The sequence below is a fragment of the Spiroplasma apis B31 genome (genome assembly GCF_000500935.1).
Classification (GTDB): domain Bacteria; phylum Bacillota_I; class Bacilli_A; order Mycoplasmatales; family Mycoplasmataceae; genus Spiroplasma_A; species Spiroplasma_A apis.
In genome coordinates, this window is the sequence record NC_022998.1 from 865,073 (window position 1) to 980,415 (window position 115,343).

Annotated in this window: 93 protein-coding genes and 3 rRNA genes (2 of these 96 running past the window's edge); 12 read left to right on the plus strand and 84 right to left on the minus strand. The window is 29.3% G+C overall.

Annotation, left to right across the window (positions count from 1 at the left end):
- From SAPIS_RS03750 to SAPIS_RS03935, 38 genes are all read right to left on the minus strand, one after another.
- On the minus strand, nucleotides 1–502 hold the 5' portion of the coding sequence (locus SAPIS_RS03750; protein ID WP_023789799.1) for an RluA family pseudouridine synthase. 413 nt of this gene lie to the left of the window's left edge; 502 of the gene's 915 nt are visible here — the first part of the coding sequence; it begins with the start codon at nucleotides 500–502; its stop codon lies off the left edge, out of view.
- Between the two features lies 1 nt (nucleotide 503).
- Nucleotides 504–1,247, minus strand: a complete 744-nt coding sequence (lspA, locus tag SAPIS_RS03755; RefSeq protein ID WP_023789801.1) for a signal peptidase II — start codon at nucleotides 1,245–1,247, stop codon at nucleotides 504–506.
- An 11-nt stretch (nucleotides 1,248–1,258) separates the two neighbouring features.
- Nucleotides 1,259–3,967: an isoleucine--tRNA ligase gene (gene ileS, locus SAPIS_RS03760; protein ID WP_023789803.1), complete on the minus strand. Its 2,709-nt coding sequence runs from the start codon at nucleotides 3,965–3,967 to the stop codon at nucleotides 1,259–1,261.
- Nucleotides 3,968–4,186: 219 nt separating this feature from the next.
- On the minus strand, nucleotides 4,187–5,695 hold the full coding sequence (locus tag SAPIS_RS03765) for a lipoprotein (protein WP_023789805.1): 1,509 nt from the start codon (nucleotides 5,693–5,695) through the stop codon (nucleotides 4,187–4,189).
- A gap of 35 nt (nucleotides 5,696–5,730) precedes the next feature.
- The gene (locus SAPIS_RS03770; RefSeq protein WP_023789807.1) at nucleotides 5,731–6,069 is read right to left on the minus strand and encodes a hypothetical protein; all 339 of its coding nucleotides are present in this window, start codon (nucleotides 6,067–6,069) and stop codon (nucleotides 5,731–5,733) included.
- The gene (locus SAPIS_RS03775) at nucleotides 6,069–6,923 is read right to left on the minus strand and encodes a MurR/RpiR family transcriptional regulator (RefSeq protein ID WP_023789808.1); all 855 of its coding nucleotides are present in this window, start codon (nucleotides 6,921–6,923) and stop codon (nucleotides 6,069–6,071) included. Before SAPIS_RS03775 ends, SAPIS_RS03770 begins: the two co-directional genes overlap by 1 nt.
- Before the next feature lie 10 nt (nucleotides 6,924–6,933).
- Nucleotides 6,934–7,947, minus strand: a complete 1,014-nt coding sequence (locus SAPIS_RS03780; protein WP_023789810.1) for a hypothetical protein — start codon at nucleotides 7,945–7,947, stop codon at nucleotides 6,934–6,936.
- Nucleotides 7,934–8,977, minus strand: coding sequence for an ABC transporter permease (locus SAPIS_RS03785; RefSeq protein WP_023789812.1), 1,044 nt, complete (start codon nucleotides 8,975–8,977; stop codon nucleotides 7,934–7,936). Before SAPIS_RS03785 ends, SAPIS_RS03780 begins: the two co-directional genes overlap by 14 nt.
- 14 nt (nucleotides 8,978–8,991) lie before the next feature.
- Entirely contained in the window at nucleotides 8,992–10,311 is a 1,320-nt protein-coding gene (locus SAPIS_RS03790; protein WP_023789814.1) for an ATP-binding cassette domain-containing protein, read from the minus strand.
- Nucleotides 10,312–10,327: 16 nt separating this feature from the next.
- Nucleotides 10,328–11,263 (minus strand): alpha/beta hydrolase, encoded by a 936-nt coding sequence (locus SAPIS_RS03795; protein ID WP_023789816.1) that lies wholly within the window; start codon nucleotides 11,261–11,263, stop codon nucleotides 10,328–10,330.
- Between the two features lie 60 nt (nucleotides 11,264–11,323).
- Nucleotides 11,324–13,552: an ABC transporter substrate-binding protein gene (locus SAPIS_RS03800; protein WP_023789818.1), complete on the minus strand. Its 2,229-nt coding sequence runs from the start codon at nucleotides 13,550–13,552 to the stop codon at nucleotides 11,324–11,326.
- A gap of 2 nt (nucleotides 13,553–13,554) precedes the next feature.
- A complete protein-coding gene (oppF, locus tag SAPIS_RS05575) occupies nucleotides 13,555–15,732 on the minus strand; it encodes an oligopeptide ABC transporter ATP-binding protein OppF (RefSeq protein WP_023789820.1) in 2,178 nt (725 codons plus the stop codon).
- Nucleotides 15,733–15,736: 4 nt separating this feature from the next.
- On the minus strand, nucleotides 15,737–17,629 hold the full coding sequence (oppD, locus tag SAPIS_RS05580) for an oligopeptide ABC transporter ATP-binding protein OppD (RefSeq protein ID WP_023789822.1): 1,893 nt from the start codon (nucleotides 17,627–17,629) through the stop codon (nucleotides 15,737–15,739).
- Between the two features lie 11 nt (nucleotides 17,630–17,640).
- Entirely contained in the window at nucleotides 17,641–18,603 is a 963-nt protein-coding gene (gene oppC / locus SAPIS_RS03815; protein ID WP_023789824.1) for an oligopeptide ABC transporter permease OppC, read from the minus strand.
- 14 nt (nucleotides 18,604–18,617) lie between these two features.
- Complete coding sequence (oppB, locus tag SAPIS_RS03820; RefSeq protein WP_023789826.1) at nucleotides 18,618–19,847, minus strand: oligopeptide ABC transporter permease OppB; 1,230 nt, start codon at nucleotides 19,845–19,847, stop codon at nucleotides 18,618–18,620.
- Nucleotides 19,848–20,783: 936 nt separating this feature from the next.
- Nucleotides 20,784–22,040 (minus strand): cell division protein FtsZ, encoded by a 1,257-nt coding sequence (gene ftsZ, locus SAPIS_RS03825; RefSeq protein ID WP_023789833.1) that lies wholly within the window; start codon nucleotides 22,038–22,040, stop codon nucleotides 20,784–20,786.
- A gap of 16 nt (nucleotides 22,041–22,056) precedes the next feature.
- A complete protein-coding gene (locus SAPIS_RS03830; protein ID WP_023789835.1) occupies nucleotides 22,057–23,499 on the minus strand; it encodes an acetate and sugar kinases/Hsc70/actin family protein in 1,443 nt (480 codons plus the stop codon).
- A gap of 2 nt (nucleotides 23,500–23,501) precedes the next feature.
- The gene (rsmH, locus tag SAPIS_RS03835; protein WP_023789837.1) at nucleotides 23,502–24,443 is read right to left on the minus strand and encodes a 16S rRNA (cytosine(1402)-N(4))-methyltransferase RsmH; all 942 of its coding nucleotides are present in this window, start codon (nucleotides 24,441–24,443) and stop codon (nucleotides 23,502–23,504) included.
- Nucleotides 24,444–24,445: 2 nt separating this feature from the next.
- Entirely contained in the window at nucleotides 24,446–24,877 is a 432-nt protein-coding gene (mraZ, locus tag SAPIS_RS03840) for a division/cell wall cluster transcriptional repressor MraZ (protein ID WP_023789839.1), read from the minus strand.
- A gap of 114 nt (nucleotides 24,878–24,991) precedes the next feature.
- On the minus strand, nucleotides 24,992–27,661 hold the full coding sequence (locus tag SAPIS_RS03845; protein ID WP_023789841.1) for a fructose PTS transporter subunit IIB: 2,670 nt from the start codon (nucleotides 27,659–27,661) through the stop codon (nucleotides 24,992–24,994).
- Nucleotides 27,662–27,753: 92 nt separating this feature from the next.
- Nucleotides 27,754–28,059, minus strand: coding sequence for a hypothetical protein (locus SAPIS_RS03850; RefSeq protein ID WP_023789843.1), 306 nt, complete (start codon nucleotides 28,057–28,059; stop codon nucleotides 27,754–27,756).
- A 172-nt stretch (nucleotides 28,060–28,231) separates the two neighbouring features.
- Nucleotides 28,232–29,842, minus strand: a complete 1,611-nt coding sequence (locus SAPIS_RS05315) for an ABC transporter ATP-binding protein/permease (RefSeq protein WP_023789845.1) — start codon at nucleotides 29,840–29,842, stop codon at nucleotides 28,232–28,234.
- Between the two features lie 18 nt (nucleotides 29,843–29,860).
- Nucleotides 29,861–31,666 (minus strand): ABC transporter ATP-binding protein, encoded by a 1,806-nt coding sequence (locus tag SAPIS_RS03860; protein WP_023789847.1) that lies wholly within the window; start codon nucleotides 31,664–31,666, stop codon nucleotides 29,861–29,863.
- Nucleotides 31,667–31,988: 322 nt separating this feature from the next.
- Nucleotides 31,989–32,165 carry a 50S ribosomal protein L32 gene (gene rpmF / locus SAPIS_RS03865; RefSeq protein WP_023789849.1) on the minus strand — a complete coding sequence of 59 codons (177 nt, stop codon included), beginning with the start codon at nucleotides 32,163–32,165 and terminating at the stop codon, nucleotides 31,989–31,991.
- Between the two features lie 19 nt (nucleotides 32,166–32,184).
- Nucleotides 32,185–32,679: a YceD family protein gene (locus SAPIS_RS05230; protein WP_023789851.1), complete on the minus strand. Its 495-nt coding sequence runs from the start codon at nucleotides 32,677–32,679 to the stop codon at nucleotides 32,185–32,187.
- A 1-nt stretch (nucleotide 32,680) separates the two neighbouring features.
- Nucleotides 32,681–35,092 (minus strand): phenylalanine--tRNA ligase subunit beta, encoded by a 2,412-nt coding sequence (gene pheT / locus SAPIS_RS03875; protein WP_023789853.1) that lies wholly within the window; start codon nucleotides 35,090–35,092, stop codon nucleotides 32,681–32,683.
- Nucleotides 35,093–35,103: 11 nt separating this feature from the next.
- Complete coding sequence (gene pheS / locus SAPIS_RS03880) at nucleotides 35,104–36,156, minus strand: phenylalanine--tRNA ligase subunit alpha (RefSeq protein ID WP_023789855.1); 1,053 nt, start codon at nucleotides 36,154–36,156, stop codon at nucleotides 35,104–35,106.
- Between the two features lie 38 nt (nucleotides 36,157–36,194).
- Nucleotides 36,195–36,782 (minus strand): hypothetical protein, encoded by a 588-nt coding sequence (locus SAPIS_RS03885; RefSeq protein WP_023789857.1) that lies wholly within the window; start codon nucleotides 36,780–36,782, stop codon nucleotides 36,195–36,197.
- Between the two features lie 61 nt (nucleotides 36,783–36,843).
- Nucleotides 36,844–36,949, minus strand: a 5S ribosomal RNA gene (rrf, locus tag SAPIS_RS03890).
- A gap of 105 nt (nucleotides 36,950–37,054) precedes the next feature.
- Nucleotides 37,055–39,963: ribosomal RNA gene (locus SAPIS_RS03895) — 23S ribosomal RNA — on the minus strand.
- Nucleotides 39,964–40,251: 288 nt separating this feature from the next.
- Nucleotides 40,252–41,770: ribosomal RNA gene (locus SAPIS_RS03900) — 16S ribosomal RNA — on the minus strand.
- Together the 16S, 23S and 5S rRNA genes form the textbook arrangement of a ribosomal RNA operon.
- Before the next feature lie 1,478 nt (nucleotides 41,771–43,248).
- Nucleotides 43,249–44,553, minus strand: a complete 1,305-nt coding sequence (locus tag SAPIS_RS03905) for an ECF transporter S component (protein WP_023789859.1) — start codon at nucleotides 44,551–44,553, stop codon at nucleotides 43,249–43,251.
- Nucleotides 44,554–44,693: 140 nt separating this feature from the next.
- A complete protein-coding gene (locus SAPIS_RS03910; RefSeq protein WP_023789861.1) occupies nucleotides 44,694–46,109 on the minus strand; it encodes an NADP-dependent glyceraldehyde-3-phosphate dehydrogenase in 1,416 nt (471 codons plus the stop codon).
- A 26-nt stretch (nucleotides 46,110–46,135) separates the two neighbouring features.
- Nucleotides 46,136–46,885 carry a TrmH family RNA methyltransferase gene (locus SAPIS_RS03915; RefSeq protein ID WP_023789863.1) on the minus strand — a complete coding sequence of 250 codons (750 nt, stop codon included), beginning with the start codon at nucleotides 46,883–46,885 and terminating at the stop codon, nucleotides 46,136–46,138.
- Nucleotides 46,878–47,933, minus strand: coding sequence for a hypothetical protein (locus SAPIS_RS03920; protein WP_023789865.1), 1,056 nt, complete (start codon nucleotides 47,931–47,933; stop codon nucleotides 46,878–46,880). The genes SAPIS_RS03915 and SAPIS_RS03920 overlap by 8 nt, the downstream gene beginning before the upstream one ends.
- A 14-nt stretch (nucleotides 47,934–47,947) precedes the next feature.
- On the minus strand, nucleotides 47,948–48,454 hold the full coding sequence (locus SAPIS_RS03925) for a dUTP diphosphatase (RefSeq protein WP_023789867.1): 507 nt from the start codon (nucleotides 48,452–48,454) through the stop codon (nucleotides 47,948–47,950).
- Nucleotides 48,455–48,530: 76 nt separating this feature from the next.
- Nucleotides 48,531–49,811, minus strand: coding sequence for a glucose-6-phosphate isomerase (locus SAPIS_RS03930; protein ID WP_023789869.1), 1,281 nt, complete (start codon nucleotides 49,809–49,811; stop codon nucleotides 48,531–48,533).
- Nucleotides 49,812–49,835: 24 nt separating this feature from the next.
- Entirely contained in the window at nucleotides 49,836–50,156 is a 321-nt protein-coding gene (locus SAPIS_RS03935; protein ID WP_023789871.1) for a S1 RNA-binding domain-containing protein, read from the minus strand.
- A 90-nt stretch (nucleotides 50,157–50,246) separates the two neighbouring features.
- On the opposite strand from SAPIS_RS03935, the gene SAPIS_RS03940 reads away from it, so the two are divergent.
- Nucleotides 50,247–50,486 carry a NifU family protein gene (locus tag SAPIS_RS03940; protein WP_023789873.1) on the plus strand — a complete coding sequence of 80 codons (240 nt, stop codon included), beginning with the start codon at nucleotides 50,247–50,249 and terminating at the stop codon, nucleotides 50,484–50,486.
- 35 nt (nucleotides 50,487–50,521) lie between these two features.
- Complete coding sequence (locus SAPIS_RS03945) at nucleotides 50,522–50,971, plus strand: hypothetical protein (RefSeq protein ID WP_023789875.1); 450 nt, start codon at nucleotides 50,522–50,524, stop codon at nucleotides 50,969–50,971.
- 12 nt (nucleotides 50,972–50,983) lie between these two features.
- Here SAPIS_RS03945 and SAPIS_RS03950 read toward each other — a convergent pair whose 3' ends face one another.
- From SAPIS_RS03950 to SAPIS_RS05470, 11 genes are all read right to left on the minus strand, one after another.
- Entirely contained in the window at nucleotides 50,984–51,574 is a 591-nt protein-coding gene (locus SAPIS_RS03950) for a Pr6Pr family membrane protein (RefSeq protein WP_144083789.1), read from the minus strand.
- A 2,524-nt stretch (nucleotides 51,575–54,098) separates the two neighbouring features.
- Nucleotides 54,099–54,515, minus strand: a complete 417-nt coding sequence (locus tag SAPIS_RS03955; protein WP_023789879.1) for a hypothetical protein — start codon at nucleotides 54,513–54,515, stop codon at nucleotides 54,099–54,101.
- Between the two features lie 1,202 nt (nucleotides 54,516–55,717).
- A complete protein-coding gene (locus SAPIS_RS03960; protein WP_023789883.1) occupies nucleotides 55,718–55,912 on the minus strand; it encodes a hypothetical protein in 195 nt (64 codons plus the stop codon).
- A 296-nt stretch (nucleotides 55,913–56,208) separates the two neighbouring features.
- Nucleotides 56,209–56,412, minus strand: coding sequence for a hypothetical protein (locus SAPIS_RS03965; protein WP_023789885.1), 204 nt, complete (start codon nucleotides 56,410–56,412; stop codon nucleotides 56,209–56,211).
- Nucleotides 56,372–56,923, minus strand: a complete 552-nt coding sequence (locus SAPIS_RS03970) for a hypothetical protein (protein ID WP_023789887.1) — start codon at nucleotides 56,921–56,923, stop codon at nucleotides 56,372–56,374. The genes SAPIS_RS03965 and SAPIS_RS03970 overlap by 41 nt, the downstream gene beginning before the upstream one ends.
- Before the next feature lie 69 nt (nucleotides 56,924–56,992).
- The gene (locus SAPIS_RS03975; RefSeq protein WP_023789889.1) at nucleotides 56,993–57,448 is read right to left on the minus strand and encodes a lipoprotein; all 456 of its coding nucleotides are present in this window, start codon (nucleotides 57,446–57,448) and stop codon (nucleotides 56,993–56,995) included.
- A 1,227-nt stretch (nucleotides 57,449–58,675) separates the two neighbouring features.
- Nucleotides 58,676–59,026, minus strand: coding sequence for a hypothetical protein (locus tag SAPIS_RS03980; RefSeq protein WP_023789891.1), 351 nt, complete (start codon nucleotides 59,024–59,026; stop codon nucleotides 58,676–58,678).
- A gap of 237 nt (nucleotides 59,027–59,263) precedes the next feature.
- Nucleotides 59,264–59,539: a hypothetical protein gene (locus SAPIS_RS03985; protein WP_023789893.1), complete on the minus strand. Its 276-nt coding sequence runs from the start codon at nucleotides 59,537–59,539 to the stop codon at nucleotides 59,264–59,266.
- Between the two features lie 477 nt (nucleotides 59,540–60,016).
- Nucleotides 60,017–60,250 (minus strand): hypothetical protein, encoded by a 234-nt coding sequence (locus tag SAPIS_RS03990; RefSeq protein WP_023789895.1) that lies wholly within the window; start codon nucleotides 60,248–60,250, stop codon nucleotides 60,017–60,019.
- Between the two features lie 98 nt (nucleotides 60,251–60,348).
- Nucleotides 60,349–60,531, minus strand: coding sequence for a hypothetical protein (locus SAPIS_RS05375; RefSeq protein ID WP_144083790.1), 183 nt, complete (start codon nucleotides 60,529–60,531; stop codon nucleotides 60,349–60,351).
- Nucleotides 60,532–62,714: 2,183 nt separating this feature from the next.
- Complete coding sequence (locus SAPIS_RS05470; protein ID WP_166484609.1) at nucleotides 62,715–62,861, minus strand: hypothetical protein; 147 nt, start codon at nucleotides 62,859–62,861, stop codon at nucleotides 62,715–62,717.
- Between the two features lie 774 nt (nucleotides 62,862–63,635).
- Here SAPIS_RS05470 and SAPIS_RS03995 point away from each other — a divergent pair.
- Complete coding sequence (locus SAPIS_RS03995; protein WP_023789897.1) at nucleotides 63,636–63,827, plus strand: hypothetical protein; 192 nt, start codon at nucleotides 63,636–63,638, stop codon at nucleotides 63,825–63,827.
- A gap of 990 nt (nucleotides 63,828–64,817) precedes the next feature.
- Here the strand turns inward: SAPIS_RS03995 and SAPIS_RS04000 are convergent.
- The 6 genes from SAPIS_RS04000 to sufC all read right to left on the minus strand — a co-directional run bounded on the left by SAPIS_RS04000 (nucleotide 64,818) and on the right by sufC (nucleotide 70,717).
- Nucleotides 64,818–66,041 (minus strand): SGNH/GDSL hydrolase family protein, encoded by a 1,224-nt coding sequence (locus tag SAPIS_RS04000; RefSeq protein ID WP_023789899.1) that lies wholly within the window; start codon nucleotides 66,039–66,041, stop codon nucleotides 64,818–64,820.
- 77 nt (nucleotides 66,042–66,118) lie between these two features.
- Nucleotides 66,119–67,531 (minus strand): Fe-S cluster assembly protein SufB, encoded by a 1,413-nt coding sequence (gene sufB, locus SAPIS_RS04005; RefSeq protein WP_023789901.1) that lies wholly within the window; start codon nucleotides 67,529–67,531, stop codon nucleotides 66,119–66,121.
- Nucleotides 67,531–67,968, minus strand: a complete 438-nt coding sequence (locus SAPIS_RS04010; protein ID WP_023789903.1) for an iron-sulfur cluster assembly scaffold protein — start codon at nucleotides 67,966–67,968, stop codon at nucleotides 67,531–67,533. Before SAPIS_RS04010 ends, sufB begins: the two co-directional genes overlap by 1 nt.
- A gap of 19 nt (nucleotides 67,969–67,987) precedes the next feature.
- Entirely contained in the window at nucleotides 67,988–69,202 is a 1,215-nt protein-coding gene (locus tag SAPIS_RS04015; protein WP_023789905.1) for an aminotransferase class V-fold PLP-dependent enzyme, read from the minus strand.
- Nucleotides 69,203–69,967, minus strand: a complete 765-nt coding sequence (locus SAPIS_RS04020) for a SufB/SufD family protein (protein WP_023789907.1) — start codon at nucleotides 69,965–69,967, stop codon at nucleotides 69,203–69,205.
- 9 nt (nucleotides 69,968–69,976) lie between these two features.
- On the minus strand, nucleotides 69,977–70,717 hold the full coding sequence (sufC, locus tag SAPIS_RS04025) for a Fe-S cluster assembly ATPase SufC (protein ID WP_023789909.1): 741 nt from the start codon (nucleotides 70,715–70,717) through the stop codon (nucleotides 69,977–69,979).
- Nucleotides 70,718–70,893: 176 nt separating this feature from the next.
- Between sufC and SAPIS_RS04030 the strand changes: the two genes are divergently transcribed.
- A complete protein-coding gene (locus tag SAPIS_RS04030; RefSeq protein WP_023789911.1) occupies nucleotides 70,894–73,212 on the plus strand; it encodes a lipoprotein in 2,319 nt (772 codons plus the stop codon).
- A complete protein-coding gene (locus SAPIS_RS04035; RefSeq protein WP_023789913.1) occupies nucleotides 73,212–74,912 on the plus strand; it encodes a lipoprotein in 1,701 nt (566 codons plus the stop codon). Before SAPIS_RS04030 ends, SAPIS_RS04035 begins: the two co-directional genes overlap by 1 nt.
- Before the next feature lie 8 nt (nucleotides 74,913–74,920).
- On the opposite strand, the gene SAPIS_RS04040 is transcribed toward SAPIS_RS04035, so the two are convergent.
- Nucleotides 74,921–75,928, minus strand: a complete 1,008-nt coding sequence (locus tag SAPIS_RS04040; protein WP_041612618.1) for an IS3 family transposase — start codon at nucleotides 75,926–75,928, stop codon at nucleotides 74,921–74,923.
- Nucleotides 75,856–76,209, minus strand: a complete 354-nt coding sequence (locus SAPIS_RS04045) for a helix-turn-helix domain-containing protein (protein ID WP_023789092.1) — start codon at nucleotides 76,207–76,209, stop codon at nucleotides 75,856–75,858. Before SAPIS_RS04045 ends, SAPIS_RS04040 begins: the two co-directional genes overlap by 73 nt.
- Before the next feature lie 131 nt (nucleotides 76,210–76,340).
- Between SAPIS_RS04045 and SAPIS_RS04050 the strand changes: the two genes are divergently transcribed.
- A complete protein-coding gene (locus SAPIS_RS04050) occupies nucleotides 76,341–76,754 on the plus strand; it encodes an HIT family protein (RefSeq protein ID WP_023789917.1) in 414 nt (137 codons plus the stop codon).
- A 37-nt stretch (nucleotides 76,755–76,791) separates the two neighbouring features.
- On the opposite strand, the gene SAPIS_RS04055 is transcribed toward SAPIS_RS04050, so the two are convergent.
- The 3 genes from SAPIS_RS04055 to SAPIS_RS04065 form a co-directional block, all read right to left on the minus strand.
- Nucleotides 76,792–77,757, minus strand: a complete 966-nt coding sequence (locus SAPIS_RS04055; RefSeq protein WP_023789919.1) for a 3'-5' exoribonuclease YhaM family protein — start codon at nucleotides 77,755–77,757, stop codon at nucleotides 76,792–76,794.
- Between the two features lie 89 nt (nucleotides 77,758–77,846).
- On the minus strand, nucleotides 77,847–78,797 hold the full coding sequence (locus tag SAPIS_RS04060) for an ROK family protein (protein WP_023789921.1): 951 nt from the start codon (nucleotides 78,795–78,797) through the stop codon (nucleotides 77,847–77,849).
- Between the two features lie 21 nt (nucleotides 78,798–78,818).
- A complete protein-coding gene (locus tag SAPIS_RS04065) occupies nucleotides 78,819–79,136 on the minus strand; it encodes a PTS lactose/cellobiose transporter subunit IIA (RefSeq protein WP_023789923.1) in 318 nt (105 codons plus the stop codon).
- A 74-nt stretch (nucleotides 79,137–79,210) separates the two neighbouring features.
- Between SAPIS_RS04065 and SAPIS_RS04070 the strand changes: the two genes are divergently transcribed.
- Nucleotides 79,211–79,408 carry a hypothetical protein gene (locus SAPIS_RS04070; RefSeq protein ID WP_023789925.1) on the plus strand — a complete coding sequence of 66 codons (198 nt, stop codon included), beginning with the start codon at nucleotides 79,211–79,213 and terminating at the stop codon, nucleotides 79,406–79,408.
- 43 nt (nucleotides 79,409–79,451) lie between these two features.
- Here the strand turns inward: SAPIS_RS04070 and SAPIS_RS04075 are convergent, their stop codons facing one another.
- The 5 genes from SAPIS_RS04075 to SAPIS_RS04095 form a co-directional block, all read right to left on the minus strand.
- Nucleotides 79,452–81,563 carry a PTS sugar transporter subunit IIC gene (locus SAPIS_RS04075; protein WP_023789927.1) on the minus strand — a complete coding sequence of 704 codons (2,112 nt, stop codon included), beginning with the start codon at nucleotides 81,561–81,563 and terminating at the stop codon, nucleotides 79,452–79,454.
- A 59-nt stretch (nucleotides 81,564–81,622) separates the two neighbouring features.
- On the minus strand, nucleotides 81,623–81,925 hold the full coding sequence (locus SAPIS_RS04080; RefSeq protein ID WP_023789929.1) for a PTS sugar transporter subunit IIB: 303 nt from the start codon (nucleotides 81,923–81,925) through the stop codon (nucleotides 81,623–81,625).
- Nucleotides 81,926–82,034: 109 nt separating this feature from the next.
- Nucleotides 82,035–83,441: a glycoside hydrolase family 1 protein gene (locus SAPIS_RS04085; RefSeq protein ID WP_023789931.1), complete on the minus strand. Its 1,407-nt coding sequence runs from the start codon at nucleotides 83,439–83,441 to the stop codon at nucleotides 82,035–82,037.
- Between the two features lie 3 nt (nucleotides 83,442–83,444).
- Nucleotides 83,445–84,059, minus strand: coding sequence for a hypothetical protein (locus tag SAPIS_RS04090; protein ID WP_023789933.1), 615 nt, complete (start codon nucleotides 84,057–84,059; stop codon nucleotides 83,445–83,447).
- A 2-nt stretch (nucleotides 84,060–84,061) separates the two neighbouring features.
- A complete protein-coding gene (locus SAPIS_RS04095) occupies nucleotides 84,062–85,552 on the minus strand; it encodes a glycoside hydrolase family 1 protein (protein ID WP_023789935.1) in 1,491 nt (496 codons plus the stop codon).
- Nucleotides 85,553–85,605: 53 nt separating this feature from the next.
- Between SAPIS_RS04095 and SAPIS_RS04100 the strand changes: the two genes are divergently transcribed.
- A complete protein-coding gene (locus tag SAPIS_RS04100) occupies nucleotides 85,606–85,806 on the plus strand; it encodes a hypothetical protein (RefSeq protein WP_023789937.1) in 201 nt (66 codons plus the stop codon).
- Nucleotides 85,807–86,032: 226 nt separating this feature from the next.
- Here the strand turns inward: SAPIS_RS04100 and SAPIS_RS04105 are convergent, their stop codons facing one another.
- The 3 genes from SAPIS_RS04105 to SAPIS_RS04115 all read right to left on the minus strand — a co-directional run bounded on the left by SAPIS_RS04105 (nucleotide 86,033) and on the right by SAPIS_RS04115 (nucleotide 89,382).
- Nucleotides 86,033–87,670: an acetyl-CoA carboxylase biotin carboxyl carrier protein subunit gene (locus SAPIS_RS04105; protein ID WP_023789939.1), complete on the minus strand. Its 1,638-nt coding sequence runs from the start codon at nucleotides 87,668–87,670 to the stop codon at nucleotides 86,033–86,035.
- Nucleotides 87,671–87,973: 303 nt separating this feature from the next.
- Entirely contained in the window at nucleotides 87,974–88,948 is a 975-nt protein-coding gene (locus tag SAPIS_RS04110) for a serine aminopeptidase domain-containing protein (protein WP_023789941.1), read from the minus strand.
- A gap of 68 nt (nucleotides 88,949–89,016) precedes the next feature.
- A complete protein-coding gene (locus SAPIS_RS04115) occupies nucleotides 89,017–89,382 on the minus strand; it encodes a hypothetical protein (protein ID WP_023789943.1) in 366 nt (121 codons plus the stop codon).
- Nucleotides 89,383–90,614: 1,232 nt separating this feature from the next.
- Here SAPIS_RS04115 and SAPIS_RS04120 point away from each other — a divergent pair.
- Both SAPIS_RS04120 and SAPIS_RS04125 read left to right on the plus strand, forming a co-directional pair.
- On the plus strand, nucleotides 90,615–91,301 hold the full coding sequence (locus SAPIS_RS04120) for a hypothetical protein (RefSeq protein ID WP_023789945.1): 687 nt from the start codon (nucleotides 90,615–90,617) through the stop codon (nucleotides 91,299–91,301).
- A gap of 2 nt (nucleotides 91,302–91,303) precedes the next feature.
- Nucleotides 91,304–91,678: a hypothetical protein gene (locus SAPIS_RS04125; RefSeq protein WP_041612619.1), complete on the plus strand. Its 375-nt coding sequence runs from the start codon at nucleotides 91,304–91,306 to the stop codon at nucleotides 91,676–91,678.
- Between the two features lie 1,023 nt (nucleotides 91,679–92,701).
- On the opposite strand, the gene ald is transcribed toward SAPIS_RS04125, so the two are convergent.
- The 4 genes from ald to SAPIS_RS04145 all read right to left on the minus strand — a co-directional run bounded on the left by ald (nucleotide 92,702) and on the right by SAPIS_RS04145 (nucleotide 98,234).
- Nucleotides 92,702–93,811, minus strand: a complete 1,110-nt coding sequence (ald, locus tag SAPIS_RS04130; protein ID WP_023789949.1) for an alanine dehydrogenase — start codon at nucleotides 93,809–93,811, stop codon at nucleotides 92,702–92,704.
- A 23-nt stretch (nucleotides 93,812–93,834) separates the two neighbouring features.
- Entirely contained in the window at nucleotides 93,835–95,445 is a 1,611-nt protein-coding gene (locus SAPIS_RS04135; protein WP_023789951.1) for a sulfite exporter TauE/SafE family protein, read from the minus strand.
- 170 nt (nucleotides 95,446–95,615) lie between these two features.
- On the minus strand, nucleotides 95,616–96,113 hold the full coding sequence (gene nrdG / locus SAPIS_RS05380) for an anaerobic ribonucleoside-triphosphate reductase activating protein (RefSeq protein WP_023789953.1): 498 nt from the start codon (nucleotides 96,111–96,113) through the stop codon (nucleotides 95,616–95,618).
- A 3-nt stretch (nucleotides 96,114–96,116) separates the two neighbouring features.
- Complete coding sequence (locus SAPIS_RS04145; protein WP_023789955.1) at nucleotides 96,117–98,234, minus strand: anaerobic ribonucleoside triphosphate reductase; 2,118 nt, start codon at nucleotides 98,232–98,234, stop codon at nucleotides 96,117–96,119.
- 932 nt (nucleotides 98,235–99,166) lie between these two features.
- Between SAPIS_RS04145 and SAPIS_RS04150 the strand changes: the two genes are divergently transcribed.
- Nucleotides 99,167–100,003 (plus strand): hypothetical protein, encoded by an 837-nt coding sequence (locus SAPIS_RS04150; protein WP_023789957.1) that lies wholly within the window; start codon nucleotides 99,167–99,169, stop codon nucleotides 100,001–100,003.
- Between the two features lie 601 nt (nucleotides 100,004–100,604).
- Here SAPIS_RS04150 and SAPIS_RS04155 read toward each other — a convergent pair.
- The 3 genes from SAPIS_RS04155 to ftsY are packed head-to-tail and all read right to left on the minus strand — an operon-like array spanning nucleotide 100,605 to nucleotide 102,680.
- On the minus strand, nucleotides 100,605–101,384 hold the full coding sequence (locus SAPIS_RS04155) for a TIGR00282 family metallophosphoesterase (RefSeq protein WP_023789959.1): 780 nt from the start codon (nucleotides 101,382–101,384) through the stop codon (nucleotides 100,605–100,607).
- Nucleotides 101,384–101,707, minus strand: a complete 324-nt coding sequence (ylxM, locus tag SAPIS_RS04160) for a YlxM family DNA-binding protein (protein WP_041612620.1) — start codon at nucleotides 101,705–101,707, stop codon at nucleotides 101,384–101,386. The genes SAPIS_RS04155 and ylxM overlap by 1 nt, the downstream gene beginning before the upstream one ends.
- Complete coding sequence (ftsY, locus tag SAPIS_RS04165) at nucleotides 101,694–102,680, minus strand: signal recognition particle-docking protein FtsY (protein ID WP_023789963.1); 987 nt, start codon at nucleotides 102,678–102,680, stop codon at nucleotides 101,694–101,696. The genes ylxM and ftsY overlap by 14 nt, the downstream gene beginning before the upstream one ends.
- Before the next feature lie 81 nt (nucleotides 102,681–102,761).
- On the opposite strand from ftsY, the gene SAPIS_RS04170 reads away from it, so the two are divergent.
- On the plus strand, nucleotides 102,762–103,643 hold the full coding sequence (locus tag SAPIS_RS04170; RefSeq protein ID WP_023789965.1) for a hypothetical protein: 882 nt from the start codon (nucleotides 102,762–102,764) through the stop codon (nucleotides 103,641–103,643).
- 109 nt (nucleotides 103,644–103,752) lie between these two features.
- Here the strand turns inward: SAPIS_RS04170 and SAPIS_RS04175 are convergent, their stop codons facing one another.
- From SAPIS_RS04175 to SAPIS_RS04215, 9 genes are all read right to left on the minus strand, one after another.
- Nucleotides 103,753–104,328, minus strand: a complete 576-nt coding sequence (locus SAPIS_RS04175) for a hypothetical protein (RefSeq protein WP_023789967.1) — start codon at nucleotides 104,326–104,328, stop codon at nucleotides 103,753–103,755.
- Nucleotides 104,329–104,369: 41 nt separating this feature from the next.
- Nucleotides 104,370–105,056, minus strand: coding sequence for a phosphate signaling complex protein PhoU (phoU, locus tag SAPIS_RS04180; protein WP_023789969.1), 687 nt, complete (start codon nucleotides 105,054–105,056; stop codon nucleotides 104,370–104,372).
- A 12-nt stretch (nucleotides 105,057–105,068) separates the two neighbouring features.
- Nucleotides 105,069–105,839 carry a phosphate ABC transporter ATP-binding protein PstB gene (pstB, locus tag SAPIS_RS04185; RefSeq protein WP_051372152.1) on the minus strand — a complete coding sequence of 257 codons (771 nt, stop codon included), beginning with the start codon at nucleotides 105,837–105,839 and terminating at the stop codon, nucleotides 105,069–105,071.
- A 61-nt stretch (nucleotides 105,840–105,900) separates the two neighbouring features.
- Nucleotides 105,901–108,036 (minus strand): phosphate ABC transporter permease PstA, encoded by a 2,136-nt coding sequence (pstA, locus tag SAPIS_RS04190; protein ID WP_023789973.1) that lies wholly within the window; start codon nucleotides 108,034–108,036, stop codon nucleotides 105,901–105,903.
- A complete protein-coding gene (gene ptsS / locus SAPIS_RS04195; protein WP_023789975.1) occupies nucleotides 108,029–109,240 on the minus strand; it encodes a phosphate ABC transporter substrate-binding protein in 1,212 nt (403 codons plus the stop codon). Before ptsS ends, pstA begins: the two co-directional genes overlap by 8 nt.
- A gap of 27 nt (nucleotides 109,241–109,267) precedes the next feature.
- Nucleotides 109,268–112,219 (minus strand): AAA family ATPase, encoded by a 2,952-nt coding sequence (locus SAPIS_RS04200; RefSeq protein WP_023789977.1) that lies wholly within the window; start codon nucleotides 112,217–112,219, stop codon nucleotides 109,268–109,270.
- A 134-nt stretch (nucleotides 112,220–112,353) separates the two neighbouring features.
- Complete coding sequence (gene rnc, locus SAPIS_RS04205) at nucleotides 112,354–113,046, minus strand: ribonuclease III (protein ID WP_041612621.1); 693 nt, start codon at nucleotides 113,044–113,046, stop codon at nucleotides 112,354–112,356.
- Nucleotides 113,043–114,047 (minus strand): phosphate acyltransferase PlsX, encoded by a 1,005-nt coding sequence (gene plsX, locus SAPIS_RS04210; RefSeq protein ID WP_023789981.1) that lies wholly within the window; start codon nucleotides 114,045–114,047, stop codon nucleotides 113,043–113,045. Before plsX ends, rnc begins: the two co-directional genes overlap by 4 nt.
- A 199-nt stretch (nucleotides 114,048–114,246) precedes the next feature.
- Nucleotides 114,247–115,343, minus strand: the 3' portion of a protein-coding gene (locus SAPIS_RS04215) for a lipoprotein (protein ID WP_023789983.1). The gene runs 787 nt beyond the window's last position; 1,097 of the gene's 1,884 nt are visible here — the last part of the coding sequence; the start codon falls outside the window, past its right edge; its stop codon occupies nucleotides 114,247–114,249.

A 115,343-nucleotide genomic window follows, 5' to 3' on the forward strand; every position in this document is an offset into this window, starting at 1 on the left:
GGATTTTATTTTTTGCTAACATTTCTGTTAATGCTCTATGTGTTTTGTCATTTTTAGCAACAATCATCAAACCTGTTGTCATTTTATCAAGACGATGGACAATTCCAGGTCTTAAAACTCCCCCAATAGAAGATAGTTTTTCAAGCTTATATAGTAGACCATTAACTAATGTACCATCAGGATTTCCAGCCGCAGGATGTACAACCAAATTATTTGGTTTATCAACTACAATTAAATCATCATCCTCATAAACTATTTTGAAATCAATTTTTTGTGGTTTAGCATCTAATTCTGTTGGTGCTTTTAATTCGACATATATCTCATCATTTTCTAGTAGATTATATTTTGGAGTTACTTCATTATCATTAACCTTGATGTAACCTTCATCTATTAGTTTTTGAATATAACTTCGCGAAAAATTATAACTATCTTTAAGTCTATCTGTTAAGAACTTGTCTAATCTACCTTCATTATTTGTTAACACCAATCTTATTGATTTCATTTTAACTCTCCTTGTTTATTTCTTTACTTCTAATTTTTCAATTTGTTTTTATTACTTTTTTATCTTTTAGATAAGTTTTTCATAATTCATATCTATTTTTTATGGTTTGTTTCTTTATAGAATGAAGATAGGATTTTTCTAACTTGTGAAGCTTATCTTTAGTTTCAAGATAAAAATCATATTTTTGTTGATTTTTTTTGTAAAAGATTTCTTTCACTTGTTGAATTGAAAAAATAATTAACGAAAGAATCAACATTCCGATTGAAATATTAACAAATAAATCAGCAAGATTAAATATGTATGTGTCAGATCCTAATAATTGGAAATCTCATTTTAAAAAATCAACTACTCCACCACTAATACCTCTAACATTTGGAGCTCAAGCCCTACCCATTAGATTGGCAAAACTTCCAGCTAACATAACATTTATTGATTGTGTCCAAAATTTATTGTTAACAAATACAAAAATACCTATTAATATTATAGTTACTAATGCTGCTAATGCAATCGCTAGGGTTGGATTGTCAGAATTCATTCCCAAAGCTGCTCCCGGGTTAATGATATACTCCATTTTTATAAATCCAGGTATCAATTTACCTTCTTGACCATAACTAAAATTCTTTACTATCAAAGCTTTTGTTATTCAATCAAAAAATATTAGACTTAAAAATAATGGTAGACATCAAAGAAGTTTATATCTAGCGTTATAATCATATGTTTTAAGAATTAATTTCAAGTTTTTCATAAAATACCACCTTAATTAAGTACGTCATAACAGCGTTCACAGATATCTTCTTTAAGATTATCGAAAATTGCTCAACAACGTTCACATTTTAATCCTTCTTTTAATTTCACACTAACTTCAGCAACCCTAGAGTTAACATCACTTAAAGATTCTTCAAAGATTATTGAGTTAACAATTAAGATTTGATTTAAATCATCAATTTGTTTTATAAAATCATAATCTTTCTTTAATTTTATAGTCAATTCTGCTTCAAATCCTTTTTTTATTATTTTTTCATTTCTAGCTTTTTCTAATGCTTCATTTACATCGTCACGAAGTTTTAAAACTGTTTTTCATTTTTCAACAAAATCATCTTTCATCATGAAGTCTTGTACTCTTAGATCTAATAAATGAACAGACTCTAGTAAAGTGATGTTTTTTATATTTTTATAAACTTCTTCAATAGTGTGAGGTAAAACTGGTCTTAAAACATCGATTAAAACTCATAATTGTTCGTACATAACTGTTTGTACTTGTCGTCTTCTTAAAGAGTCTCTTTTTTCAACATAGATAATATCTTTTATAAAGTCTAAGTAAAATGCAGACAAATCATTTGCGACATAATTATTGATTAACTTATATGCATTGTTGAAATTGAATTTTTCAAATGATTCTGAAACCTTTTGTTTGAATACTGCAAGATTGTGTAAAGCAAAATTATCGACCTCTTTTAAGGTTTTTGCTTCATCTGTCATTGGATTAAAGTCAACTAGATTAGAAAGTAGGAATCTTAAGGTATTTCTTATTTTTCTGTATGATTCTGAAATTTGTTTTAGAATATCCTTCCCTATCTTTTGATCGTCTGTAAAGTCTGTTGAGAACACTCATAATCTTAAAATATCTGCTCCTAAATCATTTGCAATATCAATCGGATTAATGGTATTACCAATTGATTTAGACATTTTTTTACCTTTTTCATCATTTGTCATACCATGAGTTAATAAAGTTTTATATGCTGGTTTTCCATCATAAATAACTGAGTTAATTATTGATGAATTAAATCAACCACGGTATTGGTCATTACCTTCTAAATAAACATCGAATGGTCTTTTTAAACCAAAGTTTTCTTCTAAAGCAATATTTGATGAACCAGAATCGAACCAAACATCTAAAATATCTTTTTCTTTTGTTCACCCTTTGTTACGATACTTTTCAGGCAGAAATTCATCAGCACTTAACTCAAATCAAGAATTAGTTCCTTTTTCTTCAGTCACATTAATTGCATATTTAATTATTTCTTTATCTAGTTGAGGTTGTTTTTTTTCATCGTAGAATGCGATAATAGGTACTCCTCATAATCTTTGTCTACTTATTGTCCAATCATTTCTATCTTTAACGATGTTTCTCAATCTTTCCTTAGATCATTCAGGATAAGTAACAACATTGTTAACAATAACGTTGTCTATTTCTTTTTTAACTGCGTCCAAACCTACAAACCATTGGTTTGTAGCACGATAAATAACTGGTTTTTTTGTTCTTCAGTCATGTGGGTATGAGTGTTTTAAAAATTTTAGTTTTAATAAATAGCCTTTATTTTCTAACTCTAATCCGATAACTTTATTAGCATCTTCGTAAAATAAACCTTCAAGTCTTTCATCATCAACAGTGATGTCAAACTTTCCTTGATCATCTATTGGGGCAAATGCTTTGATATTGTGTTTTGAGACAATTTCAAAGTCGTCTTGTCCAAAACCACCAGCTATATGAACTAGACCAGAACCAGATTCAGCTGTTACGTGATGTCCAATAACAATTTTCCCGGTTTTTTTATCATATCAAGGATGTTTATATTCAAGATCAACTAACTCTGCTCCCTTTAAAGTTTTTAATATGGTTACGTTTTCTCAACCAACTGATTCTGAAACCTGAGAAAGTAAGTCTTTTGCTAAAAGATATTTTTTATCTGATGCATCTGACGTAATAACAACATATTCCATATCTTCTCCAACAGCAATTAACTGATTGGCTGGTATTGTTCATGGAGTTGTTGTTCAAATTATTGCATTTACATTATTAAATTCAGGATTATTTATTATAGGAACTCCAACGTAAATTGAAGGTGACCTAACTTCTGCATATTCGATTTCTGCTTCTGCAAGTGCTGATTCACTAGATGGTGACCAATAAATTGGCTTTAAATCTCTATATATTAATCCCTTTTCTATCATTTTTAAGAATAGGTGAAGTTGACTAATTTCATAATCTTGAGTCAAAGTAATATATTTTTTATCATAATCAGTGAATATACCTAATCTTCTGAATTGCTCTGCTTGATTTTTCACTTGATCTAGTGCATAATTCTTACATAAATCTCTAAATTCTGTTGGTTTAATTGCTTTTCTATCGACACCTTGTTTAGTGATTGCAGTTTCAATCGGCAAACCATGTGTGTCTCAACCCATTATATATGGTGAATTATATCCACTACTATTTTTTCAACGCACGATGAAATCTTTCAAAATTTTATTTAATGAGTGACCAACGTGAATATCTCCATTAGCATATGGTGGTCCATCATGTAAAACAAACAAAGGTTTATCTTTGTTGCTTGATATTTTTTTATTGTAAATATTTTCTTCCAACCATTTATTTTCCATTAATGGTTCCTTTTTATTTAAATCTGCTTTCATCTCGAAATCTGTTTGATAGATTAATAATGTGTCTTTATAATTTTTTTGCATAATAAATCCTTTCATATAAAAAAAAACGCCCTTATAAAGGAGCGTTTGATCGCGGTACCATCCTTAGTTATGTAAAAAAAATTTACATATCTTTTTTTCTATAACGCGAAAACCGAGGAGTTCTACAAAGTTGAAACTTCTTCTTCTCCTAATAACCAAGTGATGAATATATAGTCCATTTATTAGTTCACACCAAACACTAACTCTCTGAATAACTTTTTATATATCCTTGTCTTGTTCTTTAAATATATTTTCGTACGATTGCACGATTTTTCTTGAGTTAATTATATCATCATTTAATGAAAAAACATTTAACCCTATGATGTTTTTCTTAGCTTCATTTGTTAAGTCTCTTTTAAGAGCTTCGAAAGCAGATTTGAAGACATTTTCATTGAAATATCCAATTCCACTAAGTGCACTTGTGATAGAAATGTCAATAGGTAAATCGTTTATGTAGTAAAGATTATTTTTAATACTTCAGTTTTCATCTAATAAAGACCTTAGATAAGCGTAGTAGAATTCCATAGTTTGCATTTCAATACTTGCTTCTATAATTGTGCCCTTGCGTACTTTAACTTTACTTTTATCATTTATTCCGAATTCAACATCATCTAAATATTCTAACTTATATCTTGACATAACATTAAAAGTAGTTGGTGATATTATATCAATATAACCTTTTAATGACTCAATTAAGTCTATGTATGAAAAACTTCCTGCAACGAACTTGTCTTTTCGTAAATGATCAAAGTTTATTGATGCGGATACAAAAAAGTCTTTGTTTTCTAATCAATTTTCAAGTTTTATTTCGCGAATTGCTTGTGAGAGTGTCGACTTACTTTCAAAACTCCTCAAAGTTTCACCAACAATTGAAATATCAATTCCGTCCAAATTCATTTCTCTTATCAATTCTTTAAGAGATTTTTTTATATCTTTTTTTTGGTCTCACTTGAATAAAATTTTATCTGCTGAAGCTCCTCCAATAGATAAAATATATTTTTTCTTTTTATTTTTCTTGGTGCTTAAAAAAATGTAGTTTTTATCTTTTTCTCCATTTTCTGCTGATTTGTTTCTCAATGTATATTGAAAATCAGTATCGTAATTATTAGAGATAACCTGTTCTTTTTCTTTATCGTAAACACCTGGAACAGAATAAGCCAACTTGATATATTTTACATTTTTATAATTCTCACAACAATCAACAGTTTCTAATAAAGGTGCTTCAATTCATTTATTAGCTTCACTATCGGCAACCTTGTTTTCTTTTGTGACTCAATCATATCAATAAAATGATAAATTATTTTCTCTTTTTTCTATTAGCTTATTAGTTTTTTCATCCAAAACTCCTTTGTTGTTCGATTTGAATAATATTTTTTGTGTTCCAGTAAGTATTCTTGATCTTGCAACCGCCTTAATATTCACTGAGTAGATAGAATTATTCAAAATGTCTACCGTATCAGATTCTTTTTTTATAGAGTTTTTATCAATAGTTATGTTTGAAAATAGTTCCAATTCTTTATCAGAATAATGACCATTTTTTAGATTTTTTCGGACAAAAGTTGTTATTAAGTTTTTTTCGTTAACTTCAATTATTGGTGTATCAGTCAAATCTCCATTAAAATTTAATGATGCAATGTTAGTTGTGGTCTTTTCAAAACAAGAAATTGTTAGTGAACTTGTTGAAACAACTAAACTTATTGTGCTAAAGATATTTAATATTCTTTTCATTTTTTTAACTCCTAATGACCTACTTATGTAACAATTTATATTTTAATGTCTTTTAAGACCATATCTGCGATGTTTTTAATTTCTGCCTTGTCTTTAATTATAAAATGTTCGTTTCTTGATAAAAATTCATTAACTTCTTTGTTGAACAAATTTTGATTAGCATTGATTTTATTTAAAGTATTTTCAATATCATTTTTAACATCATAAACAAACTCAATAGCTTTTGTAATTATTTTTTCGGCATTATAACGAGCAATATCGTAAACTTGCTTTGTCTTAAGAACTCCGCTGTCGATATACTCTTGTTTTTTACGAAAAATCTCTATTTCTTCTTTTAGTTCCTTATTTTCTTTATAAAGTGCCTGAGCGTCCATTATAAATGACCTCCAAAGTTTCAATTTAACGATATTTCATTAGTTTTTTGAAACTTATCACTAAATTCTTTATTCATACCAACGATTATATTAAATAGTAAATCGAAAATAATCATTTCTCCTGGAACTGATGAGATTGATGGATATTTTATTTTATCAATATTCATTGTATGAGTTTCTAATAAATAAATATCATCGCAAGACATGGTACCTATATGATTTTTAGTGGTTTCAATGTCAGTTGTTAATATCAAAATAGGTATTTCTTTGGTCATTGACCACTTAACAGCCTCAATAATTTCTTTTGTTCAACCTGTTCTTGTTACAAATACACAAAAATCTTCTTTACCAAAAAAAACTGCTCTTTGTGCAAAACTATGTATATTGCTTACTCTGATTGCATCTATATCTATTCTTGCTAAGTTAAGTACAAAAGAGTTGATAGATGTTTGCTCTTGTTCTATACCAAACACAATTACTCTTTTGGAATTATATATTCTAGAAGCTATATCTTCTATATATTTATGATCGATTGCGTCTAATGTTTCATTTATTGTAAATAAAGCACTACCTCTCACATTATGAATAATTTGTTCAATCGTCTTATTATCTCATAATTTGTAATAATCACTTTGCATTCTTGATTTCTCATAAACAAACATTTGTGCTGCTTTAAAACTTTTGAAACCCAATTTTTGACAAACCCTTGTCATTGTACTCGAACTTACATTACTTGCTTTTGAGACATCTTGTATTGAATGACTACAGAAATAATCAGGGTTTTCATTAATTTGCTTAACAATCGCTCCTTCTGTACTATTCAATTTACTCTCATCTAATTTAATTATTTTCATAATACCTCCATTACTTTTTCTTTTTGAAAGTTACTTTAGATCAATCCTTAGTATCTGAACGATACCCTATTTCTTCTAAGTGTTTTTTTCTTAGCGTCTTTAATTCTTCAAGACTTGCGCATCTTTTCAAGTCATTGATGTATTTTGTTGATAATCTAAGGATTAAACTAACCCCAAATTTATCTTTTTTGTGTTTCTCAACCTTTATAATTATAACCATTATTAAAAGAATTGAAAATAGTAAAATGAACCCAAAAGTAGCAAGATAAGGTACTCAGAGGTTTTGTGTTAATTTTCAATCAACAGCGAATTCACCAGCGTTTTCAATGTCTGTAAAGACTAAATTGGTGGCTCCAACTCATCCTGCTTGCATAACATTCATCATATAACGCTGTGGAAATGCATAAAGGAAAGAATTCAACCAATCATACTTAGCTATAATATTGTAAGGATAGGCACAACCAAGCAAATAATAGGCTAAAATATACAAAAGTAAAGCTAAAATTAACGCCATACTTGATCTTTTGAAAAAAGTGTAAATACTATAGCTCATAAGAACCGATAATAATCATAGGAAGAAAGCTCCACTTATGAACATAGGTCAATTTACATGTTTAACTAATTCCATTTGTGTATCAAAGACTATTAATGTTGATGATAATAGTGCTATTGATACAATCACATTAATTGTTAATGAAGATAGAATGTATGCAAATGGTTTTATTCACACATTAATTGGTGTGTAATCTATTCTTTTAGTAAATCCCGTTTCTTTATGGCTATTTAAACCACGATAAAAAGTATGTAGACCGTTTCTAATAATTAAACTACCAATTGCAGAAGATAATATAAAAGGATCATTCTCTCTATAAAGAAGTCATATTCATAAAACAAAAAATATTATAACTATCCCCAATAATATGTTTAATGGTGAAACAAAAAAAGTCTTAAGAGATAATTTATAAAAATCAAAAAATACTTTAAAGTTATTTTTAAATTTGAATGTTTTATTAGATTCCTTCATTATTGTCACCCTTTTTCGAAGCTGAGTTTTTTTTCAACTTTCAATATTTTTTTGCTAGACTTTTTTGTTTATTTAATATGATAGTTTCATTTGATTTATTTATTTCATTACGAACTTTGATAATTTCTTTAAGATCATTTACAGAACTTGCTCTTTTTATCGTGTAAATTATTCCTAAATGCTTGTTTTTATTAATAAATCTTTTGTATTTTCTATTTTCAAACTCAAAAGACTTATTAAAAATGATAGTCACCAATATCAAGGAACCCATTATCAAAATAATCGATACTAAATAAGGGATCCAAGTATGCCCACCATATCCAAATCCTTGATCAAAGTCAGGATAGGACATATTTGATGAATTGATTCAACCAGCATCCATTATATTAAGTGCATATCTTTGTGGGAATATATAACTTATATAAATGATAAACTCGTTTTTTGCTAATAATTTGTATGGGATACCCAAACCAAGTAAAAATATTGCTCCATAATAATAAATATTACCAATAGCTAACGCTCATTCTGTTTTTTTGATTGTAAATGCTACTATAAAAGCAATCATATTACACATAATTACAAGAAGTAAGTAACCACTTATGAACATTATCCAATTTACATCCTGTATGGACATTCTTTGATCTTTATACAACATTGCTATTGCTACAATTATTAAGGAAACAAGCAGATTTATAACGTGATTAAATATAATTAAACTGAAAAAGACAAAAGTTTTAGATACTCTTGTTGAGAATATTCTGTTAAAAAAGTTTTTAGCTTTGAATTCATTTAGTGTTCTGATGAAGTTGAATAAGCAATTTCTAATACAACTAACCCCTACTGCAGATGCTACTACAAAGGGGTCATATTTTATTGAGTTTGATCCAACCGAAGTGTCTTTAAAGGATAATCAAACTATCAAAGTTATGATTGTTATAATTCACCCTGAAAAAAGGTTGAATATATCTTTTCGATAGTTTTCCATTTGAAGTTTTCATAAGGTTTTAAATACTTCTCAATGCTTATTCATCATTAAACTCCTTTCTAAACACTAGTGTTTTTTTGCTCTAGATTTCGTAGTTGTTTTTTACTTCTTTCTTGTCTTTTTAAAATTTTAGCTTCAAACTTCATGATTTTAATCTCTTCTTGAATATATTTTTTCTTAAGAAGTCTTAGCTGAGTTAGTTCTTTCTTTGATAATTCGGCGGTAATTTCATTTCCATCTACTATAATTTTGTTAGTTTTAAAAACACCGTATAAGTCGTTTGATAAATATTTTGGAAAGAACTCTACTTTTTGTAAATAACGTTTTATTAATCTTCAATAATTATGTGTAGTTCCTACTTTTTTATATTGCTTTTTCAAGTCTTTGAATAATTTTATTAGTTTTTTGATTGCTATTTTAACATCGTCAATAGTAGATTTATTCAAACCCGTTGATGCTAATGTTATTATTTTTTGGTGAAGTTCTTGACTATTGAAATTAATATTTTTTATTTTATTAAAGATTTTATCATTTTGAACAGTTTCAATATTATCAAAACTATTTATGAATACATCATAAATCTCAGTTGCTTTTTCTAATTTTTTTTCATATTTTTTTAATATAGGTTTAAATACTGGGTCCGGTTTTAATTTCACTTCTTTTGATTCGATGGTTTTCATAACCTTTAAAGTATAGTCTTCGAATCTAGTGTTAGAATCTCAGTCATTAACATAATCATCTGACAGTATTAATCCTGATTCCATAACAATTATTCGATTACATAGGTAATCGAAAATTGAATTATCTGGTGAAATGACTACAAATGTGGCCTTGTGCTCCTCTTTATATTTTTTCAAGAAGCTCAAAACTTTTACTTTCATATCCATCCCTATTGTATTTGAAACCTCATCAAGTATTACTAGTTCAGGTTTGTGAATGAAGGCAAGGAATAATGAAAATAATTGCAATCACGACTTGTTACAAGAGTTTAAGTAATTATCTCATCTATCTTGTATATTAAAAACACTTGAGAGTTCATCCAATCAAGCTTCATCTTCCATATTGTATATAGATTTATATAAATTAACGATTTCTTTAACTTTGAATCCATCTGGTCAAATGGTATCCCTAAACTGAAAACCCACTGAAGATAAAACGTCACCACGATTAAAATTATATTCTAAAATACCACCTGTCTGCCTGATTTGATTAGCTATCAATCTTCCTAAAACAGTCTTTCCAGATTGATTAGGACCAATTATACCAATCCCATCTCCCTTATATATTTTTAGGTTTATTTTTTTAATCGCTCAGACTTTTCTATCAAAAATTTTTGAGATGTTTTCCAATTCAACAAGAACTTCTTTTTCCTTTTGCATATATTTAACCTCTTTTTTATACTTTATCTTTAATAAATTCCTTTACTAACGATAAATATTCTTCTGTATTAGATATCAATGATCTTATATGTGAACCTTTTTCAAAAATTTTAATTTTATCTTTGGTATCTAAAATCTTTCTTAAATTATATATCTTTTTTGTGTCTTCGCAATTAGTAATTGTATCTTCTTTTGAGTGGATGAACAAAATAGGAAAACTTTTGTCACAATTCACAATCATCTTTGACAAATTATGTTTCATTACATCAACGCCGTAATCTTGTTGATAAACTTGTATCGCTTCATTTACAACATCTTTTAAATAGTTTGATATAAGTGGTGTGATATTTAAGAATAGCTTATTAAAAATTTCACGAACACCAAAATATGGTGAGTCAGTGATTCCAAACTTGATTTTATTTTTTTTCCAATCAAAGTCTTTTCGTAATGCAAAAGCATTAACTGTAAATGCACCCATACTAAAACCAACAAGTCCAATTGATTTAGGTTTGAATGTAGCGTTAACATATTTGATAACTTGCATCAAATCTTCAACTTCGTTAGTTCCAAGAGTTACTAAACCTTTTTCAGATTGTCCATGATTACGGAAGTCAAAAGCTAAAATGTTAAATCCCAAGTCATTTAAATATCAAGTTGATAGTGCGCTAGATTCTTTTGATGAAGAATAACCGTGAACTGCTATTATTCATTTTTTAGATTTTTTTGGACTCAAATGATAGATTGCACTTAATGTAACATCTCCTACGATACTAACTTGTTTTCAACCATTTGTGTCTAGACAAATTATTCTTCTATCTACCTTCTCGGTTATCAGAGACTCGTTATATAAATGCAAAACACTTTTAAAGCCACCTTGGTTGTAAATACTTTCATTAGCTTTTGTATTATTTAGATACTTTATTAATTTCTTTGCCAGTAATTTGTTGGTCATCTTGTACTCCTTTATATAAATATATTACAAAAAAATCTACAATTAAGTAGATTTTTTAAACTAACAACTAGTTTGTTTTTTTCAATGAGGACCAGTTCTACATTTTTCTCAATCTTTGTCAATGATTGCTAATTTTTCAGAATACTCCTCTATGATTTTTCTAGATTGTTCTCTTGTTAATAACTTTTTATTCATTTTTGCACCATAATGCTTGAAAGCACTTGTTCCAAACGCTTCATATGATTTAGAGTAAGGTTCAGTATAGTCCACCAAATATGTCTTTGGCATTGCTTTTGTATAAAGCGGAAGAACATTGAAGTTTTCATATAACATACTATACTCTTCTTGTGCAAATTTTTGATACCTTTTTGTTATATCGGTTTCTTCAAGATCGGTCTTTTCATAATCATTTGTATATTTATATCAGCTATCAAATAAATTTTTTGTTTCACTTGTAATTAACTTTTTATCTACGTAATATTTTCCCTCAAACACCTCATCATCTATTGCTGATGCTTTTGATTTAAATAATCTTTTATTCCCATTATAAGCGGTATATGAACCACCAAGTGTTAGTGTTTCTAAAAATGTTGATGGGTCTTTAAAATCAGGAGATCAACCAGAAACAAACATATCAAAGTTACCCTTTGATGCTTCTGTTCGATATTCATCTGTTGAAGTAGGAACAAAAGTTTCAATTTTTATTGGGTTATTTGGAATTGCATTAAATGTTTTAACCATAAAGTTAACATATGGATTTAATGATGTACTTGTTGAAGGATTTAAAATAAATCTTAAAACAACTTTACCATTTTTTCTTTCAAGTTTCTCTTTTTCAATGAACTCATTAATGCTTTCTATTAATTGAGATTGACTTTTACCCACTAAAGCTTCTGATTTGTTTAAATATGCATCATTACCATCTTTCAAAGTTCAGCTTTTTGAAGCTAAGTTGTTTTGTATAGTTGTTTTTTTGTCGTATATATCTGAAATATATTCTGTGTAATCTCTATTAGACTCACTTGGGTTTTTCGCAACATCAAATCCTGTATATGTATTTCTAAGCATTTTAGAAATCTGAGAATCATCAATTGTTTTTGAAAATGCTCTTACAAATTTACTTCTTTCAATTGATGTAGATAAGAATGCTCTAACATCTTTTGACTGTAATAATTTTGAAGCAGAAAGTGCTTGTGAATTTCCTTTATTTAAAGCAGAGTTAAAGAAGTTATAGAATAGTAGAAATGTTCCTGGACTATCTGCTGATTTTGTATAATAAGCTCCATCAAATTTAGGATTATCATAATCCTTACCGATGTAATCATTTCATCCTTTTAAATCATCTGCCGATAAATTAAATCCAGTAATTGAACCAGACTCAAATAATGTTCTAGTTCTAGATGAAGAACCAGCTTCTAAATAGCTATACTCAAGTCTTTTTATGTTTACATTTTCTTTAAGGTGATAATTTGGGTTAGCTACTAAAACAATCTTTCCATTTGGGTTCACCACTTCAGGGATATAAGCACCATTAAAATATGCTTCCTTATAATCTGTAATCATACCTTTATATGGATCATAAATTGGTGAGAATACTGAGTAGTTCAATAAACTTTCGAAATAAGGAGATGGTTTAGTAAGTATAAAAGTTAGTAAACCCTCTTTGTCGTTGGCCTGTATTCCGAAATCATCTTTATGATTTTCAAAAACTTTATCTATCAACTGACTTGACGAACCACTTGATTGTTGCTTGTCTAGATTTTTGATCTCATCGTAAATTGTATCAGCGCCTTTGATAAATGATAATCAAAGTGTAGAAACATCAGAACCATTATTTTCGACTAAAGCATATTTAGCTGCTTTTATAACATCAGAAGGTTTAACTTTATCTACCTTCTCACCTTTGCTATTTGTTCAAAAGATATTATCTCTAAACTTATATGTTCATTTCTTAGAATCCTCTTCAGACTTACCTACTGTACCTTTCGAACCATTTTCTTCACCATACTCACTTTCAACTAATGCACCATACATTCTTCCGTAAGGATCTGATGAAATTAGTGTATCATTTGTATCTGATAAAAATCGTCCGTCTTCCGCTTGCATAGTATGAGCTGTGTTTCAACTTGTGACGTTGAATTGATAAACTCCTTTATAAGTTTCATTGTCTATTTCTCTATTCATCAGTGAAGATAGAGATAATCCACATGAGACAACTGAAGAGGTAATTAATGACCCACCCATTGCCACACTAGATAAACTTAGGAATTTTTTAAATAGTTTATTCATTTTTAGCTCCTTTCTCGATTTTTAAGTTTGCTTTTTATTTTTCTAATTTCTCTTGAATTCGCTCAGACAAAGTGCCCTGGTAAAATTTCTTTAAAATATGGTAGCTCAAATATGTAATCGAAGTGTTCTTTTTCTGGTTCGTATAATTGAAGTTTTGTTTCTTTTGCTAACTCTGGTTCAGGAATTGGAATTGCAGATAACAAAGCTTTTGTATAAGGATGTAAAGGATTACTAAACAACTCTTCTGCAGGTGCAAGTTCAACAATTTGACCATGATAAATAACAGCAATTCTATCTGCAATATACCTTACAACTGATAAATCGTGAGCTACAAATATAAATGTCAAATCTAATAGTTCTTGGAATTTTTTAAATAAGTTTAATACCTGCGCTCTAATAGAAACGTCTAAAGCTGATATTGGTTCATCTGCAACTATTAATTGAGGTCTCATAGCTAAACTTCTTGCAATACCAACACGTTGTCTTTGACCACCAGAGAATTCATGAGGATATCTTGATAAATGTTCTGGTAGTAAACCAACAGATTTAACAAGATTTAGTATAATATGTTTTTTAACCATTGAGTGAGTTACTTGTTCCATTGTTAATTGATCATGAGGATTTTGCTCGTTATGTTCTTTCAAAAATCTTTCTCTAGCTTCGTCACCTTTGTAAAGTTCTGGGAAGTTTTCCATTCCTTCTGCAATAATTTCTTCAATTGCCATTCTATCATTTAATGATGAACCAGGATCTTGGAAAATCATTTGTATATTTCTTCTATTTTTTCTTTTTTCTTTTTTTGTTTGACCAGCAAACAAGAAAGAATTTTTAACGAATTCATCAATAGAAGGTAATTCCAAGAACTCAGTTAACTCTATAAATGAATCAACTTCTTCTTCAGAGTATGGATTTTGAATGTCTTTCCATTTGTAGAAACTCTCTATCAACTCTTTGTCTTTAACAATATTTTTTTGAATTATTTTTTTTATTTGTTCAAGTTCTTTAGATAAATCTTTAAGTTCTTTTTTTGATAATGTTGCATTGTTGTCAATTAGGTTTTTTAGATTTCTTTCAAAGTCTGTATTCTTTAATTTGTTACCTAATGAGACTATACGCTCATCGATTGGGTGACCTTCACTCAATAAACTTAAAATTTTCTTAGAAGCATTGGTATTGAAATTTTTGTTTGACCAAAAATCTTGAATGTAGTAAGACAATTTTTTAAAGTTTTCATCCGATTCATCAATACCTTGGTTTTTTAAAATATTTAATTGATTTACACATACTTTTCAGAATTCGTCTCTTTTTATATAAATAAGTTTATTGTAGTAGTTGATGAAAGATTCTCTCTTACTTTTTGGTGCTGATAATGCGTATGATTGATATTGCATATCAGAAACTCACTTGATTTTTTTCAAGTAGTCTTTGTGATTTTCAACAAGTGTGTTTCATTGTTTAAATATTGCTGTGAAAAACGCTTCAATATCTTTATTTTTATTGGCAATGAACTTACCTCTTAAATTTAAAATCTCTTCAATGCAGTTATATACATTAGTTGCGAATTCCTTTAAGTCCAAAACTGCTTCTTTAGTTTCTATGATTTTAGATAATACAGATTTCTCAAGTTTTTTTGAGATTTCAGGTATGTATGCGTTCAAGTTTGTAGTAAACTTAATCATTCTATCTTGGTTTTTAATTATTCTATTGATGTCTTTTAAGTTATTTAATGAAATATCTTTAACATATTTTATTTTGCTATCTTTAAGCTTACTTTTTAGCTCTTTAATGTCTAATAATTTATTTTGGTCTTTGTAAAAATAATAAATATCTTTTAATGCTTCCAATGTTCTATCAAGTTCTTTTGAAGTCATATCAGCCTTAATTAACATACTATGAATTTTTTTTGCAATATCTTTGTTTAAAGTGTATAAACTTGTTGGTTTACCCCCTACGATGGTGTCATTCATATAAATTGCACCATCTTTAATTGGTTGAACACCAACTATAGCTCTACCAATTGTTGTTTTTCCAGAGCCTGACTCACCAACTATACCAAATATTTCTCCTTTATGAATATCAAAACTTGCTTCCTTTACGGCTTTGAATTTCTTTCCTTTAGTGCGAAACTCAATTACAAGGTCTCTAATACTTAAAAGTATGTTTTCTGTATTTGTTGACATAATGTTAACCTACCTTTTCGGCCTCTCTAATTGTTTCTTTCAAGTTATTAAGAATAGCTGGTTTTTCAACTTTTGGTGACCTTGGATCTAATAATCAAGTCTTAGCAAAATGAGTTTCGCTAATTTTGAACATTGGAGGTTCCTTGATATAGTCAAGTTCTAATGCAAATTTATTTCTTGGTGCGAAAGCATCTCCTTTAATTTCATTAAATAATGATGGAGGTGTACCTTCAATTGAATAAAGTTCATCACCTTTTTTACCTAATTGTGGTAATGAAGATAAAAGAGCTCAAGTATACGGATGTTTTGCATTTTCAAAGATATCATTCACTGTTCCAATTTCAATAATTTGACCTGCATACATAACCGCAATTCTATCAGCGATTTTAGCAACAACACCTAAGTCATGAGTAATAAATATTACAGTAAACTTGTATTCATCTTGTAGACTTTTAATCAAGTCTAGAATCTGTGCTTGTATGGTTACGTCAAGCGCTGTTGTTGGTTCATCACAAATCAAAACTCTTGGTCTTGAAGCTAAGGCGATGGCAATGACAACTCTTTGTCTCATACCACCTGAATATCTTCCAGGAATATCTTTGAAACGTTTTTCAGGATCAGTTATACCAACTTTTCTTAATAATTCTATAGCTTCTACTTTAGCTTCTTTTCTACCCATACCTAATTGTTTTCTTAATACTTCGGTAATTTGGAAACCAACAGGTAAAAGTGGGTTTAATGAAGTCATAGGATCTTGGAAAACAGTAGAAATTGTTTTACCTCTAAGTTGTCTAACTTCTTTTGAAGCTTTTATTTTATTTACTAAGTCCGAGTTTTTAACTCGTTTTCAATCGACTAAGATATTGTAAAAATGATCTGTATCCAATACCTTGTTATTAATGATAGAATGACACAATGTTTCTAGCTCCACTTCAAAACGCTTTAAATGTTTTTTAAGTGAGAAATATTTTATAACGAAACTTTTTTCTTCCTCAGTTCATTCGTTATTTGTGTCAATAAATCTTTCAATCAATAAAATGATTTTAGATATTTTATTTTTACATAACATATCTATTGGTTTAATTTTATTGATATCGATTTCATAGCGAATAATTTCATCGAAGTAACTATTTACAATAGAATCACGAACTTCGTCGTTTTCTATTATTTCTAATTTTTCTGATATTAATTTAATTTTTGCTTCGAGATTATTTATTTTTTTGTTTCGTAAATTGGATTTATTAAAATCGACATCTTTTGATAATTCGTGTAAATAATCTTGCTTGTTTTTTAATAACTCATTGTATTTTGTTTTATTATTATTTTTGATTTCAATGATTTTGTTTATTTCTTCTTCGTTATTAAATAAGCCTGCCTTCAAACTTGCAATTTTTTCTTCATAAATTTTTTGCAAAGTTTCATTAGTTTCATTTGATAACTTTTTTTCTAATCTATAAACTTCTAAAAAATCTTTTTCTGCTTTTTTAGACAAAAACATTGGATTAAGCTTATAAATAATTCTAATTTTTTTTAATATTTTTTTAATATTTTGCTTATTAGTTTTAACCACAACTTTAATCAAGTCTTTAGAAATTAATGGACTTTGTAAGTTAACCAAGTCTAATGGTTCTTTAAAATAAACTTTTGTATCATCGACTGACTCTTTATTTGGTCTATAAACTATAGAACCATTACTAATTCACCCGTTAGATTCAAGCATTCCAGTAAAAGTTTTCGTGATAACAGATTTTCCAGAACCAGACTCCCCAACTATCGCTAGGATTTCTTTATCAAAAATATCTAAATTTACATTTCTTATTGCTGTTAAAAATCTTCCTCTAACTTGGAATTTTACTTCCATATTTCTAACAGACAATATTCTTTTTTCTTTATTCATGATTTGGTTTCCTATCTATGTGTTTTTGGATCCAATGAATCTGCAAATACTTTTCCCACTAAAAAGAACAACAATGAAATTCCCCCAACAAATAATACTGGTATTAATAGTAAGTGTGGGTATACTTCTCAATCAGAACCAAGAAGTAGTTCATTCAAAATAGAACCTAAAGATGCAGAGTCTAATGTATTTGTTACAAATCCAAAGTTGTAGTAAGCAAGTAATGAATCAATTGCTATAGCAGTTGGTATAGCAAATGATGCTGTTTGAATAACGATTGGTAATATTTTTGGCATAATATTTTTTCTAATTATTTTTGAACTTGGAGTTCCTAAAACTTTTGAAGCAATATTATATTCTGTATTTTTAACCAACATAATTTGTACTCTAATAATACTTGAAAGAGCAATTCAACTTGTTAGAGAGATAGCGAATATCAGTATCGGTAATGTTGTAACACCACCAAATAGGAAAATTACTATCAATCACATTATCAATGAAGGAATTAAGCTCATAAATCTAGTAATCTCGATAAACAATATGTCTAATCTTGTATAGAAACCTCAGATTGCACCAATAAGTATTCCTAAAAATATTTGAATAGATGCAACAATTAAAGTAAAGATTAAGGTTGTTCTTGTTCCTATTCACATTTTAGTTCATAAATCTTCACCAAATTTACCCAAACCAAATGGGTGATCTCATGATGGATTTTCGATATCGATACCTGGAGTTACTACTGGAACAGGGTCAGAACCAATACCAATAGTTGAAGCAAGTAAAATTATTGTAATTAATAATAATGTTGATATGATAAATGTTTTTGATTTAGCTATTCTTGTAAAAACTGACTTTCAATAGCTATATGGTTTATTAGTAATTCTTTCAGCTTCTTCGACCCTACTACCAACAACTCTAAAAAGAGAGTTATCAATAGAAGACATTTCTTCAGCTGTATATTGTTTTTGATTCATAAAATGACTCTCCTTTATTTTGTAAGTTTTATTCTTGGGTCTAATACCGCTAATAATAAGTCTCCTACTAAGCTTGAAAATACACCAGCAGCTGCAGAAACATATATATAACCTAGCACTACAAATGTATCTTTGTTAGAGACACCGTTAAGAATGAATTTACTCATTCCATCAATTGACCAAGTTCTTTCAACAAGTATACTTGATCCAAACAGGGTGATAACAAATACCTCTGGCATTGTTTTAATAAGTCTTATCCCCGCATTTCTAAAAATGTGAACATAAAACACATACTTTTCACTCAGACCTTTTGATAATGCAAATTTTGCATAATCAGTTGTCATCTCATCTATAACAAATCTTCTTGTTTGAACAGCTATCATTGGCATAATTAATAACATTACCCCAATTACTGGTCAAATTTTTGTGAAAGTGGATGATCCATCATAAGTACCATTAGCACCAAACAGATATATAGACATTTTATATAGTAGTGAAATAACTACCAAAGCAGGTATTGCACTTATAACTAAACTAGTACCATTTATAGCACTATCAGCAGGCTTGTCTTTATTCTTTGCAGCTATAATTCCTAACGGAACACCTAATAAATATGATAGTAAGACAGCAGTTCCTCCGACAGTAAATGAAACTGGAATAGATCTTGCAAAAGCACTTTGAACCAATGAAAGAACTTGTCCTCCACTAGCTTTGTTCATAAATACTCCTAAATAAAATCACATTCTTGTTAGTTCACCGCCAACTTCACCTGTAACTCCATCAACAACCGGATTTAGAATTATGTCTTTTGGAATAAAAGGGGTAATGTTTCTTAAATAAATAAACATTTGCTCTAACATTGGTCCCGCAACACCAAAGGCCTTCATCCTATTATTCAATAATGTATTATATCTTTCATCACCGTATTGAATTCCTAGCTTTTCTAAATTTACATCTGATAAATAAGCTGCATCTGTAGTTACAATTCTTAGCATTATAAATACAAACGCAATTGCTAAATAAAGTGTGAAAAATGCGTAAATAATTCTTTTCAGTGAGTAACCAAGAAGCGGCGCTTTTTGAATGAACTCTTCTATTGAGCCAGTTGATTTATTGAAAATATATTTTATTTTTCCAAAATAACTTCTTTTCGAAGAACTAATTTCATTCTTTAAAGAAGTAACTTCAACTAATTGCTCAAGTGTGAGGTCACCAACATCAGGGTTTTTGTTTTCTCTTTTCATGATAATTAATTTATCCTTTCTATTTTATTTTTATTTCTAATATTAGCCATTTCTTTATGTTAATTATGAGAGATAAAAATAAAATCTTTTTTGAGTTTTTTTTGATGAGAAGTAAATCTCATAATTTGAGTAAGCAAGTAAAATATTTAGTTTTAGCACATTAATTAATGTTTCTTATAAAACTTTAGTTTTAGTTTCTAACTTACTTAGATAAATAGTTTGATCAATAGTTTTTTTGATAAATAACATCAATTAAATTTTAAACTAATGTTTAAAGATAATTTATAAAAATACAAAAGTATTACTTAGTTAATTTATCTCTTAAATAAAAACTTTTAAATTTACTATTATGCTAGTTTGATAGATTACTGATATTAAGTATTATTCATAAAAAAAAGAGTGTTTCCTTTTATAAAATATTTTGACAAACTGCCAAATCAACATTTATAAAATAAAACACTTTTTCTCATTTATTAAAAAATTAAAATACTTATCAGTATGGTAATTTAAAATAGTTTTCCAAATTTTATAAATATCCGATTCGGTTAGTCAAATTCTTTTCGTTTCAAATGTACGCACCATTTTTAACGTAAGTATTGCATTTAAAAAACATATTTTTAAATGACAATGTAGGAATAGCAAAAAAGGCAATCATTTTATTAACTTTGCGGGTGTTTAATAAACATGACATTTTTTTTGTCCTCCATCGCCTAATAAAATACTAGCAAAAGAAAATGCAAAAAGCAAGCATCTTAAAAGCCCATTAATAGGGGGTTTGTGTTATCTAATTATTAAGAAACACCTAATTACCCCCTTTTTATCGTAACTAATTAGTATACATAAAATCTCTTAAAAAAATAAAAAAAACCAAATAACTATATGGTTATCAGAATGTTCTGTATAACTATTAGTATTTATGGTTGTATAGTTGTTAAATTATCATTCTTTTTTCAAGAAAGTTGGATATTCGCCATCTTCATCATCAGAAGTATCTTCAATTTTTTGAGCAACTGGTTGAACTTGAGGTTGAACATGAGCTTCTTTTCAATTTTCAACTCTTCCAGCAATGTTGTTTGAATCATCTTGTTGGAAATAAGACGGTCTTTTATCAGCGTTACTAATAAAAGATGTTCTTTGTTCGTAAGCTGTTTCTAAACGAGGTTCTTCAATTACTTTTTCAGAAGCCTTTGTTGGCTCAGCTTTTTGATTATAAGTATTATCAACTTTTATATTTGGTTGAACATAGTCTTCATCAAAACCAGTGGCAATGATAGTAACAATCAATTCATCTCCAAGATGCTCATTAATTGCCAAACCAAAAATGAAGTTAACGTCCTCACCGCTTGCTTGTTGAACAATATCAACTGCATCATAAGCATCGTTTAACGTAACTTCTGTTCCACCAGTTACGTTAATTATGGCATCTTTAGCTCCACGTATTGAAGTTTCAAGGAGAGATGAAGTTATTGCTTTGTTAGCCGCTTCGATAGCTTTGTCTGGCCCAGAACCAATACCTATACCAAATAAAGCATTACCTTTACCGCGCATAACTGTTCTTACGTCAGCAAAATCGAGGTTAATAACAGCAGGAACCGCAATTAGATCTGTAATAGTTTGTACTCCTTGTTTTAAAATGTTGTCAGCTTCTCTGAATGAGTCTTTCACTGGAATTCCACCAATAATTTCAAGTAAGCGATCATTTGAGATAATAATTATTGAGTCCACATATTTTCTAAGTTCACTTACACCTTGTACAGCATATGAATTTCTCATTCTTCCCTCAAAGCGGAAAGGCTTTGTTACTATTGCGATAACCAAAGCTCCAGTTTCCATAGCTATTCTAGCAATCTCAGGAGCAGCACCAGTTCCAGTACCTCCACCCATTCCAGCGGCAATAAAAATTAAATCTGCACCCGACAAAACTTCTTTTATTTCAGTTTCTGATTCAATAGCTGCTTGTTTTCCAGTTTCTGGATTAGCACCTGCTCCAAGCCCTTTTGATGTTTGTTTACCAAGTATTAACTTAGTTGGTGCTGAACTTGCTGCTAACACTTGTGAGTCTGTATTTGCAACGATAAACTCAACACCTTGAAGATTTTCTTCAACCATGCGGTTTACGGCATTACAACCTCCTCCACCAACACCAATAACTTTAATTTTGGCAACTTGATTAAAATCTAAATTTACAGACATATTATTCTCTCCTATTTTATCTATCTCTTTGCGTATTTATAATACCATTTTGAGGTCCGATATTACTATCGTTTCTTAAACTTTGGGGATTGTTATTTTGATTATTATACACCTGATTAGGTATTTGATTTGGATAATAAATTTGACTATTTCAATTATTTATTCCCTGTGGAAATTGTTGATATTCAAAACCTTCGTTCGGTGGAATGTTGACTTGTGGTCCAATTATGTGTTGATTAAATCCAAATGGCGGTTGACCCATTGGATAATTGATTGGTCTCTCAATTGTGTTTGTGCTTGTCTTAAATACAGTTTTGTGCTTATTTTTAATATGATTGTACAAAATGGCTCCACATAAAGCAGTTGCTCATATTTCGCTAGCACCCGTTACAACAGAGAAGTAAATTAAAGACTTTGTTTTATATTTACTTTCCAATAAAATCTTTTCAAAACCAGAGACTTCGGTTATTTTACCTGTATGATAAATTTTAAAGTTTGGTGGTATGTTTTCAAATTCTTTTTCAATTTGTTTATCGATTATTTTTATAATTCCTTTGAAATCATACATTAACATATCCTTAATTTCTGAAGATGTTAGTTCATGAGTAATTTTTTTATCATTTAAATATTTTCTGTATATAGGAACACTTTTTTGATTTTGTGTTGCAAAATCCGTAAGTTTAAAAAGGTATTTCTCAGCAACATCATACTTAGAATACATCTTATTAGCTAATGATTCTACAATTGAATTAACACCTGAATTAATAGTAATTACTTTTACAAGTGTTTCCTTACCAAAAAAACCAAGATCAATTTGATTAATGTCCCAGTTAACTAAAACAAAGTTTTCTCTAAAATTCTCGTTCTGGGCACATTGTAATGCCAATGCGTAAAGACGATTGTTTTTGTTCAAGATAGTTTTGTTACATTTCTCAATAATCTTATTATGACTCTCATAAACCTCTTTGGCAATTGTGTAAACTTTTGCTTTCATTGTAACAGAATTAGCCATTACACCAATCGGTGGTTCGCTCTTTGAAATGGTATTATTGATTGTAAAAGAATATGGCCTAATATTAAATACTATGTTTTTTTCATCGAAGTTAACTTTTTTGGCAAGTGAATGAAGTTCTTCGATTTCTTTCTCACCAAATATTTTAGGATGTTTTTCAAGAAAAACAACTGGAGAAGCTTGTTTGATATTTAATGTTTTTGTCGGATAGACCACCGCTATACTCTCAAGTTTTTCTTTAAAAGTTATTTCATATCTATTTATTGCTCTATTAACACGATGACATACTGCATTAATATCAACAACTTCATCTCGGTCATTTAATCAATTACCTTTAACTTTATCTTTAAAAATTACTTTAAGTTCTCTGCTATCACGGTATTTACCAACAATAAAACGGATTTCTTTTTTAGTAATTTCTAAAGCTGCATAAACTTCTTCAATCATAATTAACTCACTTTCTTTATAGACCACAACTTAGCACTTCGCGACCTTCTATTATTTTCTAATTCCACATCACTTGGAACAATTGGTTTTTTAATAACTAACTCAAAATCTTTATTCTTCAGATCAACTTGTATTGGTAATTTAGCAATAAACTTATCACTTGAATGCACGGTATTTGCTTTAAAAATATCTTTAATAATTTTTTCCTCTAAGGAATGAAAGGTAATAACTACTAATCTTCCATTTTTATTTAGTAATTCTAGTGAGTGGCTTAAAGATTTTTTTAAAACTTCAAGTTCATTGTTAACAAATATTCTTAATGCTTGAAAAACCTTCTTTGCTGGATGTTTTTTCTTTTTCAAAACTTTTTGAGGTAAAGATTTTTTAATGACATCAACAAGTTCGAATGTTGTCTCTAGTGGTTTTTTCTCACGGTATTTAATTATGTTTCTTGCTATTTGAAATGAAAAACTTTCTTCACCGTATTTAAAAAAAACATCTGCAAGTTCTCTTTCAGAATAATTATTTATGACAAATTTAGCAGTAAGTTGATTATTTATTTTATCCATTCTCATATCTAATTCAGCATCAAATCGATAACTAAATCCTCTATCACCAACATCAAACTGTGGTGATGAGACACCTAAATCAAATAAAATACCGTCAACTTTTTCGACACCTTCTAATGCAAGTAAAACTTTTATATTTTCAAAATTTCCTTGCATAATGGTGAAATTATTTGCAATTTCTTTTAGTACACTTTCACTTTCCTTGATAGCTTCAATATCTTGATCAATCGCAAATAAATGACCTTTTTTTATTTTTTTTAATATTTCAGCACTATGTCCTGCACGCCCTAATGTGCAATCGACATAAATACCATCTTCTTTGATATTTAATAATTCTAATGATTCTTTTAATAATACAGATGTATGTTTTTGCATCTTTATTTTGCTCCGCCCAATTGTTCTGCTGCTTCATATATCTCTAGTTCATCAGTTTCCTCAATCATTTTTTCATATACAAACTTATCTCAAATTTCAACTCTATCTCCTAGCCCTAAGATATAAACTTGTTTTGAGATATTAACTTTATCCAATAAATTTGTTGGGATTTTTATTCTTCCTGCATTGTCGATGCTAATTTCATCTGAATTAGATAAAATTAAACGTTCTATTTTACGAGTTGAAGAATTAAAACTACTTTTTTGCCCTAAATCAGAAAGTAGCTTTTTAAAATTCTCTGGGGTTCTCACTTCTAGACAATTCTCTATGCCTTTTGACACAAATATTAAGTCACCTAACTTATTTCTAAGTTTTGATGGTATTGTTAACCTCAACTTATCATCAAGATTATGCTCAAAAGTACCTAGAAGCATACATTTTCCCCCACTTTCTCCCACACACTAATTATTATATACCACTTCTTTACATAATCAAGTTTTTTTTCTTTTAGTTTTAAAAATAACTCACTTTTAAGGTGAGTTATTTATTTATGAAATAGTCATTATTTCTTGGTTGTAGTTGAATAGAGAAGGTTCTCTAAATGTAGAAATATAATTCTCTACTTCTAGTTTATATTTCTCTTTTGCATTTTGTATTACTGTTTTGAGTTTTTCTGCTTTAGTTTTTTTGATGTTTTGATCTAAAACATTAGTAAGAGATCTTAGTTTTGCTTGTTGTTCAGTTACAAGTTGTTTCATCAATTTTTTTTGTTGCATTTTATAGTTTTTGATATCAGTATTGTTTGCTTTTAAAGCTATTCTTTCGCTAATTATATGTTTTTTATAAATGCTTTTTTCTTTATTTTTAAATGCTTTATGTTTATGTAGAAGTTCTTTAAAATGAATATTTATTTTCTCTAATGAGTAATTATATTTTTCATTTTTTGCAAGATAAGCAATTTTCTTATTTTTTTTAAGTTTTGATATACTATTTTTTTCTTTATTTATATCCATAATTTTGCTTTTAAACAAGTTTTTCTCATTTATAAATTCCTTATTCATTTTCTCCATTAGTTCTATATGTGCTTTTTTAACAGAACCTATTTGCCCTTTATCGGATTGGATTTCTACTAAAAATCTGAACATAAATACGTGCATGGTTGTAGCGATAACAATCGCTAATAAATACCATAATACACCTATGTAGCTCATCTCCCACGTAGTGACACCACCAAATAAAGCAATAATAGGACCACCTCACGCACCGACTCAACCAGATACATGGAACATTCCAGCTAGCATACCAGCGACCCCAGAACAAATGATGTTTGGTAAGAAGGCAGCTCAAGTATATTTAGCAGCAAAAGGAATGGCACCTTCAGAAATACCCATAAACCCAAGTATTGTTGCATTTACACCTAATGCTTGGTCTTGTTTAAATTTTTTTCTAAATATTTGTGAACATATTCCTGCACCAAGTGGAGCAATTGCGAAGGCAGCTGCAGCACAACCCATTGCCTTACCACCATCTGTTGGAATCAATGCGGTTGCACCAAATGAAGCAATTTTATTGATTGGTCCACCCATATCAATACCGGCAATCAATCCTAAAACAAGTCCAAGCGCAGCCATACCCATTTTAGAGTTTTCCATTTTTTGTAAACCGTAATTGAAATATCCCATTAATAACCCGAATATATTACCAAATAAGAATAAAGTAAATATTCCGTAAATTAAGGTTACGAATACTGGAATTATGATGATTGGCATAATTGGTTTTAAATAGTTACTTACCTTTCATTTAGTGTTGATTCACTTAACAGTGTGACCAACTAAAAAACCAAATAAAAGAGCAGCGAATATACCACCACCATTACTTGGGAACAAAGTGTCCATAGAAACTTCGTCTCCTGTCATTGGTGAAGTTATGTTACTGTGGAAAATACCTCAATGTCATCACATCGAAGGGTTGGTTCCTGCACTAGTCAAAATGAAGGCCGGAGTAATAGCACTTCTTCCCCCAATTGAGTTAGCAATATAAGCTCCCATCACCGGAATCATCACACCAAAACCTATGTTAGCGAACTGATTTAAGTAATAAAGTATTGATATAAAAGCACTATTTATCGTGATAGTCGCAGTATAACTACCATCATCACCTCTAATTGCTTCTCAGGTTGCTCCCCCTTTTACATCTAGGTTATGTAGTGAGACACCGCTTTGGACGTAAGTATTTGAATTTCCATTAAGTTTTCCACTATAGTCTAGCCAGGTTCCATAAGTTAGTTTACCGATTCCTGTTACTATAGCAAAAACAATCCCAGCAAAAACAATAAAGGGTATCATAAATGATATACCACTCATTATATGTCTTATTCAAGCTTTCCCATCTTTAAGATCAAAACCTGTTCCTTCATTATTACTATCAACCTTCATTTCTTTGCTTTTTATCAGAGATTGTCGCAAATGGAAAACAGGATCCTCTATTAAGGGTTTTGTACCAACTTTATATATTTTTTTACCAACAAATCTGTCAGTATTGATTGCTATATCATTTGCCAAAATTACTACATCGGCCTTTTTGATAGACTCTGACGATAATATAAATTCTGGACCTTTTTGTCCTTGAGTTTCCACTTCAGCAAATCAATCCATTTTGGCTGAAGCATCTAATATTGCTTCTCTAGCCATATAAGTGTGAACCACACCCGTAGCACATGCTGTTACACCCACTACTCTGATAGATTTCTCATTTTGAGTTTCTTTTGTCGGACTTTTAGTTTCTTCACTAATAAGAAACGATGTTATTTCCGTTTTATTTTGACAATTTTTCAAAAAATCTTTATTTTTCTCGCTCATTAATTTTGTTGCTATACCACTTAATATATCTAAGTAAGTACCGGTGCCTTCTGGCACCAACAAAACTATTGCAACTTCAACTTCGTTTTCGTCATCTCAAACAATGGGCTTGGTAAACCTATATACGAACACAGCAGGTTTAGCAATTTTGGGGTTTCTCGCGTGTGGTATAGCAAAGCCACCGCCAAGTGCTGTTGATGATAAAGTCTCTCGTTCTTTAAAACTTTCTATCAATTCTGGTATACTTTTTACGATTTCTCATTTATAAGCATTATTAGATATGTGTGAAAATAGTTCTTCTTTACTTTTGATATCGATATTTAAAAAAATGTATTCCGTATTGATAATTTTTTCATTCATAAAGTAACTCCTTTCATGGGTTCCACCACATTTAAGATTATATTACTTTACAAGAATAAATTCTAAATAAGTCTAATTTAATGGAATATTTTTTAATGTTTTATTGTACTTTCAATAATCTTGACTGTCTTATGATATGCTTTTCGTTCTGTTTCTTTAAGTTCTTGATAAGACTCATGGCTAACCAATCCAGAAACTTCATTCATGAAGTTTGAATAATGATAATATATGGAATTTGTTAGATCTAAAGCTTTAATTGGATTAACAGATTTAATCAAGTCACTTAAAGTTTTATCTTCGTAATCTAGAAATTCGCTGACTAAGTCATTTTCTGCAATTGCAATACATATGGAAATATTCATCAATTCAGCTGATATTTCTTTGAATAAATTCGTCATTTTTTTGTCTCCTTTCAATATAACTATCGACGATTTTTTGGAGTATTTTATGTATTTTCGTATGTAATTGATAACTTCTAATTTAAATGAGGCCTTAATTCTTGAGATAAAAAAAACACTAGTTAAGCTAGTGTTCATAAATTATAGTTAAAAAACGTTTCAGTTTTTATGTTTAATTTTCTCATTTTAATCTTAAAGAAGTGATTGTTGCATAGCCTACAGCTAGAACTATTGAGATTCCTAAAAATATACAAAACTTAGTGTCTAAATCAAATGTACCATTTCAAGCTGCATTAAAAGGATCGATACAATATTTGAATACATTTAGATAAGTAGCATATTTAAGAATATCGCTATTCATTATCAAATCAATTGGCATTATTGAACCAGATAAAAAGGCGATTGGCACATAAATCACATTCGAGATTGCAATATAAGTAGTTGTTGAGTTAAATACACTTGAAAGCATAGTTCCTAATGTTACGGATGAAACCAAGATAATTACAAAAAATGGTATCATTTCTAAAAATTGTTTTGGCATAGCAACCAATTCTCAAGTATAAGTTGACCCAAAAAATATTCCAGCCCACAATTGTGTTCAAAGAAAACCTATTATCATAAATATAAATCCCATTATAACAACAGATAAAACAAATGATACAGGCTTAATGGTAGTGGCGCCTATTCGCTTTAATAAAACAGAGTTTTTAAACTCAATTATAGTTTGTGGAATAATAAATATTCCCACTGATATGATCTGAAGAACGGCCAGTGACCCTACCAAGGTGTGCAATAAATCATAATCATTAGTATTTGGATTGAACTTTACACCTTTAAAAGCAAATCCTTCTAAAAATAAAAGTATGATAGGAAATGCCAAGACAAAGAATGGAACTGCAAAACCTTTAAAATAATATTTTAAAAGGAGATTTATCAGTGGTATGTGCTTTCCTTTTTTTCTGCTTGTATTAACGATTTTGTCTATCTTATTTTTTTTCTTTAAAAGATTTTGTTCAATTTCTTCGTTGATATTTTTGGCTGCTTTATCATCTTTAAATCTTTTTCATGTATAGTTGTAAATTGAGCCATGTTCTTTGATAATATCAGATACTAATCCAGCATCTTTGATTTCTCCATCACTTATGTAAATATATTTTTCACATAGGTCTTCAATTTCAGTCATAATGTGGGTAACTAAAAACATCGCTTTATTCTTTTCAATCACATTCTCACGAATAAATTCAAAGATTTCACCACGAACCTCAATATCCAATCCAGTAGATATTTCATCTAATATTACTAAATCTGGGTTATGAATCATACTTAGCAAAATATTAACGCGTTGTTGTTGACCACCACTTAACCTCTCCAAAAATTTGTTACGAAAAGGATTAATTTGATATCTTTTTAATAATTTTGTGAGTTCTTCTTCTGACATAGGAACATTGAAAGCCTCTAAATAGTATTTGATCATATCAAAAACAGTTATTCCTATTGGATATCTAGATTCTTGAAATTGTAAACCAATTTTCAAGTTTTCTTGACGAATAACTTGTCCTGAGGTTGGTTTTCTAATACCTCCAATTATTTCACTTAGAGTAGATTTCCCACCACCGTTAGCACCAATGACACCAATTCTATCTCCTGGCATAATTGTTAAATTTATATTGTTTAATGCTTTTTTTGTTTTATAAGTTTTTGTAATATTTTTTAATTCTATTAATGGTTTTGATAAGTCAATCTCTTTTGATTGCTTTTTTAAACTCATTGTTTCATTTCTCATTCTAAATCTCCTAATTTATTATTCCATCAAACCTGCTTTGTATAAATTTTGAAAATGACCTTTAACTTTTTTAAGAGTTTCAAAATCTCCTCTTTGAACAATTCCTTGGCCGTTTTTTCCCAATACTACTATTTCATCACAATTTTTTATGGTACTTAAACGGTGTGCAATAGAGATTGTAGTTCTACCCCTCATTAAATCATCTAATTTTTGTTGGATCTCTTGCTCTACAATATTATCTAAAGCACTTGTGGCCTCATCTAAAATTAGTACTTTAGGGTTTTTTAGGAACATTCTGGCTATGACTAAGCGCTGCTTTTGACCACCAGATAACATAAATCCCCTTTCTCCTAAAATAGTATCATATCCATCGGGTCAAGTTAAAACTAATTCGTGTAGTTCTGCTTTTTTTGCCGCTTCCATTACCTCATTATCAGAAGCTCCAAAACAACCATAGCGAATATTTTCGTAAACATCACCATAAAGTATTTGAGGCTCTTGTTCAACATAACCTATATGCGCCAAATAACTCTCCAGATTGATATCTTTTAAGTTTATATTGTCATTGATAATTATTTTACCTTCTGATGGGTCGTAAAATCTTAGTAACAACTTAGCAATTGTTGATTTACCACTACCTGTTTCTCCAACAAAAGCATAACTTTTACCTTCTTCAAAGACAAAACTAAATTTAGGTAGAATAATTTTTTTAGGTTTTTCTGGATACCTAAACTCAATTTCATCAAATATTATTTTTCCCTTTAGTTTATCAATTTTTATACCACTATTATAATGTGGGTCTAAAATTGATGTAACATTAATTGTATCATCGACTCTTTGAGCTGCTACGGTAGCTTGTGATAAACCAAATAAAGCATTCATTATTTGGAATAACGGTCCGATCATAATTTGTTGTGCTAATGTAAAAGCAATAAATGTCGTATCAAAAAATGTTACTCCGCCGCTTTTACCCCCGAATAATATCATTGAAAATATTATCACTGAGAATTGCAAAACAAATATACCAGCCCACATTGTTGTTAACATAAATGACTGTATTTTACCAATAACAATTGATTTTTTGTAGTAGTTTTGGTGAACTCTATGAAATCTGTCAGTTTCATAATTTTCAGTCCCATTAGATTTAATAAGTCTAATAGTTGCTACTCTGTCAGTTACATTACCATTGATTTCGGTAATAACTTCACGTACTTTGTGAAACTTTCTTCTCGTAGCTAAGTAGCAAAAGGCCATTACTATCATAATAAGTAAAAATATAGTCATTGTGATAGCTGCCAACTGCCAACTCAGTATAAACATCATAATTGCAGATGCTAAGATTTCAAAAAAAGATATTCCAAATTGTAAGGGAACTTGAACAGCTTGATCTCCAACAATTTGAGTATCTGAAATCACTTTCGTTAATATGCTACCTATTTTTTTGTTTGAATAATACGATATATCTTGTCTAACTAAACTTTCAAGTGATCGATTACGTAAACTTATTTCAATTCTCTTACCCATAATATATGCAATAAAGTCATATATGTATGAAGATACACCGTAAGTAATAATCACACCTAATGAAATATAAATTAGTGTAACTCAAGATAAGCCTCAATAACTTATTATACCTGATGATATAACTTCTTTGCCCCCACTAGCAACCCTAACGGCCATAATCATTTGTTGTGTTAATAAAGGAAACATCACTGCACAAGAAACAATTATCATTATCAAGAATAACATAATTGCCGTGAGCCTCCACTCTTTTTTATAATAGTGAGCAATTGTTTTTAACATTGCTCCTCCTTGTTTTTTCATATAATAAACCTTCTTTTCTATTTTTTGCTATTAAAAATTTTACCTTCACAGGTAATTTGTATATTAAAAATTATCATTAAAGAGCTGAGCTAATTTAAAGGATTATCATTTATGCTAACTAATAGACCGATTAAGGGCATTTTTGAGTTTGTATAACTTTTGTGTTTTTGCATATCATGCCCTCCCTTCATTAATATAATTTTAAATATAAAGAATTAAAAAGCAAGCATAATCATAATTTAGCAATAACTTGGAAATCATTTATAATTTATTGAACTGCTAATATTAAAAAAAAAAAAAAAACAAGATATACTTGTTTAAATTAACCTACTTTTTTTACTTCTTTGTTTTTGTAGTAACCACATTCACGACAAACTCTGTGTGGTTTTATCATGCTTCCGCAGTTTGGACACGAAATGATAGCTGAACTAACTAAAGCAAGATGACTTCTTCTTTTATTTTTTGCAGCTTTACTGGTTTTTCTAAATGGTACAGCCATGTTTTACACCTCCGATTATTTATTCTTTTACTAAATCCTTAAGTTTATTTCATCTAGGATCTAATTTTTCTGCTTGTTCTTGTTGGTATTCTTCTTCAGACATAAGTTTAAAATCTTTACCGACAAATGAAATTTTACCATAGTTTTTTGTGAAATTAATAGGAATATTTAAAACTATTTGAGAAACTGCGTAACCTAGTATATCAAATTGTTCACCAATAACTATGTTGTGTTGATCATCTTTTGATTCAAAGAAGTACTCATCTTCTCAATCAAGAGTTTCGTTAGTGATAGATATTTCACTTCCATCACGTGCGTCTAATGCTTGATAATCTGCACATATTTTTGCTTTGATATATATACCCTTTATAGAATCCTGGTATACTAATTTACCCTTGATTTCAATTTTATCTATTTTTTTAAGTAAGGCATGTTCAAAATTTGAGTTGTCGATATCTGAATAAGTTAAATCTAAATCAATATTTTTTTTAAGTTCTATATCTTTTTTAAGCAAATTATTTCACCTCAATATTTAATTCAAGTAGCTTGTCTTGTAACTTTTGTCATTCTGCCATCACATCTTCGTCATTTAGTTGTCTTTCTAAGTCATTGAACTCAAAACTAACTGAGACTGCTTTTTTGTTGTTTTTTTTCAATAATTCATCTTGATAAATATCCACTAAATCAATTTTTGTTATGAAATTTACATCGTGGGTTATTTTTTTAATGATATCGCTATAACGGTCTTTATCGTCTAATAATATTGTAAGATCTCTAGAAGTTTTTTGGTATTTTGAGATTTCTTTTAATCTTATTTTTTGATTATATAGCTCTTCAATTGCATTTAGATTAAGTTCAACTAAAAAAGTATTATCTAGTTTTAATGTTTTTTCGTATTTTGGATTTAACTTAAAAATAAATCCAATTAAAGAATCTTTATACATAACTTCAGCATTTAAATACGGGTGTATCTCATTAATTTTTGAATTCATAGCTTTTAGTTCAATATCTAAAAGGCTTATTTGATAAATACTTAAAACTGACTCCATAATTCCTTTAACAAAAAAGAAATCTGGTTCGACTTTATAATTGTGTGCTTTTTGGCTGAAACTATCACTAGATATCAAAAAAGCGACGTGCGATTCTCTTTTGTTATCATAGTTATAAATATCTGCACACTCAAAAAGTTTGAGATTTTTATTATTTCTTGAGTAATTAAGACTCGCAACTTCAATTAAGCTTTTAGATAAACTTAAGCGATAAGCTTCTCTTAATTGGCTTAAAGGAGATAATAATTTCACCGGATTATTTACATTGAAAAGATCTCAATGTAAAACTTCTTTGTGATTCATCAACGAATAAGTTTTAGTATTATTAAATCCCAGTCCTATTAAGTGATTTTCAACCATTTTTTTTAAGTTTTGAGAAAGTTTTTTTTCTTTAGAGTGTGTTACTATACTTGGTGCAACTGATGGAATATTGTTATATCCGTATAAACGGGCAATTTCTTCAACTATATCAGCTTTATTTTGAATATCCGTTCTGAATTTATCAATGTTGAAAGTTAAAAGATTATCTTTTATTTCTATTTCAAAATCTAATGTTCTAAATAAATTCTTTATGTTTTTTACACTTAAACTCATACCTAAGTAATCATTAATAAATTCCAAAGATATTTCAATAGTTTTTGTAGACTGTTTAAGTTGTTTAAACATCTCAATAGAGCTAGAAGAATCATATAAATTATAATAATTCATTCAATAAGTGATTCTTTTTTCTGCTAATTGATAAAGTTCTGTACTAATTGGTTTCATTCACCTTTGTAAAGAAACACTTGAAATATTAAGTACCTTTTGTTGTTTTCTCATAAGTATTGGATTTAGTGAAAGGTACACAACAACAACTTTCTTACTATCGCCGTTTGGCAAATAATCTTTCTCAATACTCATTCCTAAAGTAGAGATAATTTCATCACCATTTAATAGTTGCAAATTTGTTGTCTTGTCATCACTAGTTTCATTTTTAATTTTTAATTCCTTATTTAAAACTTTTTCATCTAAAAATAAAATTGGTTGTCCAGTTTCAATAGCAATAATATTACTTAAATCAAGTCAAAAATTATCTGTAGTTTTAACACCATTGAATTTTAGTCATAGATCATGTTCTGAGTAAACTTTAAGTTTATTTTCTACTAATGAATAAATCTCTTTTATGTTAAAAATTTGAGACCCAGCGAAGTTTATGTGTTCATCAACGTCTTTTTCTCAAGAAATCTTGATTTGGTCGTTATTTTTATTGTCCACTTTTGCTTCAAAAGATTGAGAAATGTCTATAATTTCTTTATCAAAATAGTTAGCTAACTCTTTCAATAACTGAAATGCAGCTAAACAGTCACTACGATTTAGCGTCAAATCAACTTCTCATAATGAGTCATTAAAACCGATAATGTCTAAAATCTTTTTATTCCCGATATAACTATATGTATCTTTTTTTGTATGAACTTCGTATATACTTTGAATCTCTTTTTCTGTAAGGTTTTTTGGGTCAACTCCTAATTCAATTAAGGAACAAATCATCCCTTCAGATGTTTTTCCTTTAATTTCCTTTGTTTGTAATTCTAGACCAGTTGAGATTTTTGACCCTGGTTCTGCAAGCACAACATATTGACCTTCTGCAACATTGTCTGCACCACAAACAATTGGAGAAACCAAATCTTCACCCTTGTCAACAAAACAAAAATTCAGATGTGTTCCATCAATTTTACTTACATTTCCGATATGACCTAACATTAGTCTTTGATTTAAATCCTTGAAAGTCTTGTATGAGTCAACTTCAAAACCAAGTGAGTTCAATGCAACAGTTATTTCGTTATCTTTAACTCCCACAAGGTCTATAAAGTTTTCCAATCAATTTCTTGTAATTATCATTTTTTGCTCCTTTAATTTCCGAAAAACTTGAATTGATTTAAGAATCTAATATCGTTTTCGTAAAAGTCTCTAATATTTTTAATACCAAATTTAAGCATAGCTACTCTTTCAATTCCTATACCAAATGCTAGACCTCCAACTTCATTAGGATCCAACCCATTCAAAATTAATACTTGAGGTGCTATCATACCTGCTCCTAAAATTTCAATTCACCCTGTAAATTTACATATTTTACACCCTAATCCGTCGCAACTAACACAACTAATATCTACCTCTATTGAGGGTTCGGTAAATGGGAAAAAGCTCGGTCTCATTCTTATTTGAGTTTTATTAGAAAAAAGACGTTTACACATATATTCTAAAATTCATTTAAGATTGGCAAAGCTTATTTTTTGTCCGACTGCAAATCCATCAATTTGCATAAATTGATGAGAATGAGTTGCATCATCGTCATCCCTTCTGTAAACGTTTCCGTAACTAATGGCTGCAATATTTTTCTCATTATTAATATTTTTTGATAATTTAGTTAAAAGTCTAGCTGTCATATTAGTAGCATGTGTTCTAAGCACTACTTTTTCGTCTATGTAGAATGTATCTTGCATATCACGAGCGGGATGGCCGATAGGTAAGTTTAATTTTTGGAAGCAATACTCATCTAGTTCCAATTCAGTTCCATTGATCATTTCGTAACCCATTTCACTAAATATATCACTTAATTCGTCAATAACTATATTCAAGGGGTGTTTTGATCCACGATTTATACTAACACCTGGCAATGTAATATCTACCTTTTCCTTTTCTAGCAAGTTTAGTAATTCTAAATTCGAGAATTCTTCAAAAAGGTCATTTAATTTTTCATATATCTCAGCTTTTACTTTATTTGCAAATAAGCCTACTTCTTTTTTTTCACTCGAAGAAAGTTGTTTAAGATTGTTTAAAACAAGATTCAAAGGCGACTCTTTACCTGTATACTCTTTTTTAACTTCCTCTAGTTGTTCTTTTGTCTTTATATTATTTACTTTTAATTTGAAATCTTTAAGTAATTCTTCTAATTTTTTAATCACAGTCTCACCTTTTCTATTTTTACAGCATAATAATTATACTAAATAATCTTTTTCAAAAGTTTTTTAATTAATGATTTTTGATTATTTATTGATTCATCTAAATCGGTAACTAATTTACTTAACTCTTCACTTAGTGTAACAACAGATCTAACAAATATTTTTCTTATTTTTAACACTTGTAGATGCAATTCGGCTTTTTTTATATTATAGAAATCGTCAACATCTACATAAGTATTTTTGTAAATTACATCACTATGTATTTTATTGTGAAAAATATAGACTAACAAAGACTCATTTATGAATGTTTTCAAAAGCACATAATATTGAGTTAAATAATTATCAATAATATGTTCATTAGAATTTTTGTATAGCTCTAAAAGTTTTAAATTATTGTCAAAGTTGTCGATAAAGCAATTCCTAAGACAAATAATTTTATTTTTTATGTCATCTTCTTCAACTTTGTTCATCTCACTTTTAAATATTGCATTAACAATCGAATATAGATTATTTACATTAATTATTGATGGTAGGCCTTCAAAATATCAATTTAAATTTATATCGTGAATACGAAACCTATTTAATTTTTGATTAAATTTTTGATTAAATTTTTCCAATATATTATCCATTTGAACTCCTTAAAGATATATATAAAAAAGCCCGACTAATTGTCGAGCTTTTTTACTTCTGAACTGGCAGCTTCCTATTTTCGCATTATACTATCGTCGGCGTTACTGATCTTAACTTCTGTGTTCGACATGGGAACAGGTGTGACCTCAGTGCTATGGCCACCAGATCTGAATTTTTTTGAGAGATGGGTTTTTGCAAACCTAATCGTTCTCTCAAAACTGAACATTAGAATGAATATATACTTTATAAAGCAATTTGTTTTAGGTATTCTTTAGAAAGACTCTCGATCTATTAGTATTGGTAAGCTGAACACGTCGCCGTGCTTACACACCCAACCTATCAACCATGTGGTCTACATGGGATCTTACTTCCGAAGAATGGGAAAACTCATCTTGAAGGAGGCTTCTCGCTTAGATGCCTTCAGCGATTATCCTTTCCGCACATAGCTACCCTGCTGTGCCACTGGCGTGACAACAGGAGCACCAGGGGTGCGTCCATTCCGGTCCTCTCGTACTAGGAACAGCTCTTCTCAATTTTCCTACGCCCACAACAGATAGGGACCAAACTGTCTCACGACGTTCTGAACCCAGCTCGCGTACCGCTTTAATGGGCGAACAGCCCAACCCTTGGAACCGACTACAGCTCCAGGATGCGATGAGCCGACATCGAGGTGCCAAACCTCCCCGTCGATGTGAACTCTTGGGGGAGATCAGCCTGTTATCCCCGGGGTAACTTTTATCCGTTGAGCGACGGCCCTTCCACACGGGACCGCCGGATCACTAAGCCCTGCTTTCGCATCTGTTCGACTTGTAAGTCTCGCAGTTAAGCACCCTTATACCTTTGCGCTCTGCGTACGATTTCTAACCGTACTGAGGGTACCTTTGGGCGCCTCCGTTACTTTTTAGGAGGCGACCGCCCCAGTCAAACTACCCACCAAACACTGTCCCTGACCCGGATAACGGGTCTAGGTTAGAACCTCAATGTAACAAGGGTGGTATTCCAAGGATGACTCCACAATCACTAGCGTGACTGCTTCAACGTCTCCCACCTATCCTCTACATGTTACACCAAGACTCAATATTAAGTTATAGTAAAGCTCCACGGGGTCTTTCCGTCTAGTTGCGGGTAACCAGCATCTTCACTGGTACTAAAATTTCACCGAGTCTATAGCCGAGACAGCGAAGGGATCATTACGCCTTTCGTGCGGGTCAGAACTTACCTGACAAGGAATTTCGCTACCTTAGGACCGTTATAGTTACGGCCGCCGTTCACCGGGGCTTCAATTCAATGCTTCACCTAAGTTAACATCTCCTCTTAACCTTCCGGCACTGGGCAGGCGTCACCCCCTATACTTCGTCTTACGACTTTGCAGAGAGCTGTGTTTTTGCTAAACAGTTGCCCCTTCCTCTTCACTGCGGCTCACTAAAAGTGAGCACCCCTTCTCGCTAACTTACGGGGTTATTTTGCAGAGTTCCTTAGCTATAGTTATCTCGCTTGCCTTAGGATTCTCTCCTTGACCACGTGTGTTCGTTCTAGGTACAGGCACCTAATAAATTAACGCTAGAAGCTTTTCTTGGAAGCGTGGAGTCATGGACTTCGTTACTAGCCGTAGCGTTCACTCCCCATCATACTTCAGAGTTATAGCACGCGGATTTACCAACGTACACTCCTTTGTATTTAGACCGGCATATCCAACAGCCGGCATCCACTATCCTTCTCCGTCACTCCATCACTTTATTAGGTGGTACAGGAATATCAACCTGTTGTCCATCGACTACGCCTTTCGGCCTCGCCTTAGGTCCTGACTAACCCTGGGTGGACGAACCTTGCCCAGGAAACCTTGGTCAAACGGCATGGGAGATTCTCACTCCCAAACGTTACTCATGCCGGCATAATCTCTTCTAATCGCTCCACCAGTCCTCACAGTCTGACTTCATTGCAATTAGAACGCTCCCCTACCACTTACATTGCTGTAAATCCTAAACTTCGGTAATCCGCTTAAGCCCCGGTACATTTTCGGCGCAAAGGCACTCGACTAGTGAGCTGTTACGCACTCTTTAAATGGTGGCTGCTTCTGAGCCAACATCCTAGCTGTCTGTGCACCTTCACATCCTTACACACTTAGCGTATATTTAGGGACCTTAGTTGTAGATCTGGGCTGTTTCCCTCACGAGCATGGACCTTATCACCCATGTTCTGACTGCCGAGTATGAAATTATGGCATTCGCAGTTTAATTGTAATCAGTACCCCTAGGTGGGGCCATCATACATTCAGAGCTCTACCTCCATAATTCTAAACCTCGACGCTATCCTTAAAGATATATCGGGGAGAACTAGCTATCTCCGGGTTCGATTGGAATTTCACCCCTAGCCACAAGTCATCCACGGTCTTTTCAACGAACGTTGGTTCGGTCCTCCATTAGGTCTTACCCTAACTTCAACCTGCTCATGGCTAGATCACCCGGTTTCGTGTCTACGACATCATACTGAACGCCCTATTAAGGCTCGCTTTCACTACGGCTCCGCATCTTCTGCTTAACCTTGCATGATATCGTAACTCGCCGGCTCTTTCTACAAAAAGCACGCCATCACCCATTAACGGGCTCTGACTTCTTGTAAGCATATGGTTTCAGGAACTGTTTCACTCCCCTCACGGGGTACTTTTCACCTTTCCCTCACGGTACTGGTTCACTATCGGTAAAATGGTAGTATTTAGGCTTACCCAGTGGTCTGGGTAGATTCCGACAGGGTTTCACGTGCCCCGCCGTACTCAGGATACTCTTTCGAGGTTAGTGCATTTCGCATACGGGGGTATCACCCTCTACGCCGCTGCTTCCCAACAGCTTCTGCTATACACTAACTTTGTAACTCTAACAAGAGTCCTACAACCCCGGCCCGAAGACCGGTTTGGCCTGTTCCGCTTTCGCTCGCCGCTACTTACAGAATCACATTCGTTTTCTTTTCCTCTGGGTACTAAGATGTTTCAGTTCCCCAGGTTCCCTTCACATAACCTATGTATTCAGTTATGGACACTATGAGATTAATCATAGTAGGTTTCCCCATTCGGACATCGTCGGATCAAAGCTTACTTCCAGCTCCCCGGCGCTTTTCGCAGGTAGTCGCGTCCTTCATCGGCTCCATTTTCCAAGGCATTCACCATATGCCCTTACTATACTTTCTTAAAGAAAGACCTATTTTGCATTATAAAATAATCTATATTTTTTTGAAATTTTAGTTTTTCTTAGTAATTTTAGTTACTATTTTTACGTTTTATTGTTAAACGTAAGAAAAATTAAATGTCTATTTTTTCATCTAATATTCAGTTTTCAAAGAACGATTTTCTTTTCAGAAATTGCTGCGCCGCATTGGCGCAAAACAATCTCTGAAAACTAGATAGAACGAGATATACTCATAAGCTGTTACACCGATTCGCTCAGCTTTTTTTCTCTAAACTATGATACTCCATAGAAAGGAGGTGATCCATCCGCACGTTCCCGTACGGATACCTTGTTACGACTTCACCCTAATCGCTAATCCTACCTTGGTACGCTCCCTCCTTACGGTTAGGATACGTGCTTCTGGCATTACCAACTCTCATGGTGTGACGGGCGGTGTGTACAAGACCCGAGAACGTATTCACCGCGACATTGCTGATTCGCGATTACTAGTGATTCCGGCTTCATGAAGTCGAGTTGCAGACTTCAATCCGAACTGAGACTGGCTTTTTGAGATTAGCTCCCCCTCGCGGGATTGCGACTCTTTGTACCAGCCATTGTAGCACGTGTGTAGCCCAGGACATAAGGGGCATGATGATTTGACGTCATCCCCACCTTCCTCTAGCTTACACTAGCAGTCTCATTAGAGTCCTCAACTGAATGTTAGTAACTAATGATAGGGGTTGCGCTCGTTGCGGGACTTAACCCAACACCTCACGGCACGAGCTGACGACAACCATGCACCACCTGTCTCAATGTTGGCCTCCACTACATCTCTGTAGCTTTGCACTGGATGTCAAGCCCTGGTAAGGTTCTTCGCGTTGCTTCGAATTAAACCACATGCTCCACCACTTGTGCGGGTCCCCGTCAATTCCTTTGAGTTTCACTCTTGCGAGCATACTACTCAGGCGGAGTACTTAATGCGTTAGCTGCAGCACCGACAATTGCCGACACTTAGTACTCAACGTTTACGGCGTGGACTACTAGGGTATCTAATCCTATTTGCTCCCCACGCTTTCGTGCCTCAGCGTCAATTACAGGCCAGTAAACCGCCTACGCCACTGGTGTTCCTCCATATATCTACGCATTTCACCGCTACACATGGAATTCCATCTACCTCTCCTGTATTCTAGTTAATCAGTTTTCAAGGCGAACCGGAGTTGAGCTCCGGGCTTTAACCTCAAACTTAATCAACCGCCTACGCACCCTATACGCCCAATAAATCCGGATAACGCTTGCCACCTATGTATTACCGCGGCTGCTGGCACATAGTTAGCCGTGGCTTTCTGGTAAGGTACCGTCAAACTAAAAGCATTTCCTCTTCTAGCTGTTCTTCCCTTACAACAGAGCTTTACAATCCGAAGACTGTCATCACTCACGCGGCATTGCTTCATCAGGCTTTCGCCCATTGTGAAAAATTCCCTACTGCTGCCTCCCGTAGGAGTCTGGGCCGTATCTCAGTCCCAATGTGGCCGATCAACCTCTCAGTTCGGCTACGTATCATTGCCTAGGTAAGCCATTACCTTACCTACTAGCTAATACGCCGCATCCTCATCTTCTAGCGACCCAAACGGGTCTTTTAACACCTTTTGATGCCAAATGGTGTCGTATGCGGTATTAGCAGTCGTTTCCAACTGTTATCCCCCACTAAAAGGTAGATTAGATACGTGTTACTCACCCGTTCGCCACTGGGTGCAAGCACCCCGTTCGACTTGCATGTATTAGGCATGCCGCCAGCGTTCATCCTGAGCCAGGATCAAACTCTCATTAAAAATTAATGCGAATATTTTGATTCATGACTATATCTGTTTGTATTCTCAAAAAATTGAACTTGTATTATATTGTACAAATTAAATTGGTTGTTGTTGTTCTATCTAGTTTTCAAAGATCGTTTTATGGCTTGATAAACAAGCACGTTATTAAATATACCGTAAATGAAATTGTTTGTCAATCATTTTTACATTATTTTATTTCTTTTTTTTAAGATAATGATTTTCGATTGAAAAGGCAGTTACTTAACGGCTTTCTAATAATAGCACATATAAAAATAAAAAAACCATTTTTTATTGAATTTTTACGATAATAAAGAAAGCAAATTTTATGAACTGAGATTGTTTTTTATTTGTAATAAATTCAATCTCAGTAGAATTATTTACACTATAAAGAGAATTTGTTAGCCGTTTAGCATTCATAAACTATTTCTTTAATAGAAAGATATACATTTGCGTTCTAAATCTCTTATTCTTTATCATTAAAATGTGTACCACAAACTTTTTTATGTTAATTCTTCTGGGCGTACCTATATTCAATGTTTTCTAGCCTAATTTATTACAAGAAAATTATATTTAGCTAACAAAATCAGATTTCTTATTATTAATTAGTATACTTTCCACTTCATATATTAATCAAAAAAGTTGACATCATAAACAAAAGAAACATAAAATCTATAAAGTTCCGGATGTATAAGTATTATAAAGAAAGAAATAATATTTTACTTACAAATACTACTAATATAGCTCATATAATTAAAAACAATTGCAACTAAGAATAAAACAATAAAAACTCGATGCACCTTAGTCAAGGTTATATTGAAATAAGTAAAAATCCAACAAAATGAATAATATATGAACATTAAAAAACGTTTATATTAGATTTCATTTTTTTTAAAAACATTAAAATAAGTTTTACTCTCAAAACTAAACGAACACTGCGATGTATGCTTAAATTTTCAAACATAGGTTTAGTTTTACTTTAAATCGTTGCCAATGATTTTTCAAGAATCGAGAAAAACATTTTCTATTACATTCAATGAATATGAACTAATTTATATGTATCTAGAAATCTTATAATAACTCTTTTAGCAGTTATTTATTTGGCAAGTTTAAAATCATTAGAAAAATTTAGTGTCAACATTCTTTCACATTTATTAAAGCGAAGTTTTATTAAATTATCAAACAAATAGGAAAGTTGTATTTTGATTTATAATTACCCTTATTATGTTAAAAATAATTGCTTTATTATGCTTTCATTGTAAGCGTAGGTAAATTAATGATGTACTTAGTAAAACAAATTCTTATATGTTTATAAATAGACGCATGGAAATTAATCAACGGCTTTAAATATATTTAAAACATAGAACATTGAAAGAATAAAATTCATCTTTACACATTATCAAATACCGAGTTTGAATTATACATAAAAAAAGCAAACTTAGTTGCCTTTTAAAATTGAAGTGATTTTCAAAAATTTATTACTCGTCCCAATCAATTGTTGGGTAAATTGGATCATTATTTTTAATTTGTTGATTCTCACTTAAGGGATCAATTACCTTTTTAGGTGCTAACTCAGGGGTAATGGTTGTTTCTATTTGAACTTCTTCAATTTTACTTGAGTCATTTGGGTTTGAAGGTGATTCTATTTGAGGCGATGAATTGGTATTTAATCTTTTTTGCTTTTTCATAGCCTCCCAGATTCTATCGCTATCACCTAGAAATACTTTTCCTTGGTAATTACTATCGTACTTTGCTTCTCTTCTTTCTCTTGAAGGTTGAGATAATTCACTAAATGGCTTGTTTCCAATTGGTTTCTTGTATTCAACTTTTCTATCTAGTGACCTTCTTGGGATAATTGTTTGACGATAAGGATCAACTGGAGGTTGGGGTTCTCTTGGAAATTCATCAGCTTCCTCGCTAACTAATTGTTTTTCTTCAACCACGACTTTGTCTTCCGATACTCTCTCATTCAAGTTAATCGGATCATCATTATCAATTTCTTCATCTATGTTTTGCCCATCGTATTGTAAGCTGTCTTCTCTTTTGCTTTCAGTGTCATTTGTCTCACTATCAGTGTTAAATAATCGTTCGTCAAAAATTCCACCGGCAAGGTCTTCTCTCAACTTTTGTAGTTTATCAGCTATATTGTAAGTTTCATCATTTGGAGTTGATGTAAAACTATTATCAACAAGATTAGCATTTTTTACTAAGTTTTTATCATTCTCAGATATATCTTCAGTTTCTTGTGTGTCCAAAAAACTCTTACTGATTTTTTCGTGGTTAACTGTCTTGTCAGACGCTAAATTCTTAATTCTAAAAGTAATTACAATAGAGATAACTGAATAGATGCCTGTAATACCCAAAAGTACAATTCCAACTATGGAAATTATTCTTGTTGGGTTTGCAACAATTATAAATGCTGGGTCATTGTAATTCAATGATCACCCATCATCCAATACTGGATTGACATTTATAAAATAGTCCAACAAAACTACAAAAGCAAAAACACTAGTTAGTGAGCTTATAATTGATAAAGTTTTGTTCTTAAAAAGAATATATCTTAAAATACCGATCAATGTCATTCCAACCATTGACGCAATAATCATATAAGATAATACTTTTAAATCTGTAGAAGAGATTTGATTACCAACACTTTTATGCAAAGAAACTATTATTGTAAATTTGAAGGAATTATCATGCAACTTAAACATAATAATTGAAAGAATCATTAAAAAAGAACAAGCTAAAATTCCTATTATCCCAAAAAACCTAATTTTTTTCATATAATACCCCTATCAATTTGCCCTAAAATATAATATTATTTTAGCACAACAAAAATAAAATACTACCTAAATTTAAATCACTTCTAAGTATATACGAGTATGTCTTAAATGTTTCATTAATATATTGTATTATTTTTAGTCTAGTAATTTATTACAATACCTTTATATCTAGTCATACTTAACAACGATTCTCTAATTCCTTGTACTCCTTCACCAGAGTTTTTAATCCCTAAGAAAGGAAAACAATCGGGACCACGTTGAGATTTACCATTTAAATTAACAGTACCTGTTTTTATTCGTTTGGCAACATTTAAAGATTGTGAAAGATCTTGACAAAAAATACTTGCCTGCAGTCCAAATTCTGATTTATTTGTTAAACTTATCATTTCATCTAAATCGTCAACTCTTATAATTGGTAGAACAGGACCGAAAGGTTCTTCTCAAGCAAGGCGCATATCAGGAGTTACAAAATCTACTAAAGTTGGTCACAAAAGATTATTTTCACTTTTATCACCAGTTATAATTTTGGCCCCGTTGGCTTTCGCATCGTTTATTAAACCTAAAATAAAGTTTGCTGATTTCATATCAATAACAGGTGTTATATCTGCATTATCCGATGGTTTACCAACCGATAATCTATCAACTCTTTCTTTCAACATCGGAATTAGTTTATCTGCTATTTTATTGTTGACTAAAACTCTTTTGATTGCTGTACATCTCTGTCCTGAATATCCAAAAGCTCCAGAAATAATTTCATCCGCATATTTTGTAAGATTTAAATCGTCCAAAACCAATGCGGGGTCCTTACCACCTAATTCTAAGACTAAATCGGTTGTGCTACCCATTTTTCGTATTTGGTTACCGATGTTCACACTGCCTGTAAATGAAATCATATCTATTTCTGAATTGGATGTAATATCATCACCAATATCACGCCCTCTACCAGTTACTACATTAAAAATACCCTTCGGCAGGTTGGCTTTGATTGCTAACTCAGACATAAATGCACCAACCAAACTACCTGCTGTCGCAGGTTTAAAGACCACACTGTTACCCATAACTAATGCTGGAATTATTTTTGCTAGAGCAAGATTAAAAGGATAATTAAAGGGAGAAATCGCTAAAATAACACCTTTAGCCACTCTTGAAAAAATACCTATTTTGTTTTTGGCACCCATTCCTTCTCCTGTCATCGCTAATGGATCCATTCTTTTTGCTTCTTCAAATGTGTAGTCTATAATTTCTAAAGTTCTTTCAACTTCTGTTAACGAATCTTTGAAACCTTTTGCAATTTCTTCACTTATTACTTGGGCAATTTCCATTTTGTTAACTTCAAGTTCATCTCTAAATTTTTTTAAAATACTTATTCTTGTTAATAAAGGGGTATTTTCCCATTCAGCTTGACTATTTCTTGCTGCATTAAACGCACATTTAATATCATCGGGCGTTAAAGCAGTAACTTTACCAGCTACTTCTAATGAAGTTGGATTGATTATTTCAAGTCATTGTCCATTATCTATTAGTTTGTTATCTATTAATGCTTTAAATATTCTCATATTATCTCCTTTTTAGTGTTACAAAATTAATTATTTGAATATATATTATTCATAATTATTGAACCTGCTACTGAAACATTCAAACTATCTACATTTCTGTTAGTTTTTAATACTATGTTGTAATCACAAATATTCTTTATTGATTCAGAAACACCTTGCCCCTCATTACCTAAAACTAAAGCTATTTTCTTATCTTTTAATGTTGTTATATCTATATTATTATCTAAATTCAAAGAAGTTCCTAATATAATAAAATTATTTTCTTTTAATTTTTTCATTTCTTCTTCAAGAATACCAATTTTGAAATTTAGTTGGAAATGATTGCCTTGTGTTGCTCGTAAAACTTTTTGGTTATAAATTCAAACTGTTTTTTCTGAACATAAAATATTTTCGAAACCAAATGCATAAGCGCTTCTAATTAAAGTTCCTAGATTTCCTGGGTCCTGTATATCATCTAAAACAAGAACATTACTATCATTGAAGTCTTTTGGTTTAAAATTACAAACAGCAAAAATTTCTTGCGTATTTGTTAAATCACTTAACTTATTTGAAACATTGTCGGTTATTTCTATGAATTTTTCTTCGTCTATTAAACCTAAGTATTTTTTTGTGCCTAAAATAAGTTCAACAACTCCATTTTTCATAGCCTCTTGCACTAAATTGAAACCTTCTACTATATATTTTTTTTCTTGTTTTTGTATTCGAATTTTTTTTAGTTCTAAAATTTCTAATATTTTAGTGTTCTTAACAGATGTAATTTTTTCCAACTTATTCATTAAATGCAAATCCTATTTCATAAAGCTTATTCTCGGGATTTGCATAATCCTTTCCTTTATAATCTTTTTTCTTAACTGGGTAACCAAAAATATACTTAGCTTTTCTTGGGGGGTCTAATAATTTAGCTTGAATGGCAACCATTGGACTAACAAATTCCCCTTTTGCTTTTTTCAACTTTGTTTCATTCATCAAATCTTCATAGTCTTTTATCTTTTCTTGTTTGACGTGAATTCTGATTTTATTAGCGTCTCATCATTTGATTATTTTTTGATACTCCTTAAATGTAAACTGGGTAGGTTTATCACCCGCTAAAAAACGATTATTTTGTTCATTCCAAGATATAACGAAATCTCTTCAAACAATATTGCCGGTTCTGCCTGACGTTGTTAAAGTGTGAGCTCTTGAAATAACTTCGTCCAAAGTATTTTCACCATAACCTACAAACGCGTTACCACTTCACAACGAAAGATAAGCTTCTTTTTTCGGATTTCAGATTTCATCGAAGACAATTGCAGTTACCCATCACCTTCTATCGAAACTATTTTTATAAAATTCGAAGCCGTATTTATTATTTTTAATAACTACTTCAGTCTTATTTATTTTAATAACTTTATGTTTAAAAGTATTTACAATGACATCTATATCTTTTTTTTGTAAGTTCTCTCTGGCTTCTTTTTTAGAATCTTTGACTATTTTTTGTGAGTTTCTATAGTCAGGAACCTTTGCTTCATATGCAACTTTATAACTACCATATTTGATTAAACGATCATTACTATTTGGATCTGGCATAACTAATTTAGACTGTTCTGGATTATTATCGGATTGTTCATGAGAAAGTTCTGCTTGCTTTTTAATATTGGCAATCAGTTCCTTAGCTTTTGAATTATCCAACTTGTTTGACACAACTTCTTCTGAGTTATGCTCATTTTTTGACTCTTTATTGATATTATTGCTAACTACAATGTCCTTTTCTAATTTGGGCATTTTGTGGTCATTTAAATTGGAAGGCTGATAATTGTATAATTTATTTTTTTTAAAATCGTTCACCGAAACTTCTCCTTTTAGTAATTACTATTTTGTCTTTCAAAGTTTATTTCATTTTTTTTATTATAAGAACCAATAATATCATCGATAGTAAAATCAAGGATATAACATATATTTAAAAAAGATTTTAATAAATTTTCGTAATTCTCTATTGATTGAGTTTCAACTAGATTGGATGTCATAGAAAATACATTTAAATAATTTTCAATGATGTCTTTTGTCTTAATTTCATTAGTATTTATGTATTTAGAAAAGTCGTATTCCATATCGTTTCCCAAAGAAATTAAAAAATGAATGCCATCAATATACTCTTCAAGTAAAATCGATTTTTCGCTTGGCTTCTTATTTGACCAAAATTTAAAGGACCTTTGTTCATTAATAAACTCAGCTACCTCCACATAAAAAGCGATTAATTTTTTTTTGGTAATTTCTGGAGAGTTTATAATACTTTTTGCTTCCATTATATAATTATCCAAATATTTTTGTTTTTCAGATAGATAAATTAATTCTTTATTAGTTAACATAATACACCTCTTGAATAATTTTAAATTAAAAAAAATAAAAGTTACGAATAACATAAATATTATCGTAACTTTTATTTTAATAACCGGGTTTTTTCAATAATTTAAACATATTTTCTTTATAAACTTCTACTCCTGGTTGATTGAATGGGTTGACACCCAACAAATAACCACTCATAGCACAAGCTTTCATAAACCAATAAGCTGCATAACCAAACATTTCGGCGTCCATTTTTTCAAACTTCAGCAAAATATTTGGAACTAGACCTTTTTGAGAATGTGCTTCAACTACACCGACTAGGGCGGTTGAATTTATTTCATGAAAAGTCTTGTTAGTAAGATAGTTTAATCCATCAAGATCATCTTTATTTTTAGGAACTTTTAAATCATGTGTGGGTTTTTTAACATCTATGATAGTTTCAAACAACACATTTTTTGTTCCCTCTTGTATAAATTGACCCAATGAATGTAAATCTGTTGAAAATATACAGCTTGTAGGAAGTAAACCTTTACCATCTTTACCTTCGGATTCACCAAATAATTGCTTTCATCATTCTGTAAATATTTGCATCTGAATTTCATAACTAACTAAAGTTTCAGCAGCGTAACCTTTTTGAGTATTCAATAAATAACGCGACACAGCATATAAATATGCATCGTTATTAATGTCCTTTAACTCTTTAACGGCTTTGCTTGCCCCTTTGAAAATAGCATCAGTATCAATACCAGCCACCAATAGTGGAAAAATTCCAACAGGTGTGAAAACACTAAATCTTCCACCAATATCATCGGGAATTATAAAAGTTTGATAACCTTCTGCTGTAGCTAACTCTTTTAAAGCACCTTTGGCTTTATCTGTAATCGCTACAATTCTTTCTTTTGCAACATCTTTGCCTTTTGACTCAACAAGATATTGTTCGAACACCCTAAATGCCATACCAGGTTCAGTTGTTGTACCTGATTTGGAGATGTTAACAATACCAAACTCTAGATTATCTAGATAATCTAGAACTTGTTGTGTATAAGTTGAACTTATTGTATTACCAACATATATTAATTCAACTTTATCCTTGTGATAAAGACCACGTATCATTTCATCAGCTGCTCTTGCACCCAAATAACTTCCACCAATACCGATAACAATTAAAACATCAATTTGATTTCGTAACTTTTCAGCCACTTCTTTCATCTCTTTGTATTCTGTTTTATCGTAATTATCAGGTCAATCTAATCAACCCAGAAAATCACTTCCTAAACCAGAACGGTTTTCAATCATCTCATGTATTTGCTTAATTTTTGAAATGTCAAAGTTTTTTACTTCTTTTTCAATTTTTGAATTTGAAAAATCTATTTTAATCATAAAAAATACCTCTTTTTTTATGGCTTATTCTACACTATTTTTTAAGTTATCAAATCCGCTGCCAGTTTCTTTTAATTTAGAGTCATCACTCTTAACTAAATCTGGTCTGATGCGTTTGTAACTTAATTTTACTTGGTTTTTATCTTGAATAATATCAATAACTTCAACTTCAACTTCGCTACCAACAGTTAAAAACTCGTTGATATCGCTAACGTAAAAGTCAGAAATTTCAGATATATGGATTAAACCTTTAATAATGTTTTCACCATCAATAATTTCGCAAAATGCACCGTAATTAACGATACTTGTAACTTTTGCTGTAACTTTTTGACCTATATTTATCATTTTTTATTGCTCTCCTTCATAAATGATTATAAACTTATCTTAGAAATAAAGTATATATTTTGTATTTTTTTTCAAAATAAGGAGAAAAAAATGGAAAAAAATATCTTAGAAAAAAAAGTCATTGAAATTTTGGACCAATTAAAAGTTTATATATCACAAGATGGTGGTGATATGGAATTTGTTGCTATTAAAAACAAATTAGTTTATATTAGATTAAAAGGCAACTGTGTTGGCTGTGGTCTCACAGAGCTCACCTTCAAAGAAGGTGTCGAAGGTGTATTATTAGAAGAATTTCCCTATGACATCGAAGGTGTTGAATTAGTAATGTAATTCAAAAATTAAAAAATATAAAGGAGTAAAAAAATATGAGTTTACAAGAAGTAACTGGATTAATATCAGCTATTTTTACTGCAGTTTCTGCTATGTCACTATTTACAGCATCATTATTGCTACCTCTACTTTACAAAAAGTTTGCTAGCAGACAAGCCAAACTAGAAGAAGGTGAACGTGCTTTAATCGACGCATTTGATAAATATTTCTCAGCTGAGTATCCAAAAAATGATTTTGATTGGTATTTTGCTCAAATACAAGCTGTAATAAAAAGATTTGATGTTCGTAATTTCCGTTGTATAAATTGTAAAAAACGTTCTTCACCAGAAAAATACATGGAATACTTTAAAAGCGTGGATAAAATCATACCAGAAATAAACAACTTTTCATTTAGAACAGAAAATACTAAATATCAAAACACTATGTCTGTTCTAACATGCTACAAATGTAACGGTGAAAATCAATATAAAATAGATCAAAAATAAAAAATAGAGAAACTAGCTTTTCTCTATTTTTTTTCGTTTTTTATAAATAAGATTATTGATAGAAATTATCAATCAATGGTGCAAGATCAATCATATGAAAAACACAAGTACTAGTAAAATAATATAACCAAACAATGAGTTACCAATTAATAATTTATCAAAGTTGAGAAAATCATATGGTCAAGAGTTTTCTGACGCTTTATCATTTTGGTATATTTTCCCCCTTACAAGTATATAAAACAAGTAAAAGATAGGATATATCATTGTTTTATAAAAAGTTTTTTCTTTGAAGATTTTTTTAAAGTCAATATATTTATTTCCTGATGTAAATGGATATAAAACCAATAAAAAAGTAGGTAAGAAGAAGTGTGTAATTGAAGTACAAATGACCTGATTCTTACTGTAATTTTCTAAAAAACCTTTTTCATTTGCAAAACTATAGACGATACCAACCCAAAAGATTATAAATACCAATAAATTATAATTGATTACCGAGATTTGAAAATCACTTTCTATTATTTTTTGATTTCTATAGCTTTTTATTACAAATAATAATAGTCAAACAATCGTAATGATTGTTACTTGTACTGAAAAAAAACTCATAAGTGCATCGTAATTAAGTAAACTAGCATAGATACTAGTTTCACTTACGTATCAATATTCTTTTAAAACACAATAATAAAAACCATAAATTAATGAAGAAATTAATGAGATCAGTATAAAAACGTACGACCATCATCTTCAATCTTTAATTATTGAATTTAAATTAAACTTTATGTTCATATTTAATCCTGATCCTTTTTATTTGTTTATTATATAACAAAAATTCATAAGGATACAAAAAAACCTCATTCATGAAATGAGGTCAATAATTTCCCAAGGACTTTAGAAAATTATGAAAAATATAAGTAAGACGGAAAAAGTTTTGATAATTTATATATCTTAACCCACCCAAACCACCCTAAAAACTATCCTCTAGTTTTTTTAATCCATCTATAGTGTTTTTTACAATAATAGAAATTTAATAGGCTTTTTTTGGGTTTAGAAATGCACCCAGAATAATTGCAACTTGTGACATTTGACATAATGACACCTCTCTCTATTTATAAGTAATCAATAAAATGAGTTGTTAAATTAATACTGGGTAATATATTTTAGTGCGAAAACGTTGTACAAAAGATATAACTTATTAAAAAACTGAGTATTATGATATTTCTTAGAAAATAGTGCTTCAAATAAATAATTATGACGTATAAGAATCATTATTAACAATTTATTATTTGGTAGTTTCTATAAAATCTACCATTCCACCATATATCCTCATTACACGTTTCTGTAAGATTGAAACTAAGAATATCTTTTACATGTTATTTAGAAAATCAAATTATGTTTTGAATCTATATCCAATGTCTTTCCTTTCTTATTTTAAAAAATATTTTTCAAAATCATAAATATTATAGGAAATAAATATTAAAAAGCAATAGATAGCTCAATATAAAAAAAATAAAACAAAAAAGGGTTTTCATATATAGTCGTCAACTATAACTGACATCAAAAATACTTTTTTCATAACAACTTGACATAAATTTTTTTGCTTCCTGAATTTGAACTAAATTATCATAAACTTTTACATAGTTAAAGGTGATCTCAAACCTTGGATATCCGACCCTTTACTGTTTAGCGACTATAAATCTATTTAAAGATTCAGTAAATAATTTTCTGTGCCATTATTATATGATGGGATGCCTCTTCTAGAGAATTATGTAGTTATCGTGTTTTTTAATTTGTAAGAATTTCCAAGTATTATTTATATATTAAGGCACTTGATTTGTATGAGGTAGTTTTAAATTTTTTTTATTAAGCAAACATTAGAACTTGTATCAACTATTTATCAATTTAAATTAGAAATACTTCAACCCAAAATTTCATAGATGATAAAAAATCTCTAATCAAAAATATATTTTAATTTGTGGTTTTTATATGGGCATCTGAAAAAGTTATAACTAGTTTGCTTAGCATTAAGTTTTGGATATAAAAGATTCTTGACCCTTAATAATGCTAGTTAAGACTTTTCTTAGATTTTCTTATTAATTCATTCAATACATCTATTTTTATACATAAGAATCAGATTGATTCAAATCTTTGTTAGATTATTTATATTAAAATAACAAATTTGTTTGTAGCATTTTAAATAGATAAGTAATCTTATTTAAGAACTCAAATTTGATTGAATATTTAATTTACAGTTTTTCCACTTTAAAACATTAATATGACCATACCTAGAGAGATATTTTAAGATTAATAAACTATTTTCAAAGACACTTTGCTTTCATAATAATAAAGTGTGGTGTTTTTACTTATTTATCTTGGCTAAAGTCTTGTTTTAGATTTCTTATCACTGCTTTTAAATTGTAATTCTCTAACTCGCTCAAAGACACTTTTGAACTTTCTTATTAAATCTTATTTTAATCATTTAATATGCTCGTACTCATGTCAGATTTTATGGTGTCCTTTAAAATTCTTTCTTTTTTTAAATAAATGATTATGTTAGTTACTCACTTTCTATTGAATGATTATTCATTAAAATGAGCATCTTGTAATAAAATAATAAAGTACTTTATTTTTTGCGTTTTTCTATAAGTTCAAAGGTTTTTTCTATCTACATTATGAATTGAAACAAATAACTCTTTGTTACTCTTTGTAATTTATTAGTAGCTATACAAAGATTCTTACTTATCGTAACAATAGGATTTGTATTGATCTACAATACAAACATTAGAAATAAATTGATACTTTTTTTAAAATATAGTTCACATCTTGTAGTTCCATCGTTATTTATTTTTTGTTATTAAAAGTAATCTAAACTATTTACTGGCATATCAAATTTTTTAGTATTGTTTTTAAAAACTTCATAAATTATGGTAACTCACGATATATTTAAACTTTTTCATACATCTACTTTAATAACAAAAAAAGAAAAAAAGAACTTTCGCTCTTCTTAAAAATTTTATTCTTAAATTGAGTATTTTTAATCGCCACTATTTAGAAATTTATGAATATCTATCTTTTTCTACCTTTGGTTAGTTGTCGATTATGTATTTTTATTGTTCTTGGGTATTTTATACATTTAATTTTCTAATTTTTTAAACCTCAACTTTAGTATTTCAATTTCCTTTTCCAATATTTCTGCTCTAACTACTAGGTCTTCAACATTTGATCTTAAATTTTCTTTTTTAATTACTGTTTTTTTTGGAAACGCAAGGCTGATAATATTAGAGTCTGTGCATTCTTCAAAAAAAGGAAAGATGTCTAAATCTGAAATTACTCCCACATTATCATTTGTTTCCATGTCTTTTAATTTATGATTATACTTTTTGTCCAAATCAAGCTTTACCAAATAATTTTCTTCATCTTCAGGAATTTTTTTACAACTTTGTCGATTAATGTAAAAATATCCTTCGTTATCAGGAGACTTAAAACCTATAAAAAACCTAGTTTCCTTAACTTTGATACTAATTGGAATATAAATATATTTGATTTTCATTTTTTTACCTCAATAGTATTTTAAACAAAAAAAAAGAAATAATTTTTCTTTCGCCAATTTTTCGACAATATTCTAGACCCTATTTTTACAGTGCGTTTATTATTTCTTTGAATTTATTTAATCAACATTTTTTATCTTATAAATAAGTGGTAAATAAAATAAAAACAAGGTTTAGATTTTTAAATGTTGCATAAAATCCTTACGTGAACACTATCAGAGATTTGATTCGGATAGTAATAGCGTTCACAAAACTCTCAATGCTCGTTTTTAAAAGTTCGAGAAGGGTTTTTACAACTGGTAATTGTAAAAACCTGAGATTGTAAAAAACGAGCTTCTCGATTGTTTCTTTGCTTTTAAACTACAAATATCAAAAAAGGATCCTCTGGATCTATAAAACCAGCTTTTGGATCAATTAAAAAACTATCGAAGAATCATTAGCATCATTCGTTTTCAAATATAAGAGAATAAATCCTTCGCTTTGTGTTTTTTAATTTTTTCCAACTCATTTTGCTTGTGTGCAATATCATTCATTTCGCTAATTAGATGATTTGTCAACGCATTTGTTTCCATCATTTTACTTGCTTTTTAGCTATACTAGCTTTTTTTACCTTATCTCTTAAAAGAATATAATCGACATTATTTTTCAAATGCTTTTCGTATCGAGACTTAACATGACTACTTATCTTTGAATTACACAAAATATAAAATGATCGTATATTTCTTTTCTCTATTCTTTGTTTTAACTTATTTTCCATCAAAACTCATATTTCTCTCGATACAATCTTTTATTACAAACTTACGGCCTTTTTTTTAATTTTCATTATCTTTTTCTAAGTAATCTATTCCTAACACCCGAACCTTTTTATTTATTAGAATAGGAATTTCGTACCTGCCGTTTCACTTTAAACAATTTATAACAACATATGCAACCCCTTTTAAGGTTTCTTTTTTTTATTGTATTTTCCCCCTCATCTATAAGTTTTTTCTTTCTACATTATAAATTGGATTAAATAATTGTAATTGTCTTTCAGGAGAAAATTGATTCCTTCTATTTGATTTTTTAGTAGTTTATTCAAGCTATTATTTCCGCTCTTTTTTTAAAACTATATTTATTAAAAAATTTGAGGGCTATTTTTTTAAATTCTTTAATGAAATATCAAATACTTTATATTTATCAAATCTAATAAGAGATTTTTTTACATTTAAAAAAAACTATATTTATCTTTTACTGTTCATGAACCATCAACTACTCTGCCAGTATCATATTTATTAATTTTAACAATAGCAAAAGTTCTTAGTTTTTGAGTGCCGGCTCTAAATTTTTTAGTATCCTCTCTATAATAATCTACTGGGAATTCTAAATAACCTCACCAAATTTGTCCTATATAATATTTCATAATATTATTATAACAAAAAAAGAGCTAATGCTCTTTTTGTGTTTGGACTCCACGCCCTTTTTCGTCGTATGCCATATCATATAAGATAGACAACCCAGTTATCATGTAACTGATTACTTTTATTATATATCGTTCAAATATTATGTCAACACTTTTTTTACTTTTTATTAAATACTATAGTTTTTTTAATATAACAGGGGATAGGCCCACTATTAACTAGACTTGTTGGATAACAAAACCCCTATTTTCAAACCCTTAAGTTCTTATTTATTCACGTTTTTTTACTTTTATTCACACTAACTTGTTTTTTTTCTTTCTAGATTGTTTGCAAATTTCTCAACACTAACAGGGGTTTTCAAAAACTCATCGTGTAAATTATAATCACTATCAAAAAATAACTTATTATCAGACTCATATTTAGTCTCAATAATTGTTCTGTACAAAACATTATTAATAACTTTAACATATTCTCCATCATATTTCGTTTCTAAACTGATCATTTTTATTTATCTTATAAAGTTCTTCATTTCCTCCCTCGTAACTTCAATCTTTTTGCCCGTTTCACAAATTATAACTATATTTAAAATCGATATAAATATTGCTATAATACTTTCAAAAATCATCTCACCCATTACTATAATCATTGACTTTTATTCTCTTAACTTCGTATGAATATGTCTGTCAAGTTCCGTTTTTTACCTTTCCCCTATTTTCTCCATATCCACTCGGAAAATATTCTTCATCTAATCCTCTGTCATTAGTCCTGTCAATATATAATCATTTTCAATAATTATAATTATTTCCCTTTAAACTTACTTGCGGATAAGTTCCATTATTAATTTCATTAATTTTTTCTTTTCCTTGAACTAAATTTCCTTCCTCATTTTTCTTATATATTTCATTTAAATCAATTTTTGCCTTTCTTTCACTTTGATTTTGTAAAAAGCCTCCCATTCCAAATATACTAATTACTATCATTACTATCATTACTATTGTTATTACTCTTTTCATTTCTTTACCCTCATACCAAAATTATATAAAAAAAAGAAAAAATAACTATTTTTTCTTTTTAAAATCTTTTTATTTTGAATATTTCGCAATTGCAGCATCAATATAACCAACAACCTCGTCCCAAATGTCTTCAAATTCTCGCTTTACTTCATCGCTTTTATTTTCATTTAGGTCTTTTAATAGTTTCTCTTTAGTTTCGATTGCTGCCCCAAAAGTCATGTCGTCCGGCAACTTACTTTTGTCAATTTGACATATTTCATAGTTCATAACCAGAATATCAACAACAAGTTTTATCCACTCAATTTTCTCGTCTTTTGTAAATTTTTCTTTATTAGCTTTTTCTTGTAGTTCGTTGTATCTATCTAATTTTTTTTGATATTCTTTAACTTTTTCATCAATATTATTCGCATTTACCTCTGTATCGCTTCCAGGACCATTACTACTCTTGTTCCCACAAGCAACAACACTCGCTCCTGTTGAAGCTATCATTCCCATTGCTCCCAATATTCCTAATAATTTTTTCATACTCTTGTTTCTCCTTTTAAACCTTTAATTTTATTTTTTAATTGTTTAACCAATTTATTTAATCATACCACTTTCTCTAAAAATCAAAACCCCTTTTTAATCACTTCTTTTTTGTTATCAATTCCTCAAATAAACCAGATAACTAAAACAATAAACACTATACTCTCGCCCCCAAGCCCGCGAACCCCCACTCGCTCATCGTAATTTGTAATTATTTTTAAGTGTGTTGTCATTCCGCTACAAAGGAGGTGAAAACAATGCTAAAAAAAATAATCGTTACGCTCATAACAATTATTAAATTAATTATAACTTGGTTATATCAGAAAACAAACAAATTATCTCTTCACTCACCCGAAATAGGAATTTAAAAATATCTATCTTTTTCTACCTTTGGCTAGTTTGTCAATTATGAATTATTATTGTTATTGGATATTTTCTTTATCTAATTTTTTAATTATTTTACCCTTAACTTTAATATTTCTTTTTTTTACAAAATCTCCATTCTAACTAATAGGTCTTCAAGATTTTATCTTATATTTTTTTAATTATTGTTTTTTTAGTAAACACAAGGCTGATAATATCAAAATTTGTGACTTCTCCCAAAAAAAGAAAAAATGTCTAAACCCAAAATTACTCCACATTATTAACCGTTTCGATGTCTTTTAATTTATGATTATATTTTTTATCCAAATCAAGCTTTAATAAATTATTTATTTCATCTTCAGGATATTTTTTACCTTGATAGTATTTAAACGAAAAAAACATCAATTTTTAAAAATATTTTCAAACTCATTTTTACAATTCATTTTTTATTTTTTTAAATTTATACAAAAAAATAACTAATAAATAATTTATAGGCAACAAGTGGCAAAAAACTAAAAACATGATTTAGATTTTTACTTGTTGCCTACAATTCATACGCAAACACTCTCAAAGATTTGGTTTGAAGAGTGGGAGTAAGTGCAAAAACTCTCGAGAAACGGATGATTAAAAACAAGTCTAGCGATCAAGGGATTATGTTTAACCCTAACCTTATCTTTTTTTCATGACTCTATTTAGATTCACTTTTCTTATAAAAATCTTTATCTTTTTATTTTATATTTTGTTCCAACTCATTTTGCTTGTGTACAATCTCTAAAACTTCGCTAATTGAGTGATTTGCCAACACGCTCATTTTCTCCATTTTACATGTTTTCTGACTACATTAGCCTTTTTCTACCTTATCTCTTAAAAGATATAATCAGTGTCAATTTTTAAATGCTTCTCGTACCGATACTTATCATGACTACTTAACTCTAAGTTACACAAAATAAAAAAATGCTTGTATATTTCTTTTCTCTCTTTACTTGTTTTAACTTCTTTCCCATCAAAACTCATATTTCTTTCGTTGCAATCTTCTATTACAAATTGTCGGCCTTGTTTTGATTTTTCACTATCTTTTTCTAAACATTCTATTCCTAATACCCTAATTTTTTTATTCCTTAAAATAGGAATTTCGTACCTACCATTTTTCTTTAAACAACCTTTACCAACATACGCACACCGCTTAAGGTTTCTTTTTTTATTGTATTTTTTCACTCATCTATAAGTTTTTCTTTCCGCTTTATAAATTTGATTAAATAATTGTTTTTGTCTTTCAGGAGAAAATTGATTTCTTCTATTTATTTTTTTTTGTCGTCCGGATAAATTTCAAATTTACCTTCTAATAGTTTTTTTCATAAGCCGCTCTATAAGGGTCTGATGAAAATTTTTTTAATAATCCCTTTTTAAAAATTTTTTAAATATATTAAATAATTTAGAACCGTAAAGGTCCTTCTAGAAATAACCAAGTTTATTTATTGGTAAATCATATGTATCATTAGGTTTAAAATAGAAATTACTGTTTTTGTTTTTTACATTAAAACAATATTTTGGATTTTCTTTAGAAGTTGAATAGTCCACTCTTGCAGTACCGTCTTGATTAGTTTTTAAAATTAAAAAAGGCCTTTTCTTTTGTTGACCGGCCTTAAAATTTTTGTAATTTTTTATATAATAATCCCTTGGAAATTTTGCATAACCTGATCAAATTTGTCCTGCGAGTATTTTGTTCATACTATTATTGAGTCAAAAAAAGAGCTTACGCTCTTTTTTTTAGAAAGCTCCACGCCTTCTTTAGTCGAGCTTACAAGAAAAGTTTTCTTGTAGCACCCAGTTATTACTAACTGTTATCTCTATTTTATATCGTTCAAATATTATGTCAACACTTTTTTCACTTTTTATTAAATAAAATACTTTTTTTAATAAAATAGGGGATAGGACCACCATTAACTCAACATGTATAATAAATAAAACCTTATTTTCATACTCCCAAAATTCTTATTTATTAAACGTTTTTTTACTGTTGTTCACACTAACTTGTTTTTTTCTTTCTAGATTGTTTGCAAATTTCTCAACACTAACAGGGGTTTTCAAAAACTCATCGTATAAATTATAATCACTATAAAAAAATAACTTATCATCAAATTCATATTTAGTCTCAATAATCGTCCTGCACAATACATTACTGATAGCTTTAACATAGTCTCTATCCTATTTTGTTTCTAAGTTAATTGATTTTATTTTTCTTATAAAGTTTTTCATTTCATCCCTAAAAATTCGTCTCACTGCAATTTTAACACTAGTGTTTATATTCTCCTTATGTTGGTCTTCAAAATATGTATTCAAAGCACCCTCTAGTAAATCTTGAAAAGAATTTTTTAAAGAACTTTTATTTGTATTAGGATCTAGTTCAATTATTAACCTACAAAATTCCTTAAAAGGCATCACTTTTGAAGAAGCTTCTTATCATTTATCCTAATTTTAATCTCGTTTAAATCACTTATTTTAAGAACCGCTTTCTGTTTTCATTTTTTGTAATACTTTTAGAAATTCGTATTGTATACAGTATATCTTTTTGAATTTGTAGCCATAGACAACGCACTTCCTGCTTTTTTTCCAAGTATAAACATTTTTTTATAATCCGTAGAAGGAGTAGAAGTTGAAGCAAATAAATTATTAGCTACTCAAGTCTTTTTTTGAGTTTTAACGACATAGTGTTTACACATTGGCTATTTTCAAAAATACCCTTAGTTAGCTGTATTTCATATGCACTATTTCCATAAAAGTCGGTTATATTTTGTGTTCAACAACTCATTCTCGCATTGTACTTTCTTAGAACTTTATATCAATCAAATATCTATTTATTTGCAACAAGGTTTCCAGTTCACAATTTGTGGGTCTCATGTACAAATAAAGATGTTTTGTTTAAATATCTAATAGCTTCACTTTGACTTACATTTTATTTCTTCATTCCTTTTGGTAATATTTTGTCATTGATATATCTATATTTAGTTACATGAATATTCATAAATGAAAATATCAATCTGAAGAAGGCATTTCTTAATTCAACATCATTGAAATCATTATTACTCTTTTCATTTCTTTACCCTCGTACCAAAATTATATAAATAAAAGAAAAAATAACTATTTTTTCTTTTATTTATTATTTTGCTCGCCCCATCAATATAGGCGATAACTTCGTCATAATTATCTTTTATATTTTTGTAATCTCTTTTGTAAAAATCTTATAGAAATTCTGAATAACCTCACCAAATTTGTCCAGCTTTGTATTTCATAATATCTCAATTCTAAACAAAAAAAAGGAGATGAATCTCCTTTTTTGTTATTGGACTCCACGTCCTTTTATAACGTCCGCTAAAAACATTAGTTTTTGCGACCCAGTTATCATATAACTGATTGCTTTTATTATATATCGTTTAAATATTATGGCCTCTTTTTTTACTTTTATCAAAATACATGCTTTTTTTAAATAAAACAAGGGCTAGGGCTATTACCTAGATATGTCAGATAACTAACCCTACTGAAACATAGTCACATTACCCCGGAAGCCTGTGAGTCCCTCCTCATTCATCGTGATTTGTTGTTAGTTTTAAGCATGTTGTAATTTTGATATAAAGAAGATGAAAAAAATCAGTAAAAAATAAGCGTTAAGCTAATGACAATCATCATTTTAATCACAACTTGGTTATATTAAAAAAATCTATTTACTCGCCCCCATTTAGATATTTATAAATATCTATCTTTTTCTACCTTTCGTTAGTTTGACAATTATGTATTCATATTATTCTTGGTTATTTTATACATTTGGTTTAATATTTTCTTCTTTGACTGCTGTTTTTTTGGAAACACAAGATTGATAATACTTAAATCTGTGCATTATTCAAAAAAAAGTCAAACTAGAAATTAAGCCCGCATTATCATCTGCTTCATTGTCTATTAATTTATTATTATGTTTTTTATCTAAATCAAGTTTAACTAAATATTATTTTCCCTTTTTCGTGAGTTTTTTCACAACTTTGATGATTAATATAAAAAAACTTTCATTGTCAATATTTTTGAGCCTATAAAAAACTGAGTTTCTTTGACTTTGAACTTAATTCCAATATATATATTTTGTTTTTTACCTTAATAGCATTTTAAAGAAAAAAAGATGATTTTATTTTAGTTTTTTTCAAAATCCTTAACCCCCATCTTCATAAATCATCTTTATTTTTTTGAATAAATACAAAAAATTTTTTTCTCTTATAAAGAAAACATATTTGATGAGTGACAAATAAACTAAAAACATGGTTTAGATTTTTATTTGTTGCTTACAACCCATACGTGCCCACTATCAAAGTTTTGGTTTGAAGAATAGGAGTATGCGCAGAAACTCTTAAGGAGTTGATGGTTAAGAACGGGGTGCTAGCGATCAACAAATCATGTTCGGTTATGTAATCAAGGAAGCTAAAACTTTTATGATTTACTCAATTTAACTAGCTCATGATTTAGTTCGCGTGGATTCGAAGTTCGTTTTCGAAGAGTTAGAAAAGGGTTTTTATAAATGTCGATTGTAAAAAAACCCTTTGTTTCAAAACTTTTTTCGAAAATGCCTTCTGCTTAACCCCAACCATGCTTCTTTTTTTCATACCTCTCTTTAAATTCACTTTTCTACTAGAAATTTTTAGCTTTTTGTTTTATTTTTGGTTCCACCTCATTTGGCTTGCGTAATCTCTCACTTCAATAAATAATTGACTTGCCAACACATTTATTATCTTCATTTTATTTATTTTTTGGCTATAATAGTCTTTTCTACTCTATCTTTTTAAAAAATATAATCAGCATCATTTATCAAATGCTTCTCGTACTAAGACTTAACATTATTAATTATCTCAGTGTTACATAACATTTAAAAAAACTTGTATACTTCTTTTCTCTCATCATAATTTTTAACTTTAATTTCATCTAACTTCGTTTTTCTCTCATTACAATCTTCTATTACAAATAGATTCTTAAATAAACTTATAACATCGATTGTTTTATAATTTAATCTCAATGTTTATAATTCACCCTTAATATAAACTTGACATTGTAATTACCGCTTTCTTTTAAATAATTTTTGCTATAAAAGAAATAACATTTTATTCATTATTTTTTTATTCTCTAATCCCAAGAGTTTTGCTTTACCTGATTTAGAGATTGTATTAAATAATTTTGATTGTCTTTTAGACAAAACTGGTTTCTTTTTTTTGACTCACATTTTTGGCTTGTTTAATTAAATATATTTTATTAATTATTTATGAGACAATTAAACCAATTTATCTACTCTACGAATCATAGAACTTTCTTTGACAACTTATCTATAATGTCCCCTTGCTTCAATTTATTGATCATTAAAAGGTTGAAATGTTCATTTTGTGTTTTCCTTATCTTGTTTAGAAAGCATTTGTATTTTATATCTTTTATTCTTGTTTAAAAATCTCTCATTTTTTTGCAATATAAATTTCTTGGTAAAATCCTTCTTGTTTGTTATGTTAACTTTCTTAGGAATTTTTACCAATTATCGTTTTCTTAAATAATATTTCATCAGATTTAAAATATAAATAAAAAAAAGGTTTATATAAACCTTTATCTTCAACTCTATGAACAGATAGAGTGTAACCGTCGGCTTGCAATTGCTTCCGCTCTTATTACTAATATATCATATATACACTCATAATTTAATAATTTTATAAATTTTTCTAAATAAATATTATGAATAATAAGCAAAAATATTACAAACAATCAACAAACAATTATGTCACAGGTAAAATTACTTGGACGTAGTCCTATGAGGGGAATTTATTTAAACATTACGAAACAATTCAAATTAGAAATCATAAGAAAATCATCAAATAATATTGACAAAATTAACACAAGTGCACAAGCTCTTGGGTGATCTAAAAGACATGCATACAGAAAACTTAAAGATTACATAGATATTGGTGCAAAAGCTTTTATCTTTAAAAATATTGGAAAGTAGCGAGAAATAAAATAAATCAATACACAAAAGACAAAGTTATAATTTTATGTAAAATAAATTACTTTCATTTCAGTATGTTTAGTTATCAAGAGTGTTTTGAAATAAAATATTGAAATAATTTTCCCCGTTCAAAAAAGAACGGTGTTTGAGGCAAATGCATCAAACCACAAGTTAAAACATGGTTTAAATGACATTACATATAGCAATAGAGAAGTTGACTAAAAAATCTTAGATGGGTATTTAGTGAACAATAAATAACAGAGAATTATTATATTTATAAAGAAACTTTTAAAAGTACAGTATTCCATTGAAAATGTAACCGACAATAGAAATGTATTTAGTTGGAAAATAAATAAAGACTCTGAGTCTTATACTCAATTGCAATTTACTTTTTGTCTTTAAAAACTTCAACAAAAACAACCACTATCTCTCATGAAAAACCTTGGTGGAAAGAACTTTAGGGATGGTTCGAATATGATGACCATAATGAATAGAATAAATAATATAGAAACAATTTAAGGTGGAAAGCATATTTACCAATACTGTTCAAAGAATATAACAAAATCATTCAAACCCTATTAAGAATAAGTCATTTACTAGATAAGTTTATAGAAAATCTCGACATTTTGTTTTCATATAGTTCAACAAGAGTTGTGAAATATGGTTCAAGCATTAATTAGGATAATAAAAAATGGTTTCTGTGTTTTTGATTTAAACCATTTTTTTCTTAAACCTAAATCAAAGGCGATTGTTATGAAAACATAAGACGCTAAATATAACTCGACGTTATGAAATGAAGCTTATAATACAATTGAATAAGAAGTCATAGAACTCACGGCAATAAAATTGCAATTAAAAAAGAATATAATGAAAGTATAAAACACCTAAAAAAGGGTTGCCCTTTAAAACATGGTAATTAATTTTTTTAAATAAGCAAAGAAAAAATACAAGAAGCATTTATTAACTTCTTGTATTTAGTGCCATAATCTCTTACAATTCATTGTTTTGCTTGTACTTATCATTTCCCATAAGTTCAAGGTTAATCGAAACTTTGTTAAGACCTTGATATCATAGGTCACAGATTTCATTATAAATAAGTTTACCAACAAACTGATGAACATACTTGGTTGGATGAACACCGTCAATGAAGAAAAACTCATTTATATCCATATTTTCATGTGTTGAAATCGGGTCATTTCTAAATTCATATACGATAGTTTTGTCTTCATATTGCGATCTTGTATACGAGTAACCAAAATTATTCGAAGTATTTATTTTTAAACCAAATTCTTCTAACATCAATGTTTTATAATCATTCATAATATTTTTGAAATTACCGTATAAATCATAATACTCTATTTGTCCCTTGTATTGTTCTTTATAACTATCGATTATTTCTGATATTTCATTCGAAAATTGCATATCATATTTTTTTATTAATGATGTAAACATTGGTGCCATTTCAGAGAGTTTAGTTACTTTACCATTCTTATCAAGTTCGCCACCTTTTAAAATTGGTATTAAGGTTAAATCTGGTGAGTTCATATATAAGACAGTGGCACCAGTCTTTAAAACTATGTCTAAAGTTTTGCTAATATTATTTTTACTTCTGTCAAGCAAATCCGTTGCATCTTTTATAGAACGACTACTCAAAAATGCTTCTAGAGCTGCATTCATATCATTTCCACCAATTTCAATGAAAACCAAATCTCCCTTTGATAACTTATTTTGCAAAGTCAAAGCACTAGCCTGAGAAAATAAATCTGCTTTCATTTTAAAATTTCTTATACCAATTTCTGTTAAGTTTAATGTTATATCATCGCTAGCTCTTGCACCACTTATAGCATAGTTCCTTCCGCCTTTATATTCATCACTCAACAATTCGCCTGCAGGACCCATATTTCCAAATCCTAATAAGTTATTTACTCATTCCACAGCGGGTTGATCATTAGATGCTGATGCCAAGTTATTTTTATGAGTATTTTTATTATAGTAACCGGCATATTTAAAAATAGCATCTTGATTATTTGATTTTATGACGCTATTTGCAATTGCTTCATAGCCACCAGTGTCACTAAGACTATCTCCTAAAACATAAAAGTTTTTAAAAGAATTTTTAGGTTGCGTTGTGCTTGAAATAGTGGAACAACTAATGGAAGAAAGTGCGCTAACAAAAATTGACGATAGCAAAACTAAGTTTATTATTTTTTTCATACTTGTACTCCTTTGAAACATTTTAAAGGAGTTTTAAACTAAAATATTTTTATATATTAAAAAATGGGTTAAATTTATTAACCCACAGATCCTTCCATATCCATTTTTATAAGTTGATTTAATTCAACAGCATACTCAAGAGGTAATTCTTTTGTGAATGGTTCTAAAAAACCCATAACTATAATTTCTAGTGCTTGTTGTTCACTCAAACCACGACTCATTAGATAAAATAGTTGTTCTTCACTCACTTTTGACACAGTAGCCTCGTGCTCAATTTGTGACTCATTATTGTGAACCTTATTTTGTGGGATGGTATCTGAGTGCGATTGGTTGTCTAATATTAAAGTATCACATTCAACTCTTGCCTTAGAATTTGTTGCATTCTCACCAATATAAGCTAAACCCCTATAATTTGCAGTTCCACCTTGGAAAGTAATTGATTTTGATACTATTTTTGACTTGGTTTCTTTGCCTAAATGTATCATTTTACTTCCGGCATCTTGATAAACACCTTTCTTAGCAACCGCAATAGAAATTGTATCACCTTGTGAACGATCACCTTTTAAAATACAAGATGGGTACTTCATATTGATTTTAGAACCAATATTACCATCAATTCATTCCATTCTTCCATCCTCTTCAACAAGACTTCGTTTAGTTACTAAATTAAGAACATTATCACTTCAATTTTGAACAGTTGTATATCGCACACTACTTCGTTTACCCACAAATATTTCAACTATTGCTGCATGTAAATTGTTTTTTGAGTAAACAGGGGCTGTACAACCTTCAATATAGTGAATTTGAGCATCATCTTCAACTACAATCAGCGTTCTTTCGAACTGACCTGATTGCTTGAAGTTAATTCTAAAGTACGCTTGAAGCGGCATATCTAACTTAACACCCTCAGGTACGTAAATGAAAGTTCCTCCTGACCAAACAGCACCATTTAATGCTGCATATTTATTGTCGTCATTTGGCACTAATTTTCCAAAATACTTCTTAAATAATTCTGGATATTTTTTTAATGCTGTGTCACAATCAGTAAAAATGACCCCTTTTTCTGATATTTCGGTTTGTAATTGTTCATAGATCGGAGTGGCGTCTCATTGCGCATTTATACCAACTAGGAAATTTTTTTCTGCCTCGGGAATACCTAATCTATCAAATGTTTTACGAATATTTTCAGGTACATCATCTCAACTTGTGGCAACATTATCTGTACCTCGGGTATAGTAATAATAATCTTGAAAGTCAACAAAATTCAAGTCTGGACCAAAATTTGGTTGTGGTTTAAGAGAAAATTTCTTGAAACTATCTAAACGGTACTCTAACATTCATTCAGGTTCACCTTTAATTTTAGAAATTTGACGAACAATGTCCTCATTAATCCCCTTTTCAACCTTAAACGAAGATACTTCCCCTTCATTAAATCCGTATTTATATTCACTTATTTTTTTGATTTCTTCCTCTTGTTTTAACTTCTTCATTACTTAACCTCATTTTCTAAAATATATCTCAAACCGTCAGCTCCTAATAGAGCACAATTTATTCTATTGCCTTGATGGTGAATTTGTCAAAAAGCTATTAATTCATCCAAAATATCCTCATTGTAATCTTTTCCTGAAATCATATTATGGTAATTATACAAAATATTAAGAGCTTCTTCTTTACCCTTATTACGTATTTGATCACATAATATATCAATAGAGGCAGTTGATATTGAACAAGCAACACCATCAAATCTACTATCTACTATTTTTCCATCTTCAAAAATTATTTGTACATTGATTTCATCTGAACAACTAGCTGAGTCCTGATTTTTAAATATTCCTTTTGAAAGTTCTAAAAAACCTTTGTTAGATGGACTTGTAAAGTGTTCCATAATAATTTGTCTTAAAATAATTTTATCTTCTTTATTAAACATAATTTTTTTTCTTTTCTATTTAAATTAATTCGTTAACTCAATTTTCACAATCAAGTAATGCTTTAATGAATATATCAATGTCATTACGTGTATTATAAATTGAAAAGCTAGCTCTAATAGTAGTTAATGCTCCGGTTTTTAAATGTGATAATCTTGCACAATGTTTACCAACTCTTACAGATATTTTGTATTTTTTATTTAAAAATGCTCCAAAGTCTTGTGAACTAACACCAATCATATTAAATAAAACAATTGGTTGTGGATTTTTCAAGTTATAAAACTCAAATTTAGAAACATCAATTTTGGATAATTCATCAACCAAATATCTTTTTAAACCTTCTTCGTATTCTTGTATTTTTTCAATTGATATCTTATCAATAAACTTAAGTGCTTCTAAAAAACCATAAATTGCACTTAAATTCAAGGTCCCAGCCTCAAATTTTTGAGGAATTTGGGCAAGTTTGTACTCAGTTAATGTGATATTAACGTTGTTACCACCACCATAAATAAGTGGTTTTAATATATCTAGTTTTTCTTTTTTCCCTCAAAGTATACCTAAGCCAAAAGGTCCAAACATTTTATGTGAAGAGAAAGCAACAAAATCAACATTTCATTCTTCAACATTTGTTCTCGTATGCAGTACTGACTGAGCAATATCAACAACAATGATAATATCGTTATTTATATTCTTGATGGCATTAGCTATTGATTGAACATCGTTGCTTGCTCCAACTGTGTTAGAAACACTAGCGAATGATACTATTTTAGTTTTTTTGTTTATTGTGTTATCTATTTTGTTCAGATCTATTGATCCGTTATCATTTAAATCTAGATACTTTATTTTTATTCCTATTTCTTCTTCTAATACTTTTCAAGGTAATAAATTTGAAGAGTGTTCTAGAATTGTCAAAACTACTTCATCATCTTTCTTCAAATATGTTTTGAGTCCAAAGCAGATTTGATTTAATGAATGAGTCGCACCACTGGTAAAAATTACTTCATTGTGATTTTTCGCTCCGATAAACTTAGCTGTCATTTTTCTTGTTGTGTCCAAAATAACATTAGCCTTATAAGCATTATCAAATAAGTCATTATGAGTATTTGCTGCAATTTTTTCATTATATTCCGCTTCTGCTTTGATAACTTGTTCTAGTTTTAGACTTGTTGCTGCTGATTCAAAATAAATTTCATCTGGATTATATTTAAAATATGGAAAATAACTTTTATAGTCCATTTAAATCATTCCTTTCAATATATCTTTAAGATATATTACGATTTCATCGTCGTTTAATGAAAGAAACACAGGTTCAAAATATCCATTTATTATCAACTCTTGTGCTTCTTCTTTGTTAAGTCCTCTTGATAATAAGTAAAATATTTGGTCAGGGTCAAGCATTCCAATAGCATTTGCATGGCTAGCAACGATGTCATTTTCGTCTATCAATAATACAGGGTCAGAGTCTGCTTTTGCCTTCTTATCTAACACCAATAATCTTAATTCTTGATGTGCCTCACTAGAGCTTGATCCTTTTTTAATATCACTGATGCATCTTATAAAACCCTTTGATTCATTTTTTAATACTTCATATGCTTTAATATTTGAACTAGTGTTACGTGCATTGTGTAATGATTTTATAACACTATTTTTGATGAAATTTTTGTTAACAATAGTAGCACTATAGAATTCAATGCTTGAGCTTGTCTCTTTTAAATTGATTTCAAGATTATCATTGGCGTTACAATTCATAAGGTTAGCTATTTTTAAGTCTAGCCTTGAAGAATCCTCTATAGTTATGTTAATATTGAAGTTTTTGTCATTTTCCGAGTTTTCAATCGGCAAAAACAAGATTGTTAAGCTAACACTAGTGTTAGCTTTTATTACAATATTTAATTTTCCATCAGATTCACCTAATAAAATTACCTTGTTTTCATCCGTTTTTAAGACTAACTCACTTGCTAAATTATTTCTATAATCAATAAAATTTGGGTTTTTTCACATGTTGTTCACCTAAATTAAATCCTTAACTCAGTTGTAACCCTCTTTATTGATACGGTCAACAAGCTCGCCACCCGCACTTGTTACAATTTTTCCATTTATAATAACGTGTGCATGAGTTGGTTTTATCTTTTTAAAAAATCTATCATAGTGAGATACGATAATCAAACCTTGTTTAGAGATTTCATCATCATTTAAGTTTTTAGAAACAATTTCTAGAGCGTCTACATCAAGTCCTGAGTCTATTTCATCTATCAAACTAAATAAAGGGTTTAACATTTTCAATTGTAGTATTTCATTCTTTTTCTTTTCTCCACCTGAGAAACCATCATTAACAAATCTTTTAAGCATATTTAAATCAAAATCTAGATTCATTGCTTTGGCTTTAATATCTTTAAAAATCTCTTGCAGTTTTTTAGGTTCTTCACTATGAGAATTTACAATGTATTTCAAAAATTCTAAATTGCTTACCCCAGGTATAGATTGAGGGTTTTGCATTGCCAAGAACAGCCCTGCTCTACTTCTTTCATCCACACTCATATCTAAAATAGATTTCCCGTCTAACAAAATATCTCCTTCAGTTACTTCGTACTTTGGATGACCCATTATAGCCATCAGTAATGTTGATTTTCCATTACCATTTGGACCCATCAAAGCATGAATTTCCCCTGATGAAACTTCCAAGTCTATTCCTTTCAAGATCTCCTTATCCTCAATCTTTACGTGTAAATTAATAATTTTTAATGTGTGCATTTTAAAACTCCTTAACCTCTTTAATTATATTGCCTGAATGAAGAAAATAGATAATTTATTTACAAATTATAATTTTTTTTGTTTATACTATGTACTTAAATAAATTGAATTTCTCACTCTTTTTTAGTCTTTTTTTCTTTATAATTATGTTGATACAAAATCAAGGAGTGAAAAGTGTGAAAAAATTATTAACACTACTAGGTAGTTTTGCAATTACTGCCAGTGCTGGTTCGATGGCAGTTGCTTGTACGAACTATGACAAAAAACAAGATGGAAATTCTATTCTAATTAATTTTTTAAATTCATTGAATGGAAAAGCTAATATCGATGCATCAGACGTATTATGAAAATTGGTTAATGAAAATGGACCTAAAAACAGAGAAACTTTTGCATTAGATTTTTTAAAAACAATTAATGCATCTATTTTAATTAACTCTAAAGAAAACTTTGGAGAAAATGGAGAAATCAAATTGAATAACTCAAGCGCTTTCATAAGCGCTGGTTTAGCTTCTGCTTTATCTGATAAATGAAACACCTTAAATAAAGCTGTGGATTTAAAAATTCAAAGGGAAAAAGATAAATATAAAAAAGATAATGGTAAAAAATGATGAGATAAATGATGTGAAATGCTTGTTGGTAAGTATTCTGTTTATCAAGATAAAGTAAAAGATATGGATGTAGATCTACTAGAAGGTAAATATAAATCTGATATTTTATTAACAGATTCTTCTAACAACGTTACAAAAGCTCTTCTAGATATTCTTTTAAATACCGACCAATTAGGAGTTACTTGGATAACAGTTGAACAAGTTAAAAGAAAATTAGCTACTTTAAAATCTGTTAAAGATGATAAAGATAAATTACTATATGCAGCAAAATCAGATGTTAAGGCTTTACAACAAATAATAAACTCTACTAAAGAATCTGGTGAGTGAGTAAAATCAAGTGTTAATGATCAAAGTACTGATGATGAAATTTCAGCAAAAGTTGACGAAGCATTGAAAATAGAAGAAAGTAATATAAAATATGATGTTCCAACCGATTTAAATGAATTAGTTACAGGTGGAGCTGATACTAGAGCGGGTATGTTGAGTAATTCACAACAATTCTTTTTAAACAAATATTACAATGCCAAAGCCCCAATAGCTATTAGTGAAATAACTATTGCTTTTTCTGATAATAAAACTTTCGATGACGGTATATTACCATCAGATTTTGAAGGAGATAATGAAGTTAATTCTAAACAAACTTGAACACTTTTAAAACAAATAATTACTGATAAAACATCTTGAAGTGAAATTATGGCAAAAGGTTCAACAACACATTCTAAAGCTACAGTTAAACATTATGATAATTTATTGACACTGACAAATACAACTGACTTCACACCAACATTGAGTTCAATTGTATATGATTATATTTTAGGTGAAAGATATAAAACTGATGTTACTAGAGCAGATGAAAATGATAAAGTGAAAGTCCCTGAGTGAACAACAAAAACCGATATTGAGAAAGAATATAAAAAAGAGGACTTTGGTAAATTGATAACAGCTTTAAACAGAACTGGAAGCTTCGATAAGGCATCAAATAACCTTTATAGAAAGCTTAGTGATGAAGATAAAGATAAGTTAGTATACATAGATTCTTCTGGTATTCATATAGTTTCAATAGATGGATTTAAGGAATTAGAAGCATCTACAACAACTAAAGAAAAAGATGCTAAAAAAATAATAGACGATACAAAAAATGGTATTGATAAAGAAACTCAAAAGAGTCTTAATGATTTCAAAGAGTTTAATAAATTAACAACTCAAGAAAAAATTTATGATTTTTGAAGAAAAACAGGTGAAGATAGATATTTTGATAAGTTAAACTCAACAGTTACTAATCCATATCTAAAATTCTTAGTTAATAACTCCTTGTTAAAAGGTGTTAAAGGATCACCGGTTGGATTTGACATAATGGCAGAAGTTAAAGCTTGAGCAACAATTTCAAGCTCATCAGAAAAAGAATTTTATTGAGTAACTATGGTTTATGACTATTTCCAAACAATGACTAGCAAACAAGAAGATAAGCTAACAGAAGACAAATCTTTCATAGAACAATTTGTTATATTTGGACCTGATGGAAGTAACGAAAAAGCTCAAGCTATTGCTAAAAAAATCGGTGATTGAACAATTGGAGCAATAAAATCTATGAAAATTGTTGTTACAAACAACCCTTCTTGAGTTTTTGTTGACGCATACAAAAAAATGATCGAAGAATTAGACACAAAAACAAATATTGGTTATCCAAAAGAAATAGTAAAAAATGATATATTCAACTCCGATAAATTAGCAGAGGAAATAAATAAAGTTTGATGACACGCAGTAGACAAAAATGGTGCTCAAAGTGTTCAAACTTTTAAAACTAACGCATTTGACTATTCACTAAGTATTTACGATTTAAACTCAATAGCTTACAATTACAAAAAAAATAACGGAGGTATAAAATAATGAAGAAATTGTTAGGAATCTTAGGTGCTATTTCTTTATTCACCTCTACTTCTGGAGTTGTAGTCGCATGTAATAAAGAACGAATTAAAACTCCGAAACTAAATAGAGAATTGGCTAAACAACTAATCGCAAAATTAAAAGGTTCGGATATGGCTAGTTTAGACTTTGGAGATATGTTTTCAGATGAAGATATTACAAAGGTTGTTGTAAGTATAATAGACGAATTAATAGGTCAACAATATGGTTATGAATCTACAAATTATAATTTAGATAAATTAGGTTTAAAAAAATATGACTACGCTAGTGGTGAAAGTAAGGATTCTATACCAAAGTCTTACATCGATTCATATTTAAATAACGCTGGTTCTATCGCAGAAGACTTATTATTCACAGAGTACACAAAATCAATAGCTAGTGGTAAAAGATTAGATAATTCATTATTGAAATCTTTATATAACTTGAATGTAATCCAAGAAACTAAAATAAAAGAATACAAAACCGATAACGAAAGAACTGTTCCCGTTGGTAGTTACATCGAAATAAACGATAAGAGATGACAAGTATTCAATGAAGATGGTAAAGGTGGATCAAATAATTTACCTACTCTTGAACAATTAACTCAAGAATACGCTAATAAAAAAGAATCACCGTTTTTCGTTGTGCCAAACGATGGCAAATCAACAAAAATAAATATTTCGTCTAAAACAGCTTTAAAATTACGTTTTCAAGATTACTTCAAAAATAAATTATTATCAGGAATTATTGAAAACTTATTAACTATGTCTTTCATGGAAGCAGATATGTTCACAGTGTCGGCTGCAAAAGAAGGAAGTTCCCCTTATATCAATACTGGGTCTCCTATTTTCTCAAAAACACAATCTTGAAATAGCTCAACAACTACAGATTGAACTACGAACGTTAGAATGGTTTGATCACTGAAGTTTGACAATACAGAGAACAAAAATAATAATGCTATCAAAAAAATCGTAGAAGGTATTAAAGAAATAAATCAAGCAAATGGAGAGTTGAAAAGCGGTGAAAGCATTAAAAAGCTCTTTAGTGCATTTGAAGATCAAAAAGAAAAATTGCCAGTTTATAATGGAGACAATACAAATGCTTACGATTCTTTCTTTGGATTACAAGGTTTCAAAGGGTTCACTTTATATGAAAATGGTACATCATTAGGAACAAGTCCTATTGCTGGAGCTAAATATGAAGATAAAGTTAAAGAAGCTAAGAAACCAGGGATATTATTTGATAACCTAACACCTTATTTTGTAGACGCAAAGAACTCTAACATAGCAGAAGTTGTAATTGTACTTCCTCTATACATGATTGAGCTGCTTGGTGGAAGTAAAGAAAATGATAGCAGCGGTAAAGTATACGAAATTAAGGATGCAGATGGTAAAGGTAAAGCAATCGAGTTTGGTCCATCATTGATAAACAATTCAAGATATAAAGATGTTTGAAATCAAGAGAATAATAAAAAATTACACTCAAAAGACGTGCAAGATTTAAATGACCAACAGTCAACAATTTTAAATCAAATTAAATACCTAGTATCACAAGATACAGGAACAGCAGATTTAGCTAAAACAACTTTATACTCAAAATATCTTAACGCAAAAGAAATTTACTTTGCTGGTTTATATGATCAAATTGGTAAATACATAAGAAATGATAAAGATAAAGACGATTAAAACTATTTTTAAATATATTTTGTCAAGTATACAAAATGTTTTTTATAAGAATACTTCAACCAAGTTTGAAGTATTTTTTTTCATAATTTGAAATCTAAATAAGCATATGCTGGAGGGCTCTTGTGTTTAATCATTATTCTTTCATAATTGTAAAATTCTATATAATTGTCGATTGCTAATTTCAACTTGAGAAACTCATCCTGCTTTAGTTTTATTTTTCACTCTTCTTTTAATGATGAAAAAAAGGTTTCACACATCCCATTATCAATAGAATTACCTGGTCTAGATAATGATATTATAATATTATTTTTTTTAGCATAACGCTTTGCAAATATAGATGTATATTGATTTCCGTTATCAGAATGGATAATAAGTTTCTTAGATAGATCTTGTCTATGAAGCGAAGCTTTCTCAAGTGTTTTTCTGTAAATATCTATGTCATTTTTTAAAGATACCTCATGACCTACTATGAATCCAGTGTTTGCGTCTTTCAAAACACTTAAATATGCAAATTTTTTATTGAAAGGTATATATGTAATATCTGTAACTCAAAGCTCATTTTTTGAATACAAAGATCAATTTCTATTAACATGATTAGGACCATAAGTTATTTTTTTGACTTCTTTCGGTTTTCTATACATCTTTTTTATTCTTATAACTGAATATAAATTAAATAATTTCATTATTCTTGCAACTTTAGATTGACTTACTACTATGCCTTGATTATTTAAAATTATTTTTATTCTGGGTGCACCATAAATGCCATTGTTTATCATGAATATATTTTTTATTTTATATGCTAAGTCCATATCTATTTTTATTTCATAATCCGGTTTATTTTTACCACATCAGCGATAATAACTCGCTCTTGTGACATTAAATAATTTACATAAAGAAAGAACCGTGTATTTGTTATTATATTTATCTATAGTTTTGTAATACTTTATAATTTTTTTTCTGAATTCTCCATCAGTTCATTGAACTTTTTTAAAACCTCATTCTCCATTTCTAATCATTTCAATTTTTTATTAAGTTCTGCAATTTTCTTATCTTTTGGATCTTTTGAATTGATTCTAATCTTTCCGTTGTGCTTATTGTGTTTTCCAGTTTTTGAAATAAGCGATTCATCACCAAAAACTTCTCAATCTACACACATTCTTCTAACTGTTGAATATGAAATATTGTACATTTTTGATAGGTCTTTATAAGATAAATTTTGATCAAAATGCTTGATAATCAACTCTTTTTTAGTCTCAAAATTTAGGATGTTTGATTTGTTTCCTTTTAAATTAGCCATTTAAAAAATTCTCCTTGTATAATTTTATGTTTTTTTTAACATAATGTATACTTAGAGAATTATATTCATTAAAACTATTTTAAATAGTTTTTTTTTATATTTTTTGTACAATTAGATTAGAGGTAAATAAGATGAAAGATTGTATATTTTGTAAAATATCAAACAAAGAAATAGAAAGTAATATTATTTATGAAAACGAGTTTGTATTGGCATTTTTGGATATGTTTCCGAATACAGATGGACACTCCTTGGTTATTCCTAAAAATCATTCCAATAACCTGCAAGAAACTGATGACTTGTTTTTAAAGGAAGTTGCAATTGCCAAAAAACAAGTTGCTGAATTATTAACTAAGAAATTGCCTATGAAACCTATTGGTTTCAATTATGTTTCTAATCAGGGAAGTGATGCTTATCAGTCGGTGTTTCATTATCATGAACATATAGTTCCGAAGTATCAAAAAGGTGAAGGATTATTGTTCCAAATAAATAAGGACGAATCAAAAATGTCGGCAATTAGTGAAATATATAAAGCATTAAAAGAATAATAAAAACACTTTACTAGTTTTCCTAAGTAAAGTGTTTTTATTTTTTATAATGTCTTAAAAAACTTCTTCCATCCTCTGTCATTATTCTTGAAGATCAACCTGAATTTTCTACTTTCATAAGCTCTTCGTTAACTTTGTAAATTCTAGCATCAAGTGCGTCCAATGATGAAATTATAATACCTTCTATCAAAACTGGTTCAACAGGAGAACCAAATTCATTCTTACCGTGACTTGATAAAATTACATGTTGTAATTTAACAATTTCATTATGAAATTTGGGATCAATATTTAGTTCCTTTTCTTTCAATGATATGAAGGTATTACCAATAGAGATATGACCAAGTAATTTACCTTCATCAGTATACTCTGCTGCTCTTTTACCTTTCATTTCGACTACTTTACCGATATCATGTAGCAATGTTCCACAGTAAACTAGTTCTCAATCAATTTCAGCATAACGATACACTTCTTTCAATCCTTTGGCTGCCATTAAAAGTGAAAAACTGTGTCAAAATAAGCCACCAACTACATTATGGTGTATAGAAGTTGCTGCAGGATATGTTTTAAATTCATCTTCATATTCTTTAATAATTGACATGGTTATTTTTTTATATGTTTCATTGGTTAACTTTTCTAAAAATTCCATCAAGACTTTAAAATTCATCTCGACATTTATAGGAGCTGATATAGAAAAAGTTTCCTCAGTAATATCATACTTATGAAAATCTTCTTCTTTCAAAACTTCATATGTATTTATTTTTAACTGAATTTGTTGTCGATAAACGTTTACAACTGCCTCAATTTTTATAACACTATCTGCTTTGATAGTTTCATAATCTGCGTCATCACAATTTCAAAGCCTTGCTTCAACCCTTCCTGTCTTATCTACTAAATAAACTACTAGATAATTTGAACCGTTGTTACCTGTTGATAATATTACTTTTTCAACTCTTGCTATCAAAACTAAATTCTTAGTTTCAGACTTAATTTCATTTATTCTCATACAATACCTCAATAATATTGTAATTTTAACAAAAAAAACACTCATTAATAAGTGCTTTTAGAATTAATTGCAATTTAATAATATTGTTTTTAATCTTTATAGTTATCTTTTCCGTACTCATAGACACCATAAGTTCCTGATCAATTAGTTAGGCTAGCAGTTCGCAAATCCAACTTATTTAAAAAGTTGGGAAGTGTAAAGCGTTTAAGTTGATTTTTAATAATATCTAAAAGTGGTTGTCCTAAATTCGATGGTCCACCAGCAATTACAAAAGTTTCAAAGTCCAAGAAATGAATTAGTGTAGACATTGATTTAGCCAATGGTTCCACAGCTTCTTCAAATATACTAATTACTTCCTTGTCTTTTTCCTTGAATAAATCTACGATATCAATTATATGTAAGTTATTGTTTAATTTATATAACTCACCAAGTTTTCCTGTCGATTTACTACCAACCAAATTTAATTGTTTCTCAATTCAAGTAGCTGAACTAATTGGATCAATACACCCTTCTAGACCACAAGCACATTTGATTGTATTTTGATACCCACCACCATGACCGGGTTCACTAGGTAGTCCAGAGCTATCTCCCATTACTAATTTATTATCAAATATAGCACCACCACCAATACCTGTTCCGATACAATAAAGAGCCATTGAACTCTTTTTACCCTTTAAACCCAACTTTCATTCTCCATAAGTGGCAGCTTTTGCATCATTGAGTATAAAAACTTTATTACTTTTGAATAATTTTTTAGTGGTCTCTAAGAGCGGATAATCTTTCCATCCTAAATTAGAAGCTAATACAACTATACCATTTGTGGAATCAACTAATCCAGCGCAGGCAATCCCTATGAATGATAGGTCATCGGCTTTTATGTTAGATTCCTCACACTTTTTATTAAACTTTTCGTGTATTCTTTTAACTATATCTTTATTATTCGTGGTATCTACAAAAAATCTAAATAAGGTTTTGTTATCTTCAAAAAGTGCACATTTAGCAGAGGTAGCCCCGATATCTATACATAATGCTTTTATCATAATATATTCTCCATCCTTTAATTATTTATTTATTTTTTCGTGAATCTCAATTATTTCTTTAGACAAAAGTATAACAGTCTCAGTGGTTAAAAGCTGATCTTCAGCATGCATAAATAAAACTGGTATAGTTATCTTTTCCCCTGATGCTTCGGCTGAGATTATATCCATATGTGTATGACTGGCAATGGCTAGGGATTTTTCAGATTCTACGATTAACTCTTGTGCTTTTTTATAATTACCTTCTTTAGCACACTTTATTGCTGCCATAGCTTTTCCCTTGGCTTCACCAGCGTGTGCGATAATAGTGAATGATACTTGTTCAAAATTCAAATCTTTCATATTTTTCTCCTATAAAGTTATTCTATATTAATATCTTGTTATAATGTACTTGATTTACCAAAGGGAGATAGACAATGCATTTTTCAAGTGTAGCTTACTTTAGCTTTGTACCATTGATTATTTATTTTATTATATATATAGTTATCGAATTACTAGAGAGATTTTTTCATCACTTTGTCAAAAATAAGTTGAAGATATATTTAATTGGTGCAATGGTAACCTCATTGTTAATAATTCTAATAATTGTATTATCATTGTATGTTGTTATTTAAAAGTTCTACCCCAAAGGTAGAACTTTTAAATAATCTAAGTTAATTATCTTTTTTTATTTCTTAAAGCCATAAGTTTTTCGCTTCTAGCTTTAGCTACTTTTTTAGATTGTTCAATGTATTTATCATGTTTAACTTGTGCTTTTTTCATTAGTTCTACTTTACGTTTTTCAAGTTTTTCTTTATTTGTCATTCTTCTACTTCAAAAAGTAATTTGTGACTCAGCATCCATTAACATCAGTTCAGATTTTTCTTCTAAATATTTAACTTTAGATTCTGTGTCAACTTCATAACGATATACTTTATCAGAATAATATTTTTTCTCTAGTTCATATTTTTCAGGGTTATTAGCTTTTAATTTTTTGAAATATAACTTATTGTCTAATAATATGAACGGTAAATAAAACAATAAATCCACACCAAAGCAAATCATTGCTGGAATAATTGCTTTTCCATCTAATGAAGTAATTATGGCGCTTACAAATCATGGAGCTGTTCAGGGAGCAGCTACATAAGAATATTTTACAAACCCCAGAACAGCTGGTGAAAATATTCAACCTATAAATAAATTAAGTATAGGGGCAAAAATAAATGGAACAATGTACACAACATTTAAAACTATTGGATAACCAAAAATAACTGGCTCATTTATTTGAAAAACCCCTGCTGGTGTTGCATATTTAGCAACTTCTTTTAATTCGCGTCGTTTAGAGAATCCAAACGTCATTATTAATAATCCAAGAGTAGCACCACTACCCCCAACATACATATATGAATCGAAAAATGGTTTAGTGAAAACACCCATTGATCCTGTTGCAGCAGCGACATCATAACCTAATCCATTAACTAATGATGTATTTATTCCAAGAACCATCCAAAATATAGGTTCAAATACACCGGCCATTAGATTTGATCCATGAACTCCAAAGAATCAGAAGAATCCAACAAAGAATACGAATACTATTGCAAGACCTAATCCACCACTACCTGTAGCGAATCCAATAAATCAAGAAGTAAAGAATTGATAAATTGCAGCATTCAAACCAAACTGTGTAGGACCTAGTTTTGTAGAAACATAAGACCCAGTAAGGGCAGCTATTTTACCATTTGCATCTAATCCAAAGTTTAAGATATTATCGGCATTTAAATGATGAAAGTCACCTAAACTTACATTTTGACCTTGATTTAGAAATAAAGCTGCAACCAATGACTTAATATCATTTCCTTGACTATTGTATCACTGACTGAACTTCTCAGTTGTTAAGTTGTTAAACATATCTTTAATTCAGGGTGAATCTGCATCTACTTTCAATAACTCAGCAATTTGAGTATTTGTTAATCCCCTAACTTTATCCAGTAAACCTTCAACTTCCTGAAGATTTGTTGCAATTTGAGCTTGATTATTACCTGTCACGGTTAGATTACCAGTTATTATCGCTGGTGCTAACACAAAAATATTTAATACCCCTATTCCAGCCAATGTGATTACAGCTGGTAAAAATACTGCGAAAGACTTTCCAACTGCTGGAGGAACGCCATCTGGCATTTTAATATTAAGTGCTCTTAATGATGAAAGATATACAAAAGCTTCGGTTGCGATAATTCCAAATAGAATAGCGCCAATCAAACCTTTTGCATCCATGAAGAATGCAATTTCTCCTAATCCAGCCAACATAAATGAAGCAGTTGATACTAATCCAGCAATTATTGGTTGCTGAAATCCTCTACTTAGTGATATATAATAACCAAATAAGAATGAAAAATAAATTGACATCATTCCAACAGTTACTGTATTCATATGACCAAAGGCCAGCCCACAAATCTTTGAAGTTTGTCCTCAACCATTTGTTGTGTCACCCAAGAGTTTAGAGATACCATCCCACGTTAACTCAGGGTGACTTGCTTTTGCAAATAAACCTAATAACGACACATATCCTGATCCAGCACCACCAAACACTATTGCATTTACCAATACACCTATTGATCCAGCAATAATAAGTGGAATCATTGTACCAAAAGAGTCACGAATGGCAGCCAAATGTCTTTGATTACCTATTTTTGCCACTTTTGGTATAAATTTGGTTTTAAATCATGGTTTAAAACCATTACTTTTACTAGATCGTGTCTTGTTATCAGGACTAAATTTATTATTCGACATAATAAAAACCTTCTTTCTAGACAAATTTAATAATTAATAAAATTGATATAAGTGTTTAACTATTCACCCATCATTTTTTCAGCTTGTTTCATTGCTTCTTCGCCTTTAGCCATTGCATAAACTTGGGTTGGTATCAACTCAACCGGAACATTGTTAGTCATGTTTATGATATCTTCAAGGGCGTAACTAATTTGTGGTCCAACCATTATGGCATCATACAAATTCAGTTCTGGTTTAGCTTCGGCAATACCTTTGGCAACTATTTCATAATCCAATTTTTTAGAAGCTGCATACATTTGCATTTTCTTTACAAGCATGCTGGTAGACATACCAGCCGAGCAAACTAATAATATTTTTTTCATTCCATTTGCCTCCTTTAAAATTATTATAATCTTTTTCCATTTTTGAAGTTCTAAAATGGAAAAAATATTAAAAACTGAAAAAAACTCCCACGAGGTATAGGAGTGCTTCTTATTTACTTTTTTTAATTGATTTTATAGTTAATTCTTTGGTTGAACATAGTGTTTTATACCATAACGCAGAGTATTTAATATTTCTTATCCCTTTTTCTAAATCAAGTTCTACTAGTCCATACCTATTTTTAAAAGAATTTGCTCAACTTCAACAATCTATGAATGTTCAAACATGATAACCAAAACAGTTCGAGTTTTTATTGATGGCTTTATTTAGTCAGTATAAATGTTCTTTTATAAAATCAATTCTATAAGAGTCGTTAATTACACCAGATGATTCTTTAAATCTATGTTCTGATTCAACACCCAAACCATTTTCAGAGATATATCACTTTATATTTGTATAACGTTTTTTAATTAGGATACCAATTTTATAAATGGTTTTAGGGTGGATCTCCCACCCTCTATAGGGGTTGAAGCGTCCTTTGCTTCATCTGTATGTTTCAAATCAATTTCAAGGTGGTGTGTTGTTAATCGAACAGGATTTTTTTATTCTAGATGGTTGATAATAATTTACACCTAAATAATCAATCTTTCCATTTTCCAATATGTTTGCATCATCTCCATGAACAGGAAACATCAATTTTTCTTTAGTTAAGAACTTGATAAGCTTTATAGGGTACTTACCTTTTATCACAGCGTCCAGAAAAAACTTGTTAAAAATTAAATCACGCAACCTAGATGCTTTTATATTTCTTATCGCTAAGTTTTTTGGGTAAGATGGAGTTAAATTTAAAATTATTCCGATTTGTTTGTTTGATTTAGTACCAAATATATTTCTAAATTCTTGCACCGCTAATGAATGAGCTAGCATAGTATTATTAGAAACCGCTATAAAACGTTTAAAATCTTTTACAAAAGGTGGTTGGAAACCGTATAAATATTGGTTTTCTGCTGCTGCAACAGGTTCGTTAAAAGTTGTGAAGTAATCTACTAAATTTCCAAACTTTTGAAAACATATTTTTGCATATTCGGAAAACTTATATATAACTTCTCGATTCTCAAAACCCCCTAATTTTGCAAGACTCACAGGCATATCAAAGTGAAATAAATTTACAACAAGTATAATATTTGCTTTTTTTATACTTTCAAAATAATTTGTATAAAACATCAAGCCATCTTCATCAACTTCCATAGTTTCAAAATTTTTAATAAGTCTTGTTCATTGAATAGAGGTCCTGAAACTATTTAAGCCAATAAATTTCATCAATTGTATATCTTCTGCATATTTATTATATGTGTCACAAGTTTTATCGGGTCCCAAACCATTTCAAAATGCAGAATGATCTTTTTTGTATCAGTCATCAAATATATTTGGATTGCTTTTGTTATAATCACCTTCTGTTTGAGGACCACTTGTAGCAGCTCCAAACCAAAAGTCTTTTGAGAATTTTATTTTTTTCATTCATTAACTTAGGCTTTTTGAAAAGCTCAATAACCTCTCAATCTTTTTTAAAACCTTATATTTGTTTTCTTCTGATACCATATTTAACTTTAATTTAGTTTTTAATATTTGAATATGAAAAGCTAGTTTTTGTCTCTTAACATAAACCGATAAAATATGACGCTCAAAAAAACCCATAATAGAAGTATCTCCTTTAACGTAATCTGAATATCTTATTTTAGTAAAGCTATCATCTCTTAATGAATAAAATGTGACAGTTTTTATAAATACTTGATTATTTGCTATTCAAGTAAGTTGAATCTCTTTGTTAGGAATAAATTTATTCAACTTGAACTTAACATTGTTATTTTTTTTACTTGACTTGTATCAATATCCCTCTTCAAGATCGTCAATTGATAAATTGGGGTTCATATCTTCTAAAGATATCACCAAAAAAGCATTGAACACTTCACATAGGGGTCTTTTAATTTTTGACACAATGTTAATTTTATTCAAACGTTTACGCTCTTCCAGCACTGACATATATTTTTTCTTATTTATATTATCTAAAAAATCATTATAGTCTTTATCAAGTTGCTGTGCTTCTTCTTCATTATTTATTTTAAATTGTTTAATCACATCTACTTCCACAAAATATTTCAATCTCTTAAAATATTTTTTAAATCCCTTTCTAATTTAGTTTTATCAATTGAAGTATTAACTCCATTTGATTCAATTACCTGTTTGTATCAACAATAGCTTAATTTTGGTTTTCTTTCTTTAATAGGAGAATTAAAGTCAACAGATATAATCCCATAATCCTTTCGATAACCTGCACTTGGAGAAAATATATCGCAATAAGTTCATAAGGAATAACCAAACAGATTTAGATCTAATTCTCTACATCTACTAACAGATTCTAATACTGGTTGCAAATATTCTAATCTATCATAATCCAGAATCATTTCGTTAGATTTAAGATCAAAATCACCAAAACCATTCTCTACTATCATAATTGGTAAATCATATTTTTCTTTATATGCTTTTAACCCTATTTCTAAATATTCTGGTGCAATCGGCCAAAGCCATTTAGTATATTTTTTATGCGACCTTGGGAGTACTATTTGAAATTCACCGAAAGGTAACTTGAGAGGTTTATTATATATTAACTTTGGATTTACTTCTTTTTTACTATCAGCAATAAAGTAAGGCCTATAAAAATTCCATCCTATGAAGTCTAAGGTGTATTTTTTTATATAGTCTAACTCACCATCAACAATATTAGCGTTAATATTATTAATTTTTAAAAAATCTAGGAACTCGTTTGGATATATCCCAAGCAAATTAGGTTGAATCCAAAGATCTCGCATCCAAATATTATAGTTTTTGATTAAATCTTCTTTGTTTTCTTCACTATTGTCGAAAACTATTGGAGGTGACCAATCATCATCGATACCAATAATAGCTTCCTTACTTACATACCCTAAATCTTTTGCTTTTTGAAATTCTTCTTTAGCGATGGCAGCCCCAACTACTAAATTATGAAGTGCAGTAGCAAACTTATGTACGCTTTTATAACCTGGTGGAATAGCTTCTCCTAGGTAACCATCCAACATAAATGTCTTGTTCTCATCATTAACAAATCAAATGTCAGAATACTTACCCAAGTACTTAAACACTGCTGCACAATAATTACGAAAAGCATCTAAAACATACTTTTCACATCAGCCACCTTTAATTTCAAGTCATAAGGGTGTGTCTCAGTGGAATAGTATTGGTATTGGTTTAATGCCGTTTTCACATAACTCTTTAAAAAAATTATCATAGAATTGTACTCCCATAGGATTCACAAAGTTTTCATCTTTGGGAAATAAACGTGTCCAGTCAAGGCAATAAATCAGTGAGTTAATACCAAGATTTTTCATTATTTTAACGTCGCTTTTGTATTTATGATAAAGGTCACTACTAATTTCTATGGAGTTGATCTCTCTTTTAGTACTTCCGGTCGGTGGTATGTGATAATTCGTTTTTGTAAATCAATCTCAGATAGAGTCGGTACGGCCATGCAGGCTTCGACCTCCTTCAACCTGAAATGCGTTAGTTGATAAGGAAAATAAAAATTCTTTTTGCATTGTGATAATACCTTTCAATTTTAGTTGTAAAATATATTAAATGAGGGGTAAATATGAGTATTTTAGTTGGGTCAGTGTTGGCGGGTTCGTTTTTGGCATTACCATTTATCATATGAGGAGTTTTTAGATTCTTTGATAAAGTAATGCACAAATTTTTTTCATGAAGTAAATTAGTAGTTTTACTTTCATTCTTAATATTTTGAACTATAGCAATTATTGTAATTGTTCTTACTATTCTATATGGTCATAATTAAGAATATTGAATATCTTTTTTAATAATTTGTAGCGATAAACGTTTGAAATGACTTAGAACCACACCATTATTTTAGAAACTTTTATAAGAAAAAAACTATCAAAGTATTTTTTTATGACTTCCTTCAAGGAATTCTACTTTTTAGATATTCATATAATAAATGTCTTGAACTTAAAAAAATGGTAGCAACTTTAAAATAAAAAATTCCCTTTTATTAAAAGGGAATTTTAAATTATAAATCCAGGATTTCCAATTATATAATTAAACTCTTTAGCAAAATTTGGTGCAACACTGCTTGTTAGAATATCTAAATCAAATTCAAATGAAACTGTTACAATGTTTGAAAGTATCATATCTTCTTTCACTTTTGACCTTGGTTCACCCACTACTAATAAAATGTCTGAAGGGTTTTCTAAATTTAAATTAACGTATTCTGCTGAATGATTAGAAAGTTCAAACATAACTAGTTTTGAGTCATTTGATTGAGAAGCTTTTCCACTCATTAAGTTTGCCAAAGTATCTAAAGGTATTTTAGAGTCAAAAGCTAAGTTGTTAAAATTTAATCCTTTTTCGTCTATTGTACCAAGTGATATTGTATTTTTATTGACATCTAATAAATTAAATTTTTCTGAAACCATATTGAATGCTTTTAAATAAAAAGTACATAAAGAAAGTTCAATTCCTTTTTTTAAATAAGGTTCTTGCATTAATGTATATATAGTCATTAATGCTGTAATATCAACTTCAAAACTCATTTTGAATTTTTTTGTAGTTTCGTTATTTTTTGAACTTAAACTAAAACTTTTCTCTATAAGTTGTAGTTTTTCATTTAGTTTTTCGTTTTCCAACTTCAGTAATCGTACTTCTTCACTCAAAAGGTCATTGTTGCTGATTAGACTTTCTAGTTTTTCCATAGAGTTTTTATCCGATAGCATCAAGTCTTCAAGTTTTTTATTTAAGAACTCATTTTTTCTATCTTTTTCATCACGATCTACTAGATAATTACTTTGTGATTCGTCTACAGTTATTACATGGCTCGTTTTTTTGTTTGAATCACTCTCTTTTTCTTCTAAGGCTTTGTTCAATCTTTTTATTTCGTGAGCTATTTGTGACAATAGTTCTTCTTCATTTACATGTGAAACACTCTGATTATTTAATTCAAGATCTTTAATCGAGACGTTATCATTTTTGTCTTTCCTTGTTTGATTGTTTTCTAAATTTTTATTGAATTCATCTGTGAAGCTGCTTTCATGTTTTTTCTCATTCAATTCTCAAAGCGATAGTTCTTCTGTTATTGAATCACTTATAGTTAGGGGCTCGACATTTGAATTCATTGAGTCCACTCTTTCATTAATGCTTTCGTCGTATTTATTCAAAAACTCATTTTTAAATGTGTGCATGTCTTCACTTTCGACGGTTTTGTTTTCCGCGTTTTCAAAATCTCTTGAAGTTTCTTCTACATTTGAATCAAAGTTTGCTTTTAAAAATTCATCACTTTTTTTGAAGTTCTCATTTTCACTCATAAATTTATCTGTAGGAAAAATATTTTTTGTTTCCATACCAATTTGTATATCATCAGCATTGAAAATTTCAGTGCCGCTAGTGAAATCAAGAGTTGGCTCCATTGTTTGTTCAGAACTACTTACAATATCAAAAATAATGTCTCCATTAGTCACAATTAATGATTCAATAACATAAACATTTTTAACAATACCCTCAATTGGTGAAGTAATTTCAAAACTTTCAACTTGTGTTGAAATTTTAGCTAGAAGTTGGCCAACCTTGACAACTTCACCATCAGACACAAATACACTCTCGACAATACCTTTATAATTTCGAGAGTTTTCAAACTTTAATCTTTCCATTTTGATAGCCCCTTTAAATATATAGTTCAACGCCCATTGAACATTACTTTTTTATTTTACCGTATTTTCAATAGATATTGAAGTTTTTTTCATTTTGTAGTTACAGCATTGAACTTTTAGGCAAATAACTGAAACATAAAAATATCTACTTCTTTGAAATAGCTGTATGATTTTTTTATATCTATGTAAAGATGAGTAATTAATTCATAGTTCTTGTTTTTTATTGTAATAATAAAGTTGTTAATAAAATTTGTTTCGTTGCTAATCTAATATCTTATACTGTAATGTTTAATTGTGAAGTTTTTAATCACTTTTCTTTATTGCATTTTCGATTTTTTCAAAGACCTCTTCTGAATGTTTGTGATTTAATGTATAGTGTTTGTAATTTTTAAGCAAAATTAATTCATAAGAGTTTTCATCCAATGCACTTAAAAGTTTTGCTGTCCTTTTTGCATCAGAATAATAATCATTTGTAGGTTGTATTAAAGTCACTTTATTATTTGAGTTGTTGATGTGTCTTTTAATATTGTTGTTAACTTTATTCATAAGAAATAAACTTCGAACTGAGTATCTACCTTTTTCTAAGTTTTGTTTTTCTAAACTTTTTGCATAACTAATATCATCAACTAAATCTAAACCATTGATATGTTCTTTTAAAAAGGTGTTCATATTAAATAGTGTTCCCATAAATAATTTAAAATTATAGCCTGGTTCCTTATTATATGCTATATTCAATCTCAATGAACTTGAAATTATTTTATGCACATTCTTATTTTTTGATAAATATAGACAACTCGCAAAAGATATTCCCTCTGCAAGTATGATAATTTTCTTACTTTTGTAACTCTCACTAAGAGAATCCACTATTTCATTTAAATCTGATATTAGTACTCCTGGATGGTAACCAAAAAAATCTTTGTTATCACCACAATTTCTTTGATCAAAACTTACAACAGATATTAAGTTATTCTTTTGAGCAAAATAGTTACTTAAGCGCTCAAAATCTTTGCGATTTCTATTTAAGTCATGTACGCCAATCAATATGTATTCACTCTCTGGATCAATATCTCCATATCAAGCAAGCTCGTATAAATCTTTTGTTTTGAACATTTTTTTCTTGATTAACTCTCCTTTTTGAAAGGCAGTGGGTTTAAAACTTAAAGAATTAAGTTTCACAAGTCTTATAATAAGTATCAAAATAAGTATCAAAATAGTGATACCACCAATTGTATATAATATCTTACTCAATAAACTTCATATCAGTGTTCATGGTTCCATAATACCGCTCCTAAACATTATTGTGATTTTAGCATAAAAAAAATACAACTTTATTGTATTTATCAATATTAATCTTCGTGAGAAAGATCAAGCGCGTAAACGTCAAATTGACCTAAAAATCAAAAAGCAAAGATAACGTTTTGCTTTCTATTGATGAATTCGTCGTTACCAATTACATTGATAGCTTCATAAATGACATTACCTGCATCCTGTTCCAAATTTATTCTCATTCTTTCAAAGTCATAAATTGTTGATCTACCATACATTTCATTTTTACGTTCAAACTCTACTTCTGTCAATATTCTTTCATAAGTATCTCTATACTTTGGTAAAGTTCTCAACCTTTGTTCAACACCTTTACAAACATTTTTAACTTCTTTGTCCAATGCAAAAAGTGCTTCGTGTAAATTTCTCAGTTTATCGTGTCTCTTCATAACATCAACTCCTGTTATCTTAATAAAGACTAGCTTTATGATTGGTATAATTATACCTTCTTTTTTGTTTAATTACTACTTTTACAAATTATAGACGTTATTGTTCTTACAAGATATTAAAATATCTTTAAAAACATTGTAAAATTAGAATCTCATATAAACTCAAATTTCATCTCTAAACTAACAAAATAAGATGTTAACACTACTTAAGGAGTGTTAATTGTTACTTTTAGTTTACTATAATAATTTTCGAGATTTGTACTCATAAGATAATATCATTTTATTTTGTTGTCTTTATTAAAAGTATAAAGGAATAATTTAAACAATAAATACGAGACCATTAAAATTAATCGTACCAACCTTAGTATAACTTTATTAAAACTAATCTTGCCTCTCCTAAAAGTAATTTACTTAGAGTGACTTTATACAAGTTATATATTTTCTCAAATAAAATTAAATTAGAGTACTAAAAAGTTTTTTGAGTTCCTTCTCCATTAATGATAAGCGCTTTAAGAAATATTAAGTTTATTTATACCTAAAGTTTAAGAATACAAATATTAAGATTTTAATAAATATTTTTAAATTATTCAGGCAGCGTGAAATATTAGGTGCCTTTATTTTTTTAATACTAAATAACTCTTTTCATTTTATATGCTATATTTACACCTAGTAAGAAACTTTATTTAAAAAATTTTCTACGGAATAATTATTTGCTTTTTATTATCCTTCCCAGTTTTTATAATAGTTCTCAAACTTTTTTTTCGTTACCGTTGCATTCCAAATTTTAAAGCTCCTTCTTTTTTTAACTTGCACGACTTTGTTTTTATTTCTAAAAGACAATTGTTTCACTTTTATTCTTAAATTTATGTAAACATCACGATAGGATTTGTGGTTTTGTCGTTTTGTCGTATAATTATTTAATGCTACAAAAATTAATTTGCTAAAAGGCCTTTAGTTTTTGCAAGTGGTACTTATTAAAAAAAATAAAAGCTTCTAGCCTTGTTTTTTTCTTTGATACTTACTCGCTACCAAAAAGTTGGATGTTAATGAATTGCGTGCATTTGACAATAAATTAACACTAAAAATGTTTTTTAAATACCTTTGCTGCTTCAACTTAAGAAAGTGTGAAATTTAAATTCAGAGTTAATAAATATGTTGCTATTTTATTTGATTCTCTTAAAATTATCCCGTTGTAAAGCACGAAACAGCTTTACACGTTATAGGAGGTAACAATGAAAAAATTGCTGAGCATAGTAGGAATAACAAGCATTATAGCATCTCCTTTATCTCTTTTATCAAATAACCTTGTATTAAACGATAAAATCAAAAATAATATGACTTTAAATAATAGTATCAAACAGCAAAAGAATATTAGCAAATATAATTATTTAGATAATTATTTCAAAGCCTTAAATCACGAAGTAAGAGAAGCGGCGAAAGCAAACTTCTTAGCATCTATCTATGTGAAAAATAATTTGATATTAATCAATGTTGATAGCTTAAATAATAATATTTTTACAAAAGAAATAAAACAACTTTATAAAAGTTTTTCTTTTAGTAATGAGTATATTTCTTTAATAAAGTTCAAAAATAACTTAAAATACTTAGACTCAAAACCACAACCTAGAATAGATAGAATTACAATTGAATTTAAGTGGTACTGATTCGGGTGAGGAAAAATAATTTTTGATCATGAAAAAAGTCAAACAGCAGCTCATATATTAGATACAGCATCAAATGTAATAGATGTTGTAGATGCAATATCTGGGTGATTTCCTGGTACTGCTGTAGCCGTTTCTTTGCTAAGTTTATTTTTGGTAGTTAACTCCTTTATTTTTAGTTCATATGATAATGGTAGTGGTGTATGAATAGGTACTTATGGATGTGTAATATTTGATGTTGGATGGGGGTCAAATTAATTATGTTATTCAATAAAACTGCTAAGAAGGTATCTTGTGCCTTGATTATTGTGTCAGCGATAGGTTTCATTTCTAATTTATTATGAATATTAATTTCTGTGATAGGAGAAGTAAATTATGGAAACTTTATATTAGCTTTTGTATTATTTTGAGTAGCAGGTTTTTTATTTCTAATAAGTTTAATAATTTCAATTTTGTTTCTTGTTAACAACGAGATCTGAAAATCTAAAAAGATATACCTTTCACTACTAATAATAGATGCCGTTTTCATTATTTCTGTTCTTGTATTCTTCTGAATATATTACTTGATCAATTATATTAAAAATAAAGATATGGTCAGCAAATTTGGTGACACAATAAATAAAAAAAGCGTGTAAATAAAAGCAACACATAAAAACTATCTACTGACAAACAAAATTTATAAAAAAGGGAAAAACAAGTTGATTTTTTTAGGCAACTTGTTTTTTATATAAAGTATTCTTACACTATCACTTTATTAGTTTCGTAGAGAAAAACATAAAAGAACATCTCCACCCTTTAAATTTAACGAAAGAGACTCTAGCTTTTAACATTTTGAAACTTTCTTTCCCTTGCTAAGTACAATTTTATCACGCAACCCACTGTTCGATTTGTTGTCATATTATTTCTCTATACTTTTGTAATTCATTTTTCTTTAACTAACTTTCGTTAACACAAGCAGACTTCTTAAAATTTTTTATCTTGCCTTTTTATTTAGTAGGCAGACCTTTTAATGTGGTATAGTTTGAGTTTTAGTACCGCACCATTATATATTTAATAAATTATTTAAATTTTAGTTTCAAGTTTTTCTTATTTTTGAGATTTAATTTAGCTTTTCTCTCTGAAAATTCGATAGTTGTATATTTTCTAAAACCTTTTTAATCTATATTAATTATTTTTTTGTTGCACTTAAAACTTTTTTTAATTCTCTTTCTTGTTTCTCAAGTTATAAAATTTGTAATTTCAAAATTTAAGTTTTTCACTAACTTTGAAAACTTTCTGACTTTTTTTAAGCATCAAAATTAATTTTAAAATTAATATGTTATTGGAATAATAAAACACTTCAAGTTTCCAATATTTTTTTTAGTTAATAATTGTATTTTAAAAGATTATTAACTTTTTCTATTTTCCTATGCAAAAAAAGATTTTTTGTACCATACATCAAATAAATTTAGCAGACTCATAAACTCTACGTTCTTTTTCTTTTTTTTTGCAGAGTTTAAAAAAAGAACTTTTCGTTCTTTTTTTTATATTCAAAACAACTTCTAACTTAAGAAAACTTCTTACATTTTTATTTATTAAATAATACATTCACATTTTTTATAAATTTAATATTCTAATCATTACGGATAAAGAATGTATTATCCGATTAAATTTAGTTTTTAGATTTGATCAATATCTGTTAAGCTCATGCCATGAGCATCAGCTACACCTTTGAACACTAACTTACCTTCTATAGTTTGTATTCCTTTTTTAATTTGCTCATTTGATTTTATAAGTTTTTTAATGTCATTGTTTGCAATTTCAATAACATATTGTATTGTAGCATTAGTTAATGCTATGGTACTAGTTTTAGGAACAGCCCCAGGCATATTAGCTACTGAATAATGAATTACATCATGAACTCTAAAGGTAGGATTTTCATGAGTTGTTGCATGGTCTATTGTTTCTACACTACCTCCTTGGTCAATAGCTACATCGACAATTATGCTATCTTTTTGCATTTTTTTAACCATGTCCTCTGTCACTAGTTTTGGAGCCGATGCACCAGGGACTAAAACTGTTGAAATTACCAAATCACTAACAACTACTGATTTTTCAATGTTGTAATGATTTGATTTTAGTATTTGAACTTTATTACCAAATAAATCATGAAGTTCTCTTATTTTTCTTTCACAATTTTCAATTACTGTTACATCACAATCAATGGCTGCTGCCATTCTAGCTGCTGCCTTACCAGCAACACCCCCACCAATAACTGTTACTTTTGCTCGATCTGTTCCGGGTGTACCATTCATTAAAAGTCCACTTCCCCCGTTAGTTTTGAACATGAAGTACATACCGTTGATTACAGCAAGTCTACCAGCAACTTCACTCATAGGTCTTAATAGTGGGATTGCACCATCGGGTGTTTGTATGGTTTCATAAGCTATTGAAGTAACTTTTGCTTTTAAAAGTTCTTCTGTTAAAACTTTGTCTGATGCTAAGTGTAAGTATGTAAAAACAATTTGTCCTTCATATAAATATTTATATTCTGACTTTAGAGGTTCTTTAACTTTTATGATCATATCATTTTTTCAGACTTCAGCTGCGTCATCGATAATTTTGGCGCCTGCCAATTTATAGTCTTCATCACAAAAGCCACTTCCTATACCTGCACTTTTTTCTACAAATACTTGGTGATTATTTTTGATTAATTCTTTTACACCAGCAGGTGTGATTGCTACCCTGTTTTCTTGGGGTTTAATTTCTTTAGGTATTCCAATTTTCATACATTATCATCCTTCCACAAGTCTTAAGATTTTTCATAAGCTTGTTTGTTCTCATTAAAGTTTTTTAATAAGATTGATAAATGATGATTAATATCTACATCTCACGTAGAGCGATTATTAATTGCATAAATTATTTGATGCTCTGTTATTTTTGTTGAATTGGCGGATTTTTTTCGTGCCTTAACATATGACATGATTAATACAAATGCCACATAGTATACAACTAGTATAGCTAATCATTTTAAATAATTAGTGAACACTGCAGTTTTCACTTCTGCACCTACTTCAATACCCACAAAAACTACTAAGAACGCTAGAGCTACACCCAAGGTTCCTCCTACCATTAATCCAAAACTAGTTTTTGGCAAGTAGTTGTTATTTTTGTAATATGAGTAAGCAGCAAGTGGAAACGCAGAACCTGATGCAAGTGTCATTATTGGAAATGCAACTTTTATATCCATACCCAATAAAGTAATAGTTGCTAATGCAGGAGCATAAAGACCAATACCAAATGCTTGTAACCCACCATAAACAAAGAATAACCCTATACCTAAACCAAGTTTTCAACCTTCCAAACTAGTTGCGTTACCACTAGGTAAAATATCTAGTTGTATCAAAAACATTAATATACCAACTATAGCTAACAATGTTCCCATAGTTACGCTAATATATTTCGCACTTATTCTCTTGGTAAGTTCAGCTCCTAAAAAACTTCCTATAATTGCCGCTAAAACTAGCGAAACCAATGTGATTGTACCAACATCAATTGCTGCCACAAATACAGTACCTGCAATTAAGTTAGGTATACCTAACCCTACATTCAAAGTACCTGGTAATAATGCATCATTTTTCATGGTTTTTGTTGCTTTTAAACCGGCGGTTGCAACAGCAAATGAACCAACTCCAATAGTATCAAGGAATGAACCACAAACACCGATAGATGTAAGTTTGAATATATTATTCTCTCTATCAATATAGGATTTTTTTAAAACCTTGAATACTAAGAAATAAAAATATATACCAGTTATTACTAGGGTTAAAATAACAATAATAAATGCTATTAAGTATTCTGATTTAGATAAGTCAAGCTCTCCATTTCTTGTATTAGGAAAGTAAACAAAGTAATTAACCAAAAGTGTGCATACCAATATTAAAGGGACTGCAATAATACTAAATACTTTTAAAAAGTTTGTACTTATTGGCTTAACTAAACTTTTTTTCTTTTCTTTCAAAGTAGATATACTTGAATTTTTCTTATCGACTTTTTTTAATTCATCTATTTCATCACTAAGACTTTTTAAGATATTTTTTATTTCCTGTTTATGTTCTTTTTTGTACTTTATATTTTTTTCGTACTTGTCGAAAGCATATTTTTGAGTAGCTCCAACAGATTGTTTAATATCACTTATATGAATTTTATAAACGGATTGAAGTTTTTTTAATTCCTGGACATATTCTTCGTGTGTAACTTGTTTTTCTTTGAACAAACTTGCCAAATCATTTTTTTGTGTGGCAAAATCACTCTTTAGTATTTGAATCAAGTCACTAAAACTTAAAATGTCGTTGACTATTTTGGTGAGCTCTTCTTCGCTCTTTAAAACTTCTTTTTGAATTCCAGCAAATGAATTATTCATGTTTATTTATTCACAACCTATCTTTCAACGAGTTATCGTATTTCATATTTAACTTTCTATAATAAATTCTTCACCTCACCACATCCTTTCGCCTCAATCATACACAAAAGAAACAAAAATTGTAGTTTATAAATCAACTTACATTAAAAAAAACTCCGCAAGGAGTTACATTATATTTTTTTCAAAAACTCTTTAGTGTCAATTAACCTTTGATTACTACTTCCTCTATACAAAACGTTTGGATCTAGTAATTCTTTCACAAACCTACCATCAACTAATGTATCAATATATTTTAATATTTCAAATCTTGCTCGCGTATCTTCATTTATATTTTTTTGTTCAGTTATTTCTTCGATAGTGAAGCCAGTATAAAGTCAAATATTTAAATTAGTTTCTTTTTTTATGAGTTTTATAAATGGTAAAAGTTCGATAGCACTAAACATAGGATCACCACCACTAAAGGTAACACCATTTAGTAATGGGTTACTTTTCAAATCCTCAATGATAGATTTTTCATATTCTTTGTCAAAAACTTTACCTACTTTGAAACTTCAACTTCTTATATTATGACATCCTTTACAAGCATGCAAACAACCCGATAAGTAGATTGAGTATCTAAGACCAGGGCCATCACTAATAGTTTCTTTGTAAATTTTTAAAATTTTCATAAACTATAATTTGTGTTTAACCCTTTCTGCTTCTTCTGCTTGTTTACCTTGATTTCAACCATCAAGATCTCCAACTAGATATCCAGTTATTCTTCTAGTTCTTGAAATATCATCGTTAGAGCAGACCGGACAACACGAAGCTATCAAAGAAGTATAATGACAATTTTTACATCTGTCAACAGGATGATTTAAACTTCCATAATTGATTCCGCTAACTCTCATTGCATTGATGATAGAAAGAACAGCGTGTAAGTTTTTTTTAGCCTCTCCGTCTAATTCAATATAACTGATACTTCCACCCAAAGTTAATTCATGATAAGCGGCTTCTTTTTTTATCTTATTAATCGCTGTTGTATTGTAATATACAGGAACATGATTTGAGTTTGTGAAATAGTCTCTACTTGTTACTCCACTAATCTCACCAAACTCTTTTCTTGTGATTTTTAGCATTCTTCCAGCCACAGATTCTGCAGGTGTTGCAATTACTCCAAAGTTTAATTTATATTTTTGTTTTCATAAATTTGTAACATTATTGATAGTTTTTATTACTTCCAATCCAAATACTTGAGCAGTTTCAGATTCACCATGATGTTCATTCAATAAAGCTTTCAATGCTTCTGCTAAACCAATAAATCCAACTGTTAAAGTTCCTTGTTTAAATACCTCTTCAACTTTATCATTTGGCTTCAATTTTGAGCCTCCACTTAAAATATTATTATTCATTATAAATGGAAATTCCTTGGCTAATGCTGAGCATTGGTACTGATATCTTGAGTACATTTGTTCACACACTTCGTTTGCGTAATATTCGACCCTATCAATAAATTCTTTTTTAATATTGTCGAAGTCAATCATATTATAGTTTATTTCATTGTTTTGTATTAGATTTTCAGCTCTAAGTAGGTCCAGCGCAATATATGGTAAATTTAAAGAAGTAAAACTTAAGTTTCCCCTACCTATTGAAGTCTTTTCTCCATTTACATTTTCGAAAACTCTTGTACGACAACCCATTGTTGCTGGCTCATAATATCAAGAGTTTTTATCCTTTTGATTCCAAAGCGGGTGCTTGTTATAAGGTTGATCTAAAAACATAAAGTTTGGAAATAGTCTTAAACTGGTTGTTCTGATTGCGTCTAAAAATAAGTCAAAGTTTGGAGTTTTTCATTCATTGGCTTCATCAAATCAAACTTCTTGCGATAGGTTCATAGCTTTTTTATAGCTTTCTTCATCAATGTTGACTCCAGTTTTAACTTTAAAAATAACTATTGGAAAAATTGAAGTTTCTCCATTTCCTAAACCATTTCTTAAAGCCTTTAACAATGATTTTGTTACCTGTCTACCTTCTTTTGAGGTATCTGTTCCAAGATTAATTGAAGAGAAAACCACCTGGTTACCTCCTCTTGAATGTTGGGTATTCAAATTATATATAAAACCTTCCATAGCTTGATCTGTTTCTGCAGTTACTTCTTTTGTAGAAATTTTTATTATTTTATTTAGAACTTTTTCATTAAGTTTTTGAACATCTAAATAGTTGCTTAATTTTTGACTATTAATATTTTCAAAAGTTATTTCATCATCTTTTAATAAAAGATTTATATTCATTACATTGTATTCGATATCATTAAATTCCAAATACTTTTTAATATTTCTCAATAATGCTTTTCTGAAACTTTTATTAACACCTGGCGCCATAAAATAATCAAAAGCAGGAATAGCTTGACCACCATGCATTTCATTTTGAGTAGTTTGGAATATTATTGCTGCTAGTTCTGAATAAACACCAATTGATTGTGGTTCCCTAATTAATCCATTTCTAGTTCTAAAACCATTTTTGAATATTTCCTCAATATTGTATTGAACACAAGTAGTTGATTTTGTAGGATAATAATCTAAATCGTGTATATGTATTATAGACTTTTCATGCAAGTTTGCATGAAACTTATCAACTAAGTTTTTTAGAGCGAACTGTTTAGCACTGACAGACGCAAATTTCATCATCTTACCGCTTGCTGTACTACTATTCATATTAGCATTTTCATTTTTAATATCATTACTCTTAATAGATATTACTTGTGTAAATTCTTTAATTAAATCTTTATATTCTTTTTTTTCTACACTCATTTTCATTTCTCCCTTTTGATTATTGTTCACTTATATATTCATATCTTTTTTTGTATTTATAATTAACATTATAATTGTAAAATAAGAATTAGCAAATTAATTTTTCAATATTTTAAAAATGCATGAAAATGATTACTCTTGCCTTATTTTTTACAAACTTAAAGAATGCAAAATGTAAACCTGATTTCGGGTAAATTAGTTTGTGCTACCAAGATTGCGCTTAAATAATTTGTGGGCATGAATAATTATTTCAGCGGTATATAAACTATAGTTAGTTCTAAAAATACTACATATAGATGAAGTTAACAAAAAAACCTCACTAACGCGAAAATTGTATGCTTTATATTTATTTTAAAACTGTTATCAGGTCGGAAGAATTTAAGTAAAAACGGGAGCGAAACTTTTTTATATTTTTTTGATTAATAATCATTAAATATACTTTCTTATTTTGAGTTAATATAAAATAAAGTTTGGCAGTTTAGAAAAACTAATATTTTATAAAAAAATGAGTTGTCACATATAAACAAAAAGGGATTATAAATGAAATAACTGAATCATTTTATGATTGAATAAATCTAAAAGCTGGTATATTATCTAATTAATCATATTCAAACTAGTAACGAACTTTTTAAAAGTATTTTGCAATAAATTGACAAATGGTTGACCTAATATTAATTTGAAAAAAATAAGAACTTTTTTAAAGGATAAAAAATATTTTTACAAAATAAAGAATATTATATGTTTAAGGGTTAATCTTGAAAGAGGGATGAAAATGAAAAATAATTACTATGTTCAACTAGGGTGTTTAGTGTTGCGGCAACACAACAATTTAGTTTCATCAATAATTAATCAAAATAAAGGTTTATAGTAAATCGGCTCTTAATAATGATTAACAAATTAATCAATTAAATTCAGAAAGGAGTTGACATAATATGAAAGAAAAAAACTATCAATTACTTATTTCATCAGTTTGGTTGCTTTATATAGGATCTGCAATTGGTACTATAATTTATAACTTAATAAATGACAATGAACCTACTATTACACAAGATTTTACAGGAGTCATTATTTTATATTCATTCTCAATTGGTTATGCATTAATTAATACGCTTGCTTTGATAATAATAACTTTAAAAAAAGTTAAGGTTTATCCAGAAATCATAGGATTGATTTCAACTGTGGGTTTCATATTACTCGGATTATCAATTTTAACAACCAGAAATGGGGTTACTATAATCTTTATACCCTTCTTTGTTCTATTGGCAATTTTATTTCTTTGCAAAGAATTAATAATTAAAAAATCCAATATACTTAAAATGGAAATAAATGAAAATACGCGTGAAGAAAGTGTATTCGATAAAAACCAAAAGTCAAATGTTGAGATTAAAAACTTTCGTGTACTTTTCTACTTCAGCTATTTATGTTCTTTACTTTTGGAGCTAGGGTTTATTTATTCTATAAGCAAAAATCAAAATGTATTTAGCTTAGGAAACCACTCATTTATAGTTTATCTGTTAGTTTTAGTACTATTTGAGTTTTGTTCTATTTATGTTAAGATTAAAATAATTTATTTCTTTAAAGTAGATTTGAAAACTAATTTTGATATCAAATTACACAAGTTGTGTAAAGCAACGATCTATATTCCATTTATTCATTATTTTTTCTGAATACCTTGTTTTATAATTAAAAGTGTTTGTTTGAAAAAAAGAGGAGTTTTTATAGGAAAAAACCTTTACTTTTATGAAACACAAACTTTTTTAAATGAGTAATAATAATTAATAAAAAAATTAGTTCTCTAAGTATACTTTATGTTTTCAAACATAAGGATATATAAGGAGAACTTTTTTATATCAAGTTTTTATATTATGTGAGTCTAATAAATCAAGTTTGAATTCTTTAAAGTTGTGTTATACAAAAAGTTATAAATAATCAAGTTTATGAAACATCTCAGAAAATTTAACCTTTAACATTAAGGAATTCTACAAGTTAACCGTACTAGTAAAATTGATATATACAAAATATATTTAATAACAACGATACTAAAAAAATCAGTTTTAATTTAGACAAAAAAGTAATTGCTTTTTAAAGTTTTGGGATTTGTAATTAATAATCATTTTAAACTCTAAAAAAATTTTTATTTTCACAAAAGTAACTTATGCCTAAATATAAGAAAGAAGGTACTGAATTTATTAATATCATCACTGATGACTGGATTAATGTTTAAAAATATCTAAGAAAGCTATTGATATTAAGGAAAAACCTTACTTTTGTTTTCTCAAAAAAAAAAAAAAATGCTTCCGACTTAATAAAGCACTCTTATAAGAATATTTCTACACTCGCAAAATATATTTAAATAATCGATTAATATATTTATTTTTTATGCTCGTTATACTTAAAAACTCTTTTAATTGAGGTTGGCTGGTTATTCTCGTTGAAATAGACTATAACCCCGTTTAACATTCCTTCGTTTGTGCTTGGTACAAACTTAGTGGGAATACCCAGTTTTTCTTTTTTTATCACTTCTTCTGGGTTAGCACCTATGATCGAGTCATAAGCTCCTGTCATACCCATATCAGTAATAAAGGCTGTACCTTTATTTAAAATTCTTTCATCAGCAGTCTGAACGTGGGTATGTGTTCCAACTAAAACATCTATTTTCCCATCATAATTTCATGCAAATGCGATTTTTTCAGCGCTCGCCTCACCGTGGAAATCTACAATATGAATATCACTATTATCCTCTGAAAGTATTTTGTCCATTGACTCGTATGGATTATTTACATGTTCCATATAAGTTTTACCCATCAAATTTGTTACTCTAATTTTTTTTCCCTTTGCTTTATAAACATTTGAACCTTTACCCGGCAAATATGAATTCATATTTGCTGGTCTTAGTAGGTCATCAACATTATCAATAAAATCCACTGTATCTGAGCTTTTAAATATGTGATTACCACTAGTTATAACATCGACTCCCATTTTTTTTAAAAAAGTGTAATGATTTTTGTTAATTCCTTTACCGTGAGAAATATTTTCTCCATTAACAATAGTAAAATCTATTTTTTCTTTTATTATAATATCTTTAAGATACTTAGAAATGGCATCTCTACCACTTTTAGAGTATACATCACCAACCAATAGTATATTCATTAAACTACTCCTTCAATAAATGAAATAAAATCTTCTTTTGAAATTTTATTTTTCTGATATTCTTCAATTTTTTCCTTAATGATATTAGATTTTTTGTAAAGTTTTAAGTTTTTTTCTAAATCATTTAGTGTTGCTATTGTCTTTGATATGCTATCGTAAACTGCGTTTCTTGAAACACTCATGTCTAGGCTTATTTCATGTAGTGTTAAATCTTCAAAAAAATATAACTCAAAATACTTTTTCTGCTTATCTGTAAGAAGTTTTTTATAATAATCATAAAGACTTGTTAGCTCAATAGTTTTGTTGATATTATTCTCCTTCATTATCATCATCTTCCATAAAATCGCTAGTTAGCTCACTTATATATTCATCAACAACAAAAGGCTTAAGATCTTCTGGCTTTTCACCAAAACCAACTAATTTAACAGGGATATTTAGTATATCTTTGATTGCTAAAGCAATCCCACCTTTACTTGTACCATCCATCTTAGTTAATATTATACCTGTAACTTGAGTAACCTCTGAGAAAGCCTTCGCTTGGTTTATACCATTTTGTCCTGTCTGGGCATCTATCACTAATAACCTTTCATGAGGACCATCACTTACTGTTTTTTTTATGATTTTTGTTATTTTTTCAAGTTCTCTCATAAGATTATCTTTATTTTGCAATCTACCCGCTGTATCAACTAGTAATATATCATAGTTATCTTTAATACCTTTTTTAACACCGTCAAATACAACACTTGCTGGGTCAGAAGAGTTTGATTTGATTAAGTCAACACCTTTTAAACGTTTTTGACATCATTCTTCTAACTGCTCCACGGCACCAGCCCTAAATGTATCACCCGCAGCAATCAACACTTTTTTACCTTCATTGGAGTAAAAGTTTGCGATTTTGGCTATACTTGTTGTTTTACCAACACCATTAACACCCACAATCAAATAAATATTAAGGCGACCATCTTTATAATTTAAACTATTATTAGTTTTACTTGACTCACTATATGAAGAATATAGTGCATCAACAAGATATTGCTTTATTTTTGAGAAACCGTCTTTAGCCTTTGCGCGTTTTCTTACTTTATTTGATATTTCTAAAACCATTTTCATACCCATGTCGGTTTTTATCAAAACATTTTCAAGCTCCTCAAAAAACTCATTATCTGCTTCCTTGTATTTTTTACTTAAATTTTTAATATCTTTCGAAAAGGTTAATGTATTTTTATGCTCTTTTTGATGTTGCTTTATTTGCTTTTTTAAGGCTTTTTTTTCTTTAATTTTCTTTCAAAAACCCATTTTTTTTCTCCTATTCTTGCAATATAATTGTATAATAATTTTAATATTTCTAGAACAATTAAAAAATATGGTGGTGTGGTAATGAAGAAATGATTAAAAATTATGTTTGCAATGAATTTTAGCGTAAGTTTATCAGGACTTATTAGCGCATCAACAAAAGTAGTTGACAACGAAGCTCAAGAGTTTTTGAAAAATGGAGACATTGATTTATATAGTCATTATGATTTTATAAAAAACAAAAACCCTAATGTCTACATTGAAGAAAATATTAAAGAGATCGTAGAAGATAATTTTCAAGATTATACAATAGGAAAGAAAATATTAAACTCTACAGAATTTATAGTAGAAAATTGTTCAGATTATAGTGTAACTTTAACTTTCAGAGACAAAGATGGTTACTATTGCTTAGGACATCCTGTAACTATTAAGTTTGATGTTTTTTTATATAATTATGATCGAATAAATAATTTTATAAAATTAATAGAAAAAACTAAAATGGAGTTAGTTTTACCTGTTCTTAAAAAGAATGAACAAGATTTCAACAATTTAATAAGTAAAGATGTCAAAGAAAAATTTAATAAGTTAGCTAATAAACGAATTTTTCTAAATGATGAGAAAAACTTTTTTGACTATTTAGTTTTTGACCATAGTATCTGTATAACAAACAATGGGAGTTTCTTGAAAGCGGATTTTTTAAACTCTTCAATAGTTAAATTCAATTACAAATTAAACACTGATTTTTTAAATGATAACACCTTCAAAAGTGAAAAAATATTTAAAGAGGAAGACCCTTCAAAAGCTTTTGGAAAAATTTTATCTAAGTATACAGGTTTAGATTTAAATGAAAAACATTATGAAAAGTATTTTGAAATAATTGGAAATACAACTACACACATAGAAATAAAACTTAATGAAAACTTTTTTACAGGACAAATTTTAGTAATTAAATTACTAAAATGTTAAGCCGTTTGTTACTTGCTAAAACATTAATTATATTCTTTCTTTAATAAATAAAAAAACTATCTTAGATATATTCGTTTACAAAGTATCTCAGATAGTTTTTTCAATTTTATTAATCACTTTTTTTATCGGATGTTGGGTCTTCTTTTTTACTTTCAATTGGATCTTGCTCCATATTTGTAGGTTGTGGATTGTTTCATTGTGGATTATTTCATTGTGGATTGTTTCATTGTGTCCCGTTACCGAATTGTTGATTTCTAGTTCATTCAGAGCTATTATCTTTTCCAGGGTCTGTATTGATTGGCATATTCTTAGCGGCTGGTTCCAAATTATCATTGTTTTTCAAAACATACTTTCCTACTAATATAAATATTCCGGCTATAAGCGAAGTAAGAACTAAACAATAAATACCTCCCGCAATATTTGATTTTGCTGTTCCGTTTTTTATAGATAAACACATAAATATGGTTCCGATTTGTAAACCAATAATTATTATCAGAAATATATAGATTGCAACCATAAAGGGTTTAATATTAAACTTAAAGTAAATATTACTATTGATTGATAAAAGCAACAATGATAAAATTGATGAACCGATTGCAATTCCTGCAAAAACAAGACCTAGTATTGCTCCAGCTTTGCATAGTCCATCTAAACTAGCGATTACTGGTTTCTTTTTATTTTTCATTTCACTCACTCCTTGTGGTTATTATACAATATAATTTCCACTTATTTTATATCAAGATTATTCTCGACACTTGTGGGAATTTCTTCAAATTTACCAGTTCTAATAAACTGAAGTGTTTCCTCTGTATTAATAAGATGTTCACCAGCTCGTTCTAGATTTTTTAACTGTCTCACGATTGTTATAATTTTTCTTGCTTGACTTTTGTCTTTGGCATCTATTAATTTTTCTGCTAATATATTACTTAAATTTGAGAACTCGTTTGTTAAATCATGCTCTATCTTAATAACTTTTTGATGTTGGTCACTATCATAATTATCTATAAGTGTAGATATGATATTTAGCATCACATTTACTAAATCAAACATTTTAGAGATATAGTTTATTTCAATTGGTTCAGGTTTATATTTAATAGTGAATTTACAAATGTGTTTAGCGACATCTGCAATTCTCTCTATTTCTCTACTAATTAAAACCCCACCCACAGCTAGTCTCAAGTCACCAGCTACCATTTGTTGTTTTGCTATTTTTCAAAGTGCCATTTTTGTGAAGTTATTTTGTAAATCATTTATTTTAAGATCTCTTACTATGACTTCTTCAGCAAACTCCATATTCTGATGTTTCAAGGCTTCAAATGTCTTTGCGTACTGAGACTTTGTTTCCTCAACGAGGTTGATTAAGTCTTTTTTAATTGTATTGATATCATTGTCTAATATTTTATTATAAGACATCCTTTCTTCCTCCTAACCAAATCTTCCAGAGATATAATCTTCTGTTTTTTTATTTTTGGGATTGGTAAATATTTTTTTAGTTCTATCGTGTTCCACTAACTGACCTTGCAAGAAGAAAGCAGTGAAATCACTTACTCTTGTTGCTTGCGCCATTGAGTGGGTTACTATTACTATTGTATACTCATTTTTTAATTTTAATATTAACTCTTCAACCTTTAAAGTAGCTATTGGATCAAGAGCACTTGTAGGTTCATCCATTAAGAGTATTTTTGGCCTCATTGCTATTGCTCTAGCAATGCATAACCTTTGTTGTTGTCCACCACTTAATCCAAGTGCTGAGTCCTTTAGATAATCTTTAACATCTTCTCACAGTGCAGCTTTTTTTAAAGAATCTTCAACTAATTGATTTAATGCCTTTTTGTCATTAACACCTTGGTTTCTCGGACCAAAAGCAACATTATCATAAATAGACATTGGAAAAGGATTAGCTTTTTGAAAAACCATACCTACCTCGGTTCTTAATTTAACCACATCTGTTCCATATTTATAAATATTGTCACCATTAACAACAATTTCGCCCTTTATCGAAGTATTATCGACCAAGTCATTCATTCTATTTATTGATCTGAGTAAAGTTGATTTTCCACAACCAGAAGGACCAATAAGGGCTGTTACTGTATTTTCTTTAATACTCATATTAATATTATACAATGCTTGTTTGGTTCCTCCATTGTAAAAGAAATCCAAATTATTTATTTCTATAACATTTTCTCTATTTTTCATTGGCACTTTTTTAGGTTTACTTAGAGCTTTTTTATCGAAACTCAACTCTTGTGTATCATCTTTAACTATTGTTTTTTTCTCTAAGTTCTGATTTTCTGTCATTTTCCCTTGCCTCCTTAATTATGTTTTTGATTAACTTATTACGTGACCGTGATACATTTATGCTTGCCTTAGTTTTTTTGAAACTGAATATATTTTTAATGTTACTTCCTATATTTAACGTTCAAGAGCGAATTGTTTGAAATACCTTCATGTAGTTAAAGGTTCTCAATTTATTAAAGTAGTTGATTAATTTATTTTTAAACTTCACTTTCTTGTATGTAGGTTCTAATTTTTTAGCGATGTACTTACTAAATCAATTTAAGCATAGTACCATTAGTACCGTAACCAATGCTAATTGATAAGCAACATTTAAAGTGTCTGGACTACTTCCTTCTGAAGCCATCATATAAATTTGCGTTGTTAAGGTTGCACCTGATGATAAAAATCCTTCACTTGGCATTCTAACAGCTGTTCCTAATGTCAGATAAACTGGTGCTGATTCTCCTATGATTCTTGCAATTGCTAAAATAGTCCCTGTAACTATCCCTTGCATAGAGTTCGGTAAAACAACTTTTCAAATGACACCCGTTTTTGTCATCCCTAAACCATATGCTGCTTCTTTATACATTTCAGGAACACTCGTCATCGCGTCTTCAAAAACTGAGATCAATGAAGGTAATATAACTATTGTCATTGTTAAACTTGAAGCAAAAATAGACATTGGAATTTTAAAGGCAATTACAAATAAACTTAAACCGAATACACCAAAAACAATACTTGGAGTTGAAGACAATACACTGATTGAAAATCTAATTGTTTTTGCAAACTTACTTTCTTTTCTTGCATACTCAGCAAGATAAATTGCAGCAAATAAAGCCAAAGGTATTGCAAATAATATGGAACCAATCACTAGGAGAATTGTAGTGAAAATGGTAGCAAATATACCAGATCTTTGACCTTTTATTTGAATAAATGCACTCGCATCAAAATGTCTAAGACCATCGAATAGCACCGTAAGAATTACTCAAGAAGTGAATCCTACAATTATCGCGGTCGAAGTTATCATAAAGAACTTCATAGTTGAACTATATACCTTTTTTTTAATTCTCTTATCAGTGCAACTTTTAACAAGTAAAGTTAATTTGTAAGAATCATATAAATTTGAAGTTTGCGTATTTTTTGTACGCATTTTATTTTTGCGCTTAATTTCTCTAATACTTTTTCTTTTTCTTTTATTAAAATTCCCTATTGCTAATATCAAAAGATTGATTATTATTACTAAAAAGAATAAAACTAATCCGATTGCATACAATGCCGCCTCATGATGTGATCCGTTATTTTCTAACATTTCTAGACCTATCGTTCCAGCTAAAGTCCTAATTGAAGAAAATATGAAATCTAGAAACCCACCAGAAGTATTCAATCCTTGCGTGGAATTACCTGCTATTAATATGACTGCCATAGTTTCTCCGATTATTCTTGCAACACCAGTAATAATAGCTGTAATAATTTTAGGCATTGCACTTGTTAAAACTACACCAAAAGTTGTTTTTTCTTTCGTTAGGCCAAGCCCTAACGATGCAAATCTATGACTATCAGGGACACTTTCAATAGCATTAATAGATAATGTAATCATTGTGGGTAGTGCCATAAATGCCAAAGTGATACTTGCAGTCATCATATTCGAACCATTTTTCGCACCCATCATTGTTGTTAAAGGCCCTATTTGATCTAAAGCAAACAGACCAAACACAACTGAAGGAATACCTGCAAGTAACTGAATGATTGTTATTACAAAATTTTTAAGTTTTTTATTAAGATATTCTGTGATGAATAGAGCACTAAATATAGTTAAAGGAATTGCAAACATCAGAGAAATCAAAAGCATCATCATAGTCGAACCAATTATAGATAGAATACCGTATTTAGCATCATGATCGTTATTTTTACCAGGATTTCAAATAGTTGAGAATATAAAATTTAAAAAGTCGTTTCCTTGTAATGCAGGAATAGATTTATAAATAATAAAACCAACTAATACAGCAAGGATAAACACTACAAATGTTGTAAATGCAATAACAGTTCATTTATTTGTGATATCTGCTTTTCTTTTTTTAAACTTTGTACTACCCATTAGTTTCTTTTGGTTAACCATTTTCAAAACCTCTTTTAACTTTATTTTTTGCTTGTGGATTAATTACAAAATTTTTCACAAGTCCTTCTTTTTCAAAACTTTCATTTGATTCATCAGAAATCATATAAACAAATAACTCTAATAAGTATTTAAAGTTTTTATTTTTCAGATTAAAAATAGACACGAAAGGTCTTTTAAATTCATAGCATTTTCTTATAAATTCTTCGTTTTTTTCTTTAGTTGGTTCTCAGCTGCCATCATTTTTTTGTTTTAAACCATATCAATTTTCTGGTTCGCTTCCTGAATCCGCTTTATTGCCTAATTTTTTACCACCGATGCCTGCAATTCTTACATTATTTTTAGACACTTTACCAGAAGCATCAACTTCTTCATAAACAGATGATACAAATGCGTAAGAAACGTATCCAATACCGATGTTATCCCTTATATTCCTAAACATGCTTCCATTAGAATTAACTTCAGAAGACTTCATATCAGAAGACTTTATTCCTGTTAAATCTGTAAATGCACTTCGTGTTCCTGAACCACTTTCTCTAGTTATTGTGTTGATTTTTTGGTCTTCAAAATTCGGAAGGTTAATATTATAGTTTTTCTCTTTTAGCAAATGCTTAGCAAGATCTAATCATGTTAGTTTACCAAGATATATTTGTTTCAAAATATTATTATCATCTTTTTTTAAATTAAAGTTCATAAGTGTTTCAAGTGTTATTTTATTATCCCCTACATTAGACTTGAATTCAAAAGTTCTGTACCATTCAGGAGCATTATAAATTATTGCGATGGCGTCAAGTGCAAACTCCAATGAAGCAAATGAGTTATTTTCAAACTCACCACTAACTTTATCGGCTTTAAGACTATCCTTCAAATCATTTTCGTTTAGGACATCTTGATAGTTTATCTTTTTAGAAAAACTGTTATTTTCACTTAATGTTTCTTCTTTTACTTCCTTAGAAATAAATCCTGCGGTGTACATATTTTTTTCTACACCACTAACACCAGCTTGACTACCTGTTGAGTTATAAACGAAGTCCGTTTTACTTCCATTATGCTCATAATAATTTTTAGTTAACTCCTGCATAAACGGGTTCACACTCGTACTTCCCCCAATTATAATGGAAGAGTTTTTTATAAATAAAGTTCATACTCAAAGCAATAACATCGCTATAGCTATAAGTATGAGTGAAATGCTAATTTTTTTATTCATTTCTTCTCCTTATTAATCCAAAATAAATTAATTTGAATTACTCAATTTTCTTGCTTCTAGTAATTTAATTTGAACAAGCTTTGTAATACCCTTTTGTTGCATTGTTGCTCCAAATAATATATCACAATTTTCCATAGTTCCAATTCTATGAGTTACAATCATAAACTGCGTATTTTCTGTAAAAGTTTTAATGTACTTTGCGAAGCGTTCAACATTTGCTATGTCCAAAGGAGCCTCGACCTCATCCAATATGACCAATGGAATAGGTTTGACTTTAAGGATAGAGAATAGTACAGACAAAGCCACCATTGATTTCTCTCCACCAGATAGTAAGTTTAAGTTACTTATTTTTTTACCAGGTGGAGATATTTTGATATCGATACCTGAATTCAAAATATCATTTGGGGTTGTGTATACAATAGATGCTGTACCCCCACCAAATAAAGTCGCAAATGTTTTTGGTAATGCATCATTAACTTGTTTAATTATGGTTTTGAATTGTGTTGTCATTTGAATGTCCATATCGTTGATAGCGGTTTTTAAACTTCCGATCGATTCTTGAACATCATTAGTTTGCTCAACATAATTTTGATACCTTTTGTTCTCTTCTTCATATTCTTGAATTGCGTCAACATTGATATTTCCCAGGGATTTTATTTCGCTTCTTAAAAGATTTATTTTCTTTCTAGTTTCATCTTCATCTAGTATAGCAACTTTTTCAAGTTCTATCGCAGATTCAAAAGTTAAATTATAGTTTTGTCCTAATCTTTCTGTAAGATTAGATTGTTTTTCAAATAGAAGCAATCTGTCGGTAGATAAGCTAGAGTAATTATCTTTCAACCTTTGCAACATTTTGCGCTCTTCATCAATAGTTAAATTTAAATCGTTTTGTTTTTCAACAGATTTATCCTTAACTGAGCGAATAACATTAATTTTTTGATTTATTTCTTCTTTTTTTGATTCTAGCTGCGAAATCTTTTCTACCACTTCAATAATTTGTTCATCAATTGATTGAACTAAATCAACGTTACTATTTAATTCTTTTCCAGTTAGGATTCGATATTCTTCCTTAACATCAGAAATTTCTTTTTCATAATGTTCCGATGCTTTTTTCGCTGCACCTATGGAACTTTGTGTTTCTGTTAACTCTTCTCTTAGTAACTCTATTTTTTCATTTATTAATGCTATTTTTTTGACGATCGAACTCTCTTCATGATCAAGACTAAGTTTGCTCTTTTCTAATTCTGTTAATTTAGATGCGTCGAAAGTTAAAGTGCTTTTAATTTTTCTACTTCCACCAACAATAGCACCGTGTGGCAATATTCTCTCTCCATCTAACGTTACAATGTTGAATTTGTAATTTATCAACTTAGCTAATTCAACAGCATTATCATAATTATCCACTACTATAAATGAACCAACTAAATAATCTAGAACTACTTGATATTTTTTGTTTGTTTTAATAAGTTCATTTGCGAATCCTAAGAACCCGTTTGCGTTTTGAATTGCAAATTTTTTTTCACCAGATATTAAGTTTGGTTTTAGCGTATCAAGTGGTAAAAATGTTGCATATCCCGCCTTGTTCGATTTTAAAAAATTTATAGCTTGTTTTACATCGTTTGCTGTGGTTGCAACAATATTTTGAACTGAGTTCTGCAATATACTACTCATAGCTAACTCATGTTCTTGGTCAATACTTATGATTTCCTGAACTGTTCCTATTATTCCGTTTAAAGTTTTTTTATTCTCTAAAACATTTTTAACTCCTTCAAAATAACCTTCAAGTGAATTCTTTTTATTATTGATATTCTCTAATAATATTTCAATTTTAGTTATTTCTTTTCTCAGTAAGTCAAGTTTATTATTAAAATCAAATCTTTCTTTACTTAAAGAGTCAACAAGTTTTTTCTTATCTTGTTTTTCATTCAATAACCTTGCTAGCTTTTGTTCTTCAGAGTTTAGTTTTACTTCATATTCTTTAGATTTATTTTTCAATTCACTAATTCTAAATTCTTTTTCATCGATATCAAGCTTAGATTTTTTTGATTCTAAATTGATTTTAGATATTCTTAATTTACCAATATTGTCAACAATTTCAGTAAACTCTTTATTCAAGGAAGCTAGTTCCTTTTCATTCATAAAACTTTTTTTGTTTAAATTGTTAAATTCTTCTGCTTTGATTACAATGTTTTTGTCTAGTGAAGAGATTTTTGACTTAAGATTTAGTTTTTCTTCGTCAATCTCTAATATTCTTTTTTTGTACAATTGAATGTCTTTAACAAGAATAGAAACTTCTATATTTTTAAGTTCTTCTCATTTTTTTTGATACTCTAACGCTTTTGAAGACTGTCTTTTTAGGCTTGGTAATTTTCTTTCAATTTCGTTTATGATATCGTTCAATCTGTCCAAGTTTTCTTGAGATCTTATTAATTTTCTTAGGGCTTCTTCTTTTCTCTTTTTGTACCTAGCAACACCAGCAGCTTCATCAAATAATCTTCTTCTTTGTTCTGGGCTTGACTCAACAAAAGAAGATATTGAACCTTGTGATATGATCGCTAAGCTAGATTTTGTTAAGCCAGTTTCAAGAGCAACGTCTTGAATATCTTTGAGTCTAACTCTTGTTCCGTTTATATAGTATTCAGACTCTTTATTTAATTTAAAATATTTTCTTGTTATGGATACTTCATTATATTCCAATGAGCTAAACGCTCTAGTGCTGTTATCAAAAACAAGGGTTACTTCGGCCATATTTAAAGCTTTGTGTTCAGAACTTCCTGAGAAAACGATATCTTCCATAGAGTCACCTCTTAATGATTTGGAAGATTGTTCACCAAGCGCTCACATAATAGCATCTGTAATATTTGATTTTCCTGAACCATTTGGTCCTACAATTCCAGTCATTGCATAACCATAATTTAAAGTGGTTGGTTCAGCAAAAGACTTAAAACCAAACGCTTCAATTCGTTTTAAAAATATCATTTATTTTACCTCTTGTTTTTGTATATAGCCATCCTATATAACACAATTGTTATTATATAGACTTTTCACTAAAACCAAAAACTTTTTTAAAAGTTTTCCACACTAAAAAAGTCCCAAATAAGGGACATAATTTACTATTTAGCTTTTTTTTTAATTTTTGATAAAGCTGATTTTGCCGCTTGTTGCTCTGCTTGCTTTTTATTGAATCCTTCACCGGTTCCATAAATCATCCCATCAATCATAACCTTAACTATAAATAGAGTCTTATTTTCTTCGACCTTAGATTGTTTTACAGTGGAATAAGATAATTGACTTCTCATTTCAAGCTGAATGATTTCTTGTAATTCAGATTTGTAATCTGTTACATGCTCTAAAAAATCCTTAGTATTTTCTTTACTAAATATAGTGGCCTCTAATCACTTATTTAAAGCAACAATACCTCCATCTAAATAAATAGCTGCTGTTAATGATTCATAAATATCAGATAAAATTGACTCCTTCTCATAACCCTTAGATTCCAACTCTCCAACACCTAACCTAATAAACTTTCCTAGACCGATGTTTTTAGAAATTTGAGCCAAACTTTCCCTTCTAACCATAGAACTACGATACTTGGTTAAAATTCCCTCATTATAATTTGGAAACTTTTTGAATAGGTATTCACTTACATTCATTTGTAAAATAGCATCCCCCAAGAATTCAAGACGTTGATAATTCTTTGTAAGTCTATTTTCATTTGAGTAAGAGTTATGAGTTAGTGCCTCGTTATAAAAACTTTTATTATTTATTGTTATATCAAATTGCTTAAAGAAATTTTGCATAATTATAATTTTAAAGCTTTAGTCATTTTATTTAAAACATCGTTTTCAATTGCTTCATAAGTCATTCTTAATGTAGCATAAAAAGATTTTTTATCACTTGATCCATGAGATTTGAATGCAATTTTTTTAGCTCCCAAAAGTATTGCTCCCGCGTGATTTTTATAATCAAACTTAACAGATACTTCCTTAAATGCTTTTTTAAGTCTTAATGCTGCCATTTTTCTTCAAAGAGTTTTAGTTATAGCACTTTTGATTTCGGTAAGCAACATTTTACCAATCCCTTCGATTGATTTAAGAGCAACATTACCAGAGTATCCATCCGAAACTATGATATCTGCGATACCTGATGTTAAATACCTAGGTTCAATATTTCCTATAAAGTTTAAATCTTTATTTCCTTTTAAAAGTTTATAAGCCTTTTTGTGCATGTCAAAGCCTTTTGATTCTTCTTCACCAATATTTAATAATGCAACCTTCGGTGAATCGACACCTCTTACCGACTTTGAATATGCAGTTGCCATAATAGCGAACTTCTCGATATCCTCTGGGTCGCATTCTAAATTTGCACCGACATCAAGTAATAAGGTTACTTTATCTTTGATGATGGTAGGAATAACGGGCATAAAACCAGGTCTTTCTATACCTTTAATTTTACCCAATATAAAATGACAACCAGCTATAAAGGGGGCTGTTGCTCCACCAGTGGTTACAGCATCGGCCTTGTTATCCCTAACTAGTTCTAGGGCTTTTACCATTGAAGAATCTTTTTTTCTTCGAATGTCCATTATATCACCCTTCATATCGATTACTTCAGTAGTGTTAAAGATTTCAACTTGGTCGTGATTATACTTTTTTTTGTGTAGGCAACTTCTAATCTCTTTTTCGTCTCCAACGAAAATTATTTTTAACCTTTTTTGCTCACCTAATAGTTTAATAGCAGCATCCACTGCTGGAATTAAACCATTATCCGAACCCATTACATCAAATGCAATTGTTTTAAATTCCATTAGCTTTCTCCAATCTATTAATTATTATATACCAATAAAGTACTCTCGACTATGATTAGATATAGAAAAATCATTATATATAGATATATCATCAATTATTTATGTAAGGTACTTATTATAAAACAATTTGGGGCATCTCTTGCTTTCAAAAATAAAAAAATGTCTCTAATAATTAGAGACATTTTTTAAGAAAAAATGTTTAACTTGCACGTCCAATGATTGTTTTGCCTTCTGCACGAGCATTTCAATAACCTGGTAATCTAAAATTAATATTTATGAAATCAAGTCTTAAATTAACATCTTCGAAGGGGTTACCTTGTGCACCTAGGACAGTTCCACTATTAATATATCCCTTTGTAGTAACTTTGACTTTAGTATTAGATTTCTCTCCGAAAAGGGCTCATCCGAAGATTTCTTGATTACCTGTTTTAAGTAAATAATCTCTGTGTTCTTTTTGAATACCATTATTTAAAGATAATGAATCATTAACACCATATTTAAGTCATGCTTCACTACTATTAAAAGTTGTTCACAAATTTTTCGCTATACCAGGTGTTTGACCTGTAATTGATGTAAATCCACCAGCAGAAGATTTATCCACTATTCCGAAAGTTTGTCTAAAGCTGTTAACACCTTTGATTGTATTATGGTATGCAGATTCGAATGTCTTACTGTGTTCGTATCCTTTGATAGTGTCACCAGTTCAGTTTTTGTTTTCTTTATCAATTGAATAGGCAGTTAATAATCTAAACTCAGGAAGTTTTTGAGTATATTTATCCCCGATTTTTAATTCTAAATCTTTTAAATAAACATAGCCTATATTTGAGGTTGAAGAGAAATCAAAAGTCTTGATCTTCTCAGTATTAGTCTCACCTGGGATTTTCTTTGCTACGTTATCTTTGAATTTATCAATTTCGTTACTATATTTTTTGACCATGTCTGATCAAACAATACCTAAGTGATTATAGATTTGGACGTCAACATCTTGAGAGACCCCACCTAGAATTTTATTTTCTTTTACAATATCTTCTTTTCTATTGAAAACATAATTAAATAGTTTTTCAGCATCTCCGTATATACTATCTGAAACAAAATATAGCTTTGGTCTTTCCATCATATTTGAATTAAGTTTATACTTTCACTCAATCTTAGAAAAACCTCTATTTTCAGAGAAAGCAAGTTTTGCATTCTTAACTCAAGGAGAGTCATGATTATTATCTTCAAGAACTTTTTTAACAGTGTCTGTCAAGTCCTTATTGAAAGAACTATTGTTGAAGTAGTTCTCAACTTCAGAGT